Source organism: Nocardia sp. NBC_00565 (assembly GCF_036345915.1).
Taxonomy (GTDB): Bacteria; Actinomycetota; Actinomycetes; order Mycobacteriales; family Mycobacteriaceae; genus Nocardia.
Genome location: NZ_CP107785.1, coordinates 1,884,198 through 1,999,540 on the forward strand (window position 1 = coordinate 1,884,198; position 115,343 = coordinate 1,999,540).

The following is a 115,343-nucleotide window of genomic DNA, read 5'->3' on the forward strand; positions in this document are numbered from 1 at the left end:
AGGCATATTTCGAGCAGTACGATGCGGCGCGCCATCAGGCGGCCCGCCCCGGCTCATGATGGGCGCTCTCGCGGGTGCCGGATGTGCGGCCGGCCGACGGCAACGGCATCGAACTGTGCCGCGACCTGCTCTTCGGCGACACCACCGGCAGATTACGGTGCTTGATGCTGACCTTGTTCACCGACGACGAGGCCAGGCACGACGCGATGCTGCCCACGGGCTGCCGGTAGTTGCGGCGCCCCCGTGGGCAGCGCACGATCACTCGTATAGCTGCACAGCGGATACGTCCACACCCAGTCCGTTCTCTCCCAGCGGTGAGCCCGCCAGCGGTGAGTTGTCGAGGTATCGGATCTCGTAGACCCGTTCGGCGAACTTCCAGCCGTCGGCTGTTCGCCGGTAGCGATCGTGGTAGATCGCATAGTTCAAATGCGAACTGCCGGTTTTCAACCGGCCGAGTTCACAGATGTGGGCGCGGCCGGAGGCGGTGTCGCCGTCGATGTCGATCGCGCCGGGATGGGTGTGCTGAATGAAGTAGTCCCAGGCGTCTTGCATTCGCCGCATTTTGGTCTGGAAGTCGGCGCGGCCGGCGAGTTCGATACCTGCGTCGGGGATGCGTAACACCCCGTCGTCGGTGAACAGTGATGCCAGGCGGTCGAAGTCGCGCATCATCACCGCGTCGGGGAATTCGCCGCGGAGCGCTTCGATCTCGATACGGTCAGCGAGTGACCGAAAGTCGTTGGGTATCAGCATGATTGGCTCCTTCAGAGTTGAATTGCGGGGTATCGGTGCCGACCTGCCGTAACGGCGCGAGCGCGGCGCTCCATTCGACGACCTGATCCAGCAGCGTGTTCAGAGCTGTGGTGTGGTGGTCACCCGGTTTGAAGGCGGTGTAGTTCTCGAAATCGGTGAGCACCGAGATCGCGACCTGGTGGCTCACATCGGCCATGCGCAGGGCGCTGCAGACCAGCCGCAGATGCTCCACCGCGCGGACGCCGCCACCGGCGCCGTAGGAGACGAATCCGACCGCCTTGTCGGCCCACTGCGCGAACAGGTGGTCGATGGCGTTCTTCAGCACGCCGGGGGGCCGAGTGGTTGTACTCGGGGGTCACCATCACGAAGCCGTCGAACGGGGCGATCCGCTCGGCCCAGGCGCGGGTGTGCTCATGTACGGACGGGCCGAACATCGGCGCCACCGGCTCGTCCAGATGCGGTAGTGGGTGGTCGCGCAGGTCGATCAGTTCGAACTCGGCGTCGCCGCGCCGCGATGCCGAGTCCAGAACCCACTGGGCGACCTGCGGACCGTTACGGTTGGGCCGGGTACTGCCGAGGATGATGCCGATTCTGATCATGTCCGGAACTCCTGCTCTGCTGAAAGTGTCACGACCTTCCGACGACGCAGCCGGCCGGAATGTCAGGCCGTCTCACAGTTCGGGTCGCTGTTTCGTCAATAAGGTGAGGCCGCATCGACCGAAGGAGCCGACACCATGACCGATCCGCAACTGCGCTCGGTGATCAGCGAACGCCGTCAGCTGATCAATCTCGCCTACCGGTTGCTCGGCTCGCTGGCCGAAGCCGAGGATGTGGTGCAGGAGACCTACGCGCGCTGGTACGCGTTATCCGAGGGGCAGCGGCACGATGTGGCGGCGCCCGGCGCTTGGTTGACGACGGTCGCCAGCCGCATCTGCCTCGATCTGCTCGGCTCGGCCCGAGCCAGGCGGGAACGCTATGTGGGCGAATGGATTCCGGAGCCGGTACCCGACCGTTCCGAATGGCTCGGTGGTCCCGCCCCCGCCGATCCCGCCGACCGGGTCACCCTCGACGAGTCGATCGGTATGGCCTTCCTCGTCGTGCTGGATTCCATGACACCGGCCGAGCGGGTGGCGTTCGTCCTGCACGACGTCTTCCGCTACTCCTTCGCCGAGGTCGCCGACATCGTTGGGCGCACCCCGGCGGCCTGCCGCCAGCTCGCCTCCTCCGCCCGCCGCCGCATCCGTACATCGCAGGGCCCGGCGAGCACCCAGCGCGCCGAGGTGGTCAGGGACTTCAAACGGGCCTGGGAGACAAGGGATATCGAGGCCCTGATCGGTTTGCTCGATCCGCAGGCGACCGCGACCGCCGACAGCGGCGGCCTGGCTCCGGCTTTCCGCCACCCGATAACCGGCGGCGAGCAGATCGCCCGCGCCTGGATCGAAATCGCCGCCCGAGGCCCCGAGGTGACGCTGCTCGAGCGCACGGTGAACGGCCAACCCGGCCTGGTGGCGCAGCTCGCCGACGCCATCGTGTCGGTCTACGCCTTCGATATCGCCGACGGCCGGATCACCCGCATCTGGGCGATCCGGAATCCGGAGAAACTGCGGCCCTGGACAGCGGGCTGAACTGCCGTAACCACTGAGGATCCGACGGGCGGCTTCGTCACCCCGGCGAAAGGATTTCTGCGGTCGGGGCGCGCGCGGTTGTAAAGCTGTATCTGCCGCTGCTGGCCGAGCGCTTCGCCCGGCAGCAGTCGCACGCTCGGGCCAAGGTGGTCCGGCACGAAGAGTGGATCGTGGACGACTCGGCCGGGTTGCCGGTGGCCGAGGTGCGGCCGATCCGCGACGATATCGGTCGACGCGTGATCGACCTGCTGGCCGGCCTCGACCTCTCGGTCACCTCCTGACCGTCACCGGCCGCCGTCGACCCCAACCGCACCGGGTCGTTCACCACCTCGAGGTCCGGTTGTCAGCCAGGCGGCATGTGACGTGACGCGCGAGCCGCACCCGTGGCCAAGCCTGGCTCGGTCCCGGGCAAATGGCACTCGCTGACTGCCAGTGATGAAATGCTAAGGGGCCGACGCTTTTCGAGCCACGAATCCTGGCTATGGTTGCCAGCGACGATCAGCCGACGGGAGCGTGAACGTGACCACCGAAATTGCGCGCCTACCGGCGATCGACGTCATGATCCCGGTAGCAGCCAAGGACCTACCCAGCCTCGACGCCTGTATCACCGGGCTGAGGGCACACTGCCGTAATCCGATCCGATCGGTGAATATCGTCGGGTCCGCGCGACTCCGCGCACAGGTGCGGACCGGGCACGTGGTGCAGTGGATCGATGAGGAAGCGGTCTCGCCGACACCGGCCTCCATCGAGGCGATCCTGTGCGCAGCGGGCGGCGATCACCACAATTCGTCCTGGTATTTCCAGCAGCTGATCAAACTGAACTGCTTCCGCATCCTGCCGAGTACGGTCCAGCACCTCCTGGTGCTCGACGCGGACTACGCGCTCGTCGACGATGTCGTGTTCGTCGAAGACGATGGTAGATCCTATCTGGCACTTGGCTATCCGCTGCAATGGCACCTCGACACCCGCCAGCACGCGATCCCCGCCCGCCACTCCGCGATCACCGCAGCGACCCGGCTGCTTGCCGGGTGGCGGCCGGTCGACCCATACAGCGGGATGCAGCATCACATGGTGTTCGACAGACAAATCCTCGCGGACCTGATGCGACGAGTCGAGGATCAGCACGAGCGACCGTTCTGGGAGGCATTCCTGGCGACAATAGAACACGCCAAATGGACCGGTGCTTCGGAGTATGTGCTCTACCGCCACTTCGCAGCGAAGTTCTTCCCGGAACAGATCCGGTCACGACATCTCGACGCCATCGACATCATCCAGCCCGCCGAAAACGCTTTGTGGACATTGACCGACGCTGTCACCAGCGTCCGCCGGGCGGGCGTCAAGGCGATCGGATGCCACAGTTTCCTCAACTACCGCAACCGGATTGCCACCATGGACTACATACCCGACCAGTTACGCAGCCAGCTGCAAACAACCCCTGGGGCGCTGATGCTCGACCTCAACCAAGGTGCCCTCCACATCGCCCCCGCAACCCCACCCCTGGGTCGCGCCGAGTGTCTGGGGCGAACCCCAGGTCGTGGGTGAAGTGTCGTTCGCCGAGTGGACCAGTGACGGCCGCCCCCCGACCCCCTGCTGGCGAGGGCTACGCCCCGACAAGGCGCCGCGTGATGTGAAGCGCGAATGACCACTCACGCCGATGTCCACCTGCCGACATCCGAAATGCCGAGTTGCGTATCTGCATCCACGGCGGCGGAGTGACGCCTCGGAGCACTGAGAATCCGTGTGAATTCGGTTGCCAAGCAAGCGCTTTCCGCCGTATCGTCCGCATCATGCCCACCAACTTTCGCTGCGGCCAGGGGTGAAATGCGATCGATGATGGTGCCGGCCGATGACGGGACCCTGCTCCACGTCGGTGTCACGGGACACGGTCCGGATGTCGTGGTTCTGTCCGGTGGACCGGGCTGTGTCCATTACCTCGAGGATGACGGGCTGGCACCTCACGGGATGCGGGCGTGGTACCCAGAGCCCCGGGGTGTTGGACGCTCCGACGGTGAGCCGCACGACCTCGATCGGGCAGTCGCCGATATCGAAGCGGTACGGCGAGCCGAAGGTGTCGACAGCTGGGTAGTGCTCGGCCATTCCTGGGGCTCGGACCTGGCGGTGCGCTACGCGCTGGATCATCCCGACCGAGTCACATCCGTGGTCGGCGTCGCCGGGCACGGATTGCACAAGGACCGCACCTGGTCTCAGGCATACGAGTCCGCGCGGCATCTGGAAGCCGACATCGAGATCGACTGGGAGCCAGGTGTTCACGCCGCACTGAGCGCGTCGTTCGTGCAGTGGATTCACGAACCCGACCTGCTCCGCCGACTGGCCGACTCCACTGTCGTCATGACATTCATTGCGCCGCAGCACGACATCCGCCCGTCATGGCCACTGCGGCAACTCGCCGCCTTGATCCCGCACGGCAGGTTCGAGGAACTACCCGCAGTGGCCCACAATCTGTGGTCGACCGATCCGCAGGTGTGGGTCGACCTCGTCACAAGAGCATGCGCGACACCGGGCATGCCTGCGATGACACCACCAAAGTCGTAGTTCGGTATCGCTCCATACCACGGCAACATCCGCTCACAGCCGTACATCGGGTGTTCCTGACAACTACCGCTAGTAACCGATTGCAGGATGTTGAGCTGAGCGAGCAATCGGGCAGGTTGGTCTCGGCCGTGAGCTTGGTTCGTTCCGGGGTTGCATCGCGTCGATGGGCCTGATCGGAGTGGTGCAGTTTCGACGGACTGGCTATGGCGCGTCGGGTGCGGGTGTGAGGAGGTCTTGGCATGCGGTGCGGAGTCGAGCGCGCAGTACCTGGGCGTGTTGGGCGATATCGGACTGGTGGCGGGCGTAGTCGGCGCGTCCGGCGGGTGTTTCGATGCGGATCGGTTCGTAGCCGTAGGTGGTCAGGTCGTATGGGCTGGCGCGCATGTCCAGTTCGCGGGCGCGGTAGGCGAGCTCGAGGCAGTCGAATAGCAGGTCGGAGCATATGAGGGGGCTTGTAGCAAACCCCCATTTGTAGAGATCCATATTGGCATGCAGGCAGCCGGGTTGTTCGCGGGCGATCTGGTCGGCGCGGGTGAGCGGCTGCGCGTTGCGGCCGACGGCGTCCGGGGTGAAGAAGCGGAAGGCGTCGAAATGGGTGCAGCGCAAGGACATCGACTCGACGACCGCGTCGGTGCCGGTGCCGCCGAGGCGCAGCGGGACCTGCTGGTGCCGGACGTCGTGGGTCTTGTACACCATCGCCCATTCGTGCAGCCCGAAACAGGCGAGCTGGGCGGGGCGGGATGCGGTGGCGCACAACAGGTTCGCGATGAACGCGATGGTGTCGCGGCGGCGCGCGAGGTATGCCGGGTCGGCGGTGTAGGCCGACACCCCGGAGGTGGTGTCGGCGGGCGTGCCGTACACCTCGACGCGGTGGTACCCACGGGCCCCGTCATACTCGCGCGCACCCGCCAACGCGACGCCGAATCCCGGGTGCCAGCGCCGCAATTGGGCAGGCTTGTGCCCGTAATACGTGAACAGGAAATCGATCACCGGATGCGACGATCCCGCCGCACGCCGCTCCAGATACGGTCCGACGAGTTCGTCCAGCCGAGCCCGGTGCGCGGCGGCCCGGGCCCGCCACTCGGACTCGGCCAGCACGATCATTCGATCACCCGGTGCGTCCCATCGCGCACGGTACCGACGAACTCTTCCACCAGATCCTCGAGCGCCACGATGCCGACGGTATTGCCGCGGTTGTCGACGACCCGACCCAGGTGCGAATTGGTGCGGCGCAATCGGGCCAGCGCCTCGTACAGCATGGTGCCTGCACTCACCGTCGGCAGCGGACGAATATCGGTGCGCGGGATGGGGGTATTCGGTCCGGCGCTGTCATCGGCGACCTTGTCCAGCACATCCTTCACATGCAGATAGCCGACCAGCGAACCGTCGCTCGCGCGCACCGGATACCGCGAGAAACCGGTCTCGGCGACGGCGGTCTCGATATCGCCGAGCGTGGTTCCATTGCCGCGCAACGGAACCGAGCGGGTCGTCGCCAGCGGCACCATCACATCGCCGACGACGCGATCGGACGTGCCGAGCGCCTGGGTGAGGCGGCGGTGCTCCTCCTCGTCGAGCAGTCCCTCCGAACGGGATTCACCGATCATCTCGGCGAGCTCCACACTGGAGACCGTGGCCTCGAGCTCATCCTTCGGCTCGATCCGCAGCATCCGCAGCGACAGGTTGGCGGCCAGGTTGTAGAACGCGATGAGCGGACGCGCCAAACGCAACCACAGCAGGTGCACCGGAACCAGCAGCAGCGCACTGCGTTCCGGCCCGGCCAGCGCGATGTTCTTCGGGATCATCTCGCCGAACAGGATGTGCAGGATCACCACGATCGTCAGCGCGAGCGCGAACGCGACCGGATGCAGCAGCTGATCGGGCAGGCCGAGCAGCTCGAACGGCCCCTCCAGCAGATGCGCGACCGCCGGTTCGCCGACCCGGCCGAGTAGAATCGAGCAGATGGTGATGCCGAGCTGTGCGGCGGCCAGCATCATCGACAGGTTCTCACCGGCCCGGATCACCGTATCCGCCTTGCGCTTGCCCTGTGCGGCGAGCGCTTCCAGGCGATCGCGGCGCGCCGAGATCAACGCGAATTCGGCGGCGACGAAGAAGGCGTTACAGGCCAGCAGCACCACCGTGAGCAGGACACCGAGGAGATCACCCATGGCTGCTCTCCTTGGCGTTGTAGGTGGTCAGCGCGGCGGCGGCGACCGGAACCAGCCGGATCCGGTCGATGCGCCGACCGTCCATCCGTTCCACCTTGGCGATCCAGCCGCCGTCCTCCTCGTCGCTCGGATAGCGGTGCGAGGAGCGCGGATTCGGCAGGATCACCACGTCGCCGGTGACCGGAATGCGGCCGAGCCGGGTGAGCACCAGACCGCCGAGGGTTTCGTATTCGCCTTCAGGGGCGTCGTATCCGGTGGCGCGGGAGACCTCGTCGATGCGCAGCAGACCCGAGCAGTCCCAGCCGTCGGCGACCCGGCGGACATCGCGCTCCTCCTCGTCGTGTTCATCGCGCACGTCGCCGAGGATCTCCTCGATGAGGTCCTCCATGGTGACGATTCCCGCGGTGCCGCCGTACTCGTCGACCACCAGCGCCACCTGCATACCGTCGGCGCGCACCCGCTCGAGCACCTCGTCGCCGTCGAGGCTGGCCGGCACGATCGGTACCGGACGGGCCAGCAGGTGCAGCGGGATGGTGTTGCGGACAGTGGCGGGATGGGTGAAGGCCTGTTTGACGTGCACCACGCCCAAGGTGTTGTCCAGATCGCCGTCGATGATCGGGAAGCGTGAGTAGCCGGTCCGGCTGGCGGCCGCGATCAGATCGGCGATGGTATCGGACTTGTCCAGCGACTCGATCTTGACCCGCGGCGTCATCAGCTCCTCCGCGCTGCGCTCACCGAACTGCAGCGAGCGGTCCACCAACTGCGCGGTGCGGTGATCCAGCCTGCCACGCAGCGCGGACGTACGCACCAGGGAGCCGAGTTCCTGCGGGGAGCGCGCCGAGCGCAACTCCTCGGCCGGTTCGACGCCGAGGCGGCGGACCACCCAGTTCGCGGTGCTGTTGAGGAAATGGATCATCCACTTGAACACCACAGAGAAGGCGATCATCGGACCCGCGGTCGCCCGCGCGGTGCCGAGCGGCATGGAGATCGCGATGTTCTTCGGGACGAGTTCGCCGTAGATCATCGATAGCGAGGTCGCGAGCACGAGAGCCACCGTGAGCGAGATGCCGTGCGCCGCACCCGCGCTCACACCCAATGCGGTGAACAGCGGCGATAGCAGCCGCGCCAGCACCGGTTCGGCAATGTAACCGGTGATCAGCGTGGTGATGGTGATGCCGAGCTGAGCGCCGGAGAGCTGGAACGACAGCGTGGTGTGCGCCTGCCGGACCATCCGCGAACGGGCATCGCCGACGGCGCGCACATGCGATTCGACGGTACTGCGCTCCAGCGCGGTGAGCGAGAATTCGGCGGCGACGAACAATGCGGTGCCCGCGGTAAGGGCGATGAACCCGACCAGGCTGAGCACGGTGAGCACGACGGACATCGTCAGCACCACCTGCGAGTCACACGATGGGCTGAAATGGATCGGGCTGCTGGGGGAAGGAGAGCGCCGGGTTTGTCACCCGGCTCGGTAGAGGAGCCCTCCTGTGCGGCGCCCTCGGACGCGGGTGACAACTTGTTCCTCTCGGCAAATGGGGTTTTGTGGTACCGGAAACCGGCAACCCCTATGCTACCGGCCCACGCGCGTGCCCGCGTGGGCCGGTGCTCTGTCTGATTTGCCGCGCCTTCGGCGCGGCGTGTTCGCGGCCCCCGGATGTCTCACGTCCGAGCCGTCGAGACTCGCGCCTGCGGCGCATGCGCTTCGACGGCTCGGACGTGAGACGGGCCGCGAACGGTCGCTCGTAAGACTCGCTCCGTGGTGGTTGTGTGGGGTGAGTTTGTCGCTATCTGTGTTGAGGCGGAGCCCTAGGCTTTTCCCTCAGCGGCTCGGACGTGAGATGGGTCGTGAATCGGTTCGCTTGTAGGACTCGCTCGGTGGTGGTTGTGTGGGGTGAGTCTGTCGCTACTCAGTGAGTCGCAGGCTTACCAGCCGCTCGGGAGTGGGCGGCCCTCGGCGAAGCCGGCTGCTGATTGGACGCCGAGTACGGCCTTGTCATGGAACTCGGGCAGGCTGCGGGCGCCCGCGTAGGTGCAGGCGCTGCGGACGCCGGAGCAGATGTGGTCGATGAGGTCCTCGACGCCGGGGCGTTCCGGATCCAGACGCATCCGCGAGCTGGAGATGCCCTCCTCGAACAGTGCCTTGCGGGCGCGATCGAAACCGCTGTCGGTGGCGGTGCGGGCGGCGACGGCGCGCTTGGAGGCCATGCCGAAGCTCTCCTTGTAGGCATTGCCGTCGCGATCGACGCGCAGGTCGCCGGGGGACTCGTAGGTGCCGGCGAACCAGGAGCCGATCATCACGTTGGAGGCGCCGGCGGCCAGTGCGAGAGCCACGTCGCGCGGGTGCCGGACGCCGCCGTCGGCCCAGATGTGCACGCCGAGTTCCTTTGCGGCGGCGGCGCATTCGGCCACCGCGGAGAACTGCGGACGGCCGACGCCGGTCATCATGCGGGTGGTGCACATGGCGCCGGGGCCGACACCGACCTTGATGATGTCCGCGCCCGCGGCGGCCAGGTCACGGGTGCCCTGGGCGGAGACCACGTTGCCTGCGACCAGCGGTACACCGAGGCCGAGATCGCGGATGGCGCTGAGGGTTTCGAGCATCTTGGCCTGGTGGCCGTGGGCGGTGTCGATGACGAGCAGGTCCGCGCCCGCATCGACGAGCGCCTTGGCCTTGGCGGCCACATCGCCGTTGATGCCGACCGCGGCCGCGACCCGCAGCTGGTTGTTGGCGTCGACGTTGGGCTGGTAGATGCCGGCGCGGATGGATCCGGTGCGGGTCAGCACGCCCGCGAGGCTGCCGTCTTCGGTGGTGAGCACTGCCAGGTGCGCGTGCTTGGCCTCGAGCAGGTCGAAGATATCGCGCGGCGAGGTGCTGGCCGGGGCCTGGATGAAATCGGTGATCGCGACATCGCGCAGCCGGGCGAACCGGTCGACATCGGTGCAGGACGCCTCGGTGACCACGCCGACCGGCTTACCGCCGTCGACGACCACGACCGCGCCGTGCGCGCGCTTGTGCATCAGGGCCACGGCCTCGGACACCGAACGCTCCGGATCCAGGGTGACCGGGGTATCGGCGGTGAGTGAACGGCTCTTGACGAAGGCGATGGTTTCGGCGGCCGCGGCGATCGGAAGATCCTGCGGGAGTACGACGATGCCGCCGCGGCGGGCGACTGTCTCGGCCATCCGGCGTCCGGCGACCGCGGTCATATTCGCGACGACGATGGGAATGGTGGTGCCGGACCCGTCCGCGGTCGACAGATCCACGTCGAACCGTGACGCGATATCCGTCCGATTCGGGACGAGGAAGAGGTCGTCGTAGGTCAGATCGTACGGCGGCTGATGACCAGGGAGAAACTGCACTTAACCGATTCTAACCGGTGCTCAGGGGTTCCGTGCGATTGCCCAGCATTCGATGAATGGCCGAGGCGGGCAGCAGAGTGCGTTGTTCAGGCATCGGCTTGGGCGCGGGACAGTTGAACGGTGGTCGCGCACATGACGGCGACGGCGACAGCGATCACGACCAGGCCGGCGCCGCCGGTGCGCAACCGCTCGTCGAGGACGGTGATGCCGACGAAGGCCGCGGCCAGGGGTTCGGCAATGGTGACGGCGGGTAGCGAGGCGACGAGCGGGCCGGATTGGAAGGCGCGTTGTTGCAGGTAGAGGCCGATCAGGCCGGAGCCGACCAGGGCCCAGGTCTGCCAGCTGCCGAGTACGTGGCCGAGACCGCCGTCGAACAGGTCGGTGACGTAGGCGGTGAGCGCGGCGGCCAGACCGAAGAGGGAACCACCCACGGTGCCGAAGAGCAACGCGCGGCGGGTCGGGTCTGCGGTCTTGATTCCGACGGCCGCGGCTACCGCGAGCACGCCGAGCAGCGCTGCCAGCGGAGGAATCCAATCACGTAGCGGCGCATTGGTATTGCCCTCGGTTGGATCGCCAACGATCAGGAAACAGGCCAGGGCCGCCGCGAGCGCGATGGCGGTCGCCCAGGTGCGCGGGGTGATGCGCCGGCGGTTGAGCCGGGCGGAGAGGGGCAGCGCAAAGATCAACATGCTCACCAGGATCGGCTGCACGAGCAGTACCGCGCCCAAGGCGAGCGCGACCACCTGCATCGCGTAACCGCCCGCATCCCCGACGATTCCGGCCCACCAGCGCGGGTTGCGCACCAGCGACCCCATCAGCGACTCGTCTTCTGGAACGGCGGCCGCCGCATGCTGCTGCGCGACTGCGGCGACCGCGAAGAGCAGCGCCGCGATCAACGCACAGACGACCGCGCCCATCTCATGATTCGACACCAGGTCAGTTTGCCCCGCGATTGCGGCCGCCCGACACCCCCTGCGGGCGTCCGGCGCGTCGGCGCGCACGCCCGGGCGTGTCTGCGCTGGTCGCAGCGGTGCGACCCGATAACGCGGAACCGGTACGGCCGGAGGTCGCCCCGGTCGCGCGGTTCGTCGACGCACCGGTGCCACGCGCCGCGGCGCCCGATCCGGCGCCACGGCCCGCGGCGGCACCGCGACCCGCGGCGCCACGGCCCGAAGCTCCGACACCACGCTCATCCGGCGCCGCGGCAGCACCGCGCGAACGGCCCGCGGATTTCGTCGCACCGCCGGCGCGGCCATTGCCACGTCCACCGGCGCCATTGGAACCCGCACCGCGTCCTACGCCATTCGCGCCGGCACCACGTCCCGTACCGCCCGACTTGCGGCCCGACGCTCCGCGCCGACCCGCGCCGACCTTCAATTCACCTTCGTCACCCACCGCGACCGCCGAGTTCGCGGCGACGATCGGCACACCCGACGGCTGCTTCGCGCCGGTGATCTCGCTCAAGCGCCGATCACCGGGGCGAACCTGCACACCGTCGACTTCGACGCCCGCCTTGCGGGTCATCTTCTCGACCTCCGCGCGCTCCTCCTCGGTGACCAGCGTGACGACGACGCCGTCCTCACCGGCTCGGGCGGTACGTCCCGCACGATGCAGGTACGCCTTCGATTCTCCGGGCGGATCCACGTGCACGACAAGGGAAATCCCGTCCACGTGGATTCCGCGCGCGGCCACATCGGTGGTCACCAGCACCGGCGTCGTGCTGTCCGCGAACGCGGCCAGCGTCCGCACCCGATTGTTCTGTGCCTTGCCGCCGTGCAGCGCCCCCGCGGCGATTCCGGCTCCGCGCAACTGCTTTGCGAGCCGGTCGGCACCGTGTTTGGTGCGCACGAACATGATGGTCAGCCCATCGCGCGCGGCGATCTGCGCGGTCACCTCGCGCTTATCGGTCTTGCGCAGGTACAGCAGGTGATGCGACATCGTCGTGACCGAGGCGGAGGCCGGCGCGGTCGAATGGGTGACGGGGGAACGCAGGTAGCGCTTGACCAGCTTGTCGACCTCACCGTCCAGGGTGGCCGAGAACAGCAGTCGCTGACCATCTTTCGGCGTCCGGTCGAGCAGCTTGGTGACCTGGGGGAGGAAGCCCATATCGGCCATGTGGTCGGCCTCGTCCAGTGCGGTGATCCGCACCTCGGACAGATCGGCGGAGCGCTGGTTGATCAGATCTTCCAGCCGCCCCGGTGTGGCGATGAGCAGATCGACGCCGCGCGCGAGCCGATCGGCCTGCCGCTTGATCGGCGCGCCGCCGACCACCGAGGCCACCCGCAACCCGAGCGCGAGCGCCGCGTTGTCCAGCGCCTTCTCGATCTGGGCCGCCAGTTCCCGGGTCGGCACCAGCACCAGCCCGCGCGGCTTGCCCGGCTTGGCGTGGCCGCCCGCGAGCAGGGTGAGCATCGGCAGCCCGAAGGCGAGAGTCTTGCCGGAGCCGGTCGGACCGCGCCCGAGCACATCCCTGCCCGCCAGCGCATCGGTCGCGGTCGCGGCCTGGATCGGGAACGGGGCCTCGATGCCGTCGCGGCGCAACGCCTGGACGAGCACGGCGGGTAGGCCCAGTTCCGCGAAGGTGGTGGCAGGGGTCGAGGAGGTCAAAGGGGTTGTGTGCCTTTCGTGTCTCGGCGCGGGCGGATCCGGGCACTCGTGGTGCCGCCGAGATGGTTGGGCCCGGTCATCGGGAAGCGGTAGGACCGGGTGTGTCAGGTGGAACCGGACGAATCAGTTACGGAGCAGTCGATCCAGTTCGACCAGCCAGGGTACCGCGACGGCCATGGTCGGGACCACCAGGATGGCCGCAGAGCCCAGATATGCCGCCGAGGCGACCCGAATATCGCCGATCCGTCCACCCAGTCGCTGGATGCGGATCAAGGTGGTCGGCCCGCCGGCGGCGAGCGCGCCCTGCGGTGCGGTGGATTTGGCACAGGCGACCAGCGCGCGGGCCAGCGGTGTCGGGCCGGTCACTTTGACCGCGGAGTCGTCGGCGAGCAGCTCGATCAGCAGTTTCACCGAACCGAGCGCGGCCTTGCTGCGCACCACCCGGGGAAAGGCCTCGTGCACCGCGGTGAAGGCCTCGAGCACCAGGTCGTGGCGGGCGCGCAGGTGGGAGCGCTCGTGGCTGACGATGGCCGTGACCTCGGCGTCTTGCAGACTGGTCAGTGTGCCCTCGCTCAGCACGACCCGCTGGCGCAGACCGGGCAGACAGTAGGCGATCGGCTCGGTCGAGGCGAGCACTCGGATATCGGCGGCACGACGATGCGGTCCGCTCTGATCGAGCAGATCGACGAGCATGCGATGCCGTGCGCGACGTCGGCGGGTGTGCACGCCAACGCGCACGATCGCGTAGATGAGGCGCGCGCCGACCAGCAGTGTCAACGCGAAGACGAGCACATACGCCAGCCACAGCGGCAGACCGAGCGCATCGATTTCGCGGGCCGGTGAGGTGGTCGGGCGACCGTCCGGTCCCGGCACGAGCAGTTCGGCGGCGATGGCCAGGCCCGAGCCGAACGCGCTGAGCACGGCGGCGAGCGCGATCGCCTGCCACAACACGAGCGCGGCGCGCGGTGTCCGATACGGCCAGGTCGCGCGGCTCAGTAGCGCTGGAGCAGGCCCCGCGAGAAGCAAAGCGAGACCGGCGAAGACCGGCGCGGTTGCGTTCATCGACTCAGCTCACTGCGTTGTGGGGCCAGGGCGCTCACCTCATTGTGAGGCCAGGATCCCAAGACTACTGCTTCGGCGGCGCAGTATCTTCGGATGCCTCGAGCTTAGCGAGTGCTTCGCGCAACGCATCCGTATCGTCCCTGCCGACCTGTTCGACGAAGTGCACGAGCGCCGCCGCGCGGCTACCCGCGGCGTCGGCCTGCTGCAGTGCGTCGACCATCAAACTGGCCACCAGTTCGTCACGGGTGTGCACCGGCGCGTAGCGGTGAGCGCGGTCGTCACGCCGCTGCACCACTAGGTTCTTCTTCGCCAGCCGTTGCAGCACCGTCATCACCGTGGTGTACGCGAGCTCACGGCGGGCGGCCAAAGCCTCGTGTACCTGCCGTACGGTCTGCGGCTCGTCACTGGACCACAGTTGGTCCATGACCGCTTTCTCGAGTTCACCAAGTCCTGCCATCCCACAAGTTTACGGACTCAACGACACAATTGCGTACTACACGCCGTCGTAACTGCCTGGTAGCTGGTGTGGTATTTGTCATAGGCCCGGCCGGGAACTACTGGCGAACTGCGCCCGGCAGTGTCTCAAAGGCGGCCAGGACGTGTCTGGTCCCGATCGGCACGATCATCGGTCGACCGGAGACCGGATCCTCCAGCACGGACGCGTCGAGATCGAAGACCTCGCGCAGCAGCGCGACATTGATGATGTCGGTAGGCGCTCCCTGTGCCACGATGCGTCCGTCGCGCATGACGATGAGTTGGTCGCTGTAGCGGATGGCCAGGTTGAGATCGTGCAGCACCATCACCACGGTGCGGCCGAGGTCGCAGTGCAACCGGTCGACCAGGTCCAGGACCTCGATCGAATGCGCGAGGTCGAGGTAGGTGGTCGGCTCGTCGAGCAGCAGGATGTCGGTGCCCTGGGCCAACGCCATGGAGATCCAGGCCCGCTGGCGCTGACCGCCGGACAACTCGTCGAGTGCGCGATCGGCCAGATCGGCGATGCCCGTCGCCCCGAGTGCGGTCATGACTTCTGATTCGTCGGTGGCCGACCACTGGCGGATCCAGGACTGGTGCGGATGACGTCCGCGCGCAACGAGATCCGCGACGGTCAGGCCCTCGGGCGCGACCGGCGACTGCGGCAACAAGCCGATGATGCGCGCGACATCCTTGGTCTTCATCGACGAGATCGCCTTGCCGTCCAACAGGATTCGGCCCTGCCGCGGGTGCAGCAGGCGGCCGAGCGCGCGCAGCAGGGTCGATTTGCCGCAGCCGTTGGGGCCGATGACGGTGGTGACCACACCGGGGGCGATGTCGATGCTGAGTCCGTCGACGACCACGCGGTCGCCATAGCCGAGGGTGACTTCCTGTGCGGAGAGCCGTATGCCGGTGGTCATGACAGGGTCGCCTTCCGATTCATGCGCACGAGCAGGTAGAGCAGGAACGGCCCGCCGAAGGCGGCGGTCACGACGCCGACCGGTAGATCGACCGGAAACAGCTTGCGCGAGGCCACATCCGCACCCACCACCAGGATGGCACCGACGAATGTCGAGCCGATGAGCGGTTCGCCCGGAGTTCGCAGCAGTCGCCGCGCGATCTGCGGTGCGGCCAGCGCGACGAATCCGACCGGACCAACGGCGGCGGTCGCCACGGCGGAGGCGACGACGGCCGCGCCGATCAGCAGCGCCTGCTGGGTCTGGATGCGCACACCGAGCGCCCGGATGGTCTCGGTGCCGAGGCGCAGTGCGGCAAGGGTTCTGGCCGAGCCGACCGCCACGATCACGACAATGGCCAGTGCCAGAGCGGCCGGGATCAATTTGGTTCGGTCCGCGCCATTGAGCGAGCCGTTGAGCCAGAGCTGGACGCGGACCGCGTCCTGCAGGCTGGCACGGGTGAGCAGAAAGCTGATGCCGGACAACAACAATGCGTTCACGCCGATGCCGATCAGCACCAGGCGCAGCGGTGTGACGCCGCGGTCGCCGGTGGCGCTGCGGCCCCACGCGAGGAGATAGATCGCGACCGCCGTGAGCAGACCACCCGCGAGCGCGGCCAGCGGTGCGCCGATGCTCGCGGCGAGTCCCGTTGTCGCGCCGCCGGTGCCGACGAGCACCGCGACCGCGCCGAGGCTCGAGCCGGTCGTGATGCCGAGGATGTCCGGCGCGGCGAGTGGGTTGTGCAGGATGGACTGGGTGATCGCACCCGAGATGCCGAGTGCCGCACCGACGACGAGTGCGGTAAGTGCGCGCGGCAGCCGGGACTCCAGCACGATGAAGCGCTGGGCGCGGGTGCCACCGCCGGTGAGCACGTCGAGTACCCGGCCGATGGGAATGTGGGTGTCGCCGAAGGCGATGTCGAGGCAGAACAGTGTGAGCAGTGCCGCGGCCAGGATTGCGATGGTGAGCATCATCGCAGGTCGCAGCACCAGCGATACCGGGCCGATGCGGAGCGCAGGTCGGACGCGGTGCAGGGGCGATGCCGCGGTCGGTGTCTCGTGCCCGACGGGCGCGGTATCCGAGCTGTGTTCACTCACAAGCTCACCAGCTTCTTGCGACGAACCAGCACGATGAAGAACGGCGCACCGATCGCGGCGATCACCACGCCGACCTGTAATTCGCCCGGCCGAGCCACAATTCGCCCGACCACATCGGCGACGAGCAGCAGCAATGCACCGAGCAACCCCGAGTACGGGATCAGCCAGCGATAGTCGGGACCGGTGAAAACCCTTGCAATATGCGGCACGACCAGCCCGATGAACGCGATCGGGCCGACCGCCGCCGTGGCCGCACCACACAACAAGACGACCGCGGCCAGCCCGAGCATGCGGCTGCGCCCGATATTCACTCCGAGCCCGCGCGCGACCTCGTCACCGAGGCTGAGCAGATTCAATCCGGGCGATGCCGCGACGGCCAACAGCACCCCGATCGCCAGAAACGGCAGCACCTGCCAGAACACCTCGGCATCGCGGCCGCTCACCGTGCCCACCACCCAGAACCGATACGTGTCCAGCGCCGCATTATCCATCAGCACAATGGTGTTCGTCATCGCCTGCAGGAACAACGTCACCGCGGCACCGGCCAGCACCAAGCTGAGTGGACTGGCCTTGCCGCCGATCGCCGACACCCCGAAGACCACCAGCCCCGCGATGAGTGCCCCCGCGAAGGCGAACCAGATGTACTGCTCGGGCTCGGTCAGCGAAAACAGGTAAATACTCAACGCCGCAAGGAATGCCGCGCCCGCGTTCAGTCCGAGCAGGCCCGCGTCGGCGAGCGGATTGCGGGTGTAGCCCTGCATCAGTGCGCCCGCCATACCCAGTGCGAGCCCGGTGACCAGCGCAAGTGCGGTGCGCGGCAAGCGAAGTTCGCGCACGATCTCCTCCGCCGTCGAACCGGCGGGGCAGCTGAACGGCCCGCCCGCACAGGTGAGGGCGTTGTGCACGGCGTCGTAAACGGTGCCGGGGGACAGTGATCGGGTGCCGATCGCGATGCTGGCCACCGTGGCGAGCAGTAGCAGCACGGCCAGCAGGACGAGTCCGCGTCGACGCCGGCGCGCTGGATTCGTTCGTCGCGCCCCCGGCGCGGTGATGCTTGATGCCGTCACGGCGACGAACTACTCCTGCCTCAATGGTGGTGCACGGGTTGCTAGGTCTGGTAAGCCTAACCTATCTTTCGAATCCGACCCATCACGGAGCCGACCCCGAGGAGGTTCGATGTCCGAGCCAGTGACGACCTGCATGTCTCGCCCTGCCGAGGCCTTCGGGCGAGCATGTGCACGGCTGCGCACGCTGCAACCCGAACATCCGCGGGTGTACGCGGTGGCCGCGATGTTCGACCAGGGCAAACGCCGATGGTGGCGGCTCGCCGACGGATTGCGGGAGGGCCGCATCGAGCTGATGTATCGGCGCCACGCGGCGGAGATGATCAGCGCCGACACCGCCGCCGAAGTGGTGGCGACCGCGCTCATCCACGCGGTGATCGGCCGGGTGGTCGCCTTGCTGGTGGCCGAGGGGCGGGCGTGGGATCCAGGGCTCGAGAATCTGTGGATCCATGCCGACAACGACGGTGGTATCGACTGGGCCGGCCTGTCCGACACCACGATTCGGGTGCTCGACGGCGATCGGCTGGCCGGGGATCCCGGCGTGGTGACATTGCCGTGCGAGCAGGCCATGTATGTCTGGCTCGCGCATCGCTGCGAGCCGTCGCTGCGGCTGATCCAGCGCACGTTGGCGGGGTGTGCCGGTCTCGGCGAGCGTCGATTCTGGTTGCTGGTCGGTGAATCCATCGCCGGCGCGGCCACTTACGTGCCGGATCTGGCGCGGACCGATTCGATTGTCGGCGCTCGCCGTGGCGAAGGCCTGCGCACGGCCCTGGAAGAGCGCGGCTTGCCGGTGCGGCGCGCAGTGGGTTGCTTAGTTAGGTAAGCCTGACCTATACTGAATTCGGCGTTGGGATCGGCAGAGTGTTCCGGAGGGCTGCCGCGAACCCCCGATCCACTGCCGCGGCGGGCTCCACGTGCGTGTGGAGCCCGCCGCTCTGTACTAGGCGCACGATGTCGCCCGCTCCGGAGATCGGGGAGGGCCGGAAAGGCGCGGTCGGCGACTGTGTCAAGGTGAATGCATGACGCAACAGGAAACCGCGGACGTCCGCTCGCTGGCAGACCTCACGCCGGAGCAGATGACCAAGCTCAGCGAGGGCAGCTTCAGTGACCTGATCGGCCTGAAGTTCACCGAGCTGAGTCCGGACCGGGTGCGTGGCGAGTGGACCGTCCGGCCGCAGCTGTATCAGCCCGCCGGCATCCAGAACGGCGGCGTGTACTGCACCGTCATCGAAACGCTCGCCAGCGTCGGTGGCGGCGTCTGGTACGGCGAGCGCGGGACCGTCGTCGGGGTGAACAACAACACCGACTTCCTGCGCGCGGTCCGCGAGGGCACGCTGTACGGCGAGGCGACTCCGGTGCATCGGGGTCGGCTGCAGCAGTTGTGGGTCGTGGTCATCACCGATGACAGCGGCCGCACAGTGGCCAGGGGGCAGGTCCGGCTGCAGAACCTGCCCCAGCAGGACTGACCGCTCGTTCGGCACCGCCGGAACGGGCGTGCCAGAATGACCGTCACCCTGATCCGCCACCGCTGAGGAGCCCGGATGCGACTGTCGCCGCATGAGCAAGAACGGCTGCTGCTGAGCTACGCGGCCGAGCTGGCCCGGCGCAGGCAGGCGCGCGGGCTCAAACTGAACCATCCGGAGGCGGTCGCGCTGATCACCGATCACGTGCTCGAAGGCGCTCGGGATGGTCGCACCGTCGCGGAGCTGATGTCGTCGGGGCGAACGGTTCTCACGCGGGCCGACGTGCTGGCGGGCGTGCCGGAGATGATCCACGATGTCCAGGTCGAGGCCACCTTTCCGGACGGCACCAAGCTTGTCACCGTCCACCATCCGATCGGTTAGGTCTGGCGATGATTCCGGGTGAATACTTCTGTGCCGAAGGCACTATCGAGTTGAACGCGGGCGCCGGCCGCATCGAGCTCGATGTCGTGAACACCGGCGATCGGCCGGTTCAGGTCGGCAGCCATGTGCACTTCCCACAGGCCAATGCCGCATTGCGGTTCGATCGGGCGGCCGCACACGGGCGTCGGCTCGATATCCCCGCCGGCACCGCGGTGCGCTTCGAACCAGGTCTCGGCCAGCGGGTTTCGCTGGTTTCGCTCGGTGGCACGCGCGAGGTGTTCGGCATCAGCCTGACTCCTCCGGGACGCTTGGATGGTGCGACATGAGTGAATTGAGCCGCGCCCGTTACGCCGAACTCTTCGGCCCGACCACCGGCGATCGAATTCGCCTGGCGGACACCGATCTGTTGATCGAGATCACCGAGGACCGCAGCGGCGGACCGGGACTCGCGGGTGATGAGGCCGTCTTCGGCGGCGGCAAGGTGCTGCGCGAATCCATGGGCCAAGCCCGCGCGACCCGTGCCGAGGGCACCCCCGACACCGTGATCACCGGTGCGGTCATCATCGACCACTGGGGAATCATCAAGGCCGACATCGGTATTCGTGACGGCCGCATCTGCGCGATCGGTAAGGCGGGCAACCCGGACACCATGAACGGGGTGCATCCGGATCTGGTGGTCGGGCCGAATACCGAGATCATCGCGGGCAACGGTCGGATCCTCACCGCGGGCGCTATCGACTGTCACGTGCACTTCATCTGCCCGCAGTTGATGGACGAGGCGCTCGGCGGCGGCATCACCACCCTGATCGGCGGCGGCACTGGTCCCGCCGAGGGTTCCAAGGCGACCACCGTGACGCCCGGATCCTGGCACCTGGCACGGATGTTGGAAGCCACCGACGGCTGGCCGATGAATATCGTATTGCTCGGCAAGGGCAATACGGTCAGCGCCGAATCCATGTGGGAGCAATTGCGCGGCGGCGCGGCCGGTTTCAAGCTGCACGAGGACTGGGGGTCGACCCCCGCCGCGATCGATGCCTGCCTCACCGTCGCGGAAGTGGCGGGCGTGCAGGTGGCGCTGCATTCGGACACGTTGAACGAGGCCGGATTCGTCGAGGACACCCTGGGCGCCATCGCGGGACGCGGCATCCACGCGTATCACACCGAGGGGGCGGGTGGCGGGCACGCGCCCGACATCATCACTGTCGCCGCACATCTGAACGTGCTGCCCAGCTCGACCAACCCGACCCGGCCGCACACGATCAACACCCTGGACGAGCACCTGGACATGCTCATGGTGTGTCATCACCTCAGCGCGTCCATCCCGGAGGATCTCGCGTTCGCGGAGAGCCGGATTCGGCCGTCCACCATCGCCGCCGAGGACCTGCTGCACGATCTGGGCGCGATCTCCATGATCGGCAGCGATTCCCAGGCTATGGGCCGCATCGGCGAGGTCGTCATGCGAACCTGGCAGACCGCGCACGTGATGAAGCGGCGTCGTGGCGCGCTGCCCGGTGACGGTGCCGCCGACAACGCCAGGGTGCGGCGCTATATCGCGAAGTACACGATCTGCCCGGCGATCGCGCACGGCCTCGACCACGAAATCGGTTCGGTAGAAGTAGGCAAGCTCGCCGATCTGGTGCTGTGGGACCCCGCGTTCTTCGGTGTCCGTCCGCACGCAGTCCTCAAGGGCGGTGCGATCGCCTGGGCCGCCATGGGTGACGCCAACGCCTCCATTCCGACGCCGCAGCCGGTGCTTCCGCGCCCCATGTTCGGTGCCGCGCCGCTGGTCGCCGCGGCAACTTCGGTGCATTTCGTTTCCGAACAGGCCGTCGAGGACGGTCTCGCCGAACGCTTGGGCCTGCGCCGAAAACTGGTCCCCGTCAAGAACGTTCGCCGTGTCACCAAGGCGGATATGCCCAACAACGACGCCATGCCGCGCATCGAAGTCGACCCGGACACTTTTACTGTCCGCATCGACGGTGAGGTCTGGACCGAACAACCCGCGACCGAGTTGCCCATGGCCCAGCGGTATTTCCTGTTCTGATCGTCGGCGAGGGGCGGGCTGGTTGCCGGGCGACGGCTCGACATCATAAGGTCGGTCCCCGCGTTGGGGGCGCAACATTCGTGACCCCGGAACACGGCACCACCGTAGGTGCCACGATGCGAAGGGGACGAAGTTGCTGAGCGGTGACCCAGGTCAGGCGGCGGACGAACTCGCCAACTGGGCCGAGAACTTGGAGCGTAAGGCTCAGCAGTACCAGAGCCTGCACGGCCGCATGGCCACCGTGACGGTGACCGAAACGTCGAGCGACAACCGGATCTCCGTCACCGTCGACGCCAACGGGGTACCCACCGATATCAGACTGTCCGCCGCGGCGCGTGGCATGAACCCGAAAGGTTTCTGGGAACACGGGTGTCGGCCGTTCAGTTTCGGCGGTATCCGCGCACCCGGTGGCAGACTTCATGGCATGACGACGTTCGAGTGGGCCGACGTGGACAGCTACATCGTGGACTCTCTGGTGGGAGGGGAGGATTCGACCGCGACGGCATTGGCCGCGAATGCGGCGGCCGGACTGCCCGCCATCGACGTATCGCCGGCGCAGGGGAAATTTCTGCATTTGATCGCGCGGTCGATCGGGGCCCGGCGGGTGCTCGAGATCGGCACGCTCGGCGGCTACAGCACGATCTGGTTGGCGCGGGCGGTGGGGAAGGATGGCCAGGTCATCACCCTGGAATTCGAGCCGCGGCACGCACGGGTGGCGCGGGAGAACCTGGATCGGGCCGAGGTCGGGGATCGGGTCGAGATCCGAGTGGGCGCGGCGCTGGACAATCTGCCGGTGCTGGCGGAGGAGGATCCGGAGCCGTTCGATCTGGTCTTCATCGACGCCGACAAGGTCAACAATTCGAACTACGTGCTCTGGGCATTGCGCCTGACCCGGCCCGGCTCGGTGATCATCGTCGACAATGTCGTGCGCGATGGCGCTGTCGCCGATGAGCATTCGGACGATCCGGCGGTCCAGGCCAGCCGCGATCTGGTCGACCTGCTCGCCGCCGAACCCAGCCTCGACGCCACCGTCGTGCAAACCGTCGGCAGCAAGGGCTGGGACGGTTTCGCCTACGCCGTCGTCAATGGTGAGGCCCTCGACTGAACGCGGCGGCTCGGATCTCCGGTGCTCGGTTTCGCCGGTGATCCGGGCGTGTGGGCGGGGGATGGCCGTGATTGGATGGAACCGAACAGCGGCGGGGTGCGTCATAGACACGCCCCAACGTCGTTCACGTCGCCGTCTACGCGGGCCCGGCCTGGGACAATCGGCCCGCACCCTCGCGCGGCTTCCACGTCATGGACTACCCGGACGGCCGCTATCTCGTCCGCAGCGGCGGCACCGTCACCGCCGTCCCCGCGGACACCGCGATCATCAAAGACAACCTCGACCGCGCCGTGCGCGCCACGGTCGAAGGCTTCCGCGAGCAGAACGATCCGGGCCACCACGCCTACGCTTGAAGCACCACCTTGCCGACAGTGCCGCGCGTCTCCAACGCACGGTGCGCGCCCGCCGCGTCGTCGAGCGGGAAACGCTGGATCGCGGGCCGCAGTCGACCGGCTGCGGCCTCGGCCATGGCCTTGTCCTCCAGTGCGCGGAAATCGCCGCCTACGCGCTGGATGAGGCGCGGTCCGACGACCAGTTCGGAGGTGATGCCGCGCGCGGCCGATTCCTGCTCCGACAGCGAGATCGGCGTACCTCCGCTCGCGCCGTAGATGAGGTGCTGTCCACCCTTGCCGAGCAGATCGATGGCGGCGCGGCTTATTTCGCCGCCGACACCATCGAAGAGCACGGTGGCGCTGCGCTCGCCGAGTCGCGCGCGGACCTGGTCGGCCCAGTCGGGCATTAGATAATTGATCGCGATATCCGCGCCATTGCGTTGCACCGATTCGACTTTGGCGGGCCCACCGGCCAGCCCGACCACCATCGCGCCGACGTTTTTCGCGTACTGGACCAGCAGTGTTCCGATGCCGCCCGCCGCGGCCGTCACCACGGCGACGCTGTCGGGGCCGAGCTCGGTGAACAGCAGGATGCCCATGGTGGTTCGACCGGTGCCGATGATCGCGACCGCGTCGGCCGGGTCGAGATCGGCCGGAATCTCGTGCAGCCGAGTGGTTTCCGTGGCGGCGAGCTCGGCGTAGCCGCCGGGAACCGAGCCGAGATGCGCGACGACCCGCTTGCCGAGCCAGGAGGCATCCACCTCCGGTCCGATCTGGTTCACGGTCCCGGCCACCTCGCGCCCCGGAATCGTCGGCAATTCCGGCAGCGGATACGGGCCGGGCGCACCGCGGCGCAAGGCGGTGTCGATGACGTGCACGCCCGCCACCGCGACCCGGATCAGCACCTGCCCCGGCTCCGGCACAGGATCGGGAACTGTTTCGTAGCGCAGATTTTCGGCCGGTCCGAAGGAATGAAGGCGGATGGCGTGCACGGTGACTCCTGTTCGTCGCTGATCGAACCCACCGTGCAACCTCGAGGGCGGTTCAGGTCAAGGGGCGCTGGTCTTGGCGCAGCGCGCCTCGAATCCGTCGCAGAGCGTGGACAATCCGAGATACAGCAGGTCCTCCGAGGTCAGATCGCTGACACCACTGCCGTCGAGATCGGCGAGTGCGGGCGGAATCGGCAACTGTGATTTTCCCTCCAGCAGCGCTCGCAGTCCGTTGGAGCCCTCCGGATTGATGCCCTTGCGGGCGACCAGTGCGGCGCTGATCTGCGGCAGGGTGGCCCCGGAGATGTAGTTCCACACCGAGAAGGCCATGGTGGCCGCCTCGCGGGTGGAGACATTCAGTTCGCGCAGCCCCTCGACCAGCCAGGCGAAGCAGGCCAGGCCCTGCGGGCCGAAGCTGTAGCGGGGCATCGCGAAGGTGAGCAGCACCCACGGATGCTGCTGGTAGAGCGCCCAGTCGATCTCGGCGGCGATGCGTACCCGGTCGCGCCAGGTCCAGTTCTGCCCCTCCGGTGATGGATACGGGTTACGGGCCGAGATCTCGTCGGTCATCAGCGCGAGTAGTTCGTCCTTGTTCGCGACGTGCCGGTAGAGCGACATGGCACCGACGCCCATCCGCTCGGCGATATGCCGCATGGACAACCCGTCGAGTCCCGCCTCGTCGGCGAGGATGATCGCGGTGTCGACAATGGCGGCTCGAGTGAGCTTCGGCTCAGTCATCCTATGACTCGCTTTCCGTTTTACGGCCGGATGCGTACACTGTACCCGGAGTCATGCGTACGCCGTACGCGACATGGGAGAGGAATTCGAGATGACTGAGGTGGAGGCCGCACGGGCGGTGTCGGTGACGCCGACGGGTTCGCGGCGTGCACGGCTCGGCCTCGCGGTGCTACTGCTGCCCGTGCTGCTGGTGTCGATGGACATCTCGGTGCTGTTCCTGGCCATGCCGACCCTCACCCTCGATCTCGACCCATCGGCCGCGCAGCAGCTGTGGATTCTCGATATCTATGGCTTCCTGATCGCGGGCCTACTCATCACCATGGGCAATCTCGGCGACCGGATCGGACGGCGAAATATCCTGCTCGCCGGTGCGTCGGTCTTCGGCATCGCCTCGATCATCGCGGCCTTCGCGCCGAGCGCCGCGGTGCTGATCATCGCGCGTGCGCTGATGGGTGTGGGCGGTGCGACCCTGCTGCCGTCGAGTCTCGCGCTGATCTCCAGCCTGTTTCCGAACGTCCGCGAACGCGCCGCCGCCATCGGTGTGTGGACCGCGTTCTTCGCGGGCGGATCCGCGGTCGGCCCGATCCTCGGCGGCGTACTGCTACACCACTTCTGGTGGGGCTCGGTATTTCTCATCAATATTCCGGTGCTGCTGGTCCTGCTCGCCTTCGGGCCGTTCGTGCTGCCCGAACATCGCTCCGGAGTGGTTGGTCCACTGGATATTCCGAGTGTGCTGCTCTCGATCGGCGGCATTCTGCCGGTTGTCTACGCGGTGAAACAGATTGCGGCCGAAGGGGTCGACGTCGAGCCGATCGTCATCGGGCTCATCGGCGTGTTGCTGCTCGCCGTCTTCGTTCGTCGGCAGCGGCACCTTGACGAACCGCTGCTGGATCTGCGGCTGTTCCGGCGGGTGCAGTTCTCGGTGGCGATCGGCTCGAGCCTGGTCGGCATGATGTCGCTGGCGGCGATGAGCTATCTCACCAGCATCTATCTGCAATCGGTGACCGGACGTGAGCCGCTGGCGGCGGCGCTGCTGGGGATTCCGATGGCGATCGCGGTGTTCGTATGCCCGATGGGCGGTGCGCGGGTCGGCCACACGCTCGGCGTGCGCTCCACCTTCGTGCTGGCGCTGCTGGCCTCCGCGATCGGCAATGTGATGCTGATCGGTGTCGGGGTGGACGGCGGAATCGCCTGGTACCTCATCGGATCCACCATCGCCGGAATCGGTTACGGCCTGGCCTTCACCCTGGTTTCGGAGGTGTCGGTCTCCTCGGTGCCGCCGGAGCGGGCCGGTTCCGCGGTCGGGATCTCCGAGACCAGTTTCGAATTGGGTAATGCGCTCGGCCTGGCGCTGTTGGGTTCGGTTGCGGCGCTGGTCTTCCGGTCCGGCGGTGACTATTCGGCCACGCTCGGTGAGACCATCGAGCATGCGGACGGGAACGCGGGGTTCGTTCACTCCGCGCGCGAATCCTTCGTCTCCGGAATGCATGTGGCGACCTCGGTCGGCGCGGTGCTGTTGGTGGTGATGGCGGCTGTCGCGGCATTCGCGCCGCGGTCGAATCCGCTACGGACCGATGCCGATCGACGCGGTGACGGCGCGCCTACCGGGGATCAGCGGTAGTGACTTTCTCGTACGGCGTGGCGATGACGGGCTGCGGATCGCGGCGTATTTGACCCGGCAGGATCTGCCGGAGCTGCTGCGCGGTGCGCTCGACACCTGATCATGGGCGCGATACCGGAGGTGTGCGCGCCGGTTGGCGCATACAGTCGAAACCGTGAACGACACGCCGTCCTCGGGCAATGGGCGGCCGCTCGCCGAGCGGGTGGCGAGTTGGCTGCTGTATCCGACCTCCCGGCCACGCGAGAAATCCCTGCGCGCGGTGGTCTCGGGCCGGATCGTGCTGGTGACCGGCGCGTCGCACGGCATCGGTAAGGCCAGCGCACGCAAACTGGCCGCGGCTGGTGCGGTGGTGCTACTGGTGGCGCGTTCCGTCGATGCCCTCGAGCAGGTGGCGGCCGAGATCACCGCCGAGGGCGGCACGGCCCACGTGTATCCGACGGATATGACCGATATGGACGCGGTCGACAAGCTCGGCCGCGACCTATTGGCCGAATATGGCCATATCGATGTGCTGATCAATAACGCGGGCAAGTCGATTCGCCGCTCGATCGGCGAATCCTATGACCGCTTCCACGATTTCACGCGCACCATCGACGTCAACTACCTCGGTCCGGTGCGTCTACTACTGACCCTGCTGCCGAGCATGCGCGAACGCAAACACGGTCATATCGTCAATATCTCCACCTGGGGCGTACTCATGCCACCCGCCCCGCGCTGGGCCGCCTACGGCGCTTCGAAATCCGCCTTCGACGTCTGGTTGCGCAGCGCCGCAGCCGAATTCGCCGCCGACAAGGTCACCGCCACCTCCATCTACATGCCGCTGGTACACACCAGAATGAGCGCGCCGACCGATTTCAGTCGCGTCCCCGGCCTCACCGTCGACGAGGCCTCGGATCTGGTGTGTCACGCGGTGGTCGCCAAACCGCGGGAGATCGCGCCCTGGTGGTCGCCCGGCATTCAAGCCTGGTCCGACCTGACCCGCGGCCGGGCCCAACGTTTCATGGAGCGCTCGTTCCGCCGCTGATCGCCGTACGGATCGACGACACCTGCGTTGTCGTCAGTCCGGTGTCCTGCGGGGCCGCGGGCCGATCTGGTCGAGCAGGACGTTGACCTCGTCCGGGAAGCCGTTGGTCACGGCCTTCGGGGTCTTGTTCGGAAAGCGGCGTGTGACATGTTCCTCGGCGGCCGATCCGGGCAGGACGTAGACAGGTTCGGGCTTGTTCTGCAAAGGGCGGACCACATCGTCGAGGTGGCTCTTGCGGTCGTCGAGGTAGGCGCCGATCACATCCTCGCCGGCCGGGCAGACGGCCATGCAGTAGCCGGCCTTGTAGTTGGGTTTGAAGGACAGGCTCTGCCACATCGAGAACGATTCGCCGGTGGTCACCCGCTCGCGGTATTCGGCGGCGGTGTCGCTGTCGGCGACGGTCTCGGCCCAATCGGTGAAGCCGCCCATGAACTCTCGGTAGTTGTGGGTGTAGCAGGCCTGGAAGTCGAAACCGCCGTCGTTGGTGATCGCGCCGACCGGGCAGGCGGAGACGCAGAGCTTGCATTCCAGGCACGGGTTGAAATCCAGTGCCGCACTCGGCTCGTCGACGACAGCGTCGGTCACCACGGTGCCGAGCAGGATGAAGTTGCCGAACTTCGGGTGAATGACGTTGCGGTGTATGCCCATAACGCCCAATCCGGCCGCCTCGGCCACCACCTTGTGCGCGATCACCCAGATACGGCCCGGAAATTTGTCGACTTCCATCGGATAGCCGGGCGCGGGGTAGACGGCTCGGTACCCGGCATCCTGCAGTGCCCTGGTAATGCGGCGCGACACTTCATTGGTGTCGTCGTCGGCGTGGTTGAACTCGGTATTGGCGAGGCTGCGCATGGTGCTGCGCAGATTATCGCGGTTCATCCGCACGCAGAACGCCACGAATGTGCGTGCGGAGGGCAGGATTTCGCGCGCGTGCTCGAGTTCGACGGCCACCCTCGGGTCGTCGACCGGAACGAACCCCACATCGTCCGCCCCGGCCGCGAGACACAGCTCGCGCAGCCGCGTGGCACTCAACACCGGATCCGGCGTCGTGCGCGCCCGCTCGGCCATCCGCTTGACGGTCGGATGCTCCGCCAGCCGCCGCTGCCCCGTTGGTTCCTGCTGCATTGCCGACATCGGCCCTCCTCGTCCCGACGAGACCGAAACGGCCTCAACAAGTTAGACCCCGCAGAGCCCCAGAACTCATCGCACATCGGCGTGTCGCTTTTGCTCGGATCGCCACTTCCCATGACCGGTACGGCGCACGGCTTCACCTTGGCCGGCGACCACTGTGCACCGAGCAGACATCCCGACTCCGTGTCGGTCCGAAGATCATGTGTGGCCCGGCCGGGGTGAGGGAGCCCGGCCGTGTCACGCATAGGATCGGGTGATGCACGGATCGGGCGTAGGAACGAATGGGCTGGCGACGTTGTTCGCCCTGGCCGATTCGCGGCTGCCGATCGGTGGGCATGTGCATTCCGGGGGTGTGGAGGAGGCGGTGGCGTCCGGGGTGGTGCGGGATGTCGCGACGGTGGAGTTGTATCTGCGGCGGCGGATCCGCACATCGGGTCTGGTCGCGGCGTCGTTGGCGGCGGCGGTGTGTGCGGGGAAGCTGGATCCGGCGCGGGCGGAGGTCGAGGCGGATGCGCGAACGCCCGCACCGGCGGCGCGGGCGGCTTCTCGGGCGCAGGGGCGTGGGTTGCTACGGTTGGCGAAACAGGTTTGGCCAGGGGCGGATTGGACGGTGCTCGGTGCGCGGCCGCATCTGTCGTCGGCGTTCGGAGTCGTGGGGCAGGTCTGCGGGGCGGCTCCGGCGGAGACCGCGTCGGTCGTCGTTTATACGACCATGACCGGCGCGGCGACAGCGGCGCAGCGGCTGCTCGCGTTGGATCCAGCGGCGGTCGCCGCCTGCACGATCAGGCTCGGCGAACTCTGCGATCGCACCGCCGCCGACGCCGCTACCGGACTCGCCGCGCTCTCGGATCCGCTGCAGGATGTGCTCGCACAGCGACACCTCGTGCGCGAGATGCCCCTGTTCGCGTCCTAGCAGCCGGATCCGCAAGGATGGAGGCGGAAAGGAGCACACGATATGCCACCCCACCTGATCGACGGCGAGCCGCACGATCACTCCCACGACCGCCCCAAGCGTGATCGCACACCCGGCGAGGCGCTGCGCATCGGTATCGGCGGACCGGTCGGTTCGGGCAAGACCGCGTTGGTGGCCGCACTGTGCAGGCAGCTGCGTGACGAACTGTCGCTCGCGGTGCTGACCAACGACATCTACACCACCGAGGACGCCGACTTCCTGCGTCGGCATGCGGTGCTGCCGGATGAGCGGATCACCGCCGTGCAGACCGGTGGCTGTCCGCATACCGCCATCCGCGACGACATCACCGCGAACCTCGACGCCATCGACGACTTGATCGCGGCCAACCCGCCACTGGACCTGATCCTGGTGGAATCCGGCGGCGACAACCTCACCGCCACCTTCTCCTCCGGCCTGATCGATGTGCAGATATTCGTCGTCGATGTGGCGGGCGGCGACAAGGTGCCGCGCAAGGGCGGACCAGGCGTGACCTTCTCGGATCTGCTGGTGATCAACAAGACCGACCTCGCCCCGCTGGTCGGCGCCGACCTCGGCGTGATGGAGCGTGACGCGGCGAAGGTGCGCGAGGGCCGCCGGACCGCGCTGATCTCGCTCACCGAGGACCCGGCCGCCACGCCGGTGCTCGCCTGGGTGCGCGAGCAGTTGCACGCCATCGCCGAGCAGGACAATTCCGGCACCGAATCCGCTGTTGCGCACTGAGGTTCGCATCGTCGCGGCCGTCGGCACGCTGCCCGAGATCCACGCGCGCGGCGGGCTGGCAGCCCGGCGCACCGGACCGGACACGGTCCACCTGATCGGCGCCGCCGCCACCCCGCTCGGCGGTGACGAACTCGATATCGAGATCGTGGTCGGCCCGGGCGCCCGTCTCGTCGTGCGTTCGGTCGCCGCGACCATCGCGCTACCCAGTGTCGCGACACCGCTGTCGTCGGCGCATTGGCGTTTCGATGTCGCCGGAGATCTGGATTTCGATCCGGAGCCGACGATCGTGGCCGGCGGCGCGCACCATCACGCCGTCACCGAAGTGCGGTTGACGCCCGAGGCCCGGCTACGGTTGCGCGAACGTGTGCAGATCGGGCGCTCCGGCGAGGACGGCGGCGGCTGGCGCGGCGACCTGATCGCCGACGTCGGCGACCTGCCGTTGCTGCGGCACCGTCTGGAACTCGGTGCGGACGGCGCGACCGACGACAACCTTTCCGCGCCAAGGGCATTGGACAGCGAACTGGTTTATCCCGACGACCGACCCGCCGAAACGACCGGCCTGGCCGCGTCACGCCTCCCGCTGGCCATCGGCGGAACCCTATCCACGAGAACGGCACTCGTTCTCGGCTGACACCGGCTATGCCCGCACACTGGACTTCGGTTCGTTCGGGGCGAGCACCGTCACCAGTCGGACACGGGCTTACGGCAGCGACCTGTACTCGCGGCACCAGGGGATTCACCTGGCCGAAGTGTGTCGTCCATCACAGCTGGGTGATTGCTCGGCCCCCGACGGGTGTAGCCGTGTCCTCGGCGGGGGAATGAAAAGAGGTGGGAACCCGACAGCGTCGTCAGGTTCTCACCCTGTCCGGCGCCGAGTCAGTCGCCGACGACCCGCGCGGGGGCGTTGAACGCGTTGACCGCGCCGACGGCGGCCCCGGCCGCCGCCCCGATGGCAGCCGCGGGGACCGTGATGACGGCCGCGCCGAAGGTGGCGCCGAGCACGGGGCCCGCGACGACGCCGACCGGCAGGAACGGGAGTCCGAAGACCAATCCCAGCGCACCGCCGACCAGTGCGGAGGTCGCCGAGACCGGAACCGACGCGGCCGCGGCCGTCGCCGCACCCACAGCGGCGGTGCCGACGGTTTGCCCGGCGATCCGGTCGGAGCGGCTGCGCTCCATCCCGATCGAATCGAGGAACGTCGCCAGGTTGGCCTCCGCCATGGCGGCGTTGTCATTGATCTGGATCGCCTGCTCCTGGTTGATCCAATCCGGTGCGTCAACCACGGTGTCGCCGAACCGGAACTTGCCCGGCGGCGGTGCGATCGGCGGTACCAGAGCCATCGGAACCGGCGGATGCAGCACGCCGACCGGTGCGAGGTACCTCTTATCCGGTGCGGGCCGCGACCACTGCAACGAACTCTTGGTGTTGTCCGGGATGCGCAGGCCCTCGTACGGCATCGCGTTCGGCGCTTGGGCCGCGGGCCACTGCGCCGTCTGCTCGGGCTGTGTCATCGTATTCGACTGCGCGGGCTCGGCATTCGCGGTGCCGGTCCCCACCAACGCCAGAACGAGCGGTACCGCACCCGCCGCGACCATCGTCCCCATCTTCTGTCGCTGCGGGTTAGGAGCTCTGTGCTTGCCTGTCCCCATACATCGCCTTTCATCCGGAGAAATGTCATCCCACATTCGGACCCGAGGCGGTCACGGATGGGTGGAAGAAGGATTGGTGCGATGCCGTTTCGGTGCGGCTGAGCGGAATGTGGACGCGCCCAGGTTTCGGTCAGCCCACTTTGCGGTCGGCCGCTTTCTCGGTGAGCGCGGACTTACCGTTCTCCGCGGGTGGCGCGCCGAGCGCGGCGGCGAGTTCGGCGGCTTCGTCCTGATCCTCATTGACTTGTTCGAGCGCCAGCCGCGCGAACACCCACTGCTCGGTCGCGGCCATCTGCCCACGACTGCGGCCGAGGAAGGTGACGAACCACTGGATCACGGTGACGATCCGGCTGCGGTAGCCGACCAAGTAGTACAGGTGCAGCGCCAGCCAGGCCAACCATGCGATGAACCCGCCGAATTCCAGCTTGCCGACCTGGCAGACGGCGCTGAACCGGGACACCGTGGCCATGGAGCCCTTGTTGAAGTACTTGAACGGTTTACGTTCTTCTGGCTTCTGGCCTTTCAGTCCCGCCTTGATCTGCTTGGCGGCGTAGGTCGCGCCCTGGATCGCGCCCTGTGCCTGTCCCGGCACCCCCGGCACCGACATCAGGTCACCGACCACGAAGACATTCGGATAACCCTTGATGGTCAGGTCGGGTTCCACGATGACGCGCCCGGCGCGGTCGGTTTCGGTGCCCTCGGAGCGCTCGGCCAGCATCTTGCCCAGCGGACTGGCCTGCACACCGGCCGACCACACCTTGCACGAGGATTCGATGCGGCGAATGGTGCCGTCGGCGTCTTTCACCGTGACGCCCTGCGCGTCGACATCGGTGACCATGGCATTGAGCTGGATCTCGACGCCCATCTTCTCCAGGCGGCGCTGGGCCTTGCCGCCGAGCTTGGGACCCATCGGGCCGAGCACCGCGCCCGCGCCCTCGAGGAGAACCACGCGTGCGTCGCGCGGATCGATATTGCGGAACGTGCCTTCGAGTGTGCGGTCGGCGAGCTCGGCGATCTGTCCGGCCAATTCGACACCGGTCGGTCCGGCGCCCACGACCACGAAGGTGAGCAGCCGGTCCCGCATTTCCTGTGTGGTAGCCAGTTCGGCTGCTTCGAACGCGCCCAGGATGCGCCCGCGTAGCTCCAGCGCGTCATCGATGGTCTTCATACCGGGGGCGTAGGTGGCGAATTTGTCGTTCCCGAAATAGGACTGCTGTGCGCCGGTGGCCACGATCAGGCTGTCGAACGGGGTCACCGTGGGCTGGTTCAGCACCTGGGAGGTGACGGTCTTGTTCTGCAGATCGATATCGATGACATCGCCCAACAGCACCTGGGCGTTCTTCTGCTTGCGCAGCACCAGGCGGGTGGCCGGCGCGATCTCGCCGACCGACAGAATGCCGGTGGCCACCTGGTACAGCAGCGGCTGGAAGAGGTGCGTGGAGGTCTTCGAGAGCAGGGTGACCTCGACGTCCGCGTTCCGCAGATGTTTGGTGCCGAACAAGCCGCCGAAGCCCGAGCCGATCACCACCACACGGTGGCGTTCGGTCTCGACAGACTGAGTGCTCATCGTCGGTGCTCCTCAAACCTGGGGTGCGGCCCCTCGAACGTTGCTGACCCGACTTACGGTAGTCGGCGCTGTCCTGGCCGTCACGGCGAGATCCCGTGCTGATCCTTGCCTAGCGACCGGCAAGCAGTCGCTACGGCGATGCTCCACTTGCTGCCGAACCGCCGAGGCGCTGGTACGGCTTCGGCGAACCGACCGATCGAATGTGAAAAGAGAATACGATAGATCCTGTCGTTCAGGGAGGTTTGTCATGGTCGCCGCGGGCCGTGCCGCTAGCCTGCGCACCGGGAAAAAGCCCAGCGTGCGGCTCGAATCCGAGAATGCGTCGCTGATCGACCTGCCGGACGACCAGTTGCTCGACCGAGCGTTACTGCGGGTTCCCGAGCGTCGTCGTGTGTTGGCCTCGCCGCCGCGCGGCAGTACCGCCGCGCCGGTGCACGGCGACGTCGGACTCCCGTATTTCGGCCGGGGGCTGCATTATCTGCGCTGGGGTCCGGCCGAATTGATGCAGCGGTACCGCCGATACGGCCCGGTGTCACTGCATTCCTCGTTGGGCATTGATCGGGTGCTCGTGTGCGGTCCCGAGGCGATCGATGAGGTGCTCGGCAAGCGACGCCGTGACTTCGGGCAGGGGTGGGACTACTTCATCGGCCCGTTCTTCGGGCGCGGGCTACTGCTGCTCGAATTCGATGAGCACATGTTCCATCGCCGGATCATGCAGCAGGCCTTCACCAGGGAGCGGCTGGAGGCGCATCTGGCGAGGTTGACGCCGGTGGCGCGGGCGGCGATCGGTCGGTGGGCGCCGCGGGAAGGCCGTACGGTTCGGCTTTATCCGACGATCAAGGAACTGACGTTGGAGATCGCGGGCGAAACCTTCATGGCCGTCGATGTCGGGGCGCAGCGCCGCAGGCTCATCGACGCGTTCATCGACTGCACCCATGCCGGGTTGGCGATCATTCGACACCCCGTGCCCGGCGGTCACTGGCGTGCGGGGCTGCGCGGGCGCAAGGTGCTCGAGCAGTACTTCACCGCAATGCTGCCGCAGAAGCGGCGGACGGAGTCGGCGGATTTCTTCTCCGGACTGTGTCATGCGCGGACCGAGGACGGCGCGGAGTTCAGTGACACGGATGTGGTGAACCACATGATCTTTTTGATCATGGCCGCACACGACACCACGACGACCACCGCCACCGCCGTCGCGTACTACCTCGGTAAACATCCGCGGTGGCAGGACCGCGTGCGCGCCGAGGTGCGCACCGTCGACGCCGAAATCGGCGGTGCCGCACCGACTATCGCCGATCTGGACCGCTTGCACGATCTCGATCTGGTGATCAAGGAGACCCTGCGGCTGATGCCGCCGGTGCCCGGTCTGGCGCGTCGGTCGGTGCGCGACACCGAAATTCTCGGACAGTACATTCCGGCCGGCACGCCGATCGACTGTGCGTACCACATCAACCACTTCCTGCCGGAATTGTGGACGCGGCCCGAACTGTTCGATCCCGAACGATTCAGCGAGGCACGGCGGGAGGACAAGTCGCATCGGCTCGCCTGGCTACCGTTCGGCGCGGGAGCGCACAAATGCATCGGGATGCACTTCGGGACGCTCGAGGTGAAGACGATCATCGCCGCGCTGGTGCGCGCCTATGCGTGGGAGCTCCCGGGGGATTACCGAATGCCGTGGGGATTCACGACAATTCCGTTCCCCCGGGATGGTGCACCCGTGGCGTTGCGCCGCCTGCGTGTTGGTTCAGCGGCCGCTGAAAAGTAACTCGGCAACCTTGGTGTCGGTCGCGGAGCCCTCGGTGTAGCCGCCGTCGTTGCCGAGCGAGCTCATGATCGCCAGGGTGTAGCGCTCGCCGGGTCCGGCGAAGCCGACCGAGTTCACCACCCAGCCGCCCTGTTCCTCGGACCAGCCGTTCTTGAGGCCGGGGTGCATCGCCGCACCCGCACCCCAGACACCCCAATGCTGGTTGCTGTCGACCGAGCGCATCCGGTCGAGCAGATAGTTCCGGTCGTCCGGGTGCATGTTGTTGAAGACGGAGTCCATCAGCCGGTCGAGATCGGCGGCCGTGCACTTTTGGAACGACCAGTCCGGGAACATCGCGGTATTGGTCGGCTGCGGTACCAGCGTCGACATGCCGTTGGCGCGGAAGGCATTGTTGTAGGCCATCCGATCGATGCCCGCGTACTTGTTCCACAGAATGTCGGCGGCGTTGTCATTGGAGGTGGCGAGCATCGATTCCATCAGCCCGCGATCGTCGGGGCCGAGGCCGATCGCGCCGACCCGCGCACGGTTGAGCAGATCGACGGCGATCGCCAGTTTGATGGTCGAGGCGGTCCAGACCGAGTTCTCCGCATTCTCGTTCGCGTATGTCCCGCCGCTCACCCGATCGCGGACGACGTACCCGGTCACCCCGGGCCGAGTCTTCAAATACGCGTCGACAGCGCCGATTCTGCTGCTCATATCGCAATCGAAACCGGCGAGGCAGCCCTGCGTATGCGCCGGAGGCGCCGCATAGGCCGACGGAATCAGCGCGGGGGTAGTCGGGACCAAGATCGCCGCAGCGGCGAGGACACAGGCGGAGGCGTGACGCACGAGGGACCACGATCGCACATCGGACGCCAGGACGCACGTCTTGAGCTCTGACCGCCGCTGTGGTATCGCGCGTTGCGTGCTTGTACCACAGTGTTTTTCGCGCTCAGTGGAAGGCGGCGTGCAATTCCTCGACGGTGCGCCCGTTCAGCCGGTAGCAGTGCGCGAAGGCCTCGGTATGCTGGTCGCGGGGCCAAGCGTGTAGGACTACGGTACGGCCATATGAGCGCGAGTTGACCAGCTCCCATCTGTCACCGACTCGGCGGACTGTGAACCCGCCTCTCGGAAGCAGGGGAATCACCATCGCCATCATGAACGCGAACCAGCCTTTCGTGCAGCTATCCCGCCCTCCCCGGTTGAGCACTGTTGCACATCGAGCGCCTCGATCCGAGGTGACACGACGAAGTAAATCGTTCGCGTGTGGCTTATTTCACTCTCGTTGACATGGGGGCGAGAGGTTGCGTGCTGGTCGCTGGGCGTATAAACGTGCGCAAGCGTCGCGGCCGGATCGGATAGCCGACTTGACGCGGAGACCGACCGCGGTGCGTGGCAGTCAGGACATACCGGACCAACCGACGAGAGGGCGCAGATGCCGCTGCACATCCATCGTGCCGAACGCGCCGACGCGTTGGCGGATGCGCTGGCCGCGCTGCTCGAGACGCCGTTGCCGGACGCGTTCGCCGCGGAGGTGGTCGCGGTGCCGGCGAAGGGGGTCGAGCGATGGCTGACGCAGCGGTTGTCGACGGTATTGGGTGTGTCGGGCCATTCGGATGGTGTTGCCGCCAATATCGAATTCCCGTCGCCGGGCGCGTTGGTCGCCGAGGTGCTCGCCGCGGCGAGTGGGGTTCGGCCCGAGGCCGATCCGTGGGCGTCAGAGCAGGTGGTGTGGACGTTGCTGCGGGTGATCGACGGGGCGCTCGCGCAGCCGTGGAGTGCGGTGCTCGCACGGCATCTTGGGGTCGGTGAACCGGCCGGACATCGCGTCGGTCGGCGGTATGCGACTGCCGCGCATCTGGCCGCGCTGTTCGAGAGCTATGCCGCGCAGCGGCCCGCGTTGATCATGGAATGGGCCGGTGGATCCGATACCGATGGGACCGGGCGGGCGGTGCCGGACGATCTCCTGTGGCAGCCGCAGTTGTGGCGGCGGTTGCGGGCCGAGGTCGGGGTGGCTGGTCCGGCCGAGCGGCTCGATGCGGCCTGTGCGCGGTTGCGGGCCGAGCCGGAGTTGGTCGATCTGCCGCAGCGGGTGTCGTTGTTCGGGGTGACGCGGTTGCCGAGCGATCAGTTGGCGGTATTGACGGCGTTGGCAGCGGGGCGAGACGTGCATCTGTGGCTGGCGCATCCGAGTCCGGTGCTGTGGGCGGAGTTGAGCGGGTCGGCTGTTGCCGCCGCGCGGGCCGAGGATGTCAGCGCGACGGTGGTTCGGCATCCGCTGCTCGCCGGGCTCGGGCGGGATGTGCGCGAACTTCAGCAACGGCTGGTGGGGGCGGGTGTTGTCGATGTGCATCATCCGGGCGTCGGCGGCGCGAGCGGCATCGTGTCCGATCACGGTGCGCTGGAGCATATTTCGGGCGAGACGTACGAGCATGCATCCTCGGATGGTCGAGGGGCGGTGGTCGATCCAGGGCGGACGCTGTTGAACGCATTGCAGGCGGGGATCCGGGACGATGTGTGGCCGCCCGCGCCCGCGAGCTTCGGGGACGACACCGTCCAGGTGCATTCGTGCCATGGTCCGGCGCGGCAGGTGGAGGTGCTGCGGGAATGCCTGCTCGGGTTGTTCGCGGCCGACCACACGCTGGAACCGCGGGATGTGCTGATCATGTGTCCCGAGGTGGAGGCGTATGCGCCGCTGGTGCGTGCGGCGTTCGGCCAGAAGATGGTGGGATCGGTTGACTCCGTGGGGGATTCGGCGCATCCGGCGCATTTGCTGCGGGTGCGGCTGGCCGATCGCGGGCGCGGGGTGACCAATCCGATGCTCGCGGTGATCGCGGTGCTGCTGGAGCTCGCCGACGGGCGGGTGACCGTTACCCAGGTGCTGGATCTCGCGGCGTCCGAAACCGTGCGTCGCCGTTGCGGTTTCGATGACGATGACATCGAGCGCCTGCGCGAGTGGGCGGCCGAATCCGGGGCGCGGTGGGGGATCGGGCAGCGGCAGCGGCAGGCGTTCGGGCTGGCCGACTTCGCGCAGAACACGCTCAACAGCGCGGTGGACCGGATCCTGCTCGGGGTGACCGCGGACGAATCCGCCGAGGACTGGCTGGATCTCGCGCTGCCGCTGGACGACGTGGACAGCAACGATGTCGATCTGGCCGGTCGGTTCGCGGAGTTCATCGACCGGCTCGCGGTCTGCCTGCGCGATCTGCGCGGGCCGCGTCCGGCGCAGGAATGGGCGGCGGTGCTCGGCCGGTGCTTGGATCTGCTCACCGATGTGCCCGACAGTCAGGCGTGGGTGCGCAGCGAGGCCCGGCGGGAGTTGGCGGCGGCCACCGAGCATGCGGGCGATGTGCCGTTGCGGCTGGCCGATGTCGGCGTGCTGCTGTCGAGCCGGCTCGCGGCCCAGCCGACCAGGGCGAATTTCCGGACCGGTGAACTGACCGTGTGCACGATGGTGCCGATGCGCTCGGTGCCGCATCGGGCGGTGGTGCTGCTCGGACTCGACGACGAGGTCTTCCCGCGCACCAGCGGCGTCGACGGCGACGATGTGCTCGCGCGCAATCCGCTACTGGGCGAACGGGATGCGCGCAGCGAGGACCGGCAGTTGCTGTTGGACGCGGTACTGGCGGCCACCGAGAGGCTGCTGATCTTCCACACGGGAGCCGATCCGGTGACCGGCGCGCATCGCCCACCCGCTATCCCGGTCGCCGAACTGCTCGATGCCCTGCGCGCACATGTCGGTGCGGCGGGTATGGACGCGGTGGTGACGCGACATCCGTTGCAGGGGTTCGATCGTCGCAATTTCCGGGCCGAACGCCCGTTCAGCTTCGATACCGTCGCCCTCGCCGGAGCCGAGGCGGCCGGACAGCTTCCACGGCCGCGTCCGGCGTTCCTGCCCGAGCCGCTGCCCGCGCCGGAACTCACCGATGTCGCACTGGCCGACCTGATTTCGTTCGTCGAGCATCCGATGCGGGCGTTCCTGTGGCAGCGCCTGGGCCTGCGTGTCCCCGAACACGAAGAGGACATCGCCGACCGGCTGCCCATCGAACTCGACGGCCTCGCGAAATGGGAACTGGGCGAACGACTCCTGACCGCGCGGCTGACCGGCGCGGATCCCGCCACCCTGCGCGCGGCCGAGTGGCGGCGAGGGACGTTGCCGCCGTTCGGTTTCGGCGGTGCGGTGCTCGATGAGGTCGAGTCCACGGTGGACAAGCTGGTCCGCGCCGCGCTGCCCGAGTACCAGGGTGCTGCGCGTGCCGTCGACGTCGCGGTGGATCTCGGCAACGGCCGCCGACTCACCGGCACCGTGCCCGAGGTGCGCGGGGAAACGCTGGTTCGCACCACCTTCTCCCGGCTCGCGCCGAAACATCGCATCGCCGCCTGGGTGTCGTTGCTCGCGCTGGCCGTCACCGAGGATCGCTCCTGGCGCGCGGTTACCACCGGTCGTGGCCAATTCGGTCGTCCCGCATGGCGTTCCGAGATCACCGCCCCCGAACCGCCTGCGGCGCTGGCGATCCTGCGCGAGCTGGTGCGACTGCGCGACGCGGGCCTGACCGAACCGCTCCCGATCGCCCCCTCGGCCACCGCGGTCTACGCCGACCGCCGCTTCCGGGGCTCGACCGTCGAGGAGGCCGTCACCGCCGCCGAACGCGAATTCAATGGCGGCCCCAACGGCCCCGCCGCATTCGGCGACCACACCGACCGCCACCTCCGCTACATCTGGGGCTCGGCCCCCCGCCTCGACCACCTCATGGCCGCCCCGGCCCCCGCAGGCGAACCCGGCGAAACCACCCGTTTCGGCTCCCTCGCCCGCCGCCTGTGGGCGCCACTGCTGTCTGCTGAGAATCAGGGGCAGCCGTGAACGGCCCGGGGTTCACGGCTGCGTCGATCCGGCGCGCGCACCGTGTCCCGCTGCGCGACCGCTGGGCGGCGGCACGGTGCATCGCCGGTTCGGAGGTGTCATGTCGGCTAAGAGTCTTTCCGCGGGTCGGCTGCGCCGGCGAAGCGCGCTATCGGATCGGCGGTTCCGTGGCCTCGGCGCGCCTCCCGGGTGATGACCGGTCTCGGGTGGACGGTGGAACAGCCAGTAGGTGTCGGAAGTGGGTGGTGTGCATGAGCATTGCGAGCGCCGCATTCGACGTGCCCGGGAGCACCGTGCAGGACTGGTCCGATCGCGTCGATCTGAACCGGTCACTTCCGCGCACCACTGCAATGTGGGACGTGTGCGCTATCGCGACGGTCGGAATTGGGTGTCGGGCATGACCATTGAGGACACCGCCTTCGCCGCACCGCCGCTGGATGCCGATCGATTCGATCCCAACGGGCCGCTGCCGACCGGTACAACCGTACTCGAGGCGAGTGCGGGCACCGGTAAGACGCATGCGATCGTCGGGTTGGCGGTGCGGTATGTGGCCGAGATCGGGATCGATATTTCGCAGTTGCTGTTGGTGACATTCAGTCGAGCGGCCACCCAGGAGTTGCGGGAGCGGACGCGGGATCGGTTCGTCGTGGTGGCGGCGGCGTTGGCCGATCCGGAGGCGGCTCGGGCGCATGGCGATGAGTTGATTCGTTTGGTGGCGCAGGCGGATGCGGACGAGGTGCTGCGTCGGCGTCGGCGATTGCTCACGGCGCTTTCGGATTTCGACGCGGGGACCATCGCGACGACCCACAGTTTCTGTCAGCGAATGCTGGATGAGCTCGGGATGGCGGGGGAGCATGATCCGGGCTCGCGGCTGGTCGAGACGATCGATGATCTGATCGGGACGGTCGCCGATGATCTCTACCTGAATCGGTATGCCCGTGCCGAGCCGCCGTTTTCGCTGAAGGAGGCGCACACGCTGGCATTGGCGGCGGTGCGGGATCGGCATGCGGTGTTGGTGCCGAAGGGCGATGGCCTGGCGGGCGAGCGGGTCGCGTTCGCGGCCGCCGTCCGAGCGGAGACCGAGCGGCGCAAGCGGCTGGCCGGACTGCGCGATTTCGACGATCTGCTGGTGCTGTTGCACGATGTGCTCGCCGATCCGGAGCATGGGCCGAGAGCCTGCCGACGCATCCGCGACCGTTATCGGGTCGCGTTGGTCGACGAATTCCAGGACACCGATCCGCTGCAGTGGGACATCCTGCGGCTGGCTTTCCACGGTCATTCGACTCTGGTGCTCGTCGGTGATCCGAAGCAGGCCATCTACGCCTTCCGTGGCGCGGAGGTGCTGAGCTACCTCGATGCCGTCGCACATGCCGACACCCGTAAGGAGCTGACCGACAACTGGCGCAGCGATGCGGGTCTGCTCGCCGCACTGGATCACCTGCAAGGCGGTGCGGCGTTGGGACACAAGGAGATTACGGTCTACCCGGTCGCCGCGACCCGCGGCTGGTCCCGGCTGTCCGGCCCGGCGGAACTGACGACGCCGCTGCGAATGCGCTGCCTGCCGCGCACCGGAGCGGGCCCGTTGAACAAGTCGGGATTCCCGGCGGTCGGGCGCATGCGGGCCAAGGTCGCCGACGATCTCGCGGCGGATATCGTGCGGCTGTTGGAATCCGGCGTGCACTTCGAACCGAAGGCCGAACCGGGCTCCGGGCCGAGGCCGATCGGGCCCGGCGATATCGCGGTGCTGGTACGGACTCGATCCCAAATCGACGTGGTGCGAGCGGCTTTGGACCGGGTTGGGGTCGCCTCCGTACTCGCCGGTGGCACCAGTGTTTTCGGGACGAGCAGCGCCACGGACTGGCTCTGGCTACTGCGTGCCCTGGAACAGCCGCATCGCTCCGATCGCGTGCGCTTGGCCGCCTGCACACCCTTGCTCGGTGTCACCGCCGTCGAAATCGATAGCGGCGGTGCGGATCTGGTCGGCCGGATCAGCGCCCAACTCCGTGACGCGGCCCGCCTTTTCGCCCGCGCGGGTTTCGCCGCGGTCTTCGAAAAGATCTCCGCCGAAGCGAATCTGGCGCAGCGACTGCTCTCCGTCGAGAACGGCGAACGCGAGCTGACCGATCTGCGGCACATCGCGCAGCTGCTCGACCAGGTCGCGTTGACCGAGGGGCTCGGCCTGACCGCGCTGACCCGCTGGCTCGCCGACCGCGTGCGCGATCCCGCCTCGGGCTCGGTCGCCGACCGCAGCCGCCGCCTCGACCGTGATGCCGCCGCCGTGCAGATCGCCACCGTACACGCCAGCAAAGGGCTCGAATTCCCCATCGTGTACCTGCCTTTCGCGTGGGACAACGCGAAGAACCCCTACCCGCAGACGCTGCTCCTCCACACCGACGAAGGCGACCGCGTGCTCGACGTCGGCGGACAGGACGCATCCGGGTACGGCGAGCGCAAGCTGCGCAGCGAGACCGAGGAGGCGGGCGAGGAGCTGCGCCTGCTGTATGTCGCGCTCACCCGCGCGATGTGCCAGATCGTCGCCTGGTGGGCGCCCGCGATCACCACCGCCAACTCACCGCTGCACCGGATGATCCTCGGCCGCCCGGACGGCGGCGACCTGGTGCCGAGTAAGGCAGCGGTACCAGCGGATGCCGTTGCGGTATCCATGCTTTCGGCCTGGGCCGCCGGTGCACCGGAAGCCATCTCGGTGGAAGGTATCGACGGCGCCGAGACGGTCGAGATCCGCCGGGTGCGTACCGAACTCCCGACCGGAGCCCTCGCCGCGGCGCATTTCGCCCGCACGATGGATCTGCAGTGGCGGCGCACCTCCTACTCCGCATTGACCGCGGGCGCGCACGACGCGGCGATCCCCGAGGCCGAACCCGAGGATGAGCGCGGTCCGTCGGACGAGCCCGGCACACCGCTCTTGATCGATGCGGAGCCGGCGACATCGGATGCGGACCCGTCGCTGATGAACGCGCTGCCCTACGGCGCGGAATTCGGCACGCTCGTGCACGGTGTGCTCGAGCGAATCGATACGGACGCACCGGATCTGGCCACCGAGGTGCACACCCGCTGCCGGGAGGCGACCGAAGACCTGATGGCCGAGGCCGATCCGGTAGTGCTCGGCAACGCGCTGCTCGCGGTCCTGCGCACCCCGCTCGGATTCGGCTGCCTCGCCGATATTTCCGGCCGCGACAAGCTCAACGAACTCGACTTCGAACTCCCGCTGGCGGGTGGCGATATACCCGGCGCGCACGTGGTCACCCTGCGCCGCATCGCGGACCTCCTGCGCACCCATCTCCCCGCCGACGACGTTCTGCACGGCTACGCCGACCAACTCGCCGCCCTCGACGACACCCCACTGCGCGGCTACCTCACCGGCAGTATCGACGCTGTCCTGCGGGTCACCGAAAAGCCCGGTGCCGAACCACGATTCGTCATCGTCGACTACAAGACCAACCGCCTCGGCACCGGCGATCTCACCGTCGACCACTACACCTGCGACCGCATGGCCGACGAAATGCAGCGCTCCCACTATCCCCTCCAGGCCCTGCTCTACGCGGTGGCCCTGCACCGCTACCTCCGCTGGCGCCTGCCCGCCTACCGTCCCGACCACCACCTCGGCGGCGCCCGCTACCTCTTCGTCCGCGGCATGATCGGCCCCGAAACCCCCTCGGGCTGTGGCGTTTTCAACTGGAACCCACCTGCCGCCCTGATCGTCGCCCTGTCCGATCTACTCGCCGGGGAGGCACCCCGATGACCCGACCCACCGAGGCCCACCCCGCAACCGGTGCGTCGGCCCCTCGCCACGGTAATCCCCGCACCCTGCGCTTGTCGGTACATACAAAGGGTGCCGAGCACGACAAGGGGTGCGGTTGTTCATGACGTCGATTCAGTTGGCGCAGCGGGGGACCGGGCTGCTTCGGATGTTCAATGAGGCGGGGGTGCTGTCTGCCGCCGATGTGCATGTGGCACTTCGGTTGGGGCGTATGGGTCGTGAGACCTCGGAGGAGGTGTTGTTCGCGGCGGCGCTGGCGGTGCGTGCGGTGCGATCGGGGTCGGTGTGTCTGGAATTGCACCGGATGCGGGAGATCGGCGTCGATGCGGACGAAACCTGGGATGCCGGTGCGGGTATCGACCCGGCGACCTTGCCGTGGCCCGATATCGATGCGGTGGTTGCGGCGCTGCGGGTGAGCCCATTGGTATGCGGCGGGCCGGCTGGTCCACTGCAGCCGCTGCGTTTGGTGGACGCCGAGCCCGCCAACGACGCTGGCCCGCTGCTCTACCTGGACCGGTACTACCAGCAGGAGCAGACGATTCGCCGCGTGCTCACCGAACGCTCCGGACACCACCCGAAGGTGGATCCGGCCATCGTGCGCCGCGAACTCGATCGGCTCTTCGACGCCGCGATCGGCGCGGCCCTGGACCTGCAGCGAATCGCCGCCGCACTCGCCGCCACGCACTGGACCACCGTGGTGGCGGGCGGTCCCGGCACCGGCAAGACCCACACCATCGCCCGCATCCTGGCCCTGCTCGACGCACACCAGCAGGCCAATCCGAAGCTGCCCGCCCTGCGTATCGCGATGGCCGCGCCCACCGGCAAAGCGGCCGCGCGACTGCAGGAGGCGGTGCGCGAACAGGCCGCCGCGCTCGGACTGCCCGAGCTCACCGCCGCCACCCTGCACCGCCTGCTCGGCTGGCAGCGTGGCCGGGCGACGCGATTCCGATATCACGAATTCAACCGGCTGCCCTATGACGTGATCGTCGTCGATGAGACCTCCATGGTCTCGCTCACCATGATGAGCAGTCTGCTGGCCGCACTGCGTCCGGACACCCGCGTGGTGCTGGTCGGTGATCCGGATCAGCTCGCCTCGGTCGACGCGGGCGCGGTACTCGCCGACCTGGTCGCGGGACCTGTTGTCGGCGAACCGAATCCGGTCCTCGAACAGGTGCTCGGCGCGGAATCGGTTGCCTCCGACGGCAATCCGGAAGCTCTCACGAACCTCGAGCGCACCCGTATGCGCGGCGGCATCGTCCGGCTGACCCGCGGGCGTCGATTCGGCGGCAAGATCGCCGAACTCGCCGTCGCGGTCCGCGCGGGCGACGCCGATACCGCACTGGCCTTGTTGCGCGCCGGCGGCGAAGGACTGTCGCTCTGCACGCCCGACGACACCGCACCGGTCCGCGCCGATGTGGTCCGCGCGGCCCGCGAGGTCACCGCGGCCGCACTCGACGGCGACGCCGCGGCCGCACTCACCGCCCTCGAATCCCACCGCCTCCTGTGCGCCCACCGCCAGGGCCCCTTCGGCGTCGAGCGCTGGGACCGCATGGCCGCCGAATGGGCCGCCGCCGGTGGCGCGGGCCCGGACTCGCACCAGGCCACGTGGTACCCGGGCCAACCACTGCTGGTTACTGCCAACGACCACGAGGCCCGCATCTACAACGGCGACACCGGTGTCATCGTGCGCATGCCCGACGGCTCGCTGCGTGCGGCCCTGCAACGCGGCAGCGAACCGTACCTGGTGCACCCGACGCAATTTCCGGCCGTGGTGACCGTCTTCGCCATGACCATCCACCGCAGCCAGGGCAGCCAGTACGACACTGTCTCCGTCGTCCTGCCCGAACCCGAGTCCACCCTGCTCACCAGGGAACTGCTGTACACGGCCATCACCCGCGCCCGCCACCACGTCCGCATCATCGGCACCGACGAATCCATTCGCGCCGCCATCGATCGCCGCGTGCTGCGCGCCAGCGGCCTGTCCCGCAGCACCCAGGAATCGCGATGACCTGGGCATCTCACGTTTTCCGCGTCCTCGACGTCTACCCAGTGTGAGATTGCCTCCGTTCGAGGAAGTGGTGGCCGAGTACGGCCCGATGGTGCTGCGCGTCTGCCGGGCGGTACTCGGTCCGACCGACGCGGCCGACGCGTGGTCGGAGACCTTTCTGTCCGCACTGCGGGCCTACCCGGACCTCGACCCGACGACGAATATCGAGGCATGGCTGGTCACCATCGCGCACCGGCGCGCGATCGATGTGGGGCGCGCACTGACCCGCGCGCCCGTTCCCGCCGAAACCCTGCCCGACCGCGCCGCCCGCAATGCCGACCCGGCCGCTTACGACCCCGACCTGTGGGATGCACTCGCGGCGTTGCCGACCAAACAGCGCCAAGCGGTCGCCTACCACTATCTGGCTGGAATGCCGCACGCCGAAATCGCCGCGTTGCTGGGCAATTCCACCGATGCCGCCCGCCGCGCCGCCGCGGACGGGCTGAAGACATTGCGCAAGCTCTACCCGAAGGATCGAACATGATGGCCACTATCGACCGGGATCCGGACGGCCTCTTCGATGGCCTGAACCTCGACTCCACCGAGATCCTGACCCAACTACAGCGGCGCCTGGCCGCCGACGCGCAGGCCTCGGGTCTGCTCGACGTCGCTTACCGCACACTGGATACCCCTGTGGGCACCCTGCTGCTCGCCGCCACTCCTGCGGGTCTGGTCCGGGTCGCCTACCCCAACGAAAATCACGACACCGTGCTGGCCGGGCTCGCCGATCGGATCAGCCCCCGCGTACTCGCCGCCCCCGCCCGCCTGGACGCCGCGGCCCGCGAGATCGACGAGTACTTCGCCGGTGCGCGAACACATTTCGACCTGCCACTCGATCTGCGGCTGGCCGTCGGATTCCGCCGCCAGGTGATCGAGCACCTGAGCGATATCGGCTACGGGTTGCGCGAGAGCTATGCCGAAGTCGCCGCGGCCGTGGGCAATCCGCGTGCCGTCCGCGCGGTCGGCACCGCGTGCGCGCACAACCCGCTGCCGGTGGTGATTCCCTGTCACCGGGTAGTGCGCAGCGACGGTTCCATCGGCCAGTACGTCGGCGGAGTCGCAGCCAAGACCGCCCTGCTCACGCTCGAAGCGGCGTAAGGAGACACAATGCCGAAAACTCGTGCCGCACTACAGGAACGAGTCGACGCACAATCGTGGAGCGCCCTGCTCGACGAGATCGATGCCTACGGCTGTGCCCAGACCGGCCCGCTGCTGGACCCCGACGAGTGCGCCGAATTCACCGCCATGTGGGCCGATCTATCCCGTTTCCGGTCGACAATCGACATGTCCCGCTACCGATTCGGCCAGGGCACCTACCGCTATTTCGCCGATCCGGTCCCCGAACCGATCATGCGACTGCGCGCCGCTTTCTATCGCAAACTGCTACCGATCGCACGCACCTGGGCCGAGCGCCTCGGCGACCCGACGCCATGGCCCGACGACTTCGAGGACTGGCTCGACGTCTGCCACGCCGCTGGCCAAACCAGGCCGACCCCGATCCTGTTGCGCTACACCGAAGGTGACTGGAATGCGCTACACCGCGACCTCTACGGGGAACTCGTCTTCCCGCTCCAGGTGGTCATCGGCCTGGACCGTCCCGGCATCGATCACACTGGCGGCGAATTCCTGCTGGTCGAGCAACGCCCGCGCGCCCAATCGAAACCCACCGTCACCATACTGGAGCAGGGCCGCGCCCTGATCTTCACGACCAGAGACCGTCCGACGCCGTCCAGTCGCGGCTGGTCCCGAGCGCCGATTCGCCACGGTGTCAGTCGAATTCGCGGCGGCCACCGCCACACCCTCGGCCTCGTGCTGCACGACGCCGAATAGCATGTACACCTTGACCGACGCCGACGGTCGCCCCTATCCGAGCCCTACCCCGGGCCGATACGGCGGCCATCGGCGCGGCAAACTCTACGGTCGTCTCGACTGCCCATCCGCCCTGCGCGCCCTCGCTCGTGGCCACTATCGCCCCGACCGTGTCTTCTTCGCCGACGAGCAAACCGCCATTGCCGTCGGCTACCGCCCCTGCGCGGTCTGCCTCCCTGAGCAGTACGCCGCGTGGACAGCGCACTCCCGGTGGTGATCTCACGTTTCGCCGTGGCGGAGCGTCTACCTGATGAAAGCTCGACGGATAGGAGCAACACCATGTCGGATACATCCACCGCGCGTCTCGTGTACGGCTCGACGCTGGGCAGGCTGCTGATCGAGGCCAACTCGACCGGTGTCACCCGCGTCGCGTTCACCGACGCGCAGACCGCTGGTCCCGTCGGTGAAAACCCTACGGCGCATGTGTATCTCGACACCGCCGCAATCCAGATCGATGAGTATCTCACCGGCGAACGCCGCCACTTCACCGTCCCGACGGACCGGTCGGGCATGAGTACATTCGACCGCGAGGTCCTGCAGGCGCTCGAAGCAATTACCGGATATGGCCGGACAACCACCTACGGTGCACTGACCCGGCACCTCGGCCGCACGCCCGCCGACGCCCGCAAGATCGGCGGTGCGCTGGCGCGCAACCGCCTGCTGATTCTCGTCCCGTGCCATCGCGTACTCGGCAGCGACGGCTCCCTGATCGGCTATGCGGGCGGTCTGCCGGCGAAGAGGGCCCTGCTGGACCTCGAATCCGCCGACCTTCTCCTGCCCCTCGGCTGAGCGGCACCCTTCACGCCTTATCGGGGCCTACGAAGGCAGAGCAAGAGTGGGCTGTGCGGCGCGGCGGGAATATCACGGGACGGTGTGTGATTGCATGGGTCATGACGAGCGCTGAGTTGTTGGTCGATGCCTTCGGACGGGTACAGGAGAATGTGCACGGGGCGGTTGCGGGGCTCAGGCAGGACGAGCTGGGGGCGCGGATCGATTCGGACGCGAATTCCATCGCGTGGCTGATCTGGCACCTGACTCGGGTACAGGACGACCACGTCGCGGACGTGGCGGGGCTGGAGCAGGTGTGGACGGCGGCCGGTTGGGCGAAGCGGTTCGAGCTGCCCTTCGATGACGCGGCGACCGGCTACGCCCACCGCGCCGCGGATGTTGCCGCGCTGGGCGGGGTTTCGGCCGACTTGCTGCTGGGCTACTACGACGCGGTGCACGCGCAGACCATCGATTACGTATCCGGGCTAACCGATGCCGATCTGCCTCGCGTGGTCGACACTCGCTGGAATCCGCCTGTCACGCTGGGGGTTCGGCTTATCAGCGTCGTCGACGACGCTATCCAGCACTCCGGCCAGGCGGCCTTCATCCGCGGAGTGCTCTTGCGCCGCAGGTAGTTTCGGCTACGTCCGGTTTGCGCGACGATCGTGCGGCGCAGCAGCCCTCAGCTGCCCTGGGGGAGGAGGGAGACGACGGCTTCGGCGATTTCGGTCGCGTTGTCGCACGGGGAGAGCTTGCGGGGGTGCAGGCCGCGGGGGTCGTCGACGAGGATGTAGAGGGAGCCGGATTTCATGTCGAGGTTGACGGTGCAGCCGCCGGGGACGTCGGGGCGCGCCTCGTAGCGCAGGGCCTTGCGGCCGTCGATGGTGAGTTCGGTCGCGGTGGGGAACTTTTCGCGAACTTGGGCGAGGGTTCCGTTGGTCGTCTGGACACCGAACGTGTAGCGCGCTTGTGCGAGGTAGGCGCAACCCTTCCAGGTGAACGCACCGGTGGTGGTCTGCTTGTGTTCCGGCGCTCGGGCATCCCATTGATGCTGAGCCAGGAATTCCGGCGTCAATGCAGTACAGGGATCGAACGCGGTAGCGGTGCCGGTGGTAGAGGAGCTGACGGCGGATGTCGAGGCAGCCGAGGTGGTCTGCGGGGTCGGCGTCCCCTTCTCACTCGTGCATGCGGTGAGTAAAGCCAATACCGCTGCCGATACGGTTGCACCGACTAGTAGCCGCGATCGGTTGTTCATACGCGGATCTCGCGCATCCGCCGAGCGAACTCGGCGTCGGCTTGCTCGTAAGCGTCACGAATGGTCTTGAACAGACTCTGGATCTCGGTGGCGACCGAAATGTAATCGCCGATGGTGTCGTAGGCGTTGTTCGGGCCGCCGAAGGCCTTCTCCCCGAACAGCTTCACCAGCTCGATGGCGGAGGTGAGCCGGGGGTTGTTCTCGCCGAGTCCCCAGGATTCTTTCTCACCGAGCGCCCGGGCGTCGTATTGCGCGACGGTCAACTCGTCGATCAGATTCTGGCAAGCCGCGTCGATATCAATGAACGCCTGCGGTTCCATCCGAACCTTCAGCGCCCCGGTCTTCGCATCCTCGATATACCCGCCGAACGTGCTGTCAACAGCCATAGCGGTCGCCCCTTCCACTGGTCCCGTCTGATCATAGAGACGCACGTGCCGACGAGACGGTTCCATCGAAACATAGATCCGTCCCGTCGGGCATCTCGCATACCCGATCGACCGAGTTCAGGAAGCCGATGACGCGCGCTCCTTCTCGACGACCGTGACGCTCCGCCGACGCGGCCGACCAGACCCTGGCATCCACCAATTCGCCCGGCCCATCAGCTCGACCAGCGCGGGCACCAACAACATCCGAACCAGCGTGGCGTCCACGACGAGGGCGATGATCATGCCGACACCGAGGAATCGCATCGGCGTCAGCGGCGACAGCGTGAACGCACCCGTCACCAGCACGAGCAGCGTCGCGGCCGCGGTGATCACGCGTGCGGTCCGCACCGTCCCGATACGCACCGCCCCAGCCGTATCCGCACCCGCTCGATGTGCCTCAACCATGCGGGAGAGCAGGAAAACCTCATAGTCGGTGGACAATCCGAAGACCACCGACACGATCAACACCACCATGCCCGCCGCGAGCGGACCCGTGCTGACGCCGAGTGCCCGGGCGAGGTGTCCGTCGTCGAAGATCCAGGTCAGGATCCCGAAGGTGGCGGCGAGACTGAGGAACGCCATGGCAACCGCCTTGAGCGCCAACACAATCGAGCGGAACGCTGTCACCAGCAACAGCACGGTCACCGCCGCCATGACCAGCACCATCCACGGCATTCGCGCCACGATCGAATCGACACTGTCCACGGTCACCGCGGTATCCCCGCCGACCCGAATTTCGGTCGCCGCGGGCGGATCTAGGCCGCGAATCGTCTCGACCGCCGCGGTCGCCGTCGCACTGCGATCCGGTGCCGTCAAGAACGCGTGCAGCACTACGAAATCGCCGTCCCGCCCGACCTGCAACACCTGGCGCACCCCGGCTACCGATCCGATATCGCGGGTAGCCGTCTCGACCGCCGCGACATCGGGTGGCGTTCCGTCGACGCCGCGCAACACCGCGGTGATACCGCTGCTGGCGGCCGGGAACTGCGTGGTGAGTTCCTCGACGGCCGTGCGCATATCATTGCCCGCCGGTAGCGCACGATGATCGATATCGCCCAGCTCGACACCGAAAATCGGTGTGGCGAGGGCGAGTAGGAGCGCGCCGACGACCACCGTGACCGCCGCCGGCCGACGCAACACCCCGTCCACCACACGACCCCAAAAGCGTTCGGTCCGTTCCTTCGTCTTCGTCCGCCCGATGCGCGCCCCGAACAGCGCAAGCATCGCGGGCAGCACCGTGAGCGACAGTACGGCGGCCAACCCCACCGCCGCGATCGCACCGAACCCCAACGACCGCAGCACCGCCTGCGGGTACACGAACGTCCCCGCGAACGCGCAGATCAGCAGCAGCGCGGAGAATGCGACGGTGCGACCAGCGGTGGCACAGGTCCGTTCGATGGCCATCGCGATCTCACGCCCCTCGGCGAGCTCCTCACGGAATCGAGTGACCAGGAACAGGCCGTAGTCGATGGCCATTCCGAGCCCGAGCAGCGAGGCGATATTCAATGCGAACGTGCTCACCTCGGTGAATTCGGTGAGCATTCGAATGGCGCCCATCGAACCGAGCACCGCCAGCAGGCCGACGCCCACCGGTAGCGAGGCGGCGACCGTCCCGCCGAACAGCAACACCAAGATCAGCAGCGTAAGCGGCAGCGAAATCGATTCCGCGATAACCAGATCGTGCTCGGATCGGCTGTTGATTTCGCTGGCGATCGCGCTGTAACCGGCCAGCTGGGTGTGGATTCCCGGAACCCGCAGTCCCGCTTCGATATCCGGGTAGGCGTGCATGCGCTCGGTGTCGTCGCCGGCCGTGAACACGACGGCCAGGGCCTGCCGGTTATCGGAGGAGCGCAGGAAGCCCTTGCGCGGCGGCACGCTGTTCCAATAGGTCTGGATCGGGCGCGCCAGCAGCTTCGGATCGATGCGTTCGAGCGCCTGCTGCACGCGCGGGCCGATATCGTCGAGCGTCTGCTCATCCGGCACCGTATACAGCGCGACGACATCCGGGTTCTGCGGCCCGAAATGCGCGCGGACGAGCTGATCGACCATCATCGATTCGCTGTGCGGATCGCTGAATCCACCGGCGCTGATCTCGTCGGCGGTGCCCATGCCGAGCAGTCCGAGTAGCAGAACGACGCCGATGACAGCGGTCAGCACTGAACGCGGCCGTGCGGTGACGAAACGTGCCCAGGTCGTCATAGCGTCGCGTTCGACAGATCGTGTTCGAGCGTGCTGGCGATACGATCCAGCAGCGACTCCAACCGCGCTTCGACACCTTCGCCATTGCGGCACGACACCGTGATATCGGTCTGCCCGTCATATTCGACGATGCCGAACAGCAGCGGCATGATGCCGGTGTGCTGGGGCAGCCCCCGCACCGCGGTAGCGGTGAAACCCGGCGCGCTGACCTCGTCCAGCTCGAACCTGCCCATATAGGAAACGGTGGCCGACACGATATTGAGGTCCAGCCGCGCCCCGAGCCAGTTGGCGGCACGCAGAATTCCGCGCACGACGAACGGCGGAAGTTTCGCCAGCCCGCCGTTGTCCAGCTGATTCAGCTCGCGGTTCGCCTGCAGACCGCTGCGCTTGTCCGCGTTGATGCCCCGCCAATCATCGCCCGGCCGCATATCGATGAATAGCGGCAGCGCGAGATTCGCGGTAGTGCGGATCTCCGGTGCGTGCCGCCGCAGGTCGACCGGAATCATGATGCGGCACTTGGTCTCGGCCTGAGCCGCCAGGATGGCGGCCACCCGGGCGACCGTGCCCTTGCCGGTCACCGGAATGGTCCGATTCCGCAGCAGCCAGTGCGAGGCCGCGCGATCCTGCCGTCCGCACCCGGCCGCCGACGGGTACACCGGAAGTACGAGGGTCGGTTTGCCCGGTGCACCGATCCGCGCGACGATATCGGCGTCCGCGATGGGATCGGCGGCTCCGAGCGGTTCCTGGCCCTGCAGCACCCGGAAGATATCGCTCACCCACATGCGCACGCCCATGCCGTCCATCACGCCGTGGAAGACGCGGAACACGATGGTGACCGGATCGCCGGTCAGCAGCAGCACCTCGCAGGTCCGCTCCGGTGTCGGGCCGATGGGGCTGTTGAGGATCGGATCATCTTCCAGCGCTGGGTAATTCAGCGACGCACCGGCCACCACCCGCACGGCCGCCGCCGTGCCGCTGTCGACCCAGTCGTCACCGTCGCGGACCAGCCGGGAACCTGGATTCGCCGCCGAGGCGACCGTCACGGCTCGCCGCAATTCGGCCGGATCGAGGCCGCCGTTGCCGTGCACCACGAGTTGCATCAGAAATGGCGGAGCCAGGTCGCGCGTCGAGAAGTACAGGCGCTCCGTGGGTGAGATCCGGCGGCGAAAGACGGTGTCGTTGCTCATGATTGCCTCCGAGTCATCGCAATGTTCTGGTGAGTTCCACGATGCCGCCCTGTGTTTCGAGCCATTCCTTGAATGCCGCGAGGCCGGTGTCGCGATCGACGACTGGTCGGTAGCCGAAATCCCGAGCCGCGGCGCGCGTGTCGTAGGTCGCGCTGCGCGTCAGCAGTGCCACCACATAGCGTGACAGCGGCGGTGACCACCGGGTCGCGATGGCGGGCACCCGCCACACCGCCTCGATCACGCGCACTACGGCGTTGACCGCACGCGGATTCGGCTGCCTGGTCGGGCGCCGATAGCCGAGATCGGTCGCCACCGCGCCGAGGAACTGCCACACATTGGTTTGTTCGGCATCGGCGATGAAATACGCCTTGCCGCCCAGCACATCCGAGCCGATCGCCTTGACGCACGCCTCGACGATGTTGTCGACATGGCACAGCGACGCCAACACATCCCGGCCGAACGACAGATCCGGCAGCTTGCCCGCCGCATTCCGGCCCAGCAGCCGCACAATCGGGCCGGACCGATCACCCGCACCCCAGATTGCGCGCGGACGCAGCGCGCAGGTGGTGAATCCCGGTGCGTTCGCGGCGAGTACCGCGCGCTCGGCCGCCGCCTTCGTGTGGGAGTACAGGTTCAGGTATCGGCGCGGATACGGTACCGACTCGTCGATATCGAGTTGGTCGCCGCCGTCGTAGTCCATCAACGCGCTGGGGCTGGAGATGAACACGAAACGCGAAGCGCCGCCACACCGCGCGGATTCCAGCAGCCGCTCGGTGGCCCGAACGTTCTCGTCCCAGAATTGCTCGCGGGTGCCGCGCTCGTCGACCCGCGCGGCACTGTGGAATACGATGTCGATGCCCCGGGTAGCCCGAATCAGCGATTGCTGGTCGGCCAGGTCGCCGTAGACCACCTCGACGCGATCGACGGCGGCACCGAGATCGGCCAGCCTGCTGGTGCGGCGCACCAGGATCGACACATCGTGTTCGCCGTCGCGAACCAGCCGCCGCACGAGCGCTCCGCCGAGAAAACCGGATGCGCCGGTCACCAGCACCTTCACTGCCGATTCTCCTGTTCCACGGATGTGCCGCGCTCGGGTTGTGTCCGCCACCACGTCATCCCGAAAATCTGGGTCAGCACGGCGGTTTCGACCGAACTGCGGCCCGACCCCTCGGCGGTCCGCAAGGCGGTCGGGATCTGGGCCGCATGTACCACGAAGCTCAGGAATGCGTCGATCCACCAGATGCCGCGCAACACTCGGCTTTGCGGCACCCGATCCGTCGCGGCAGCCGCAATGCCTCCGGCCAGATACAGCCAGCCCAGTATTGGAACCGCCCGCAGTACAGTCGGTTTCATCGCATCGCCTCGAGCTGCTTGCTCGCCCAGATCGAGAGCTGCTCCCGGCCGATCTTGGCGTTGTGCCGGATATCCACCGGAAACTTCGGGTGCACCGGGAAATCGGTGATCGCCCGGGTCAGCTCCGACTCGGCCGCACGGGCCCGCAGCGCCGATTCGACGGTCACGGCATCCGCGCCGGCGGCCAACTCCACACACAGCACCGGCCGCTGCGTACCGCGCTCACCGACGCCGACCAGAGCCGTCCGGGCAATGCCCGCAACGGTATTGAAGATCTGCTCGACCTGAACGGTGAACATGGGTCCATCAGCGGTGACCACTCGCTGACTCTTGCGCCCGCAGAACCAGATCCGCCCCCGCTCATCGATCCAGGCCAGATCCCCGGTGCGATGCCAGATCACCGCACCGTCGACGATCTTGCCCTGCGCGTTGGCCTGCTTCGGCCAGAAGTAGCGGGAACTGACATTCGGCCCGGATACGACGAGTTCGCCGATACCGCGCGACTTTTCGAGTTCGCCCGCGATCGCCTCGACCCGCTGCCAGGTCGGGATCGGATCGTCGGTGATGGCGACGATCCTGGCCCGCACCCGATCCGCGGGCCGCCCGATGCACGTACCTGCGCCGCGATGGGTGCGCGCGACCAAACCGTCGAACAGTTCCCGCGATTCGATCGTCGACATCGGCAGCGCCTCGGTCGAGCCGTATCCGGCGTAGACCTGGGCATCCTCCCGCAGTACAGCGCGCAGCCCGGCGATACACCAGTCGGGGACCGGTGCGCCGCCGGAGTAGATGCTGTCCAACGTCTCGAGCTCCTTCGGATGCTGCTCGAGGTGGTGCAGTAACGGAATCAGCACGGCGGGCGAGGCGAACATGGTGCGCACGCCGAACCGGTCGATCGCGTCCACGACGTGCGCCGGATCGGTCGAACCGACCCGACTCGGAATCAACGGCGGCAGCACACACCGCGCGCCGAGCAGCAGATCGAGAATGCCCACCAGCGGCAGGGTGATCAGCGAGGTGTCCGGCGCGATGTGCCCCCGAGCCGCGTGGACCTGTTCGACCATCGCCGCGAGATTGCCGTGGGTCATCTCGACCGCCTTGGCCGGACCGGTACTGCCCGTGGTGAATCCGATCAGCAGCAGGTCACTGTCCGCGGCGGGCTTGCGAACCGGCGCGGCCGCGGCCGGGCTGGTACCCCAATCCCGCAGCGTCGCACCGCCCCAGAACCAGCGCCTGCCGACCGTGACGGCGGTGCGGATCCTACGGAAGCCGCGCCGGAACAACACTCGCAACGCCTGCGCCTGCGGTATCCCGATGAACGCTTCGGCATCTACGGCCCGCAAGCAGCGCAACATCTTTCGCACACCCATGCCGGGGTCGATGACCACGGGTACCGCGCCGATCTTCAACAGCCCGAACATCACCGCGTACAGCTCCGGGCTGGGCAGCACCAGCACGATGGTCCGCGTCCCGTTCCCGACACGCGCCGCGGCGAGCCGCTCGGCGATGGCGTCGGACCACTGGTCGAGCTCGCGGTAGGTGATCGTGCGGTAGCTCGGCAGGCCGTCGGGATTGCGCCCCGCCGGGAAGATCACCGCCGCACGATCCGGTTCCGCGCGCGCGAACGCGCGGAACCGGTCGATGGGTTGCCAATAGGTCGAGGTCGTCACGCGGGCGTCCCCGCGAGCACCGGCAACCGGTAGAGCGCGGCCGCGGCCGATGGTCCCGCGCCCGCCGCCACGAACAGCACGTGTGTATGCGCCGCGAAGGAATCCTCGGCGACCGCCCGGTCGTAGGCCAGCGGCAGTACGGCGGTATGTGGGTCGCCCTCGGACAGATCGGCGGTGCGCACCGAATCCGCCGCGATACCAAGGGTTTCCGCGAGGCGGACCGGGAATTGGGCGCTCGGGGTCGAGGCGATGAGGACAGTACTCGCCAGGTCGGTGTGCCCGGCATCGGCGAGTGCGGCTCGCGCGGTTTCGGCGGCCACCGTATGCAGCGTGTCCTCGAAGCCCGGCTCCTGGACCACCGTCATCAGGCCCCGTCCGACCGTGCCCATGGTCGCGGTGTCGACATAGGACTCCACGCCTGGTGCACCGGCACCATTGGCGACGTGCACCCGGCCGAACCCGACGGGTTCGTCGGTGCGCTCCAGCAATAGCGCGGCTCCCGAAGTGGCGTAAGGGAATTCGTCGTCGGCCGCCGAGCGGGTGAGCGACGGGTGGGTGTCCCCGGAGACGATGAGCACATGCTCGGCGCTGCCGGTCTCCAGAATGGAGGCGGCCACCTGGACCGCGTTCAGCACCCCGACCGCGCCGTTCATCAGATCGAAGGAGAAGGTCCGCGGATCGTCCCTGCCGTACTCGAGTCCGATACCCGCCGCCTTCTGGATCAGCGCGGATACGGCCGGTTCGACGGTATTGGAGTCACGGAACACCCCGGCATTGATGAACACCCCGACCTGGTCGGGACGCACACCGGCGCGCTGCAGGCTCTGTAGTGCGGCGCGACCGCTGTGCTCGACGATGCTGTGGGTGTCTTTCGCGCGGCTGGTTCCGGTGGCTGTGATACGCACGCCCATGGCTGACCTCAGACCTTCAGGGAGGAGATGGTGGTGGACAGGAAGCCGGTCACGACGCCGGAGGCCGCCGGGATCATCAGCAGCTTGGCTCCGGACGGCAGGCTCTGCTCGCTGAGTTGATCGTGTAGCACGATGAAATGTGAAGTGGTGGAGGTATTTCCGTACTTCTCGATGACCCGCAGATCCGGTGGCATCGGCACGCCGAACTCGCGCTCGCCGATCGCGTTCAACCACGGGATCGCGGCCGCGCCGAACTGATGGTGGATGATGTAGTCGAACTTCTCGTCGGCGAAGCTCGTGCCCCGCGCCTCCAGATAGTTGCGTTGGGTGTCGGTCCACAGCAGAAACCGATCCTCGTTGTGCATCTTGCGGTTATCGGTGTAGAGCGCGATGCCCTGGGATTTATCGCTGGGCATGCCGAGGCATAGCTCGGAATGGGCCGCGGCGGTCATCAACTCGATGTAGTGGATCTTGTCGGCATCGTCGACCGCCTGATCGAGCACGATCGCACAACCCGAATCGCCCACCGACAGCGATGCGAATTGCGGATCGTATTTCTCGGAAATCTCGTTCACCGCGGTATCGGCGATGGGAGTAATGGCCTCGCCGCTCACCACCATGCCATTTCGCACGGTGCCGGATCGGATCATCCGATCGAGAATATAAGTACCGTTCAGCATTCCGGCGCAGGCATTGGAGATATCGAAAGTAATGGCCTTGTCGGCACCGAGATTTTTGCCGATCGACGATGCGAACGACGGCTCCATGTACATGCGGGTGCCGTTCCTGCTGCGTGTGATGGAGCTGGATATGATCACGTCGAGATCCGCGGCCGCATACTTTGACCTGGACAGACAGTCCTCGGCGGCCTTGATCGCCAGGGCGAAGGAGTCCTCGTAACTATCCGGCCCGGTGTCGTGCACACGACGTTCCTTGATGCCCGTGATGCGTTCGAGATCGAACGACGGCGGCGCGACCAGCCGGGAGACGAGCTCCTTGGTAGAGACGATATTCGAGGGGAGATACGCGCCGATGGATTCGAACCGAGAATGCGACACTTGCGCTCCTGGAAATCGTTGATGAATACGGTTACGGATCGTCTCTGATCTTCGGTGCGACGGAACGCTACCCGACGGTAACTGGAAATAGGTATGTCCAGTTTGCCCGAATCCTTCTGGGACAGTTGCGCTTTCGGCCCTACGCTGCGGCGATGTCCGATTGATGTGAGTGAGTTCACTGCACGTGGCGCACTCGGGTGCCAGTCGGTATTTGGTCGCCCGTCCAAGGTTGGTATCGAGGGTGTTGTTTCCGAAGACAACAGGTCAACCGATAGGCTGGTGGGGACGTCGATGCGATCGGCGTCGCGCCGCAACCGCCGAATACCGAAGGACGAGATCCATGACGATCGCTGACGAGCACGTCGATGTGCTCATCGTCGGTGCCGGACTGTCCGGGATAGGTGCGGCGTATCACCTGGGGCGGGCCTTTCCGCGCCGGAGCTACACAATTCTGGAGAGCCGCGACGCGATCGGCGGCACCTGGGATCTGTTCCGCTATCCGGGAATTCGGTCCGATTCCGATATGTACACCTTCAGTTACCGGTTCCGTCCGTGGCTGGGTGAGAAGGTGATCGCGGACGGCGACGATATCCTCGACTATGTGCGCGCCACTGCTACCGAGGCCGGAATCGACCGGCGCATCCGATTTCACCATCGGGTGGTCGCCGCCGAATGGTCGTCGCGGGAGAATGTGTGGACCGTGCGGGCGGAACGGACCGATACCGGCGAAACCGTAACGCTCACAGCCGGATTCCTGTTCTGCTGTTCGGGTTACTACCGCTACGACGAGGGCTACACCCCGGATTTCGCGGGCACCGAGCGTTTCTCGGGGCCGATCATCCACCCGCAGCACTGGCCGAGTGAGCTGGATGTCGCGGGCAAGCGCGTGGTGCTGATCGGTAGCGGCGCGACCGCCGTGACGCTCGGCCCTGCGCTGACGGAGCAGGGCGCGCACGTCACGATGTTGCAGCGCTCACCGAGCTACATCATCTCCGCGCCCGCCCGTGACGATCTCGCCATCAAGGTGCGCAAATTCCTGCCCGGCCGCGCCGCCTACGCGGTCGCCAGGGCGAAGAATGTGGCGCTGTCCACGGCGATATACCAACTGAGCCAACGGTATCCGGAGTTCATGCGCAAGCGGATCCGCGGCTGGCAGCAGCGCTGGCTGCCCGAGGGCTACGATATCGACACCCACTTCACCCCGACCTACAACCCCTGGGATCAGCGACTGTGCCTGGCGCCCAACGGAGATTTCTTCCGCGCGATCCGCAAGGGTGAGTTGGACGTGGTCACCGATCGGGTCGAGACGTTCACCGAGACCGGTTTGCGGCTGGTCTCCGGCGCGAGCATCGACGCCGACATCATCATCACCGCGACGGGATTGAACCTGCTGGCCTTCGGCGGCGTCGAACTATCGGTCGACGGCCGGCCGGTGCGGCTCGCCGAGCACATGGCCTACAAGGCGATGATGCTGTCCGATGTACCGAACTTTGCCTACATCATCGGCTACACCAACGCCTCATGGACGCTGAAGGCGGACTTGGTGTGCGAGTACGTGGTTCGACTACTACGTCGCATGTACGGCGGCGACTATGCCCGCTGTACACCGGTGCGTGATCCGTCGGTTGGCGCGACGTCGCTGTTCCTGAACTTCAATCCCGGTTATGTCCAGCGCGCCGCGAGCCAATTCCCGATCCAGGGCACCAAAGCACCCTGGCGCCTACGCATGAACTACCTGCGCGACGTGATCAGCCTGCGTCACGGGAGGATCACCGACAGCGCGATGACGTTCGAACGAGCGCGCCATCGCGATCCGGTGTCGACCAAGGGTTAGCCGGGTCAGTTCTGGGACGACCGCGCGCCCGCGATATTGCGCAGCACGATGGTCGCGTGGTCGTCGAACCGCTCCCGAGGGATACCGATGGTCCCGTTCAGCCACGGCCGGTACATGTACGCCATCGCACCGAAGATGGCGTTCGAGTTGAGGGAATTGTCGAACTGGTCCGGCGCGGGCTGACCGTCTGCGCCCGGTCCGATCACCAGCGCGATCGGGCTGGTGAACAGTTCGATGAGTTCGTTGCCGCGTTCGCCGAGTACGCGCGTGGCCTGCGATTCGACGAACATGATCTGGCCGCGCCGCTGATCCTCCAGCAGATAGTCCGTGAATGCCGATATGGCATGCCGGAATAGTTTTTCGGGTTCGGGCGGTGCGGTAGCCAGCGCACCGAGCAGCCGTTCCTGTGCGCCGAGGACGACCGTCTCCAGCGCCGCTGTCAGCAGTTTGTCGAGGTTCTCGAAGCTCTCGTAGAAGTAGCGCTCGGTGAGTCCGGCCTGCCGGCAGACCCCGCGCATGGAGATCTCGGAGGACCCGATGGTGGCCATCAGCTCGATGGCGGCCTCGACGAGCTGTTCGCGGCGCGCGGCGATTCGGTCGGCGGGCGGCGTGCCGCGCCAGCGGCGCATGCCCGGTATCGATCCATCGGAAACGGCGTCGTTCATGGCTCGATCCTCCCATAGGGGGAAAGTTGACATCATGTGATGTTGACAGCATTTGATGTCGGCAATACATTGACTCCAGGGCACCAGACGTGAGGACCATGAGATGGGTACTGCTTACGCCGACCAGGCACATGCCATCAACGCGCGGGACGTCAACTTCGACTTCGATACGGTGCCGATGCACTACATCCCCGGCGAGGTCATGGCCACCCACATCATCAATGTGATGCATCTGGTGCTACCCGAAGGGGAGCGGGCCATGGCGCAGGCGCTGGCCGAGGCGCTCCCGCTGATCGACGATGAGCGACTGCGCGAGGAGGTCCGCGGGTTCATCGGCCAGGAGACGATGCACGCCGGCTCACACGAGCTGGCGCGCCGCCAGTTGCAGCGGCTCGGACTCGAGGTCGGCCCGATGGTGGATCGCGTCGCCTGGTTGATCGATCGGGTGCTCGGCGACCACGGTTTGGCCGGGCGGGCCAAGCACGAATGGTTGTGCGAACGATTGGCCCTGTTCGCCGGGATGGAGCACTACACCGCCGTCATCGGCGAATGGCTGCTCACCAACGACAAGCTGGAGGCCAAGCAGATGCATCCGGCGATGCTGGATCTCATTCGTTGGCACGGCGCGGAGGAGGTCGAGCATCGCAGCGTGGTCTACGACGCGTACATGTATCTCGACGGCGGCTATGCGCGCAAGGCGCGCCAAGCGCTGATCGCGAGCTCGGGATTGCTTGTGCTGTTCGTGATTTCGGGTGGCTACCTCTTCCATCGCGACCCGTCGCCGAACAAAGGCCGCTGGTGGCCGCTACAGCTGGCCAGCGCATCGCTGCGCGGTGTGGTGCCGAACTTCACCACCTTCTTCACCGAGATTCCGCGATACCTGCGGCCGGGATTCCATCCCTCCCAGCTCGGTCCGATCGACAACGCGTTGCGCTACCTCGCGCAGTCGCCCGCAGCACGGACGAACGCATGACCGCGGTGGAGCAGTTCCGGCCGGGAGCCGGGCTGCGGATGATCGCGTCGGCGGTGGACACCTACAAGCGGGTTTTCACGGAAGGGAAATCGGCGCAACTGCTTTCGCGGGCGCAGCCGGTGCGCCACACCGGCTACGACTTCGAGCTGGCGGTCATGGGGATCGAGGCCGAGGCGGACGAGGTGCTCAGCCTGACCCTGTGCGATCCGGACGGCGCGGACCTGCCCGCGTGGACGCCGGGCGCCCATATCGATGTGTTCCTCCCCTCGGGTCGGCAGCGGCAGTACTCGCTCAACAGTGACCCGGATGACCGCAGCTCCTACCGGATCGCGGTGCGCTACATCGCCGATGGCGACGGCGGCTCCCGGGAGATCCACGAGGGGCTGCGCGTCGGCGACCGGTTGCGGGTACGCGGACCACGCAACGCGTTCCCGCTCATCACCGCGCCGGAGTACTTCTTCGTGGCCGGTGGCATCGGGATCACCGCGATTCTGCCGATGGTCACCGCGGCCGAACGTGCCGGAATACCGTGGCGCTTGATGTATTTCGGGCGCTCGCGGACGCGGATGCCCTTCCTGTACGAGTTGGCTCGCTTCACCGGCGGTGATGTGGTGGTGCGTCCGGACGACGAGTACGGGGTGCCGGATCCGCGCATGATCTTCGAGCAGACGCCTACCGGTGCGGCGGTATATGTCTGCGGGCCACCGCCGTTGGCGGAGGGGGCACGCAAGGTGCTGTCGCTGCACGATCCGACCGCCTCCCTGCATACCGAGCGGTTCTCGGCGGTGCCGGTGCGCGATGGCGCGGCGTTCCGGATTCGGTTGCGCCGCAGTGGGACCGAGGTGGATGTCGCGGCCGATGAGTCCGCGCTGGCCGCGATCAAGCGCGCGGTGCCCGGCGTCCCGTACTCGTGCCAGCAGGGCTTCTGTGGGGCGTGCCGGGCCGGTGTGCTGTCGGGTGAGGTCGACCATCAGGACCGTGCGCTGCTCCCGAGCGAACGCGACGGTGCGATGCTGACCTGTGTATCTCGTGCCCGCGGTGGCGAACTCGAATTGGATCTGTAGGGCTCAGTCCGCGGCCGGGAAGATGCCCGGCAGCGTCATGGCGTACTCGAGATCGGCGCGGCTGCCGAGCGTGGTGAGCAGGACGCGGATCATGGTGAGCCGTGCGGCGGCAACGGTTTCCGCGTCGGGCTCGCTGCCCGGTGCCGCGCCCGCCGAGATCCGGTAGACCACGTACTCGCAAACATGCAGGGCCGCATCGAGATCCAGCGGCGACGGGACCGCGCGGCCGAGTTCGGTGAAGGTTTCGCGGACCAGCGCGCGGATATCGTCCAGCGCCCGTTCGCGATACGCCGATACGGGTGAGGTCGGGTCGTGTAGTTCGGCGAACAGTGGGCGCAGCATCGCGCCGTGTCCGTGGGCCCAGTCGAGGTAGGCGTCGATGAGCCGGATGCCGAGTTCGACGGGCTCGTCGGGGTCGGTGAGTGCCGTGCGGATGCCATCGACCAGGCCGTCGTTCGACGCGTCCAGCACCAGGTGCAGCGGTTCGATGGCATTGCCGAAGTAGCGGTAGAAGGTGGGTCTGGCCAGCCCGGCCTGTTCGATGATCTGCGCGACGCTGAGGCCGCGCGACCCGGTGCGGGTGAATACCGCGGCGGTGGCGAGCACGATGCGGGCGCGGACCTCCTCGGCCTGCTCCTGGGTCTGCGGTGGGCGGCCGCGCCGGGCCGGGCCGTTCGCCGGGGACGTTTCAGTGGACATGGTGATGCCTCACAAATCGAAGCCCGTCAGGTCTGTATCCCACACCGGACAGCTTGACATGAGGTGTCGCACGGGTATTAATCTAACACTAGTGTTCAGGAAATAATCCGCGACCCATGAGAGGGCCGACAATGACGACCGCCCGCCAGCTGGCCGAACCGACCGCCCTGCCCGCGTCCCTGGTCCAGCCCCTGCTCGACCGCGCGATCGCGGGCGGCGCGCCCTCGGTCGAGGTGTTCGCGCCGGCGACCGGACACAAGATCGCCGATCTGCCACAGTCCTCGACGGCCGATATCGAGACCGCCTTCGCCGCCGCGCGCACCGCGCAGCGGGAGTGGGCCGGGCGCTCGGTCCGCGAGCGGGTCGCGGTACTGCGCAAATTCCACGACATCGTGCTCGCTGAGCAGGACGTGATTCTCGATATCGTGCAGATCGAGACCGGTAAGTCGCGCGCACATGCCTTCGACGAGGTCGGGGATGTGGCGGTCAACGCCAGGTACTACGCGTCGGTGGCGGAGAAACTGTTGGCCACGCGCAAGCCGCGGGGTGTGTTGCCGGTATTGACGCAGGTTGAGGTGCGGCATCGGCCGAAGGGCGTGGTCGCGGTGATCTCGCCGTGGAACTACCCGCTCGCGCTGGCCGCCTCCGATGCGCTGCCCGCACTGGTGGCGGGCAATGCGGTGGTCGCGCGGCCGGATAACCAGACCGCGCTCACCGCGCTGTGGGCGATCGACGCCGCCGAGCGCGCCGGGCTGCCGCGCGGACTGTGGCAGGCGGTGCTCGGCCGTGGCTCGGTGATCGGCGGTGCGGTGATCGCGCGCGCCGACTACGTCGATTACACGGGGTCGAGTGCGACCGGGCGGACCATCGCGCAGCAGGCCGGGGAACGGCTCATCGGCTACTCGCTCGAGCTCGGCGGCAAGAATCCGCTGCTGGTGCTCGCCGACGCCGATGTGTCCCGGGCGGCCAGGATCGCGATCCGGGCCTGCTTCGCTTCGGCGGGGCAGCTGTGCGAGTCGATGGAGCGAATCTATGTGCACGACAAGGTCTATGACCAGTTCGTCGGCGAATTCGTCGAGCAGGTGCGGGCGATCGAGTTGGGTGGTGGGCTCGATTTCACCAGTGATATGGGCTCGTTGACGTTCCAGCGTCAATTGGACACCGTCAGTGCGCATGTCGATGACGCGGTCGCCAAGGGCGCGCAGGTCTTGGCGGGCGGTAAGGCCCGGCCCGATCTCGGGCCGTTCTTCTACGAGCCGACCGTACTGGCCGGTGTGCGGCCCGGTATGACGGTGTACCGCGAGGAGACGTTCGGGCCGGTGGTCTCGATTTACCAGGTAGGCAGTGACGACGAAGCGATCGAGCAGGCGAATGACACCGCTTATGGTCTCAATGCGAGCGTCTGGACCAAGGATGTCGATCGAGGTCGTCAGGTGGCCGCGCGTATCAATGCGGGTTCGGTGAATGTGAACGAGGGCTTCATCGCGGCCTGGGGGAGTGCGGATGCGCCTTCCGGTGGACTTGGAATTTCCGGTACCGGGCGCAGGCACGGACCCGAAGGATTGTTGAAGTACATCGATACCCAGACGATCGCCGTGCAGCGCATGCTGCCGATCGCGCCGCTGCCCGGGATGTCCGAGGAGCTATGGGCGAAGACGATGACGTTCTACTTCGGGGTCATGAAGACGTTGTGCCAGAAGTGATTTCATGCGGGCCGAGACGAACACGGAATAGGGACGGATGAAATTGGATACGGTAGCGCAGAAGAACGTCCTGGTCACGGGTGCCGCGCAGGGCCTGGGCAAGCTGTTCGCCGAGCGGGCGGTGCGCGAGGGTGCGGCCGCGGTGGTGTTGTGGGATATCAACGAATCCGGGCTCAAAGAGACGGCGGTCGAGTTGTCCGGGCGAGGCAGCGCTGTTCACCACTACGTGGTCGACGTGGCCTCGCGGGACTCCATTTCCGAGGCCGCTGCGGCGGTGCGCGCCGAGGTCGGCGATATCGATATCCTGGTCAACAATGCGGGCATCGTGCGCGGCAACAGTTACTTCTGGGAGACGACCGATCGCGCCGATATCGATAAGACGATGGCGATCAATTCTCTTGCACCGATGTATATTACGCTGGAATTCCTGCCCGCGATGGTGAACGGTACGGGCCAGGCGCGCGTTATGACCATCGCCTCCTCGGCGGGCTTGGTTTCCAATCCGCGCATGAGCGTTTACGCGGCCTCGAAGTGGGCGGCGCTGGGTTGGTCGGATTCGGTGCGCATCGAGTTGGAGCAGGCGGGCCACGAGCACGTGAAGATCACCACGGTCTGTCCGACCTACATCAACACCGGAATGTTCGACGGCGCAAAGGGTTTCCTGTTCACGCCGATTCTGGAGCAGGACGCGGTCGTCGATTCCTCGTGGCGGGAAATGAAATCCGGTAATCCGCTGGTGATCCTGCCGTGGACGTCGCGGCTGAACAAGGCGATCTCGGGGCTGCTGCCGATCAAGCTGCGCGATCTGTTCCTGAATTCGGTTGGTGTGTACCACTCGATGGACGAGTTCACCGGGCGCAAGAAATAGTCGCGATCGCACGGTGGTCACGCGTGTCACATGGCGGGCTTGGTGCCGATGACGACGGTCGCGTAGAGTTCGTCCGATTCGGCGATGCGGCCCGCGAAGCCGTATTCGGTCAAGACGGTGATCGCCTGCGGGGTCTGGGCCGCACTGGATTCGACCAGCAGATGACCGCCCGGCGCGAGCCAGGTCCGGGCGGCGTCGACGACGCGGCGGAAGATATCCAGGCCGTCGGGTCCGCCGTCGAGTGCGGTGCGCGGCTCGTGATCGCGTGCCTCCGGCGGCATGTGGGCGATCATCTCGGACGGGACGTACGGGGTGTTCGCCAGCAGAATGTCGATGCGGCCGCGCAGTTCGTCGGGTAGCGGGTCGAACAAGTCGCCCTCGTAGACGGCCGCGCCGATCGGGGTGAGATTGCGGCGCGCGCACTCGACCGCGGCCGGTTCGATATCGGCGGCAGCGAGGGTGATCCGGTGGCCCTCGGATGCGAGGATCGTCGCCAGAGCGAGGCCCAATGCGCCTGAGCCGCAGCACATATCGACGACGACGGGGTGCTTACTGGGCAGGGCGCGGGCCAAGTCGGCGGCTTCGTCGACGAGGAAGGCGGTGCGCTGGCGCGGGACGAAGACGCCCGCCGTGACGGCGATCCGGAGGCCGTGGAATTCAGCCCAGCCGAGCAGGTGTTCGAGCGGTGTGCCCGATACCCGTTGGGCGACGAGTTCGGCCAGGTCGGCACCGGTCTCCGCGGCGGCGGCGGTGAGCAGTCGCGCCTCGTCCTCGGCGAAGACACAGCCCGCCGCGCGTAGTCGCGCGACCACGTCGGTATTTCCCGTTGCCGTCACCGGGCCCATCCTGCCGGGTGCGTGCGGGAATGAGCCAACCGTTTTCGGATGGGGGCTCATATCCGCACCCGCTCGCCGGTCGTACCAGGCGAGCGGGTGCGGATCGGAACTCAGCGGGAGGTGGCGAGCTGGAAGGTGCGCGTCGCGTCGAGGTAGATGCCGCGCTGCGACTGCTTGGCGGGCGGCGGCAACTGCGAAACCAGCTGCTCCAGCGAGGTGGTCGCGCCGACCACCTGAGTGCCCGCGACGATGAAATCGGCGACCGCGCGGCGGATGTGGTTGGGTGAGGTCACCACGACCGCGCTGCTCGCGCCCACATCACGCAGCATCTTGGTGCTGAACAGCGCGTTCTGCACCGTTGATCCGGCCCGGCTCTCGACATTGATCCGGGAGGCGGGCAGCCCCTTGCCGACCAGCCAGGCGCGCATGGCCTCGGCTTCGGTGATCCCGTTCTGTGGGTTGCCGCCGGTGACGATGATCGGCGAGAGCGGAGAGGCGACCGCCTGCAGCCAGGCCGCGGTCAGCCGGTTGACCAGCTCGGGGCGCAGCGAACCATCCGGAAGCAGACCGTATCCCAGCACCACGATCCCGGTTTGCGGGCCGACGATCGCGGGCAGGGGGTTCGGCAGGGTGCCGACGGCGGCGCCGATCGCGCCGAGCACATTGTTGGTGCCTTGTGCCAGCTCCGGATCGACGGCGGTCAGGCGGGCCAGCGAATCGGCGAATGCGGGCAGGTCACCGGCGTAATGCGACCAGATCGCCTGCAGTGAGAGGGCCTCGGCGTCGGCCGGATCGGCGGCGATCAGTTGTCGGAGTTCGGCGCGTCCGGCGGCGTCGTCGCCGTCGGTGAAGGCGCGCTGGGCGGAGTTGTAGAGGGCGTTCGTGTCCGGGCCCGCCATCGCGGGCGCGTCGGATAGTCCGGTGATCGCTGCGGCCGTGACCCAGGTCGCCAGCAGGAGTTTCCAATGCCTCGGGATCTTCACTACAGTCGACACCTTTCCACGCATGAAAACGGGTTCTCGGTATGTCAGCTAGCAGTTAGCCATGGGCAAGCAACCATCACAATACGACTGGTAGAGGTCATAACTTGGTAATTGCCAGATGGCACTTCCGCTATCGGGGCAAACCGGGCGGCGCGGGAGGTGACCGCTCGAACCGGCCGCACGGCCCTGCCGATAAGGTGTGACAACGTGGATACCGTTTCGCTGTCCGGCAAGGAACTCGCCGCCGCCATCAACGCCGACACCAAGGAGCGCGCCGCCGCGCTCACCGCGAGCGGAACCGCGCCGCGCCTGGCCCTGATCGTGGCCAATGACGATCCGGCCAGCGCCTGGTACGTGAACTCGTTGCGCAAGGCCGCCGAACGCCTCGGAATCGCCTGCGACACCATCGATCTCGGTGCGGACGCGAGCATCCAGCGGATTCGCGACGAACTCACCGCCCGCAGCGCGGACGCCGGCGTCGACGCGATCATGCTGCAGACCCCCCTGCCCACTGGTATCGCCCTCGACGATGTCAGCTCGGCCATCGCCGCCACCAAGGACGTCGACGGCGTCAGCCCACTGTCGCTCGGACTGCTCGCCTCCGGCTTGGAAGGCTTCGTTCCCGCCACCTCCGAAGCGGTCGTCGAACTACTGAAGCATCACGAAATCCCGCTTGCCGGTCGGCATGTCGCCGTCGTCGGCCGCTCCAACATCGTCGGCAAGCCGCTGGCCCAACTCCTGCTCGCCGAAAACGCCACCGTCACCATCTGCCATTCCCGCACCACCGACCTGCCCGCTGTCACCTCCGCCGCCGATATCGTCGTCGCCGCCGCGGGCCGCATCGGCCTCGTCACCGGCAAACACATCCGCGAAGCCGCGACCGTCATCGACGTCGGCACCAACGAGGCCCCCGATGGCAAAATCGTCGGCGATGTGGACCCGAACTCCGTGCGCGGCAAGGCCTCCGCCCTGAGCCCCGTCCCTGGCGGCATCGGCCCCGTAACCACGGCCCTCCTCATGCGCCACGTAGTCATCGCCGCCGAAAACGCCCACACCGCCTGATCATCCCCGCCCCGCCGGGTGTCGCCGACTGCGGATGGGTGGGACAAGTATCAGGAATGGCTCCGCATCGCCACCGCCGACCTGCTCGGCGCGGGCCTGGTCATAGCCCGCATCGTCGGGACCGAATACCGGCCCACCCATCGTGGACCGCAGTGCTCCGATATCGGAGCTCACTGTTCGGGTCATCGCATATCTCCAGCTACCAGGCCCCAGACCACTGATGTGAAGAGTTGGTCACGCGATCCGCGTCGCCGACTCCGATGCGGCACCGGCACGCACTGGCGGTGCTGTCCAAGAGCGCGCCAGCCTGCCGTGTGTGGCGCGCATCACAGTCTATATCGTGAGGCCCGCATTGCTGAGAGATAGCGGGCGGTCATGTGCTCATCGCGGCTGCATCGAGGGTTGCGAGCAGGGCGCGCAGAGTTTCGCGCTGTTCGGGGGCGAGGGTGGCGAAGACTTCCTCGGCGGCCTGACGGCGGGCTGCCGCCATCTGCGATAACGCGGCTCGGCCGGCCTCGGTGAGTGTCACCAGGGTGGAGCGCCGGTTGGTCGGATCCGGCGTGCGGGCGGCGAGGCCCGCGGATTCGAGGGCGTCGACGACGGTGGTGGCGGAGCGGGGGACGATGCCGAGGTGATCGGCGAGCGCGGCCATCCGCAGCGGCTCGTCGTGGTGCCCCAGAATGCGAAGCGCGCGGGCCTGACCTGGGGTGATGCCGAGGGGCGCGAGGCGGGCGACCTGGTTGCGGCGGATGCGTTTCGCGGTGCGCAGGAACAGCTCGGGGAGGTCGGGATCGGGAGCAGTGTCCATAATGTTGAGCATAACTCATTGTTTTGGGAACAATTATGAGTCATGCTCAGTTTCACGACGTAGTCTCGGAAAGGAGGCGCCTATGCAGCCCCCACATCAACTTCGCCGGATCGTCCGGCTGTTTCATCCGTATCGCGCGCGCCTGGCTCTGGTCGCCGCGCTTGTCGGTTTGTCTTCACTGGTCGCGCTGGCATCGCCGTTCATGTTGCGCGGCATCCTCGACGACGCACTCCCGCACGGCCGCACCGGCTTGCTGACCGCGCTGGCCGCGGGCATGGTGACGGTCGCCGTGCTGACCAGTGTGTTCGGTGTACTGCAAACCTATATCTCGACAGCGGTCGGGCAAGACGTCATGCACGATCTGCGTTCCGCGGTGTATGCGCAATTGCAGCGAATGCCGTTGTCGTTCTTCACTACTACCCGCACCGGCGAGGTGCAGTCGCGCATCGCCAACGATATCGGCGGTATGCAGTCGACGGTCACTTCGACCGCGACCTCGCTGGTTTCGAACTTCACCACGGTGATCGCCTCGGTGATCGCGATGCTCGCGTTGGACTGGCGGCTCACCGCGATTTCGCTGATCATGCTGCCGTTCTTCGTCTGGATCAGTCGACGCGTCGGCGACGAGCGCAGGAAGATCACCGCGCAGCGGCAGCAGAAGCTGGCGGGCATGTCGGCGATCGTGGAGGAGTCGCTCTCGGTGAGCGGCATTCTGCTCGGGCGCACGATGGGACGCGCACCCGCACTGGTCGACGATTTCGCGCAGGAATCGCGCGGGCTGGTCGACCTGGAGATCCGGTCGGGGATGGCCGGTCGGTGGCGGCAGTCGACGATTCAGATCGTCATGGCTGCCATGCCTGCGGTCGTGTACTGGGCGGCGGGATTGACGGTGGCAGCCGGACATCCGCTGGTATCGATCGGCACACTGGTGGCGTTCACGACGCTGCAGACGAGCCTGCTGCGACCGATGGTGCAACTGCTGAACACCGGTGTGGAGGTACAGAGTTCGATGTCGCTGTTCGGACGGATCTTCGAGTACCTGGATCTGAAGCCGGATATCGAGGAGCCGATCGCGCCGGTGCCCGTTCCGGATTCGGCGGTGCAGGGTGGGGTTCGCCTCGACCACGTCGGCTTCACCTATGGGGGCGGAACCCGAGATGTATTGCAAGACATCGACATCACCGTGCCCGCCGGGACCAGTCTGGCCATCGTCGGCGAGACCGGCTCGGGCAAGACCACGCTCGGGTATCTGGTGGCGCGGCTCTACGACGTGACATCGGGACGGGTCGAGATCGATGGAATCGATGTGCGCGACTTGTCCTTTGCCGATCTCGCCGCTGCTGTCGGCGTGGTGTCGCAGGAGACGTACCTGTTCCACGCTTCGGTCGCGGACAATCTGCGTTTCGCCAAACCCGACGCCACAGATGAGGAGTTGTATGCGGCGGCGCGGGCCGCGCAGATCCACGACCATATCGCGAGTCTGCCGGACGGCTACGACACGCTGGTCGGCGAGCGCGGTTATCGGTTCTCCGGCGGTGAGAAGCAGCGGTTGGCGGTGGCTCGGGTGATCCTGCGCAATCCGCCGATCCTGGTGCTCGACGAGGCCACCAGCGCGCTGGACAACCGGACCGAACAAGAGGTCCAAGCGGCCATCGACGCACTGTCCGAGGGGCGCACCACTATCACCATCGCGCACCGCCTCTCCACCATCCGCGGCGCCGATCAGATCGTCGTCCTCGATCACGGCCGCATCATCGAACGCGGAACCCACCGAGAGCTCATGAACCTCGACGGCCGCTACGCCGCCCTCGCCTCCGGCGGCGATCTCCTCCGCGTCGCCTGACCAGCCGCGGGTTAGACGGGTTGGGGCTCGGTGGCGGCTCGGGTATCGAATTCTGCTCGGGCGGACATGATTTCGGTGTGGTGGCGCACCGACCACAGGCCCATCGCGTGGCTCAGTTCGCCGAGGCTGGCGCCCAGTTCGGTGAGCGAGTATTCGACTCGGGGCGGCACGGTGGGGTAGACGGCGCGGCGGACCAGGCCGTCGCGCTCGAGATTGCGCAGGGTGCGGGTGAGCATCTTCTGTGTGATGCCGTCCAGTCTGCGGCGTAGGTCGTTGAAGCGGACCGGATCGCCCGCCGCCCGCAGTACGCCGAGCACTAATAGCACCCATTTGTCGGCGAGGACGTTGAGCACATCGCGGGCCGGGCAGTTCGTCAGATAGCTCTTGACCAGGTTGTCGGACTCGGACCAGTCGACGATGGTATCCATCGGGTACCTCGGGATCATTGAAGTGCCTTCTTTCCTTTGGATACTAGGTGACCGCAGAATCATTGGCATGCTGGCAATCACGCAACAAACATTCGGTGGTCCCGAGGTCCTGGAAATCGTCGAGGTCGATCGGCCCAGCGCCGGGCCGGGCGAGGTGGTGGTGCGGGTCGCCGCCACCGGTATGAACGCGGCGGACTGGAAGCTACGATCCGGGCTGGTGCGCAAACTGGGGGATCCGCCGTTCACCCTCGGATTCGACGTGTCCGGGATCGTCGACGAGGTCGGCGCGGGTGTCGAGCGATTCCAGCTCGGGGACGAGGTCTACGGCATGGTGCTGAGCCGTTCCGGTGGGTACGCGGAATACGTGGTGGCACAGGCCGACATCCTCGCGCCCAAACCCGCGATCATCGATCACATCCACGCCGCCGCGCTCCCGACCGCGGTGTTGACGGCTTGGCAGGGACTTGCCGGAGTCGTTGCCGGACAACGCGTACTGGTGCACGCGGCCGCGGGTGGTGTCGGGCATTTCGCGGTGCAGCTCGCGAAGGATCGCGGCGCGTACGTGATCGGCACGGCTCGTGCCGCCAAACACGAATTCCTGCGCGAGCTGGGCGCGGATGAGGTGATCGATTACACGACAACCGATTTCGCCGACGCGGTGCGCGATATCGACCTCGTCTTCGATCTCGTCGGCGGAGCGTACGGCTCGCGGTCGCTGCCGGTACTCCGCGCGGGCGGTCGCCTCATCGATGCGCAGGGCAACGATGCCGAGGACGATCCACGATACGAGCGGCTGTATGTTTCACCATCCGGCAACGACCTGCGGGATATCGCCGACTTGCTCGAACACGGGCGGTTGCGCGTCGAGATCGATCAGGTGCTGCCGATGGCCGAGGTGGTCAAGGCGCATCAGCTGAGCGAATCCGGGCGCGTGCGCGGGAAAATCGTACTGGTGCCCTGGAATTCGCCCGCCTGACTACTGCGCCGCGCCGATCCCGGTGATGAGCGTTTTGATGCCCATACGCGCGGTCGTGACGACCTGGGGCTTGTAGGTGATCAACTGCGCATCGGGTCGGTGCTCGGTCACCTGCACCAGGTACTGGCCGACGAACGCGCCGGGCGAGATGCTGATGCAATGCATGGTGCCGACGGGTATTCCATCGATGCCCTGCTGAATCGTCGCGGCGGGGGAGACGGATGCGTTGGGTGACACGAACTCTCGGGCCGCCTCGCCGGACCGGGTGACGTAGTACGCGTACTGGAAGGCGAAGATGATGGCCGGTCCGGAATCCATACCGCCGGCCCCATTGCCCTGAATGCTGTCGCCGACCCGCTCGGCCGGGCATTCCGCCGTGGGCGTCGGTCCGGACACCGCGACCTGACTCGGACTCGACGATGCCACCGTCGCCGGTCCCGGATCCGGGCGTAACTGCACGAACCCCACCACAACCAGCCCAGCCGCTGCGACCGACCCGACCAGCACGGGCACCCACCGCCGCTTCGACTGATTCCGCCCGGACCGGTCGATCATGGCCGCGAGCGCCTCCTCGTGCCGGAAGTAGTCCAATGCGAGCGGAATCGGCTGCTCGTCGACCCATTCGGACCAGTCGCTCTGGTAGTCCGGGGCGTGCTGGATGGTGTCCCCGTCGATGGAGCCGGGGTGAATGGTGTTCTGCCGCATCACACCGTCGGGCACGTGCTGACCATGATCCTGCGCGTCAGGGTTCTGGTCACGCTGAATGGCCGCTGTGTTGAAGCCGGCATGAATCGGGTTCTGCCGCACCGGATCTCGCTGGGGCGGGGCCTGTCGTCCCCGGTTCTGGGCAACGGACGCGGGCTGGTTCGGGTCGTGCGAGCCAGGCGTGTGGTGAATGGGGTCCGGCAAGGTGAGCGCCCGCTCCCGCTGCGGCGGCGCAGGGTTGTGTCGGTTCGTAGGCTGCGATGCCGGCGCGCGATGCGTGTCCTGCGGGGAAGGCGTCTGCCAGAGATCCTGCTGGGCAGCGGCCGGGTGCATCGAGACAGGCGGGGGCGGAGTCCGTCGCGTCGGGGCTGCCTGGTTCGGTGCCGCTTGCCTTGCGCCCTGTTGATCGGGCCCCCGGCGGCCGGGACCTTGCTGGACCGGTACACGCCGGAGTGGACCGGTGTCCATCGGCGTTTGGTCAACCGGTACGCGGCGCAGCGGTCCGGATTGGTCGCTGGGCAGGGCGGCGAGTGGTCCTGTGTTCGTCGGTGCCGTATCGATCGGAACTCGGCGCAGCGGTTCCGATTGTGTTGTGGCCTGGTCGGTCGGTACTCGCCGCAGCGGGCCCGTACCGGTCGGGGCTTGGTCGGTCGGTACTCGACGGAGTGGCCCCGTGCTGGTCGTGGTCTGCTCGCCGAAGAATCGGCGGAACGGATTCGTGACGTCGGCTTGCTCGCGCGGAATTCGAGGAATCGGCCCGGTCTGTGCCGAATCCTCGTCGATCGGAAGGTGCCGGACGTGGTCGGTATTCGGGGCCTGGTCGATCGGAATCCGGCGCTGCGGACCCGTATGCGTCGGAGTCCGGTCGGCGGGAGACTGCGGGATCGGGCCGCGACTGTTCGGGGGCTGGTTCGTGGGGGCGGGGTGCGTCGGGGCTTGCCGGATCGGCGGTCGGCCCGTGGGTGCTTGCTCGATCGGGCCCGGGCCGTTGGTGGCATACTCGACCGAATCTTGGTGCAGCGGAGCGTGATCGGCGGGAAACCGGCCCACCGGGCCTTGTGGAATCGAGCCCCCGGGTGCGGGACCTCGGCGCATCGGCACTTGGCGAGGTGGGTTCGGAGCTTGGTATGCCCTCGGGTCAACGAGCGGGTCAACGCTCGGTTGCGGCCCGGTATGCGGCCGCGAGGTCATATCCGGTCGGTCCATCGCCCCACCTTCATCAGGTCATACCTTCAAGTGTGTCCCGCAGTTGTATCAACCCCGGCAGGATACTGCCAGCTTTGCTGCGGCCCACGAACTCGAGGGGCGGTGTCGCGGAGGAAAATGGAATATTGACGATTTACTACCAGTGCACAGTGACCGGATCGCCGACGCCGAGCGTCTCGTAGACCCAGGAGGCGTCGTCGGGGGCCAGGTTGATGCAGCCGTGGCTGACATTGGCATTACCCTGCGAGTCCACCGACCACGGTGCGGAGTGCACGAAAACGCCGCCCCAGGTGAGACGTTCGGCGTACTCGCCGTTGATGACGTACCCCTCGGGCGAGCTCAGCGGAATCCCGATGGTGCGGGAATCGAAGACGACCGAACGGAACTTTTCCAGCACCGGGAAGGTACCGGTCGGGGTCTCCCAGCCTGGCTTACCCATCGACGCGGGCATCTGCCTGGCGACCGCCCCGCCGATGCTCAGAGTGAAGGTGTGTGCCGACATATCGGCCTCACCGATCACGCCCGCATTGGTGCGGAACTCCGTACGCGCGTTGCCGACCTGAACCGTGATCGGCGCCCGAGCGGGCAGGAAATTCGTTGGCGCCCAAGTCAGTTCACGATCGCTCGCCCACGAGAAGGTGCCCGACAGCGAATCCGTAGCGCGGATGTCGACCAGCCGTTCGGCCCGTTCGCGGTTGGCGACCGGGTCGGCGAATCGGATGGTCACCGGTGCCGCGATGCCGACTTCCTGGCCTGCCGACGGGGTGACTGCTGACACCACGTCGACACCGGGTTTGAGAATCGTTGTGGCGATCGCCGCTCCGGAACCGAACGCGGCCAGGGCCACGACTACGGTCGCGAGCAAGAGATATCTGAGTGCGCTCCTCATGGCGCCACCCCTTCACGATGGTGTGGGACGCAGAAATCCATTCTAGGACTTCATGATCAACTCGACGTACCGGTTCTGTAACGGCCATCGACGCCCACAGTTTTCGCCTATAGAGCCGGCATACCCGCGATCGAATCGGTCAAACGACCAGACTCGAGTACGACCGTTCGGTGACAGTGACTCAGCCGCGCACGGCGTGCAGTACGTCTGCGTGCAGCGCATCCGCCCGTGCGGTGATCTCATCGATGCGGATCAACACCGTCGCGAACTTATCGCCGTGCTCGGCGCTCAGCGAACCGACATTGATCTCGATATTGAGCTGCGAGCTGGTGGCCGCGGCGCGGGCGGCATCGGCGGCCGCGCCGATATCGGTGACCACATTCGGATTGCCGATCGGCAGCAGTTCCGCGGCGAGCGAGAGCACCTCATCGGCCTCGTCGACGACGGCGGCGGGCACCCGGGCGGCCTCGATCAACGCGGCGGTGATGGCATCGGTGCGCGCCGCGGTCTGCTCAGGGGTCTCCTTGGGCAGCTTGTAGGCGTTGCCGACGGCGGTGAACGCGGCGGCGTCGGCATCGGCCAGGGCGAGCGCGCGCTCGCGGGCCGCGTCGGCGGCCTCGATGATGCGGTCGACGACCGGCCGGTGCTCGGCGTCCTTGGCCCGGGTGGTGTAGCGCGCGACCATCGCCACCAGCGCCGCGCCCTGTGCGGCGTGCAGTGCCGCGACGGCGCCGCCACCGGGCGCGGGGACCTTTGCGGCCAGGTCGGTCAGGTACTGCGTGAGTGTGGCCTCAGCGAAGGAGGGCTGCGACACGGCTGGTGGCCTTTCGTTTTCCTGCGACGGCAGTGGAGAACTACCGCGAATACGCTACCGCCCGCGCCCGGGCGGCCGGTGCGCGCCCGGTACGTAGCTGCGGTTATGTTGAGTGTTATGCGGATCGGATTGAGCATCAACTACGCGGGCGGCTTCAAAGAGGCGGCGGCCGAGGTGACCGACCTCGAAAAGGCCGGACTCGACATCGTGTTCGTGCCGGAGGCGTACTCGTTCGACGCGGTGAGCGCACTCGGGTATCTGGCGGCCAAGACGACACGGCTGCAGCTGGCCTCGGGCATCCTGCAGATCTACACCCGTACCCCCAGCCTAACCGCGATGACCGCCGCGGGCCTCGATTTCGTCTCCGACGGCCGCTTTGTGCTCGGTCTCGGCGCGTCCGGCCCACAGGTGATCGAGGGCTTCCACGGCGTGCCCTACGACGCGCCGATCGGCCGCACCAGGGAACTGGTGGAGATCTGCCGCAAGGTGTGGCGTCGGGAGCGGCTGGAGTATCAGGGCAAGTACTACCAGATCCCGCTGCCCGCGGATAAGGGCACGGGCTTGGGCAAGGCACTCAAGCTGATCAACCACCCGGTGCGCGAACGCATTCCGGTGCTCCTGGCCGCACTCGGCCCGAAGAATGTGGAGCTGGCCGCGGAGATCGCCGAAGGCTGGCAGCCGATCTTCTTCGTACCGGAGAAGGCCAAGGAAATCTGGGGCCAATCCCTGGATGCTGGTCTGGCCAAGCGTGATCCGAGCCTCGGCGAGCTCGACGTCTACGCCGGGCCCGCGCTGGCCATCGGCGAGAACGTCACGCCGCTACTGGAATTCGTGAAACCGCATCTGGCGCTCTACATCGGCGGCATGGGTGCGAAGGGCAAGAACTTCTACCACACGCTGGCCACCAAGTACGGCTACGGTGCCGAGGCAGACCGCATCCAGGAGCTGTACCTGGCGGGCCAGAAGGAAGAGGCCGCGAAGGTGGTGCCGGACGATCTGGTCCGCGATATCTCGCTGGTCGGCCCCGCCGGATTCGTCAAGGAGCGGATCGCCGCGTTCCGCGAGGCGGGCGTCACGGTGCTGAATGTGAACCCGATGGCGGCGACCTCGGCTGAGCGCGTCAAGTTGATCGAGCAGCTGCGCGAATTGTGCTGAACTGAACGATCCCGGCCCCGCCTGGTAGCGGCGGCCGGGATCGTGGGTCTGTCAGCGCAAACTGGCCAGTGCCTCGGCCAGGGTGGAATGCAGTGCGAATACCTGATCCAGACTGGTCATCTTGAGCTGACGGCTAGTGGCCGGGCCGTCGGCGACAACCGCGATGGTCGTCGCTTCCCCGGCCCGCTGATGGGCCGCGACCAGGGTCGCCATCCCCGCTGAGGCGAGGAAGCTGACCGCGTTCAGATCGATGATCAGGACCCCAGGTTTACTGCTGAGGATCGCCTCGATTGTATTCTCCAGCGCTGGCGCGGTCGCCAGATCTACCTCGCCGGACACCGTGAGCACCGTCGCACCGTCCTGTGCCTCGACCGTGGTGGTCATCGTGTCCGCGAGAGGATACGCGTCTCCGGAAGTGTTGGTCACATCATCACCACACACAAATCTCGGCGAATTGGCAACCTCGGAGTGTTCATAGGTCAGACCCTACCGTAGGGAGCCACTAGCGGTCGGCGTTGCGGCGCTGGCGGATTCCGCTCGTCGCGCTCGCAGTGCGCAAACCCACCGAGCTGCGGGCACCGCGGGCGTGCGCCCACGGTGCCCGCGGGCACGGCTCAGCGAGTGAGTCGGCCGTGTTGGATCAGGGCCGAGGCGAGTGCGGCGAGAGCGGCATCGGCGCCGGACAGGGCCGGCCCCCAGGTGGTCCCGTCGGTCCAGTCGAATGGGATGCGCGCGGAGCGGGAACCGGTCCCGGCCGAGCGCACCGAGGCCTCCGCACGGTGGGAAGCGCTGACGGCGGCGGAACAAGAGGTTGCCCTGCTGGCGGCCGCGGGATTCGCGAATACCGCCATCGCCGCGCGCCGGGGCAGCTCGTTCAAGACCGTCGGTGCCCAGATGACCGCGATATTCCAGAAATTGATGATCGGCGCACGCGGCGAGATCATCCAGTTCGTGCCCGAACGCCTCCGCGACCGGGTGCGCGAGGAATCGGCTCGGCGCCCGGCTCGGCGGCCCCCGGGGCCCCGGACGTCACGACAGCGGTGACCGGTCCGCCGGTTGTCCTGGTGTCGGAGCAACCGTCAGGGCCGGAGGTTCATCCGGAAGCCTGGCGGTTCGTGCCGCGAAGTGGGTTCGCTACGGGGGATTTGATCGCGGGCAACGTTACCGACATGCGGACGCGGGTGCCCGACCCACTGTGGTCTATCTCCAATTCTTCGGTCAATGCGCGCATCATGTCGATACCGCGCCCGCGCGGACCCGGATCGGCCGAGCGTGGTTTCCATGTTCCGTTGTCGGTGACCAGAATGACGACCTTTTGGGTGTCGCATTCGGCGGTCAGTTCGACGAGGCCGGGGTCGGCGGCGGCTTCGGTGGGGCTCGCGGAACGGCCGAGGAGTTCGGCCGTCGAGCCCATCGCGCGGTTGGCCCGCCCACCATTGCGGTAGGCGTGTTCGATGCTGTTGGTGCAGGCCTCGTTCGCCGCTGCGATCAGATCCGAGGCGAGATCGTGCGGTACCGCGGCGGCGGCCAGCCAGGTCTTGAGCCGCTTGCGCATGGCCGAGAGCTGATCCGGGTTGGCCGGAATCCCCAGTCGCAGCGGCGCGGGTGGTTGGCGGTAGACCACCATGGCGACATCGTCGTCGTAGCCGGCGGCCGGGCGTAGTCGGGACAGCACCGCGTCCGCGACCTCGCGCGGCAATTTGCCCGGCGTATCCGCGAGTACCCCGGAGATCTTGGCGAAGCTGTCATCGATATCGACGCCGCGCTGTTCGACCAGGCCGTCGGTGAACAGCACCAGTGTCGAACCCGGGGTGAGCGCGGTGGTGGCCTCGGGCCGGCGTGGGGTATCGAAGGTGGCCAGCGGTACGGCCCGGCCGCCCTCGAGCAGCCTGCCCGGCTGGCCGACATCGGCCAGAATCGGCGGCATATGTCCCGCACTGCTGTAGCGGACCAGCCCGCGCACCGGATCGAGCACGGCGGCGCACACCGTCGTGCACATCGCGCCGGGAATCCGGCCCGCGACCGTATCGAGTTCCGCGAGCAGCTGTGCCGGACCCGCGCCACGCAGCAGCAGAGCCCGTGCGGCCGTGCGTAATTGGCCCATCACCACGGCGGCGGACAGACCACGTCCGACACAGTCGCCGACCACGACGCCAATGGTGCCGTCGCGCAACGGAACCACGTCGTACCAGTCGCCGCCGATCTCCAGCGGCGGCAGCGCGGGTTCGTAATGCACCGAGAACCGCGGCGGCAGTTCGATCGGACCGAGCATGGCGCGCTGCAGCGTCAGTGAGGTCGAGCGCGCCTGATCGAAGTTGCGTGCCCGCTGCACCGCCAGACTGAGATGTCCGATGAGCAGCGAGAACAACGTCCAGTCCGCCGCGCTGATGGCGCGTGGCGCGGCGAAGTGCAACCACAGCCCCGCATCGCCGGTCTCGCCGAGCGGGGCGACGATGCCCTCGGAGCTCTCGGCGCCCTCCGGAATCGCGAACAGGCTGCGCGGCGGCCTGCGTCGCGCCCGCTCCAGCAGCGTCCTGGCGCGCGCGTCGAGCACCGTGCCGTCCGGATCGCCCTCGTTGCCCGAGACGTACACCTCCGGCCCGGTATTGCGATTGGGCCACACCATCACCACGGCGGTTGCCGCGCCCACGGTGCGCCGCAGTTCGTCGAGCCCGACGGCGAGCACCTCGACCACGCTGGTGGCCGCGCCGACGGCGGTCGCCAGCCGGGAGGCCGCCTGATCGCGGGCCTGTGCGTCGTGTTCGGCGGTGACATCGCGGATGGTGCCGACGAAGATCTGCTCGTACTTCTCCGGTTCGACCAGCGCGCTGGTGCTCACCGCCAGCCACACCGTGCGGCCGTCGCGGTGTTTGACCGGAATCACGAAACGCTGTGCCTCGCTACCGAGATCGGGATATCGCGGACCCTCGGGCTTGGACCAGGGATGCGGCAGCGGGAACGGAAGTTCGGCCGCGCCGTATCCGGTCAGCGCGCCGAACGCCGAGTTGACCTCGATGATGGTGCCGCGCGCGTCGGCCACGAAGAAGCCGTCCTGCAGCGACTCCACCAGTGCGGTCCGGAAGGCGTCGCGGCCCGCGAGATCGTCCGCGCGCGTGCGCTGTTGCTCGGCGCGGCGGGTGCCGTCGATATAGCCGCGGGTGGCGATATCCAGGGCCGCGAGGGTCTGCAGTAGGAATTCCAGTGCGGTCTCGGCACGTTTGGCCGTCTCGTCCTCAGTGGCGGTGGACGATTCCGCGGCTTGCACTACGCGGTAGTGGTTTTCGGTGAGATCGAGCAGACTGATGCCCTCGACGAGGGCGCGGCGGCCGAGTTCGTAGCCCTCCGCCAGACCGGCTTGCGTGGGTGAGGTCAAGTGTCGCCGTAGCGCGTCTGCGTAGGCGTCGAGGAATGCGGCCAGCGCCGCGCTCATGCCTGCGCCTCGCTGGCGCTCGGCTCCGGCATGACCGCGATGGCGGCTGCGCCTGTTGATCGCTCGCTGCGCTCGCTCATGCCTGCGCCTCGCTGGCGCTCGGCTCCGGCATGAGCGCGATGGCGGCTGTGTCTGTTGATCGCTCGCTGCGCTCGCTCACTTTATCCCGCCGTTCACCCTGGTGCCTCCAGTGCCCCGCCCCGGTGGCGTGCCGCGAGCACCAGTGCGTCGTCGGTGTCCTTGGCATGCCTGGCCAGGATTTCGGCGGTGATCTCGGCGGTGGATTTGGACAGATCAATGCCGCTGTCGGCGGATTCGGTGACGATACCGTCGGTGGACATCAGCAACAGATCGCCCGCGCGCACCGGGACGGTCTGGGCTTGTAGGTTCTGGGGTAGCCGATAGCCGACGATGCCACCGGTCAGCAGGACCGTCGCGCGCATGGTGACGCCGATCGGCCCCGCGGTCAGAATCCGGGATTCGACATTGCCGACGCCGAGCCAGTGCACCGTATCGGCGGCGCCGAACAGCGCCAAAGAGACTGCGGCACCGCGGGTGTCGGACATTGCCCGGTGGCAGAGCACCATCAGGACATCCAGCGGTTCGGCGCGGTTCTCCGAGAGCACCTGCGCTGCGCGATCGGCGGCGTCGGCGGCGGCGGCGCCGTGGCCGAGTCCGTCCAGGACGGCGAAGAGCACCGAGCCGTCGCCCGCATCGAGGACGACGCCGCGATCACCGGAGACCCGCTGCCCGGGCAGCGCGCGACCGGCCACCGCCCACTCGATCCGGTCGATGATCCCGTCCTCATGCACCGTTGGGTACCCACTTCCACATCTCCACCAACGTGCCGCGGCCGGGTGCGGATTCGACGGTCAGCCGATCCATCAGCCGGCGCGCGCCGGGCAGGCCGAGTCCGAGACCGCGGCCGGTGGAGTACCCGTCGTCGAGTGCGCGGGCGATATCACGGATGCCGGGTCCCTGGTCCTCGGCCTGGACGACCAGTGCCTGTCGACCCTCCCGGTCATCGACCAGCAAACGTATTTCGCCGCTGCCCGCATAACTGGTGATGTTGCGGGCGATCTCGGAGATCGCCGTCGAGATCATGGTCATATCTGTCAGAGAAAATCCGAGCTTGGCCGCCAGCTCGCGTCCGGCTTGACGTGCGATCACGATGTCACCCGACACCTTGACCGCGATCACCAAGTTCTCAGCGGCCACTGTCACGACCATCTCGCTGGCGACGGGCCGGGGTTTTGGCGTTCAGCCACGCCAAGCCCTCTTCCAAGTCGAGGGCGGTGTGCATGCCCTCGAAGGTGAGGCCGAGTTGCACCATGGCGAACGCGACTTCGGGTTGCAGTCCGACGATGACCGTTTCGGCACCGCGGAGCTGCGTCATGTGCGCGATGGTACGCAGCGATCTGGCCGCGAACGAATCCATCACGTCGATCGCGGTGACGTCCACGATGATTCCGTGTGCTCGGTATTTGCTGACCTGTTTCATCAGGTCGTCCTGGAGGCGCTCGGTATCCGCGTCGGTCAAGGCTGACTGAACCGACGCGATTAGATAGGTACCTTGTTTGAGGATCGGAACCGGCATAGGGGTGCCCGATCAGCGCCCATCGCGTTCGGTGAGCATTCGATCGGTCACCCGCGTCACCTCGTAGCCCAGTAAACGTTCCGCCTCTTCGATACCACCCTGGAGGTCACCGACCGCGTTCATCTTGGACAGGTCCAGGCCGATGGTCACCAGAGTGAGCGCGATCTCGGAGGACAGGCCGGTGATGATCACGTTGGCGCCCATCAGACCCGATGCGTCAACGGTCTGCACCAGGTGGTTGGCCACCGTGGAGTCGATCGCGGGCACACCGGTGATGTCGATGACGACGACCTTCGCGCGATTGGCGCGGATCGCGCGCAGCAGCTGTTCGGTGAGCTGGCGGGCGCGCTGCGAATCCAGCACGCCGATGATCGGCAGGATCAGCAGCTGCTCACGGACCTGGAGCACCGGGGTCGACAGCTCGCGAATAGCTTCCTGCTGTTGGCGGATGACACGTTCGCGTTCCTGCACGAACGAGATGGCCACGGTGCTCGCGATGCGGTTCGCCGCGGGCTCGTAGGCATCCAGTACGGCGTTCAGTAATTCGAAGTCGGCCTGGTATTTCTCGAACAGCGAGCGAGCCAGCACGTCACGCAGGAGCAGCACGATGCCGAGGACCTCGTCGGTCTCGACTCCTCTCGGAATGATGCGCTCGGACAGATCGCGCGCGTAGGCCTGCAGTGCCTCGACGCTACCGGTCACGAGGACCTCGACGTAGTTGTCATACATGGAGGTCGCCTCGGAGAAGATTTCCTCCGGGGTCATCGCGGTCAGCAGCTGGCCATCGGTGATGCGCCGGGCCCACTCTTCGCGCAGTGCGCTTCGATTCTGCCGCAGGTGCTCAACCAGCTGCGGAAGCAGGTTGTCGACCGGACCTACGGGCAGGGAATCCGCCGAAAGGCTCATGGACACCTCGGACATGGATACTCCAGCCCCTTTCGACGGGTTTGTTGGAATAGTCGTGCGTTCGGCTGCGAGCCGATACCGAGCCTAGTCATACCCCATCCCGGTCAACGCTGAAACCTGCGGTTAGCTCGATGGTAGATCCGGATTCCCGCTCGGGCGGGGCGAATCCGCGTGCCAGCGCCGCGAGCGCTTCGTCGAGGTAGACGGTGAGGTCGGCGTCGGCGCGGGCGAGCCAGGCGTCGAAGGCGGCGCGTGCGGCGGCCAGCGTGGTGCGGCCGACGGCGAGGGGGAGCAGCCCGTCCTCGGGCTCGCCGAGCCTGCGGGCGGCGAAGGCGCTCACGGCCTGTTCCCAGGCGTCGTAGTGCGCGCCCGCGGTGGCGGCGAGTGCGGGGATGACGCCGACCAGTTGCATGCGCATGCGCAGCTCGGGGACGTCCTCGGCGCGATATCGGTTGGCGTTCACCACAACTCGGCGCACAGCGGTCATCATCGGCACGTCGTCGGCAACGGTGGCGAAGGCCGCGCGCAGGGCCGCGACCTCGTCGTTGAACTGGTACCAGAGCACCTCGGCCTTGGTGGGGAAGTAACGAAAAAAGGTGCGGCCGCTGACGCCCGCGGCGGCGGCGATCTGTTCGACGGTGGTTTCGTCGAAGCCCTGTTCGGTGAACAACCGCATCGCGATCAGTTCGAGTTCGCGCTTGCTCGTACCGCGTGGACGGCCCCGCACCTTGGCATCTGTCACGGCTACAGACTATGTCGGGGTTGATTATGTCAGTGACTGACGATAATCTCGCGGCATGTCGGAAAGTGTCACGGAACACAGCGTTGCCGTGGCGCGACTCACCTGGCCGGAGGCGGGTGCGCGCGCCGCCGCGGGTGTGATCCTGGCCGTGCCGGTGGGAGCCACCGAACAGCACGGACCACATCTGCCGCTGTCCACCGATACCGATATCGCGGTGGCATTGTGCGCGCGGCTGGCCCGATCGCGGCCGGATGTGCTCGTGGCACCGGCGATTCCGTACGGATCCAGCGGTGAGCACGCGGGTTTCGCCGGCACGTTGTCCATCGGGCAGGCGGCGCTGGAGTTGCTGGTCGTGGAGCTGTGCCGGTCGGCCACCGATACTTTCGACCGCATCGTGCTCGTCAGCGGGCACGGCGGAAATCTCGAACCGCTGCGCAAGGCGCAGGAACTGCTGCGCACCGAGTCCAGGGACGTGCGGGTGTACATGCCGCGCTATCCGGGCGATCCGCACGCGGGCCGGTCCGAGACGTCGATGCAATTGGCACTGGGGCCGGCCGCAGTGCGAACCGAGTTGGCCGTCGCCGGAAATACCAGGCCGCTGGCCGAGATCCTGCCGCAACTGCGAGCCGGGGGCGTGCGCGCGGTGAGCGTCAACGGCGTGCTCGGCGATCCATCGGGCGCGAACGCCGAGGAGGGCATTGCCCTGCTCGAGCAACTGACTACTGACCTGCATGACCAGATCCGGCTGTGGTGGCCGGTGACTTCCCCGAAAGGACTCCTCTCGTGAACCCCTGGTTCGAAACCGTTGCCGAGGCGCAACGGCGGGCAAAGAAGCGACTGCCGAAATCGGTGTACGGCGCGTTGATCGCCGGATCCGAGCGGGGGCAGACCATCGATGAAAATCAGCAGGCCTTCGCCGAACTCGGTTTCGCACCACACTGCGCGGGCCCGATCGGCGACCGCGACCAGTCGACAACCATACTGGGACAGCAGCTTTCGATGCCGGTGCTGATCTCGCCGACCGGTGTGCAGGCGGTGCATCCGGACGGTGAGGTGGCCGTGGCGCGCGCGGCGGCGGCACGGGGCATCGCGATGGGGCTCAGTTCGTTCGCGAGCAAGCCCATCGAAGAGGTCATCGCGGCGAATCCGGCGACGTTCTTCCAGCTGTACTGGTGCGGCGGCAAAGACGAAATCCTGCAGCGGATGTCGCGCGCCAAGGCGGCGGGCGCGGTCGGGCTGATCCTGACCTTGGACTGGTCGTTCTCACACGGACGCGACTGGGGCAGTCCGGTGATCCCGGAAAAGCTGGACCTGAAGACGATGCTGAAGTTCGCGCCGCAGACCCTGGCGCGACCGCGTTGGCTGGCGACTTATGCACGCTCTGGGCACATTCCGGATCTCACCGCGCCGAATATGGCCGTCGGTGACGGTCCGGCACCGGGCTTCTTCGGCGCCTACGGCGAGTGGATGGGCACGCCGGCACCGGATTGGGCGGATGTGGCGTGGATCTGCGAGCAGTGGGGCGGGCCGGTCATGCTCAAGGGCGTGATGCGGGTCGATGATGCGCGCCGGGCGGTGGATGCCGGTGTCGCGGCGATTTCGGTGTCCAATCACGGTGGCAACAATCTCGACGGGACACCCGCCGCGATCCGGGCGTTGCCGGTGGTGGCCGAGGCGGTCGGGTCGCAGATCGAGGTGGTTCTCGATGGCGGTATCCGGCGCGGTAGCGATGTGGTGAAGGCGGTGGCGCTCGGAGCTCGCGCGGTGATGATCGGGCGGGCCTACCTGTGGGGCCTGGCCGCGAACGGGCAGGCGGGCGTCGAGAATGTGCTCGACATTCTGCGCGGCGGTATTGATTCGGCACTGTTGGGACTGCGCAAGACCAGCGTCGGCGATCTCGATCGCGGCGATCTGGTGGTGCCGGACGGATTCGAGCGGGCGCTGGGCGTATCGGCTGCTGCGGCATCGGCCCGCGCCGTGCGGTCGGCGTCGGCTTGATCGTTGGTGGTTCGGGTCTATCCCGGATCCGGGCCTATTCGGCGGCCGCGGCTTTTCGATGATGGGCGAGGAGCGTGTCGTAGATATCGGCGAGCGCGGCCAGTTGTTGGTGGTCGAGCACGTCCACCATATGTCTGCGCACGCTCTGCACATGTGCGGGCGCGGCCGTGGTCAGCACGTCGGCGCCGCGCGGGGTCAGTCGCGCGGCGGTGCGGCGCGCGTCGTCCGGGATCGGTTCCCTGGCGACCAGCGTGCGCTTCTCCATGCGGGTGATCTGATGGGAGAGCCTGCTCTGCGACCATTCGAGTTTGGCGGCGAGATCGGCGAAGGTGAGTCGGTGATCGGGTGCTTCGGCTAGGTAGGCGAGCACCGAGTATTCGACGTAGGTGAGGTTCGACTCGCGGGATGAGTCGCGCCCGACCGCGGCGGCGATGAGGTCTCGCGTGCGCACGTACCCCACCCACGCACGCATTTCGACATCATCGAGCCAGTGGGGATCGGTCACGAGAGAGCTCCAAACTCTGACATGTCATTGAATTGTCGCGTCGCATGGTGTCGCGCGACAACTGCCAGGACTGACAGGTAGCACTGCTGGGGTTGAACGTGCAACCTTTTGGGAGGATGCACCGAGTGAGGCTTGCCTAAGCAACGGTCGGCCCTGGATAACTGGATACGCTTCTTGTGCTCGTGACCAGCCTGTAACCTAAGCCCGCAGGCCCGCCCGAAGGAGTGCGTCCGTGACCGCGCCGGATTTCCGCTATTCAGATCTGCTGCCGATCGGCGCCGACGACACCCCGTACCGGTTGATCACCACCGAGGGCGTCAGCACTTTCGAGCACAACGGTCGCACCTTCCTGCAGGTCGAGCCGGCGGCGCTGCGCCTGCTGACCGCCGAGGCGATGCACGACATCAGCCACTACCTGCGGCCCGCGCACCTGTCCCAGCTGCGCCGGATCATCGATGATCCCGAGGCCAGCGGCAACGACCGCTTCGTCGCGCTCGATCTGCTCAAGAACGTCAACATCTCCGCGGGCGGCATCCTGCCGATGTGTCAGGACACCGGCACCGCGATCGTCATGGGCAAGAAGTCCGAGGGCGTGCTCACCGGCGTCGACGACGCCGAATGGATCAGCCGCGGCGTGTTCGACGCGTACACCAAGCTGAACCTGCGCTACTCGCAGCTCGCGCCGATCACCATGTGGGATGAGAAGAACACCGGAACCAATCTGCCGGCGCAGATCGAGTTGTACTCCACCGCGGGCGATCCCGCGCATCCGTCCTACAAATTCCTGTACATGGCCAAGGGTGGCGGTTCGGCCAACAAGTCGTTCCTGTACCAGGAGACCAAGGCCGTGCTCAATCCCACGCGCATGCTGGAATTCCTGGACGAGAAGATCCGCTCGCTCGGCACCGCCGCCTGCCCGCCGTATCACCTGGCGGTCGTAATCGGCGGCACCAGTGCGGAATTCGCTTTGAAGACCGCCAAATACGCCTCCGCGCACTACCTGGACACCCTGCCCACCGAGGGTTCCATGGCCGCGCACGCGTTCCGCGATCTCGAGCTGGAAGAGGAAGTCTTCAAGCTCACCCAGGAGTTCGGTATCGGCGCGCAATTCGGCGGCAAGTACTTCTGCCACGATGTGCGCGTGGTGCGCCTGCCACGCCACGGCGCCAGCTGCCCGGTGGCGATCGCGGTGTCGTGTTCGGCGGACCGCCAGGCGCTGGCCAAGATCACCCCGGAGGGTGTGTTCCTGGAGCAGCTCGAGCGCGAGCCCGCGCAGTACCTGCCGGAGCAGACCGACGCCATTCTCGGCGGCGATGTGGTCAAGGTCGACCTGAACCGGCCGATGGACGAAATCCGTGCCGAACTCTCGAAATACCCGGTGAAGACCCGGCTTTCGCTGACCGGGCCCCTGGTGGTGGCGCGCGATATCGCGCACGCCAAGATCAAGGAGCGGCTCGACGCGGGCGAGCCGATGCCGGAGTACCTGCGCGAGATGGCCGTGTACTACGCCGGTCCGGCCAAGACGCCCGAGGGCTACGCGTCCGGTTCCTTCGGTCCGACGACCGCCGGTCGAATGGACTCCTATGTCGATCAGTTCCAGGCGGCAGGCGGTTCGTTCGTCATGCTGGCCAAGGGCAACCGCTCCGCGCAGGTGACCAAGGCGTGCAAGGAGCACGGCGGCTTCTACCTCGGCTCCATCGGCGGGCCCGCCGCGCGGCTGGCACTGGACTGCATCAAGTCCGTCGAGGTGCTCGAATATCCCGAGCTCGGCATGGAAGCGGTCTGGAAGATCGAGGTCGAAGATTTTCCGGCGTTCATCGTAGTGGACGACAAGGGTAACGATTTCTTCGCCGAAACGCAGAAACCGATTGCGTTGCGGGTGCGGACTCGTTCGGCGGAACGCGTCTGAAACGCGGCTGAACTGGGTGTGACCGCAACCAGGGCATCGACGCGGACACAGCGATGTCACCCCGATCACCGGGGTGGCATCGCCGCTGGCGCGAGGCACTCTTGATCGGGGAAGCCTTTTGTCGATGGAGGTCGAGGAGGGCAATGAGTACGTCGTTTCGTATCTCGGAATCCGCCAGCCGTCGGTTGGCCGAACGTGCCGCTCGTGAGGGAACCAGTTCGGCCGCATTACTGAATCGTCTTATCCGGGAGGGTTTCGATCAGCTCGATCATCCCGGGATCGTGTTCCGCGGTCCCATCTCCGACCGTCGGGCCGCCCTGGCGGCGGGGCCGGATGTGTGGGAAGTTGTTGCGCGCCTACAGGAACTCGATGGGCCGGTGGAGCGCCGGATCGAGGTTTTGAGTCAGCAGTGCGATCTGCAGTCGCGGAAGATCAAGATCGCTATCGCGTACGCCAGGGCGCATGGGAGCGAGATCGTCGAGCGGATCGATCGGAATCGCGGGGCGGTCGCGGGGGCCGGATGTGTGGGGGAGTCGATCGGTCGCGCGGAGTGGGGGATTCGTCCGGTGTGACCGGTTGTGCGCGTTGGCGAGTGCGCAAGGTGCGCTTGCCCGCGTGGTTTCGGCGTTGCTCCGCTCGATTCGGGCGAGGGGCGGAAAGGCTTGCGGTGCAATAGGGTTGCTTCGTATGTGGGCGATCGTGGGGCGTTGGGTTGCCGATCAGGACGGTGGCTTCGGGGTAGTGACGACCGAGGCGTGCGAGGAGTTCGTCGTGCGCGACGCGGTGATCGAGTCGGACGCACCGCTGCGCGCTGGGGATCGGGTATGGCTCGAATTCGCATCCGGTGCCGAATCCACCTCGGTCACGAAACTCGTGAAGGCGCGGTAGTTTCCGGTTTCCAAGTGATAGCTGCGCCTTTACTCAGATGATCCACAACACTGGAATAGATTGTGGACAGCCAGATTTCCCCTGAGACAAATCGGGCGCGCCACAGGACGATTCGGACAATGACGACTTCTTCTCCTGTGGAAACTGGGGACAGCTATGTGAATTGCGTCCGTCCGGACACTGACCTGTCATTTGATTCGCCGGTGTGTTGCTACCGATGATCGTCAGTACGCGATGGGCCGCGGTGCAATGGCGCGTGTGTACCGATGCCGGCCGCCGTTTCTCGCGCCTCGGCAACGGCCCGCGGCCGGTCGGGAACACGTCGTTGTGAACCTGGCAGCCATGACGCCCGGGGAGCGAGTGTCGATCGCCGCGCCGACATGGTGGCGTGCTCGTCGCGGTGTGTCGTGCTCCGCGACGGCGAGTCGAGATGCGGGGTGCAGCGCCGGTGTGCCGTTACTATCCCTGGCATGTTGCTGAAGCGTCGTGCTCGGGTTTTGCTGGGTATCCCCGCTGCTGTCGTCCCGGCGGTCGTCGTCGTCATGCTGGCGGCGCCTGCGATGGCGGTGCCGGTTGACCAGCGGGAGTCGGTGGGATCGGCGAGTGGTACGGACGGGCTCGAGCTCGGGCTCGCCTTGGCGTACACGATGGCGGAGGACGAGGCGCACGCACAGGGTGTCGGCCTGTGGATCAACTCCGGCTACCGCACGCCGGCCGAGCAGCAGGCACTCTGGGACGACGGCGTCGCAACCTACGGCAGCCCCGACGCCGCCCGCCGCTGGGTTCTGCCACCCGAGGAATCCACCCACGTCCAAGGCCGAGCGATCGACGTCGGCCCCCAACCCGGCGCGCAATGGCTCGAAGCGAACGGCAACCGCTGGGGCCTTTGCCGCATTTACCAGAACGAGTGGTGGCACTTCGAACTCGCCACAGCCCCGGGCGGCGACTGCCCCCCGCTCCGCACCGACGCCAGCGAGCGCTGACCCGCCTCGCCAGCCACTAGCCCACCGCGAGCGACGCGAGTCGAACGGTGGCTCCGCCTCAACCCACCTTTTGACTTGCCTCGCCAGGACTGGGCGGCGACTGCCTGCGGCTGCGTGCGGACACCAACGAGTACGAGCCTGCTGCCGTCGGCAGCTATCAGGTCCTGACTGCGGCACTGGTTGGGGTGCGCACCCTTTGCCGTGACCTACACACCGTTTATTGAGGGTGTGAGGCTGAGACAAAGGGTGTGGTGACCGATGGCGGGCGCGCGGATCCAGTCGACAGCCCGCCCTCGACCGCGCCTCTTCGAAATCCTTGGAACGCACAGTGCAACCGCGGCCGGCCTGCCGATGAGGGGCTGTCGTCGGAGGATCAGCTGATGGGTGTGGGTTCAGTGGCGGCCTGCGGCTGGGGGTGGTCGTCATGGCTCGGGGCGGCTTCGTTGTCTCCGGGGGTGGGGAGCAACCAGAAGAGCACCGCGGTGCTGAGTGTGCTCAGTGCGCAGACCGCGGTGATGTAGCAGGTGACCGGGGTGGAGGTGGAGCCTGTGGTCCAGAGGGCGGTGGCGATCAGTGGGGCCAGGCCGCCGCCGAGGATTACCGAGGTCTGGACGATCAGGGAGGTGCCGGAGTAGCGGACCGATAGGGGGAAGAGTTCGGCGATGATGATGCCGCCGACGCTGTGGCTGATCGGGAGCGCGATGCCCATGCCGAGCAGGGCGAGGTAGGCGATGGCTTTGTTGCCGGTGTTCAGGAGGGGGAAGTAGGCGGCGCACCAGATCAGGAGGGCGGCGGTGCCGGCGAGGAAGATCCAGCGGGTCCCGTAGCGGTCGGCGAGTGCGCCCCAGAACGGCATGGTGGCGCACCAGATGATCGAGGCGATGATGACGCCGAGCAGCAGGAAGTTTCTGGTGAAGCCAAGGGTCTTGGTGCCGTAAGTCAGGGTGAAGATCATGAAGATGTAGACCACCGCCGAGGTCGCAATCGCCGCGAAGAGGATCAGTGTCAGTCGCGCCGGGCCGACCTTCAGTGCGTCGCGCAACGGGAAGGCGGCGACCTCGCCGCGCTGTACGAGCGCGGAGTAGGCCGCGGATTCGGTGATGGCCAGCCGGGCCACCAGACCGACCATCACCAGAACAGCGCTGAGCAGGAAGGGAATTCGCCAACCCCAGGCCAGGAACGCTGATTCCGGCAGCAACGCACTGGTGCCGAGGAAGACCGCGTTGGCCAGGATCAGCCCGGCCGGTGTCCCCATCTGCGGGAAGCTGGCATACCGGTTGAGCCGCCCGCGCGGCGCGTGCTCCATCGACAGCACGACCGCGCCCGCACCTTCACCACCGAGTCCGATTCCTTGCACCAGTCGCAGCGCGACAAGCAGTGCGGGAGCCCAGAATCCGATGCTGCCGTAGCTCGGAATGACCCCGATCATCGTGCTACTCACACCCATCAGCATCAGCGAGACGACCAGGGTGCTCTTGCGGCCGACCCGGTCGCCGAAGTGACCGAACAGCAGTCCGCCGATCGGGCGCGCACCGAAGCCGACGGCGAAAGTGCTGAAGGCTGCCAGGGTTCCGGCGGCGGGACTCAGCGACGGGAAGAACTGTTTGCTGAAGATCAGGGCCGACGCCGTGCCGTAGAGCATGAAGTCGTACCACTCCAGGGTCGTGCCGATGAGCGTGGCGAGGGCGACTCTGCGGTGGGGTGGTGCGGTCACTGGTATCTATCCATTTCGAATCAGCCGACGGGTGCGGGTGCGCCCGGCATATTGTCCAGCGCGAGACCGCCTTCGATGCCATTCGGGACGCGGCGGCGGTTGGGCGAGCCCAAGGCAGCGGTGAGGTCGGTGCCGTCGTGTTCGGCGAGCAGATCGCCGCTGTCCCAGACCAACAGCGTTGCGCTGACGGTGTTCTCGGCGGCGGAATGCGCGAGGTCGTAATGCGCGCAGCCGGGGACGTGCGGGTAGGTGATCCACAGGTCGTAGCCGGTCATGAACAGGTCTAGGTCGAATTGCACACTCAGGCCGAGCAATTCGCTGCGGCCGTTGTCGTCGACGCCCGCGAAGGCCTCGTCCAGCGCGAGCAGGCGCGGCGCCTGCGGGTCGGCGGAGTCGAGCATGACGTGCGCGGCAGCGAACAGCGGCAGGTGCAGGGAGACCGACTGCTCACCGCCGGAGAGCGCGCTGTGCCTGGCCACCGTCAGCCTGTCCTCGCTGCCGTCGGCGGAGATGAGGGTGAAGGAGAACACCCGCCAGGTCCGGTAATCCAGTGTCGCGGCAAGGATTTCGGGATATGAGCGCTCCGGGTGCGCGGCGCGAGCGGCGCGGATCTCGGCGGCGAAGTGCGCGCGGATCGCCGCGAGATCGTCGGCGACGAGCCCGGAGGCGTCCCGGTCGAGTAGCTTGCACATGGCCCGTGCCGCATCGGACAGTGAGTCGGACAGCACCCAGTGCACGCCGATGGTGTTGCCCGAGGACATCCGGCGCTGCTTCATCTCCGCGCCCATCCGGGCGATGAGATCGCGTGCGTCGGTGGTGCGTTCGTAGATCTGCTGGGCCAGGCCGGTGAGCAGCGCATCCTCGAGGATGCGGCGTTCGGCGTCGGTGAGCAGCAGTTCCTGATCGCGGCGGGCGGCGTCGATGCGGGTCGCGAAGTCCGCGAGCGCCGACGGACCGTTGTCGTCCTGGACTTGGACGACGGTCAGTCCGTCCGCGGCATCCCAGTGCAGCCGGTAGTCGCGGCCGGATCCGGCCAACGCGGCGTCGAATTCCTGGAGAGCCGAGGTCACCGCGCTGCGCGTGGATTTGCGAGCGGCTTCGCCCGCACGCACGGAAGACGTTGCGGCGGTGAGGTTCTCGAAGAGTTCGGCGACTTCCGCTGGCAGCACCTGCGGTTCGACCTCGGGACCCGCCGCGGCGATGCGGTACAGCAGCTGCTCGGGGGTCGACCAGGCGGCGTCGCTGCTGGGCCAGCGGCTGTCCGCGGGTGCACCCAGCAAGGTGAGCAGATCCGGTTGGGCGTAGGGCGCAAGGGCCTTCACGTCGGCGAGCACCTCGGTGAGCGCGGTGCCGAGCGATTCGTGCGCGGTGCGGTACGCGGCTTCGGCATCACCGACCGCCTCGATCGCCTCATTGGCGGCCTTGCGGGCGGCCTTCTGCTCCGCCCTGGTCGCCTCGATCTTGGCGCGGGCCTGTTCGAGTTCGCGATCGATATCGGCCGCGCCGGCGCCGAGCGCCGCACGCAGGGTTTCCAGTTTGCGCAGCTGCTCCTGGTAGCCCGCGTTGGCGGCCTCGGCCTCCTCGGCGAAGGCTTCCGCGAGATCGAGTGCCTCGTCGAAGCGGTCCGAGCCCTCGCGTTCACGCTCACGCTCGCGTTCGTGGTCGGTGCGCAGGCGCAGCAAACCGGTCCCGGTGTTCTCGAAATGCCGGATGGCGGCGGCCAACGCATCGATCTCGCGGGCGTCGCGCGGGGTGCGGTGGGCCTGAGCGACCGAGCGCAGTTTCTTCTCGACGGCCGATACCTCCGCCACCGCTTGGTCGAGGTCGCGCTCGGCTTGGGCGACCGCCTCGGAGCGCGACCGCATCATGCCCGCGGATTCCGAGACCGCGCGAAGTGCGGCGGTGACGGCGTAGGGACGCGGTAAGGCCTTGGCAGCAGCGGAGATTCGGGTGAGGTCGGCAGCAGCCGCAGCCTCGTCCGCCTGCGCCTGCCGCTGCGCCTGCTCGGCCGCCTCGATCGCGGCGGACAATTCGGCGAGCCGGATTTCTCGGCGCTTGGCGCGAGCGGCGGCACCGATGAATTCGGCGTCGGGTTTGTGATGGCGGCCCACCTGGACGCCGTGGCGGAAGCCACCGGTACTGCTCACCGCGACGTCGGTGCCGAGCTCGGAGTCCTCGTCGTACAGGGCGATAGAGGCGAGGACGTCGGCGACGACCTGCTCGGGCACGGTCAGGTCGGCCGAATCATCCTCGACGACAAGGACATCGGCCAGGGTCCGGCCGGAAGGACGCGACTTCGGCGGCAGCGGAACCAGGAACTGGTCGGAGGTGTACTCGGGCCGTTCGGATTCCGCACAGACCCAGCTGTCGAGTAGATCGGCGGCGTGTAGTGCGGCCTCGATGCCCGCGGCCTGCGGCGCAGTGACGGTGTCGGCGAACCGAACCAATCGCCACAGCGGAGCCCCCGGACGACCGTGCGCATTCCGCGCGCGGGCGGCGAAAACCGGTGGGGCCTCGTCTCGTTGGGCCGCGACCTCGTCGTGCTCCGCGCTCAGTTCGGCGATCCGGTCACCGGCCGACGCGGCCGCGGTGCGGGCCTCCTGACGGCGGGTGCGGATGTCATCGAGCAGCGGTTCGGCCCGCTCGGCCAACACCTCGGCGACGGCGGCGGCTTCGTCGGAACCCGCCTGCGCCAACGCCGCGTCGAGCGCGCCGAACAGGCCTTTCTGGACGGGGGAGTAGGTCTCTCGATGCGCGTCCCACCAAGTGCGCAGTGCGCCAGCGGCTTCCGTGCGCGCCAGCACAACAGCCGCCTCGGCGGCGGAGATCTCGGCGGCGGCCGATTCCCGCAGCGCCCGCGCGCGTTCGGCGAGCTGTTCGGCCCGATTCCGTTCGGCCGTAGCGGAATCCACCAGGACCAATGCCTTGCGGACCGCGCGTACGTCGGCGTCGCGCTCCTCGGCATGGCCACGGACCGCCGCGGTGAGCTGGTCACCACGGTCGGCCACCCCGACCCAGGTAATGCCGGCCTCCTCGGCGGCGGCGCGCAGTTCGTCCTCGCCGCGGGCCAGTGCGGCTGCCGCGTTCCGCACGGCCGCCTTGGCGCGTTCGGCCTCCTGACTGCGCTGGTCGAGAGTCTGACGGGCCTTGAGCGCCTTGTCTTTGTGCACGCCGGCCGACGTCTCCAGACGGCGGACCGCGTCGGCGAGATCGTCGAGCTGCTGTTTACCCTCGTACGCGCTGGAGCGCTGCAGGGTTTCCCGGTCGGCCAGGGCTTGTTCGTAGGCACGGTCGGCGTCGTCGGCGCGCGCCTCGGCGGCGGTGCGCTCGCCCTCACGGCGCTCGCGCAATGCGGTCGCGGCGAACAGCGCGGTGCTGGCGTGGGTTACCGCGTCCAACCGGGTGCGCACCTGATCGACATCGGTCTTCGCCTGCACCGCAAGGTATTTCCGATACACATCCACGAATGACCTGGTGGCGGTGTCGGCGTGTACCAAACCCTCCAGCGTGCGCCCGACCTCCTCCATATCGCTGAACGAACGGGCCGCATCCAGGATCAGCTGCTCGTCGAGCGGGCGCAAACCGTCGGTGAGCGCCTGCGAAAGCCCGCGTGGATCCAGGTTTTTCGCGAGCTGGGGACGGCGCAGCGTGAGGATCAGGTTGATCAGCTGGTCGTAACGCTGCGTGCCGAGGCCGAACATGCGCGCATCGATCGCGTTGCGGTACTCGACCGGGCGGTCGACGATGGCGTCGGTGCCGATCTGCTCGGCGAGTTGCTTGCGGGTCAGCGGCCGGTCGTCGGGGCCGATGAGCGAGAAGTCCACGCCCGCACGGCCGTCGGCGACGAAGTACCAGCGGGTCACCTTATCGGCGGAGCGGGTGGCGCGCATGCCGATGCCGATGGTGACGACCTCCGGATCGTCCCAATTGCCGCGCGCGAACTCCATCCATACGTACGAGTACGCCGATTCCTGCTTGCGGTACAACAGGTTCGACTTCATCGTTCGTTCTTCACCGGCGAACGGGTTGAGCCTGCGTGGTTCGATCCGGCCGTCGAGCACGAACGGGAACAGCACCTCGAGCGCTTTGGTCTTACCGGAACCGTTGGGACCGCGCAGCACCAGCCTGCCGTCGGCGAAGCAGTACTCCTGGTCGCGGTAGTCCCACAGGTTGATGATCCCGGCGCGGGTCGGGACGAACCGCACTCCGCCATGGATGAGCGACATGGTTTAGATCCCTTCCCTACCAACGGTGTCGGCGGCGGTGACGAACAATTCGGCGGCGCGCTTCGTGCGGACGGTGACCACCGCGCCGCGGTAGCGCGCCAGGGCGGGCAGGATGATCAGGCCGTCCTCGACCACCTGGACCAGGCGCAGGCGTTCCAACAGGGCGGTCACCTCCCTGGCCAGCCCGGGGACATCGGCCTGCCACTGCGCCGCGAAGGTGACCCCATAGCGGTCGGTGAGCGCCTGTACGGTTTCGCGGATCCAGGTCGCTTCGACGAACGGGTAGGTCGCCCGCACCGCGGCCATTGCTTGCGCATTCGGATCCTCTTGCGCCACTTCGGAATCGGTCGATGGAAGGTCGGCGAGCGGAACGAATACCGTGGTCGTGGGGATCGCGCCGTCGAGTTGTTCGGCCAGCGCGGTCGCGGGGTCGGCGGCGCCGGGCCGGATCGGTACCGGATTGTCGATGTCGAGCACGCGATCGGCGATCTCGCCGACCAGCAGTAGCGCCACTTGCGCCAGCGTGCCGGTGCCGGGGAAGCGCACATCGGAGAGGCGGCCGGAGACATCGATCAGCGCGACGCCCTCCGCGCGGCGTTCGGCCCGTAGGCCGGTGAACAACTCGACATCGGCGATCACCCGGTCCTGGACCAGCAGCGGCCGCTCGTCGTAGGCCAAATCCTCGGCGTACACCACCGGCCGCTCGACGAGGCTACGGCGCACCCGGCGCGCCGCGTCGGCAGCATGCGCGTCCGCCGCTGGACCGTGCGCCAAGGCGTCCTCGGTGAGCAGACCGCGCACGCTGTGCAGATGTTGCAGCGCGCGGGGCGGGCGGAACAGGGCGAAGACCACCGGACGGTCGATGTCGTAGAGCGCCTCGCCCGCCTCGGGGTCGGCGGCCCAGCCGCCCGCATCGCCGTCGGCCAGGGTGAGCGCGCCGCGCTGCGCCAGCCAGCCGACGGCGTCGACGAAGGCGTCCCGATCGGCGGCGCGGTCGGGCGACAGTTCCAGACCCTCGACCCGGCCGGTGTAGGCGGCGACCTGATCGGCCAACTCCGACAATGTGATCTGATCGCCGGCGCGGCCGAGGGCGGCCAGCGCCAAGGCCAGATAGGCGTAGCGGCGGCGGTCGAAAACGCGTTCGTTGACCGCGCGCGCCGGTTTGCCGGAGTCGAGGCGATCGATCACCGGGAAGACCCGAGCCGTCGTTTCGGTGACCTCGAGTCGGTAGCCGAACAGTTCGGCCAGATCCTCGCGCAGTTCGGTGGCCCAGCGGCGGATCAGCGGCAGCGCGATCCGGTCCGGAAAGGTTCGGGTGATCAGGTGGTTGGCGAGGATCACCCGGGCGGCGCGCTGGTAGTTGTCCAGGGCGAGCGAGTCGACGCGGCGGGCGTTGATCATGCGCGCCGTCCACGGGTCGACTGCTTTACAACCAGTCGGCGATTGTTCAGATGCAGCAGGCCGTGTGCGGTGCGGACCACGGTCGAGCCCGGATGTTCGGAGACGGTAAGGGTGACGCCGCTGTCGGAGCCGGTGGTGCCCTCGACGCGGCCGCTCACCGGGACCCATGCGGTGGAGGCGGCGTCGAGCAGACGCAGCAGCACCTCGGTCTCGCGTTCGTCGAGCACGCGGTCGTGCACGTCGGCGGCGGCGAGGGATTTGGCGGCCTCGGCGCGGGCGCGCTGTGCGTCGAGCTGGGCTTCGCGCAGTCGGCGCATTCCGGCGTCATTGCGTTGAATCCGAGCGGGCGCGCCGGCCTGCGGCGGCCTGCCCGTTTCGGCGAGGGTGCGGGAGATCTCCAGTGGCGGCGCCTCCCACCAGGACCGGATGGCCGGGATCAGATCGGCGTCCGGATGTTCCAAGGAAAGGTGGCGTGGCCTGCCGAGACCGAAGACAGCGTCGAAAAGCGCGTGCGCGCTGTCCGCGGTGGGCGCGGCGGTGAACCAGCCGGCGAGATGCCGCAGTGCCGACTCGCGGCTGACTCCGCCCTTGCGCGCGTCCGTGACCCGACGCAACAGCGACAGCACCGCGGCGATGGCGCTCATTGTCGCCTCGCGCAGCCGGTCCGCCTCGGTCGAGGAGGATTCACCAGGAATATCGGAAGCCGTCGCGACGAACCAGGTTCGCAGACCGTTCCAGCGCGCCCGCCAATCCGCCTGCCGCTCAGCCACACTGAGCAACACCCGCTCATCACAGCCCGCCGCCCGCTCGATGAGTTCATCGACGCCGGTCTCCTCGATCACACCGATCGCCGCGGCCAGGCGCGGTGCGAAGCGCGCCAGATCCATGCTGAACTCCCGCATATGCGCGAGCAGCGCGTCCTTGTGCGCCAGGAACGACTCCGGGGTGATCTCGGTGGTGCGCACCATATCGCCGAGCGAGAGATAGAAATGCGCGGCCCGCGCCGCCATATCCGATAGCGCGGCATCGAGTCGGCGCAGCGTGCGGTACACGCGCTCGGCGTCACCGGCCTTGTTCGCCGCGGCGAGGGTATTGAGATCCGCCAGCAACTCCGGCAACACCAGCCGCGACAGCGCGGCCTCGTCCATCCGCGCCTCGAGCACCCCCGCGACCGCCCGATACGCCTTGAACCCGGCCTGTGTGAGCTGATACACGTAATGCCGATTCCGATACTCCGCCAACGTCGCGGCACGCGTCCCGTCGTAACTGCGCTCGACCACGCCCCACTGATGCAGCTGATCCAACAGCGGCCCGATCTCCGCCCCCGTCAACTGCGGCGCGTCACCGCCACTGCGCTCGATCCAACTCGCCACATCGTCGGCATGCAGCAACACCACATACGCCGCCCGCGCATGGTCGAACGCCCGCAGCACCCACAGATACTCCGCCCGCTTCTCAGCCGTGGCGAAGGAAAACAGCCGAAGCCGCTCATCCCACAGCGCGGGCGCGGCGTACGGCAGGCCGTCAACGGAGTCGGTCACCGGGAACAGGGTAGTAGCGGGTCGGTCGCGGCCTACAAGTCCGACCCCCATTCGGCGTGGCTGCGTCCGGTTTGCCCCTGTTCGCTCCAGGGTGCGTCAGAGGTCGAACCGGGCCCGCACTCCGATCTTGACCTGGTCGAGCACTTCCGGAGCAAGATCACCGACGTGTTCGGTGAAACTGTCCTTGGCGACGATCGCGATATCGTACAGTGCGATCACCCGCGTGCCCTCGGGCATTGCGACAGTGAGCAATTGGTGCCGTGACGGTACCTCGCGAGCCTCCCGCACCGGCGCCGCGACCAGCATGGGGCGCTGCCGGATCACCACATCGGAGTCGACGACGACCACGGTTGCGCGCCGCCCGGAGATCGGGCTGACGAGATTCCAAACCTGGCCTTGATGTGTGCGGGACCGCGCCAGGCTGCGTATCCCGGGCCGCATCCGAACACGACCGCGGCAGCGCCTCACTACAGCTCACCGGCCACGGCGATCTCTGCTCGCGGACGCGCGGGACTATCAACGTCGAGTCTTCGCCGGCCTCACCGCCGACTGGAGCCCCGACGACCGGCAGCGCTGTGCCGACTATCTCCACGGTGTAGCGGATCAACTGCGGCGGTGACCTTCCGGAATTACCCAGCCTGCGGGCGCAGCCGCTCGGTGGATCTACTTCGCGGGCGGCGGGGATAAGAGGCGGCGGAGCAAGGTCTTGGCTTGTTCGATGACCGCGTCTATGCCGTTGTGGGCGGGCATGTTCGGGTCGGCAATGTCGAGAACTCGGCCCAGGTTGTTCAGGGCGAACTCCATGTCGCGGAGGGCTCGGGGGCTGGCCGGGTCTGTCTCCAAGAGATCCTTGGCGATCGAGAGGGCTTCTCGATAGACCTCAACGGCGGTGTCGAGATCGGCTTCGCGTTCGGCGGTTTGGCCGATGGCGGACAGGATCAGGGCGACGTCGCGATGCAGTTGAGGGTTGTCCGGGTCGTTGGCGGCTAGGCGGCGCGCCAAGACCAGGGCTTCGGTGTTGTGGCGGAAGGCCAGGGTGTAGGCGCCGGTCGCGGCGGCTACCTTGGCCAGTTGGTGGTGGGAGATGCTGAGGTCGCGTTGTTTTTCGGTGTTGGTGGGGTCGGCGGTGGCGAGTTGTCGTGCCAGGGTGAGGGATTGGGTGTAGTGGTGGTCGGCGGCCAGGTAGTCGCCGGTGCATATGGCGAGGTCGCCGAGTTTGTCGTGCGAGATGCTGAGGTCGCGCTGATTTCGGGCGTTGCGCGGGTCGGCGTCGGCGAATCTGCGGTGGATGGCCAGGGATCGGGTGTAATGCGACAGGGCGGTGTCGAGTTCGCCGAGTTGCAGGGCGACATCGCCGGAGCGGTTGAGGGCAATGGCCAGGTCGCGTTGGTATTCGGCATTGCCGGGGTCCTTCTCGGCGAGTTCGCGGTGGATGGCCAGGGATTCGGTGAAGAAGTTGGCTGCTTCCTCGGGGGTTTCGAAAAGTAGCGCGGTGTCGCCGATCTGCTGCATGGCGATGGCGACGTCGCGCGCGATTTCGGTATCGCCGGGATCGGCCCGCGACAGTTCATTACTGATGAGGAGCTTCTCGAGGTAATGGCGGCTGGCGGTGTCGCCGTGTCCAGCGCGCATGGCGAGGTCGCCGAGTTTGCCGTGGGCGATGGCCAGACCGCGGCGAGATTCGGCGGCGTCGGGGCCGATGTCGGTGAGATCACCATGCACGGTGAGGGATTCGGTGTAGAGCCGATGGGCGCCGTCGAGATCCGCGGTGAGCACGGCCAGGTCGCCGAGCCGGATGCAGGCGTTGGCGAGGTCGCGGCGCAGGTCGACCCGGGTGGCGTCGTTATCGGCGAGAGCCCGGCGGATCGCGACCGCCTCGGTGTGGTGGGCGAGTGCGGCGGTGAGATCGCCGGTGCGTACCGCGATATCGCCGAGGCTTTCCAGGGCGCGGCTGAGGACCTGTTGCATCTCGACGCTGTGCGGTTCGGTGCGGGTGAGATGCCGTGCGGTGCGCAGAGATCGGCTGTAGTGCTCGCGGGCGGTGCCGAGGTCACCGGCCAGCATGGCGAGTTCGCCGAGGGTGTCCAGGCCGACGACAAGGGCGCGCCTGGCTTCGGCGCTGCCCGAGGAGAACTGCACTCGGGCACGCAGCACGTCCACGAGCGCGGTCTGGCGATCCGTTGCGGCCCTGAGGTTTCCGGTTCTGCGCAGCGCGCGTACCTCGCGTTCGGCGAGCTCGATATAACCGTGGGTGTCGGTGGGCAGGGTGGGCATGATCTCGCCGAGCAGAGCGGCGACTTGTAGTTGGTCCAGCTCCCGGCAGAATGGCGCGGCGAGTTCGGTCAGCTCCGGATACCGGCCCGCGGCGAGCAGATGACCACATGCCTCGCTGAAGTCGTCGAAATCCCGGAAACCAGCTGAGATTCGGGCGGTCCGCATCGCATAGGCCCGGCTGTGGCGGCGGATTCGGTCCGCGCCCTGATGCGCGTCGAGCGCCTGGGCGACCCACGGGTGCACGAGATAGCGATCGTCATCGGTGGTCAGTAGCGTGAGTCCGAGCAGCGTGTCGATGGCCGCCATGGCGTCGCGGCGATCGGTTCGTGTCGCGTCGGCCCCGAAACGCGCGTGGATGATGTCCAGATCGCGCAGGGGCGCGCGGGACAGCGAAATCTGCAGCAGCAGTTCGCGTTCGGCCGGTCCGAGCAGCTCCAGCAGCGCGTCCATCAAGATGTCCCGCGTGCCGAGTACCACCGCGGTATCCAGGCTTTCGGCCAATGTCCGGTCCTGGCCGAGATCGACGTCGTGTGCGTCGGCCAGCCGACGCAACTTCTCGCCGACCGGACGTAACGTGCCGTCCCCACCGCGCAACAGCGCGTCGACGAATTCGATGAGCCGCGGATGCCCACCGATGGTGCGCGCGACGAGCTGACGCTCATCCGGCCGCAGACCGCTGATCTGGGGCAGCCGCAGAAACATTCGCTTCAGCTCCGCCGGACTCAACGGCGTCAACCCGACCTCCGTGAGACCGGAGCCGCCGGGGATCGGATAGCGACATGTGACCAGCAGTTTTCCCGTCGCCGCCACCCGGCACAACTGCGAAAACTGTTCACCGAAGCCGGGGTCCAGGAATTCCGCACCGCCCGGCCGCGTCAGATTCTGCTCGAAATCATCGAACAGCAAGAGCAATCGGCTGCCGGCCAGTAACCGATGGATATGCTTCAGCGCCTGTGCGTCGCCGACGCGGCCGAGCGCATCGGCCACCGCTCGCAACGCCGGATCATCCTGGATCGCCGCGCGTACCGCCGTACACAACGCCGACGGATTCCATTGCCCCACATGCTCGGCGATATGCCACCCGCGCTCGCGCATTCGCGCGGCCACACGTCCGGCAACCGCCGTCTTCCCGAGCCCACCCATCCCGGTGATCACCACACCGGGGCCGCCCCGTGGCGTGTCGAGCATCCGCACGATATCGCGCACCGCCCCGCGACGGCCGATCAGATACCCGACCGGTAACTCGCGCACCGTCGCACCGCTCGGCGCTTGCGTGCGCCGACCCAGCGCCCGCGGCGGTGCGAGATGATTCCAGAGCGGCCGATCCGCGACTCCGGTGAGCAGTGTCGGCACAAACCACTCCGGCGGCACCACGGCTCCTTCGTTGAGCCGCCGCTGCTCGAGGAAATACCGCGCCTGCCCCAGGGCAAAAGCAACTGACCGGTCGGGATGCGTGGACAGCATGGCGTAGAACGACTTCGCCAACAGCGTGGCGTAGTCATCGGTGACCCGAGTCTGCATGACGAGCACCCGCTCGACACCCCCATTGATCAACGTCCGCGCCAAACCCGCAGGCCCACCGTCGACTCCACCGCAACTCGACAGCACCACCAACGGCAGCGTCCGCTCGGCCGCCCGCAGCGCCGCGATGAGATCCGCCGCCGCGACCGGATCCGGATCGCCGTCCTCGCTCTCCAACTCCAGCATCGTCGCCGACCCGTGCGCACTCAGATGCAGCACCTGGAACTCCTCGGCCCGCAGCGCGGCGGTGATCTGCGACAGCGCGGCGACTTCCAGAATCCGCACCCCGCCGCCACCCGCGGTCGGCACCTGCGATACCGCGTCCAGGATCGCCTGCATCTCGGCTTCGACGTCCAATGGCGCACTGGCCGTGCGGGTCTCGGTCGGTGCGGCGACGGCGGCGAGCACCTTCAACGGTCCCGCCATGAGCATCGGCGCGGCCGCGGCACCGGAATGCCTGCGCGAGACGACCACATTCGGCCGCGTGGCCAGCGGTATGTCATCGGCGAGAACGAGCATTTCATAGGGCAACAGCATCGTGTCGTCGTCCACGTCGAATACGATCTCGGTATCGGAGCCATCGACGAGCAGCGTCAGCTGCCGGGCCGTCCGCGCGTCGAACAGCGCGTCACGCAGGGCCTTGCCGATCTGAATGACGGTGCGACGCACCGTTTCCGGCTGACCGCCCAGCCCATGCCAGGCCGACGCCACCGGTTCCGGTAGCGGCGCGACCCATTCGCCGATGGGCGCATCCGCCGCCAGCACCCTGGTCCGCAAGGATTCGCCCGCATCGCGACGCACCATGACGCGAACTCGATTCATCGCCCACCCCTAACCACCAGCGATGAAACCAAAACTACGCCCGAATGATCACTCGGGCGACAGCGTCCGCAACTGGTCCAGATACACCCGGGTGCGCGGATCGCCGGGGAACCGCTCGATGATCTCCCGCGCCGCCTCGCCCGCGATCCACATCAGCGACGGCAGCGACCGGCGCTTCCCGGCGAAGGCCCGCATGCCCTCCTCCAGTGCGAGCTCCAGATCCCGATCGCGCACGGCGACGACAGCGAGAGTCAGATGAGCCTCGGAGACCCGCATCGGATTGCGCACCGTGCCATCGGCCCTTGTCGAGTTGCGGATCACCTCGCGCGCATAGGATTCGGCGAGCCGATCCTCGCCGGCCACCCGGCAGCAGTCCATCGCGTAGAAGTCGAACTTCTGCGGATCGACCACGAAATGGTTGTCCAGATTGGTCGGATGGTCGAGTCGCTCGAGGATAGCTCGGCCCTGGTTCAGCGATGCATCTACCTCGTGTCGATCGCCGAGCCGGGCCCATGCCTTCGCACGTTGAGCGGACAACTGGACGCCGACGCCAAGTTTGCTGGTGGCCGCCAGCGCCGGGTCGACCGCTTCGATCGCGCCGCGATAGTTGCCCTGGGTCAGCGCGAACCAGGCCGCCATTTCCGCAGCCCAGCCGGTGATCTCGGCGTTCTCCGACTCCCGGCCGAGTGAGTGCGCCGCGCGTCGGGTGGCTTCGGCGGTGGTGCGCCTGCCGAGGTCGTAGTCCACGCAACCGACCAGCAGCGCGACCCAACCGGCCAGTACGAGGATTTCCCGATGCTGCGATAGCGTCAGTCGGCCGTCCAGGAGTGAGGTGATGCGGCGCAACCAGGACGTGCCCTCGGTGTGCAGATTGTGCGGATCGGCGAAGGGATACTCGCAACACAGCCGCTCGGCGGTGATGCGAATGGCGTCCAGGGTGGCGGTGGAGACGTCCGACATCCGCAGTCGGCCAATGAACTCCAGCGTGTCCATTCCAGTGGCCGAAAGCAGCTCATCGTCCCGGTTAGGGCGATTTTTCGGGAAGAACGCCGCCGTCACCGTATCGAATGCGGCCGCGATGATAGGGGCATAGAAATCATCCGGTCGCGACTCGCCCGACTCCCAACGACGCCAGTTGCGCAAGAGGGTACTGTCCGTCGGCAGGTTGTGCGAAGACTTCGCGCGCATCACACGGACGGCGTCGGCTTGTGACCACCCCCGCGCATCGCGTTCGGAGCGCATTCGGACAGCCCAGACGGGTCGATCGTCTCCAGCGGCCACATCTGTAGTATCTCATCAGTTAACGCTCGGTGGCCCGAATAGGGCATACAGATGTCACTGGGTTGACAGCTGCACTCGCAGTTTTGCGTCCTACATGATGGATATGGGCGCGGAAGGTTTGCCAAGCCCCATATTTAAGAACATCTGCTCTTGCAAGTGCGCAGCACCCCTCGGCGACGAGGGTGATCCACTAAAAGAGAACAGCGAGATCCCCAATCCAACGGAGGTTCGGGTGGAAGCGTTGATCTATGGATACGTGCGTGACGATCTGGCCGATGGCCAAAGTGCAGAGCTAGAGGATGCGATGAGCAGCCTCGCCCGCGAAGAAGGGCTCTGCTTCGCCGCAACATTCCATGAATCGACTTCCGGTGATGGCACGGCGTTCGCCGAGCTGACCCAGGAGCTCAAGCGGGCTGACGCGCACCACGTTGTGGTGCCGTCACTCGATCACTTTGCCGGCCAGACGATTCCGCGAGACATTCTGATCGCGAAGTTGGCCCAGGATGCCGCGGCCCAAGTGTGGACCGTCGAGGAGTGATCTCTTAGCGATAGCGCGCTTCGCGGACAGGCGTCGCACTCCTGCCACCATCCGCGCCCCGAGCACACCGGCGCCGAGCGATGCGAGCAACGCCAGGACATGGTGTTGCCCGAACAGCGGATACACCTGCCAGTGCAGCAGATAGACGAACAGTGAGCTGTCGGCCAATATCGCTGCGGCCCCGGCGATCAGCGCCGGAACGCGTACCGCGGGCAGCCAGATCAACAAGAGCAGTCCGGCCATGACGAGCCGCTCCCGATCGATGACGCCGAAATAGCCGGGCACCGAAACGAGCAGTACCGCGCTCACCAGCAGCCGCTGCCAGATCGTCGTAGCCTTCGCCGCGGCCCAGCCGAGCGCGAAGAACCAGCAGGCCAGCGGAGAAAAGGGCACCTCGGCCTTCGGGTAGAGCCCGAACGACTGGTACCGGAACACCAGCGTGAGCGCGACCACCCCCAGCGCGAACCAGAACGGCTCGCGCCGCTGCAGCGCATCGACGAACGGCACGCGGATCAGCAACGCGGCCACGATCATGAACAGCACCAGCACCTCGATGAACCACAGGTGCCCGGCGGTATCGCTGTCGTGCGGCCCCAGAATCTTGTTGAGCAGCAGCACGTTCTGCCAGCCGTAGTAATCGGAGAACAGCAGCGTGAGCGCCACCCAGCCGGCCGTCGGGACGGCGATGAGCGCCACCGTGCGCAACGCGTGGCGCAACCGTTCGGCGCGTTCGGATCCGGTCACCGCGAAGCGGGCGAAGTTGAATCCCGCGACGCCGAGCAGGACGTGCGCGGCGCCCCACGCGATGAACAGGCCGATATGTGAACTGGCGATCAGCACGATGCCGACCGCGCGCAGCAGCGTGCCGGTATCGAGTGATCGGCCGAAGATGGTGGGGTGGCGCGGAATCGCCGATAACTCGGCGACGGTGCGGTGCGGCCAGTCCGACGGGAGCCGCCCGAGTGCCCGTTCGAGGCGGGCGGCGGTGGTCACGTAGGACAGCGAGTTGCCGCCGAGATCGACGAAGGTGCTGTCGGGGCGGATCAGGGCCGGATCCAGGCCCAGCGCAACGGCATACAGGGCCGCAATGTCGCGGGGCATCGGGTCCGTCGGCGTCGGTGCGGTGAGCAGTCGGATGGCCGGGTAGTCGGGTTTGCCGGTGGGCAGGCGGGGTATCTCGTCGACCGCACAGGCCTGGATGGCGGCGGCGGGTAGTCCGGACAGCCGGGCCGCCGTCCCGGTGAGCGAGTCGTCCGCGTTCTCGGCCGCGATGACCAGCTGGTCGCCGGTATCGGTGCAGCAGGCCGTGAAACCGGCCGCGGCCAGTCCGGATTCGACGTGTTGCAGGTCGATGCGCAGGCCGAAGATCTTGGCGAAGCGGCTGCGCCGGCCGACGACCTGGTACAGACCGTCCGGTGTGCGCCGGGCCAGATCGCCGGTGCGCAGGCCGTCCACGGTGTGGCCGATGGCCAGATCGCGCGGGCAGGTGGCGTAGCCCATCATCACGTTGGGGCCGTGATACACCAGCTCGTGAGCGTCCCCGTGGTCATCGATCGGCTCGAGGGTGAATCGGCCGCCGGTAATCGGCACACCGATGCAGTCCGGGTGTTTTCCGGCCAATTCCGGTGGCAGATAGGCCATTCGCGCGGTGGCCTCGGTCTGGCCGTACATGACGAAGAAGTCCCATCCGGCGCGCTGGCCGAGACGGGCATACGCGCGCACCCGCTCGGGTGCGAGGCGCCCGCCGGCCTGGGTGATGTAGCGCAGATCGGGCAGGCGCATGCGATCGAAGCCGATGCGGTCGAGCAGGTCGATGGTGTACGGGACCGCCGCGAACGAGGTGACCCGGTGGACGCGCACGTCGTCCCAGAACTCGTCATCGACAACCGACCGCTCGGTCAGCAACAGGCTCGCACCGCGCAGCAGATGACTGTGCACGACCGACAGGCCGTAGCAATAGAACATCGGCAACGTCGTCGCCGCGCGATCCTCGGGCCCGATGGACAGGTACTCGGCGATCGAGGAGGCATTGGCCAGCAGGTTCCGCGCCGACAGCCGCACCAGTTTCGGCGAACCGGTCGAGCCCGAAGTGCTCAGCAGCAGCGCGAGATCCGGGTGCAGTCGATGCGCGGAGACCGCGCGCCGGACCTCCGGTGTGTCGCCGTCGATCACGACATCGGGATCGTAGGTCGCCAGCAATTCATTGGTGATCTCGGCGGCGAGCAATACGACGCAGCCCGCGCTCAGCGCGCCGAGATACGCGACGAGCGAGTCGATATCGTTGCGCGCCGCGAGCGCGACGAGCCGCCGGTTCGGTCCGAGCTGTCGCGCGTACTCCTCGACGAGCGCCGCCAGCTGCGCATAGGTGATCCGTTCCGAACCATCCGGCACCGATTCCGCTGCTGTGACGGCCGCCGATGGAGATCGAGAGCAAAGGACGGCGATCCGGTCGTCGAAATGGCGAAGGTGCGCGACGATCCGGTGAATAGTCACCGGAAAAGTCTAGATGGCAAGCCTTTCCTCACCTACACGTGGCCCCATGGCGAACTTCCGGTGAACTACGTGGACCAGAACCGCAGCGGCTCGAACGGATTACAGTCCGAAGCTACCCGGACCGCGCCTGCGCAGGTACTTTTCGAATTCGGCGGCGATCGCGTCACCGTCGATCTTGGCCATCGCGTCGTTCAGATCGACGGCCGCGTCGCCACGCTCCTCGAGTGAGCGCACATACTCGCTGATCTCGTCGTCGCCGACGGTCATCTCGTTGACGGCGTTCTCCCAGTCCTCGGCCTGCTTGGGCAGCTCACCGAGTGGCACCTCGATATCGAGCACATCCTCGACGCGGTGCAGCAGCGCGATCGTCGCCTTCGGATTCGGCGGCTGCGAGACATAATGGGGGACCGCGGCCCAGAAGGACACCGCGGGCACGCCCGCTTTCACACACTGATCCTGCAGTACACCGGTGATCCCGGTCGGCCCCTCGTAGCGGGTCTGCTCCAGGTTGAACCGCTCCGCGGCTTCCTTGCTGTACGCCGATCCGGTGACCGGCACCGGGCGGGTGTGCGGGGTGTCGGCGAGCAGCGCGCCCAGAATGACGACGGTCTGCACGCCCAGCTGTTCGATGAACTCGAGCAGATCAGCGCAGAAGCTGCGCCAGCGCATATTGGGTTCGATACCGCGCAGCAGCACGATGTCGCGGTCGCTGCCGGGCGGCGAGCAGACCGAGAGCATGGTGGCGGGCCACTGGATTTCCCTGGTCACACCGTCGACCTGACGTACCGTCGGACGGTTGACCTGGTAGTCGTAGTAGTCCTCGGAGTCGAGTTCGGCCAGCGGCTCGGCATCCCAGATCAGTTCCAGATGCTCGACGGCACCGCTAGCCGCATCACCCGCGTCGTTCCAGCCTTCGAAGGCGGCGACCAGCACGGGATCGCGCAATGTCGGCAGTTCCGGCTCGGGTGACACCGGAGATTCACTGGAGTTCACCCCGGTCAGCCTACGGCGTAAGACCACGGTGTGTTGAATTTGTAGCGGTCGGCGCGGCACCTCGATTTCACCTGTCTGAGTAGGTGTGGACCATCACACCGACATGGTGGCCAAGGGTGTCTCACCCGCCCACTACGCTTGATCACATGTCTGCGTCCATCCCCGCCGAGTTCGATACCACGCTTCTCGACACGCTCCGTCGGCGTGTCGTCATCGGCGACGGTGCGATGGGCACGATGTTACAGGCGGCGGATCTGACCCTGGATGACTTCCGGGGTCTGGAGGGCTGCAACGAAATTCTCAACGACACCCGCCCGGACGTGCTGCGCAGTATTCATCGCGCGTACTTCGCGGCCGGTGCGGACGCGGTCGAGACCAATACCTTCGGCTGCAATCTGCCGAACCTCGCCGACTACGACATCGCCGACCGGATTCGCGATCTGTCCGAGCGCGGCACTCGCCTGGCCCGCGAGGTCGCCGACGAGATGGGTCCGAGCGCCGACGGCACCCCGCGCTATGTGCTCGGTTCGATGGGGCCGGGCACGAAACTGCCGACGCTGGGTCATGCCCCCTATACCGCGCTGCGCGACGCCTACACCGAGTCGGCGCTCGGCATGCTCGACGCGGGCGCGGATGCCATCCTGATCGAAACCTGCCAGGACCTGCTGCAGGTCAAGGCGGCGGTGACCGGCAGCCAGCGTGCGATGGCCCAGCTCGGTCGTCGGATTCCGATCATCACTCACGTCACCGTGGAGACCACCGGCACCATGCTGGTCGGTAGCGAGATCGGCGCGGCGCTCACCGCGCTGGAGCCGCTCGGCATCGATATGATCGGGTTGAACTGCGCCACCGGGCCGGACGAGATGAGCGAGCATCTGCGTCATCTGTCCAGGCATGCGACGGTTCCGGTTTCGGTGATGCCCAACGCCGGTCTGCCGGTGCTCGGCGCGAATGGCGCGGAGTACCCGCTCTCACCCGAGGAACTGGCGATCGCTTTGCGTGGCTTCGTCTCCGAGTTCGGGCTCGCGCTGGTCGGCGGCTGCTGTGGCACCACGCCCGAGCACATCCGGCAGGTCACGGCGGCGGTACGCGAGGTGGAGCCGACGCTGCCGCCGCTGGACGCGCGCCGCGAACCGGTGCACGAGCCGAGCGTGTCGAGCATGTACACGGCGGTGCCGTTCGAACAGGACGCCTCCGTCCTGATGATCGGCGAGCGCACGAATGCCAACGGTTCCAAGGCATTCCGCGATGCCATGCTCGCCGAGGACTGGCAGAAGTGCCTGGACATCGCCAAGGACCAGACCCGCGACGGCGCGCACATGCTCGACCTGTGTGTGGACTACGTCGGGCGCGACGGCACCAGGGATATGCAGGCCCTGGCCAGCAGGCTGGCGACCGCCTCGACGCTGCCGATCATGCTCGACTCCACCGAAACCCCGGTCCTGCAGGCCGGTTTGGAGCATCTGGGTGGTCGCTGCGCGGTCAACTCGGTGAACTACGAGGACGGCGACGGCCCCGAATCGCGGTTCCAGCAGACGATGAAACTGGTCGCCGAGCACGGCGCCGCGGTGGTCGCGCTGACCATCGATGAGGAGGGCCAGGCCCGCACCGCCGAGAAGAAGGTGGAGATCGCCGAGCGGCTCATCGCCGACATCACCGGCAACTGGGGTCTGCTGGAGAGCGACATCATCATCGATACGCTGACCTTCACCCTCGGCACCGGCCAGGAGGAGTCGCGGCGCGACGGCATCGAGACCATCGAGGCGATCCGGCTGCTCAAACAGAAGCATCCGGACGTGCAGACCACCCTCGGCCTGTCGAATATCTCCTTCGGCCTGAACCCGGCCGCGCGCCAGGTGCTGAATTCGGTGTTCATGCACGAATGCGTCCAGGCCGGACTGGATTCCGCGATCGTGCACGCCTCCAAGATCCTGCCGATCGCGCGCATTCCGCAGGAGCACCGCGAGACGGCGCTGGATCTGGTCTACGACCGCCGCAGTGCGGACTACGACCCGCTGCAGACGCTGATGTCGCTGTTCGAGGGGGTGTCGGCATCGTCGTCGCGGGCCTCGCGCGCCGAGGAAATGGCCGCGCTGCCGCTGTTCGAGCGCCTGGAGCGCCGGATCGTCGACGGTGAGAAGGCCGGTATGGAGGCCGATCTCGACGCCGCGATGGCCGAGGTGCCGCCGCTGCGGATCATCAATGAAACGCTGCTGTCGGGCATGAAGACGGTCGGCGAGCTGTTCGGCTCCGGTCAGATGCAGCTGCCGTTCGTACTGCAGTCGGCCGAGGCGATGAAGGCCGCGGTGGCCTACCTGGAGCCGCATATGGAGGCCACCGACGACAGCGGCAAGGGCCGTATCGTGCTGGCGACCGTCAAGGGCGACGTGCACGATATCGGCAAGAACCTGGTCGACATCATCCTGTCCAATAATGGCTACGAGGTCGTCAACCTCGGCATCAAACAGCCGATCGCGACCATCCTGGACGCGGCCGTCGACAAGAAGGCCGATGTGATCGGCATGTCCGGCCTGCTGGTGAAGTCGACCGTGGTGATGAAGGAGAACCTGGAGGAGCTCAATACCAAGGGCGTCGCCGACCAGTACCCGGTCCTGCTCGGCGGGGCCGCGCTGACCCGCGCCTACGTCGAGAACGATCTCACCGAGGTCTACCACGGCGACGTGCACTACGCGCGCGACGCCTTCGAGGGCCTACACCTGATGGACCAGATCATGACCCGCAAGCGCGGCGGCGGTGTCGATCCGGACAGCCCGGAGGCGATCGCCGAACGCGAGAAGGCGGCCGAACGCAAGGCGCGCCACGAGCGCTCCAAGCGGATCGCCGAACAGCGCAAGGCGGTGGAGGTGCCGATCGAGGTGCCCGCCCGCTCCGATGTGGCGGCCGATCTGCCGGTCGCGGTGCCGCCGTTCTGGGGTACACGGGTGGTGAAAGGCGTTTCGCTGCAGGAGTATTCGGGGCTGCTCGATGAGCGTGCGCTGTTCCTCGGACAGTGGGGGCTGCGCGGTCAGCGTGGCGGCGAGGGACCCAGCTACGAGGAGCTGGTGGAGACCGAGGGGCGTCCGCGGCTGCGTTATTGGCTGGACCGGCTGTCGACCGAGGGGGTGTTGCAGCACGCGGCGCTGGTGTACGGGTATTTCCCGGCGGTCTCCGAGGGCGACGACGTCATCGTGCTGACCGAGCCGAATCCAGATGCGCCGCAGCGCCACCGGTTCACCTTCCCGCGCCAGCAGCGCGACCGTTTCCTCTGCATCGCCGACTTCATCCGGTCGCGCGAACGTGCCCGCGAGACCGGCCAGGTCGATGTGCTGCCGTTCCAGCTGGTCACCATGGGCCAGCCGATCGCCGACTTCGCCAATGAACTGTTCGCGGCCGACAACTACCGCGACTACCTCGAGGTGCATGGCATCGGCGTCCAGCTCACCGAGGCGCTCGCCGAATACTGGCACCGCCGCATCCGCGAAGAGCTCGTGCTGGAAGGGCATTCGGTCGCCGACTCCGATCCCACGGACGTGCTGGACTACTTCAAACTCGGCTACCGCGGCGCGCGGTACTCCTTCGGCTACGGTGCCTGTCCGGACCTGGACGATCGTGCGAAGTTGGTGGATCTGCTGGAGGCCGATCGCGTCGGCGTCGTCCTGTCCGAGGAGCTACAGCTGCATCCGGAACAGTCCACGGATGCCTTCGTCCTGCTGCATCCGGAAGCGAAGTACTTCAGCGCCTGACCAACGGTGGCCGCACGAGCTCATGCGTGAGCCGTGCGGGCATTGCCAGGTCGGCCCAAACAATGCCGACCGGTCTGTTGGTATCTGCGAGCTCGTATCGGACCGGTGCGGACGTTGTGATTCTCGCCGCAGCGATCTCGGCTCGGACGGCTGGGTTTCGGATCCGACATGGCCTTGATTACCTCGTGATATGTGTGATCAATTGCGCCGGAAGCGATCGCGCGGCGACACGAGGGGCCGCGACGCGCGGGTGTTTCCCGGCAGCCGCGCGCGCCTGACCTGGGGTATCGCCATCCGGTCCGCGTGGCGGTGGATGGATGTCGGTCCGGTATGACAAAGTCGGAACTGTTGGTACTGCATCCGGGGCAGTCGCGGATGCGAACATTCTGCGGCAATTCGGGTGCAAAGCACTTCAGCGCGTAGCATTTTCGAAAGATTTCCGCTTACGCGCGGAGTGCGGGATGACTCGGCGAGCAAGCAGGAGGGGTACAACACGATGACGGCGGACCGGTTGATCGCTGGACGGTATCGGCTCACGGATCCGATCGGCACGGGTGCCATGGGTGTCGTGTGGCGGGCCACCGACGTTCGGCTGCGACGCACGGTTGCGGTGAAACAGTTGATCCTGGGACCGGGACTTTCCCGATCGCAGGCACTGGAGGCCAAACTGCGCGCCATGCGCGAGGGGCGCATCGCGGCGCGACTGCATCACCCGAATGCCATCACCGTCTTCGATGTCGCCGAAGAGGACGGTCAGCCGTGGCTGGTCATGGAGTACATGGACGCGCCGAGTCTGGCGGCGAAGCTGTCCGGCAAGCGGACCCTGGCCCCGACCGAGGTGGCCCGCATCGGCGCCCAGGCCGCGGGCGCGCTGGCCGCCGCGCACGACGCCGGCATCATGCACCGAGATGTGAAACCCGCGAATCTGCTGGTCGCCGACGACGGTACGGTCAAGATCACCGACTTCGGCATCTCGCGCGCCGTCGGCGACGTGACCGTCACCGCGACCGGATTCCTGGCGGGTACCCCCGCCTACCTCGCGCCGGAGGTGGCGCGCGGCGAGAACCCCGAACCGGCCTCGGATGTCTTCGCACTCGGATCGACGCTCTACGCGGCGGTCGAGGGCACCCCGCCGTTCGGTGAGGGTGACAACGCCCTGGCGGTGCTGCACGCGGCGGCCCGCGCCCAGGTGCCGCCGCCACGACATGCCGGAGAGCTGGGCCCGGTGCTGATGCGGCTGCTGGCCGCGTCGATCGACGGCCGGCCGAATATGCGTGAGGCCAAGGCGGCGCTGGAAGCCGTTGCGGCGGGCCGCACGCCGGCGCTGGCGACCACGCCCGCGGTGACGAAGGTGATGCCCGCGCCAGGTGCCGTGCCCGACTCCGACGCGGGCGCGACAACGATCTTGAACAAGTCGAGAACCGCGGGGAATTCAGCGAATGCCGCCGGGATGGTCGGCGCCGCGGCACCGGCCGTCACCGTCGCGCCGCCGCCCGCCCCACCGAAGTCCGGCGGCACCCTGCCCGGCGGTGGCGGTGGTGGCGAGCAGAGTCGCGGCAGGTTGATCGCGGTGGCCGCGGTCGCGGCGGTGGCGGTGCTCGTCCTGGTGGCGGTGATCGCGTCATCGCTGAAGAACGACAACTCGGACAGCACCGCGGTCGGCTCCGCGACGTCCGCACCCGCGGTGAACAACCCCGAGAACAACGCACCGCAGTCGCCGATCGCGATCGAACCGGGGCAGCCGGAGCCGCAGACACCGCCGACGACCACACCGC

At 67.1% G+C, this 115,343-nt stretch carries 101 protein-coding genes and 3 pseudogenes (2 of these 104 cut by a window edge); 48 read left to right on the forward strand and 56 right to left on the reverse strand.

Features of this window, described 5'->3' with window-relative positions:
- Together OG874_RS09120 and OG874_RS09125 are read left to right on the forward strand one after the other, a co-directional pair.
- Positions 1-59 carry the 3' portion of a hypothetical protein gene (locus OG874_RS09120; RefSeq protein ID WP_330254680.1) on the forward strand. 664 nt of this gene lie to the left of the window's left edge, so only the last 59 of its 723 coding nucleotides appear in the window; its start codon lies beyond the left edge, outside the window; its stop codon occupies positions 57-59.
- Between the two features lie 3 nt (positions 60-62).
- Positions 63-212 (forward strand): annotated as a pseudogene (locus tag OG874_RS09125) (DNA-binding response regulator); the annotation flags it as partial.
- A 46-nt stretch (positions 213-258) separates the two neighbouring features.
- Here OG874_RS09125 and OG874_RS09130 read toward each other — a convergent pair.
- From OG874_RS09130 to OG874_RS09140, 3 genes and pseudogenes are all read right to left on the reverse strand, one after another.
- Positions 259-750, reverse strand: coding sequence for a nuclear transport factor 2 family protein (locus tag OG874_RS09130; RefSeq protein ID WP_330254681.1), 492 nt, complete (start codon positions 748-750; stop codon positions 259-261).
- Positions 716-1,075 carry an NADPH-dependent FMN reductase gene (locus OG874_RS09135; protein WP_330254682.1) on the reverse strand — a complete coding sequence of 120 codons (360 nt, stop codon included), beginning with the start codon at positions 1,073-1,075 and terminating at the stop codon, positions 716-718. The genes OG874_RS09130 and OG874_RS09135 overlap by 35 nt, the downstream gene beginning before the upstream one ends.
- Positions 1,076-1,139: 64 nt before the next feature.
- Positions 1,140-1,349, reverse strand: a pseudogene (locus tag OG874_RS09140) (NADPH-dependent FMN reductase); the annotation flags it as partial.
- A gap of 135 nt (positions 1,350-1,484) precedes the next feature.
- Here OG874_RS09140 and sigJ point away from each other — a divergent pair.
- From sigJ to OG874_RS09160, 4 genes are all read left to right on the forward strand, one after another.
- Entirely contained in the window at positions 1,485-2,375 is an 891-nt protein-coding gene (gene sigJ / locus OG874_RS09145) for an RNA polymerase sigma factor SigJ (RefSeq protein WP_330254683.1), read from the forward strand.
- A 519-nt stretch (positions 2,376-2,894) separates the two neighbouring features.
- Positions 2,895-3,917, forward strand: coding sequence for a DUF6492 family protein (locus OG874_RS09150; RefSeq protein WP_330254684.1), 1,023 nt, complete (start codon positions 2,895-2,897; stop codon positions 3,915-3,917).
- A gap of 1 nt (position 3,918) precedes the next feature.
- The gene (locus OG874_RS09155) at positions 3,919-4,017 is read left to right on the forward strand and encodes a hypothetical protein (RefSeq protein WP_330257231.1); all 99 of its coding nucleotides are present in this window, start codon (positions 3,919-3,921) and stop codon (positions 4,015-4,017) included.
- 188 nt (positions 4,018-4,205) lie between these two features.
- On the forward strand, positions 4,206-4,928 hold the full coding sequence (locus tag OG874_RS09160) for an alpha/beta fold hydrolase (RefSeq protein WP_330254685.1): 723 nt from the start codon (positions 4,206-4,208) through the stop codon (positions 4,926-4,928).
- Between the two features lie 201 nt (positions 4,929-5,129).
- On the opposite strand, the gene OG874_RS09165 is transcribed toward OG874_RS09160, so the two are convergent.
- The 11 genes and pseudogenes from OG874_RS09165 to OG874_RS09215 all read right to left on the reverse strand — a co-directional run bounded on the left by OG874_RS09165 (position 5,130) and on the right by OG874_RS09215 (position 17,713).
- A complete protein-coding gene (locus tag OG874_RS09165; protein WP_330254686.1) occupies positions 5,130-6,032 on the reverse strand; it encodes a 3-methyladenine DNA glycosylase in 903 nt (300 codons plus the stop codon).
- Positions 6,029-7,093, reverse strand: coding sequence for a hemolysin family protein (locus OG874_RS09170; RefSeq protein ID WP_330254687.1), 1,065 nt, complete (start codon positions 7,091-7,093; stop codon positions 6,029-6,031). The genes OG874_RS09165 and OG874_RS09170 overlap by 4 nt, the downstream gene beginning before the upstream one ends.
- On the reverse strand, positions 7,086-8,477 hold the full coding sequence (locus OG874_RS09175; protein ID WP_330254688.1) for a hemolysin family protein: 1,392 nt from the start codon (positions 8,475-8,477) through the stop codon (positions 7,086-7,088). Before OG874_RS09175 ends, OG874_RS09170 begins: the two co-directional genes overlap by 8 nt.
- A 539-nt stretch (positions 8,478-9,016) precedes the next feature.
- A complete protein-coding gene (locus OG874_RS09180) occupies positions 9,017-10,453 on the reverse strand; it encodes a GuaB1 family IMP dehydrogenase-related protein (RefSeq protein ID WP_330254689.1) in 1,437 nt (478 codons plus the stop codon).
- Positions 10,454-10,539: 86 nt separating this feature from the next.
- Complete coding sequence (locus tag OG874_RS09185; RefSeq protein ID WP_330257232.1) at positions 10,540-11,370, reverse strand: DMT family transporter; 831 nt, start codon at positions 11,368-11,370, stop codon at positions 10,540-10,542.
- 289 nt (positions 11,371-11,659) lie between these two features.
- A pseudogene (locus OG874_RS09190) lies at positions 11,660-13,060 on the reverse strand (DEAD/DEAH box helicase); the annotation flags it as partial.
- A gap of 123 nt (positions 13,061-13,183) precedes the next feature.
- Positions 13,184-14,122, reverse strand: a complete 939-nt coding sequence (locus OG874_RS09195) for a M56 family metallopeptidase (RefSeq protein WP_330254690.1) — start codon at positions 14,120-14,122, stop codon at positions 13,184-13,186.
- Between the two features lie 64 nt (positions 14,123-14,186).
- The gene (locus OG874_RS09200) at positions 14,187-14,579 is read right to left on the reverse strand and encodes a BlaI/MecI/CopY family transcriptional regulator (RefSeq protein ID WP_330254691.1); all 393 of its coding nucleotides are present in this window, start codon (positions 14,577-14,579) and stop codon (positions 14,187-14,189) included.
- Between the two features lie 97 nt (positions 14,580-14,676).
- Positions 14,677-15,513, reverse strand: coding sequence for an ABC transporter ATP-binding protein (locus OG874_RS09205; RefSeq protein WP_330254692.1), 837 nt, complete (start codon positions 15,511-15,513; stop codon positions 14,677-14,679).
- Positions 15,510-16,523, reverse strand: a complete 1,014-nt coding sequence (locus tag OG874_RS09210; RefSeq protein WP_330257233.1) for a FecCD family ABC transporter permease — start codon at positions 16,521-16,523, stop codon at positions 15,510-15,512. Before OG874_RS09210 ends, OG874_RS09205 begins: the two co-directional genes overlap by 4 nt.
- Positions 16,524-16,642: 119 nt before the next feature.
- Positions 16,643-17,713, reverse strand: coding sequence for a FecCD family ABC transporter permease (locus OG874_RS09215; RefSeq protein ID WP_330254693.1), 1,071 nt, complete (start codon positions 17,711-17,713; stop codon positions 16,643-16,645).
- A 109-nt stretch (positions 17,714-17,822) separates the two neighbouring features.
- On the opposite strand from OG874_RS09215, the gene OG874_RS09220 reads away from it, so the two are divergent.
- The 7 genes from OG874_RS09220 (at position 17,823) to OG874_RS09250 (ending at position 23,056) form a co-directional block, all read left to right on the forward strand.
- Positions 17,823-18,533: a hypothetical protein gene (locus tag OG874_RS09220; RefSeq protein WP_330254694.1), complete on the forward strand. Its 711-nt coding sequence runs from the start codon at positions 17,823-17,825 to the stop codon at positions 18,531-18,533.
- A 196-nt stretch (positions 18,534-18,729) separates the two neighbouring features.
- Complete coding sequence (locus tag OG874_RS09225; protein WP_442943319.1) at positions 18,730-19,176, forward strand: PaaI family thioesterase; 447 nt, start codon at positions 18,730-18,732, stop codon at positions 19,174-19,176.
- Between the two features lie 75 nt (positions 19,177-19,251).
- Complete coding sequence (locus OG874_RS09230) at positions 19,252-19,554, forward strand: urease subunit gamma (protein WP_330254695.1); 303 nt, start codon at positions 19,252-19,254, stop codon at positions 19,552-19,554.
- 8 nt (positions 19,555-19,562) lie between these two features.
- Complete coding sequence (locus OG874_RS09235; protein ID WP_330254696.1) at positions 19,563-19,880, forward strand: urease subunit beta; 318 nt, start codon at positions 19,563-19,565, stop codon at positions 19,878-19,880.
- Positions 19,877-21,598, forward strand: coding sequence for an urease subunit alpha (locus OG874_RS09240; RefSeq protein ID WP_330254697.1), 1,722 nt, complete (start codon positions 19,877-19,879; stop codon positions 21,596-21,598). Before OG874_RS09235 ends, OG874_RS09240 begins: the two co-directional genes overlap by 4 nt.
- Before the next feature lie 424 nt (positions 21,599-22,022).
- Positions 22,023-22,703 carry an O-methyltransferase gene (locus OG874_RS09245; protein WP_330257235.1) on the forward strand — a complete coding sequence of 227 codons (681 nt, stop codon included), beginning with the start codon at positions 22,023-22,025 and terminating at the stop codon, positions 22,701-22,703.
- Between the two features lie 191 nt (positions 22,704-22,894).
- Entirely contained in the window at positions 22,895-23,056 is a 162-nt protein-coding gene (locus tag OG874_RS09250; RefSeq protein WP_330254698.1) for a hypothetical protein, read from the forward strand.
- Here the strand turns inward: OG874_RS09250 and OG874_RS09255 are convergent.
- The gene (locus OG874_RS09255; RefSeq protein ID WP_330254699.1) at positions 23,047-24,027 is read right to left on the reverse strand and encodes a zinc-binding dehydrogenase; all 981 of its coding nucleotides are present in this window, start codon (positions 24,025-24,027) and stop codon (positions 23,047-23,049) included. The two genes, OG874_RS09250 and OG874_RS09255, sit on opposite strands and share 10 nt — an antisense overlap.
- Positions 24,028-24,084: 57 nt before the next feature.
- Positions 24,085-24,762, reverse strand: a complete 678-nt coding sequence (locus tag OG874_RS09260; protein WP_330254700.1) for a TetR/AcrR family transcriptional regulator — start codon at positions 24,760-24,762, stop codon at positions 24,085-24,087.
- A gap of 91 nt (positions 24,763-24,853) precedes the next feature.
- On the opposite strand from OG874_RS09260, the gene OG874_RS09265 reads away from it, so the two are divergent.
- From OG874_RS09265 to OG874_RS09275, 3 genes are read left to right on the forward strand one after another with little or no spacing between them, the layout of a single operon-like run.
- Entirely contained in the window at positions 24,854-26,383 is a 1,530-nt protein-coding gene (locus OG874_RS09265; protein ID WP_330254701.1) for an MFS transporter, read from the forward strand.
- Complete coding sequence (locus tag OG874_RS09270; RefSeq protein ID WP_330254702.1) at positions 26,352-26,483, forward strand: hypothetical protein; 132 nt, start codon at positions 26,352-26,354, stop codon at positions 26,481-26,483. Before OG874_RS09265 ends, OG874_RS09270 begins: the two co-directional genes overlap by 32 nt.
- A gap of 54 nt (positions 26,484-26,537) precedes the next feature.
- The gene (locus OG874_RS09275) at positions 26,538-27,407 is read left to right on the forward strand and encodes an SDR family NAD(P)-dependent oxidoreductase (protein WP_330254703.1); all 870 of its coding nucleotides are present in this window, start codon (positions 26,538-26,540) and stop codon (positions 27,405-27,407) included.
- A gap of 33 nt (positions 27,408-27,440) precedes the next feature.
- Here the strand turns inward: OG874_RS09275 and OG874_RS09280 are convergent, their stop codons facing one another.
- Complete coding sequence (locus tag OG874_RS09280) at positions 27,441-28,532, reverse strand: epoxyqueuosine reductase (RefSeq protein WP_442943388.1); 1,092 nt, start codon at positions 28,530-28,532, stop codon at positions 27,441-27,443.
- Positions 28,533-28,794: 262 nt separating this feature from the next.
- Here OG874_RS09280 and OG874_RS09285 point away from each other — a divergent pair, with 262 nt between their 5' ends.
- The 3 genes from OG874_RS09285 to OG874_RS09295 are packed head-to-tail and all read left to right on the forward strand — an operon-like array spanning position 28,795 to position 30,841.
- A complete protein-coding gene (locus tag OG874_RS09285) occupies positions 28,795-29,451 on the forward strand; it encodes an urease accessory protein UreF (protein WP_330254705.1) in 657 nt (218 codons plus the stop codon).
- Between the two features lie 42 nt (positions 29,452-29,493).
- Positions 29,494-30,210 (forward strand): urease accessory protein UreG, encoded by a 717-nt coding sequence (gene ureG / locus OG874_RS09290; protein ID WP_330254706.1) that lies wholly within the window; start codon positions 29,494-29,496, stop codon positions 30,208-30,210.
- Positions 30,200-30,841: an urease accessory protein UreD gene (locus OG874_RS09295; RefSeq protein WP_330254707.1), complete on the forward strand. Its 642-nt coding sequence runs from the start codon at positions 30,200-30,202 to the stop codon at positions 30,839-30,841. The genes ureG and OG874_RS09295 overlap by 11 nt, the downstream gene beginning before the upstream one ends.
- Before the next feature lie 245 nt (positions 30,842-31,086).
- Here OG874_RS09295 and OG874_RS09300 read toward each other — a convergent pair whose 3' ends face one another.
- Both OG874_RS09300 and OG874_RS09305 read right to left on the reverse strand, forming a co-directional pair.
- The gene (locus tag OG874_RS09300) at positions 31,087-31,815 is read right to left on the reverse strand and encodes a hypothetical protein (protein WP_330254708.1); all 729 of its coding nucleotides are present in this window, start codon (positions 31,813-31,815) and stop codon (positions 31,087-31,089) included.
- Positions 31,816-31,990: 175 nt separating this feature from the next.
- Positions 31,991-33,427, reverse strand: a complete 1,437-nt coding sequence (locus OG874_RS09305) for an NAD(P)/FAD-dependent oxidoreductase (RefSeq protein ID WP_330254709.1) — start codon at positions 33,425-33,427, stop codon at positions 31,991-31,993.
- A 247-nt stretch (positions 33,428-33,674) separates the two neighbouring features.
- Between OG874_RS09305 and OG874_RS09310 the strand changes: the two genes are divergently transcribed.
- Positions 33,675-35,192 carry a cytochrome P450 gene (locus tag OG874_RS09310; protein WP_330254710.1) on the forward strand — a complete coding sequence of 506 codons (1,518 nt, stop codon included), beginning with the start codon at positions 33,675-33,677 and terminating at the stop codon, positions 35,190-35,192.
- Here the strand turns inward: OG874_RS09310 and OG874_RS09315 are convergent.
- Entirely contained in the window at positions 35,172-35,888 is a 717-nt protein-coding gene (locus tag OG874_RS09315) for a tat pathway signal sequence (protein ID WP_330254711.1), read from the reverse strand. The two genes, OG874_RS09310 and OG874_RS09315, sit on opposite strands and share 21 nt — an antisense overlap.
- Before the next feature lie 718 nt (positions 35,889-36,606).
- On the opposite strand from OG874_RS09315, the gene recC reads away from it, so the two are divergent.
- The 9 genes from recC to OG874_RS09360 all read left to right on the forward strand — a co-directional run bounded on the left by recC (position 36,607) and on the right by OG874_RS09360 (position 49,129).
- Complete coding sequence (gene recC, locus OG874_RS09320; RefSeq protein WP_330254712.1) at positions 36,607-40,032, forward strand: exodeoxyribonuclease V subunit gamma; 3,426 nt, start codon at positions 36,607-36,609, stop codon at positions 40,030-40,032.
- 397 nt (positions 40,033-40,429) lie between these two features.
- A complete protein-coding gene (locus OG874_RS09325) occupies positions 40,430-43,792 on the forward strand; it encodes a UvrD-helicase domain-containing protein (protein WP_330254713.1) in 3,363 nt (1,120 codons plus the stop codon).
- Between the two features lie 121 nt (positions 43,793-43,913).
- Positions 43,914-45,818 carry an exodeoxyribonuclease V subunit alpha gene (gene recD / locus OG874_RS09330; RefSeq protein WP_330254714.1) on the forward strand — a complete coding sequence of 635 codons (1,905 nt, stop codon included), beginning with the start codon at positions 43,914-43,916 and terminating at the stop codon, positions 45,816-45,818.
- A gap of 49 nt (positions 45,819-45,867) precedes the next feature.
- A complete protein-coding gene (locus OG874_RS09335) occupies positions 45,868-46,341 on the forward strand; it encodes an RNA polymerase sigma factor (protein WP_330257236.1) in 474 nt (157 codons plus the stop codon).
- Entirely contained in the window at positions 46,341-46,955 is a 615-nt protein-coding gene (locus tag OG874_RS09340; protein WP_330257237.1) for a methylated-DNA--[protein]-cysteine S-methyltransferase, read from the forward strand. The genes OG874_RS09335 and OG874_RS09340 overlap by 1 nt, the downstream gene beginning before the upstream one ends.
- Positions 46,956-46,964: 9 nt before the next feature.
- Positions 46,965-47,687, forward strand: a complete 723-nt coding sequence (locus tag OG874_RS09345; RefSeq protein ID WP_330254715.1) for a 2OG-Fe(II) oxygenase — start codon at positions 46,965-46,967, stop codon at positions 47,685-47,687.
- Between the two features lies 1 nt (position 47,688).
- Positions 47,689-47,943: an Ada metal-binding domain-containing protein gene (locus OG874_RS09350; RefSeq protein ID WP_330254716.1), complete on the forward strand. Its 255-nt coding sequence runs from the start codon at positions 47,689-47,691 to the stop codon at positions 47,941-47,943.
- 62 nt (positions 47,944-48,005) lie between these two features.
- Positions 48,006-48,515 (forward strand): methylated-DNA--[protein]-cysteine S-methyltransferase, encoded by a 510-nt coding sequence (locus OG874_RS09355; RefSeq protein WP_330254717.1) that lies wholly within the window; start codon positions 48,006-48,008, stop codon positions 48,513-48,515.
- A 101-nt stretch (positions 48,516-48,616) separates the two neighbouring features.
- A complete protein-coding gene (locus OG874_RS09360; RefSeq protein ID WP_330254718.1) occupies positions 48,617-49,129 on the forward strand; it encodes a mycothiol transferase in 513 nt (170 codons plus the stop codon).
- Positions 49,130-49,176: 47 nt separating this feature from the next.
- On the opposite strand, the gene OG874_RS09365 is transcribed toward OG874_RS09360, so the two are convergent.
- The 9 genes from OG874_RS09365 to OG874_RS09405 all read right to left on the reverse strand — a co-directional run bounded on the left by OG874_RS09365 (position 49,177) and on the right by OG874_RS09405 (position 58,552).
- Positions 49,177-49,749 carry a DUF3558 domain-containing protein gene (locus tag OG874_RS09365; RefSeq protein WP_330254719.1) on the reverse strand — a complete coding sequence of 191 codons (573 nt, stop codon included), beginning with the start codon at positions 49,747-49,749 and terminating at the stop codon, positions 49,177-49,179.
- Positions 49,746-50,135 carry a hypothetical protein gene (locus OG874_RS09370; protein WP_330254720.1) on the reverse strand — a complete coding sequence of 130 codons (390 nt, stop codon included), beginning with the start codon at positions 50,133-50,135 and terminating at the stop codon, positions 49,746-49,748. The genes OG874_RS09365 and OG874_RS09370 overlap by 4 nt, the downstream gene beginning before the upstream one ends.
- Positions 50,136-50,252: 117 nt before the next feature.
- Complete coding sequence (locus OG874_RS09375; RefSeq protein WP_330254721.1) at positions 50,253-52,373, reverse strand: MMPL family transporter; 2,121 nt, start codon at positions 52,371-52,373, stop codon at positions 50,253-50,255.
- Entirely contained in the window at positions 52,370-53,560 is a 1,191-nt protein-coding gene (locus OG874_RS09380; RefSeq protein ID WP_330254722.1) for a peptide synthetase, read from the reverse strand. Before OG874_RS09380 ends, OG874_RS09375 begins: the two co-directional genes overlap by 4 nt.
- 13 nt (positions 53,561-53,573) lie before the next feature.
- Positions 53,574-54,617 (reverse strand): NAD-dependent epimerase/dehydratase family protein, encoded by a 1,044-nt coding sequence (locus tag OG874_RS09385; protein ID WP_330254723.1) that lies wholly within the window; start codon positions 54,615-54,617, stop codon positions 53,574-53,576.
- Complete coding sequence (locus OG874_RS09390) at positions 54,614-54,913, reverse strand: hypothetical protein (protein WP_330254724.1); 300 nt, start codon at positions 54,911-54,913, stop codon at positions 54,614-54,616. Before OG874_RS09390 ends, OG874_RS09385 begins: the two co-directional genes overlap by 4 nt.
- Positions 54,910-56,583, reverse strand: coding sequence for a fatty acid CoA ligase family protein (locus OG874_RS09395; RefSeq protein WP_330254725.1), 1,674 nt, complete (start codon positions 56,581-56,583; stop codon positions 54,910-54,912). Before OG874_RS09395 ends, OG874_RS09390 begins: the two co-directional genes overlap by 4 nt.
- Positions 56,580-57,494, reverse strand: coding sequence for a hypothetical protein (locus OG874_RS09400; protein ID WP_330254726.1), 915 nt, complete (start codon positions 57,492-57,494; stop codon positions 56,580-56,582). The genes OG874_RS09395 and OG874_RS09400 overlap by 4 nt, the downstream gene beginning before the upstream one ends.
- 8 nt (positions 57,495-57,502) lie before the next feature.
- Positions 57,503-58,552, reverse strand: coding sequence for a 3-oxoacyl-ACP synthase III family protein (locus OG874_RS09405; protein ID WP_330254727.1), 1,050 nt, complete (start codon positions 58,550-58,552; stop codon positions 57,503-57,505).
- Between the two features lie 340 nt (positions 58,553-58,892).
- Here OG874_RS09405 and OG874_RS09410 point away from each other — a divergent pair, with 340 nt between their 5' ends.
- The gene (locus tag OG874_RS09410) at positions 58,893-60,386 is read left to right on the forward strand and encodes a flavin-containing monooxygenase (protein WP_330254728.1); all 1,494 of its coding nucleotides are present in this window, start codon (positions 58,893-58,895) and stop codon (positions 60,384-60,386) included.
- 5 nt (positions 60,387-60,391) lie between these two features.
- On the opposite strand, the gene OG874_RS09415 is transcribed toward OG874_RS09410, so the two are convergent.
- Positions 60,392-61,051 carry a TetR/AcrR family transcriptional regulator gene (locus OG874_RS09415; protein ID WP_330254729.1) on the reverse strand — a complete coding sequence of 220 codons (660 nt, stop codon included), beginning with the start codon at positions 61,049-61,051 and terminating at the stop codon, positions 60,392-60,394.
- 103 nt (positions 61,052-61,154) lie between these two features.
- Here OG874_RS09415 and OG874_RS09420 point away from each other — a divergent pair, with 103 nt between their 5' ends.
- Both OG874_RS09420 and OG874_RS09425 read left to right on the forward strand, forming a co-directional pair.
- A complete protein-coding gene (locus OG874_RS09420; RefSeq protein ID WP_330254730.1) occupies positions 61,155-62,024 on the forward strand; it encodes a metal-dependent hydrolase in 870 nt (289 codons plus the stop codon).
- Positions 62,021-63,088 (forward strand): PDR/VanB family oxidoreductase, encoded by a 1,068-nt coding sequence (locus tag OG874_RS09425; RefSeq protein ID WP_330254731.1) that lies wholly within the window; start codon positions 62,021-62,023, stop codon positions 63,086-63,088. The genes OG874_RS09420 and OG874_RS09425 overlap by 4 nt, the downstream gene beginning before the upstream one ends.
- A gap of 3 nt (positions 63,089-63,091) precedes the next feature.
- Here the strand turns inward: OG874_RS09425 and OG874_RS09430 are convergent, their stop codons facing one another.
- The gene (locus OG874_RS09430) at positions 63,092-63,787 is read right to left on the reverse strand and encodes a TetR/AcrR family transcriptional regulator (protein ID WP_330254732.1); all 696 of its coding nucleotides are present in this window, start codon (positions 63,785-63,787) and stop codon (positions 63,092-63,094) included.
- A gap of 131 nt (positions 63,788-63,918) precedes the next feature.
- Here OG874_RS09430 and OG874_RS09435 point away from each other — a divergent pair, with 131 nt between their 5' ends.
- Both OG874_RS09435 and OG874_RS09440 read left to right on the forward strand, forming a co-directional pair.
- Positions 63,919-65,490 carry a succinic semialdehyde dehydrogenase gene (locus OG874_RS09435; protein ID WP_330254733.1) on the forward strand — a complete coding sequence of 524 codons (1,572 nt, stop codon included), beginning with the start codon at positions 63,919-63,921 and terminating at the stop codon, positions 65,488-65,490.
- Between the two features lie 37 nt (positions 65,491-65,527).
- On the forward strand, positions 65,528-66,358 hold the full coding sequence (locus OG874_RS09440) for an SDR family NAD(P)-dependent oxidoreductase (RefSeq protein ID WP_330254734.1): 831 nt from the start codon (positions 65,528-65,530) through the stop codon (positions 66,356-66,358).
- A gap of 26 nt (positions 66,359-66,384) precedes the next feature.
- On the opposite strand, the gene OG874_RS09445 is transcribed toward OG874_RS09440, so the two are convergent.
- Together OG874_RS09445 and OG874_RS09450 are read right to left on the reverse strand one after the other, a co-directional pair.
- Positions 66,385-67,194 (reverse strand): putative protein N(5)-glutamine methyltransferase, encoded by an 810-nt coding sequence (locus OG874_RS09445; RefSeq protein ID WP_330254735.1) that lies wholly within the window; start codon positions 67,192-67,194, stop codon positions 66,385-66,387.
- 110 nt (positions 67,195-67,304) lie between these two features.
- On the reverse strand, positions 67,305-68,177 hold the full coding sequence (locus OG874_RS09450; protein ID WP_330254736.1) for a YdcF family protein: 873 nt from the start codon (positions 68,175-68,177) through the stop codon (positions 67,305-67,307).
- A 207-nt stretch (positions 68,178-68,384) separates the two neighbouring features.
- On the opposite strand from OG874_RS09450, the gene OG874_RS09455 reads away from it, so the two are divergent.
- Positions 68,385-69,239, forward strand: a complete 855-nt coding sequence (locus OG874_RS09455; protein WP_330254737.1) for a bifunctional 5,10-methylenetetrahydrofolate dehydrogenase/5,10-methenyltetrahydrofolate cyclohydrolase — start codon at positions 68,385-68,387, stop codon at positions 69,237-69,239.
- On the opposite strand, the gene OG874_RS09460 is transcribed toward OG874_RS09455, so the two are convergent.
- Together OG874_RS09460 and OG874_RS09465 are read right to left on the reverse strand one after the other, a co-directional pair.
- A complete protein-coding gene (locus tag OG874_RS09460) occupies positions 69,240-69,425 on the reverse strand; it encodes a hypothetical protein (RefSeq protein WP_330254738.1) in 186 nt (61 codons plus the stop codon). It abuts the gene before it with no gap.
- A gap of 187 nt (positions 69,426-69,612) precedes the next feature.
- Complete coding sequence (locus OG874_RS09465) at positions 69,613-70,047, reverse strand: MarR family winged helix-turn-helix transcriptional regulator (protein WP_330254739.1); 435 nt, start codon at positions 70,045-70,047, stop codon at positions 69,613-69,615.
- Positions 70,048-70,129: 82 nt separating this feature from the next.
- Here OG874_RS09465 and OG874_RS09470 point away from each other — a divergent pair, with 82 nt between their 5' ends.
- Positions 70,130-71,890, forward strand: a complete 1,761-nt coding sequence (locus tag OG874_RS09470; protein ID WP_330254740.1) for an ABC transporter ATP-binding protein — start codon at positions 70,130-70,132, stop codon at positions 71,888-71,890.
- An 11-nt stretch (positions 71,891-71,901) separates the two neighbouring features.
- On the opposite strand, the gene OG874_RS09475 is transcribed toward OG874_RS09470, so the two are convergent.
- Entirely contained in the window at positions 71,902-72,318 is a 417-nt protein-coding gene (locus tag OG874_RS09475; protein WP_330254741.1) for a winged helix-turn-helix transcriptional regulator, read from the reverse strand.
- 67 nt (positions 72,319-72,385) lie between these two features.
- Here OG874_RS09475 and OG874_RS09480 point away from each other — a divergent pair, with 67 nt between their 5' ends.
- On the forward strand, positions 72,386-73,294 hold the full coding sequence (locus OG874_RS09480; protein ID WP_330254742.1) for an NADP-dependent oxidoreductase: 909 nt from the start codon (positions 72,386-72,388) through the stop codon (positions 73,292-73,294).
- On the opposite strand, the gene OG874_RS09485 is transcribed toward OG874_RS09480, so the two are convergent.
- The 3 genes from OG874_RS09485 to OG874_RS09495 form a co-directional block, all read right to left on the reverse strand.
- Positions 73,295-74,014, reverse strand: coding sequence for a hypothetical protein (locus OG874_RS09485; protein WP_330254743.1), 720 nt, complete (start codon positions 74,012-74,014; stop codon positions 73,295-73,297).
- Positions 74,015-75,341: 1,327 nt separating this feature from the next.
- On the reverse strand, positions 75,342-76,094 hold the full coding sequence (locus OG874_RS09490) for a L,D-transpeptidase (RefSeq protein WP_330254744.1): 753 nt from the start codon (positions 76,092-76,094) through the stop codon (positions 75,342-75,344).
- Between the two features lie 181 nt (positions 76,095-76,275).
- On the reverse strand, positions 76,276-76,908 hold the full coding sequence (locus OG874_RS09495; protein WP_330254745.1) for a cyclodeaminase/cyclohydrolase family protein: 633 nt from the start codon (positions 76,906-76,908) through the stop codon (positions 76,276-76,278).
- A 117-nt stretch (positions 76,909-77,025) separates the two neighbouring features.
- On the opposite strand from OG874_RS09495, the gene OG874_RS09500 reads away from it, so the two are divergent.
- On the forward strand, positions 77,026-78,063 hold the full coding sequence (locus OG874_RS09500; RefSeq protein ID WP_330254746.1) for an LLM class F420-dependent oxidoreductase: 1,038 nt from the start codon (positions 77,026-77,028) through the stop codon (positions 78,061-78,063).
- 51 nt (positions 78,064-78,114) lie between these two features.
- On the opposite strand, the gene OG874_RS09505 is transcribed toward OG874_RS09500, so the two are convergent.
- Positions 78,115-78,447, reverse strand: a complete 333-nt coding sequence (locus OG874_RS09505; RefSeq protein ID WP_330257238.1) for an STAS domain-containing protein — start codon at positions 78,445-78,447, stop codon at positions 78,115-78,117.
- A gap of 342 nt (positions 78,448-78,789) precedes the next feature.
- On the opposite strand from OG874_RS09505, the gene OG874_RS09510 reads away from it, so the two are divergent.
- Entirely contained in the window at positions 78,790-79,107 is a 318-nt protein-coding gene (locus OG874_RS09510) for a LuxR C-terminal-related transcriptional regulator (protein ID WP_330254747.1), read from the forward strand.
- A gap of 49 nt (positions 79,108-79,156) precedes the next feature.
- Here the strand turns inward: OG874_RS09510 and OG874_RS09515 are convergent, their stop codons facing one another.
- From OG874_RS09515 to mftR, 6 genes are all read right to left on the reverse strand, one after another.
- The gene (locus tag OG874_RS09515) at positions 79,157-81,493 is read right to left on the reverse strand and encodes a SpoIIE family protein phosphatase (protein WP_330254748.1); all 2,337 of its coding nucleotides are present in this window, start codon (positions 81,491-81,493) and stop codon (positions 79,157-79,159) included.
- Between the two features lie 173 nt (positions 81,494-81,666).
- A complete protein-coding gene (locus tag OG874_RS09520) occupies positions 81,667-82,305 on the reverse strand; it encodes a SpoIIE family protein phosphatase (RefSeq protein ID WP_330254749.1) in 639 nt (212 codons plus the stop codon).
- The gene (locus OG874_RS09525; protein WP_330254750.1) at positions 82,298-82,723 is read right to left on the reverse strand and encodes an ATP-binding protein; all 426 of its coding nucleotides are present in this window, start codon (positions 82,721-82,723) and stop codon (positions 82,298-82,300) included. Before OG874_RS09525 ends, OG874_RS09520 begins: the two co-directional genes overlap by 8 nt.
- On the reverse strand, positions 82,701-83,090 hold the full coding sequence (locus tag OG874_RS09530) for an STAS domain-containing protein (RefSeq protein ID WP_330254751.1): 390 nt from the start codon (positions 83,088-83,090) through the stop codon (positions 82,701-82,703). Before OG874_RS09530 ends, OG874_RS09525 begins: the two co-directional genes overlap by 23 nt.
- Before the next feature lie 12 nt (positions 83,091-83,102).
- A complete protein-coding gene (locus OG874_RS09535) occupies positions 83,103-84,011 on the reverse strand; it encodes an STAS domain-containing protein (protein ID WP_330254752.1) in 909 nt (302 codons plus the stop codon).
- Positions 84,012-84,084: 73 nt separating this feature from the next.
- A complete protein-coding gene (mftR, locus tag OG874_RS09540; protein ID WP_330254753.1) occupies positions 84,085-84,738 on the reverse strand; it encodes a mycofactocin system transcriptional regulator in 654 nt (217 codons plus the stop codon).
- 55 nt (positions 84,739-84,793) lie between these two features.
- Between mftR and mftE the strand changes: the two genes are divergently transcribed.
- Complete coding sequence (mftE, locus tag OG874_RS09545) at positions 84,794-85,525, forward strand: mycofactocin biosynthesis peptidyl-dipeptidase MftE (protein ID WP_330254754.1); 732 nt, start codon at positions 84,794-84,796, stop codon at positions 85,523-85,525.
- Positions 85,522-86,736: a pre-mycofactocin synthase MftD gene (gene mftD / locus OG874_RS09550; protein ID WP_330254755.1), complete on the forward strand. Its 1,215-nt coding sequence runs from the start codon at positions 85,522-85,524 to the stop codon at positions 86,734-86,736. The genes mftE and mftD overlap by 4 nt, the downstream gene beginning before the upstream one ends.
- Before the next feature lie 34 nt (positions 86,737-86,770).
- On the opposite strand, the gene OG874_RS09555 is transcribed toward mftD, so the two are convergent.
- Positions 86,771-87,241 carry a MarR family winged helix-turn-helix transcriptional regulator gene (locus OG874_RS09555; protein ID WP_330254756.1) on the reverse strand — a complete coding sequence of 157 codons (471 nt, stop codon included), beginning with the start codon at positions 87,239-87,241 and terminating at the stop codon, positions 86,771-86,773.
- A 232-nt stretch (positions 87,242-87,473) separates the two neighbouring features.
- On the opposite strand from OG874_RS09555, the gene OG874_RS09560 reads away from it, so the two are divergent.
- The 4 genes from OG874_RS09560 to OG874_RS09575 all read left to right on the forward strand — a co-directional run bounded on the left by OG874_RS09560 (position 87,474) and on the right by OG874_RS09575 (position 91,021).
- On the forward strand, positions 87,474-89,150 hold the full coding sequence (locus tag OG874_RS09560) for a fumarate hydratase (protein ID WP_330254757.1): 1,677 nt from the start codon (positions 87,474-87,476) through the stop codon (positions 89,148-89,150).
- A 143-nt stretch (positions 89,151-89,293) separates the two neighbouring features.
- On the forward strand, positions 89,294-89,722 hold the full coding sequence (locus tag OG874_RS09565; RefSeq protein ID WP_330254758.1) for a hypothetical protein: 429 nt from the start codon (positions 89,294-89,296) through the stop codon (positions 89,720-89,722).
- 115 nt (positions 89,723-89,837) lie between these two features.
- Entirely contained in the window at positions 89,838-90,038 is a 201-nt protein-coding gene (locus OG874_RS09570) for a hypothetical protein (RefSeq protein ID WP_330254759.1), read from the forward strand.
- 470 nt (positions 90,039-90,508) lie between these two features.
- On the forward strand, positions 90,509-91,021 hold the full coding sequence (locus OG874_RS09575) for a M15 family metallopeptidase (protein WP_442943321.1): 513 nt from the start codon (positions 90,509-90,511) through the stop codon (positions 91,019-91,021).
- 373 nt (positions 91,022-91,394) lie between these two features.
- Here OG874_RS09575 and OG874_RS09580 read toward each other — a convergent pair whose 3' ends face one another.
- The 7 genes from OG874_RS09580 to OG874_RS09610 form a co-directional block, all read right to left on the reverse strand.
- Complete coding sequence (locus OG874_RS09580) at positions 91,395-92,735, reverse strand: MFS transporter (protein ID WP_330254760.1); 1,341 nt, start codon at positions 92,733-92,735, stop codon at positions 91,395-91,397.
- A 20-nt stretch (positions 92,736-92,755) separates the two neighbouring features.
- Positions 92,756-96,961 carry a TIGR02680 family protein gene (locus OG874_RS09585; RefSeq protein ID WP_330254761.1) on the reverse strand — a complete coding sequence of 1,402 codons (4,206 nt, stop codon included), beginning with the start codon at positions 96,959-96,961 and terminating at the stop codon, positions 92,756-92,758.
- Positions 96,962-96,964: 3 nt separating this feature from the next.
- Positions 96,965-98,359, reverse strand: a complete 1,395-nt coding sequence (locus tag OG874_RS09590) for a TIGR02678 family protein (protein WP_330257240.1) — start codon at positions 98,357-98,359, stop codon at positions 96,965-96,967.
- The gene (locus tag OG874_RS09595; protein WP_330254762.1) at positions 98,359-99,903 is read right to left on the reverse strand and encodes a TIGR02677 family protein; all 1,545 of its coding nucleotides are present in this window, start codon (positions 99,901-99,903) and stop codon (positions 98,359-98,361) included. The genes OG874_RS09590 and OG874_RS09595 overlap by 1 nt, the downstream gene beginning before the upstream one ends.
- Before the next feature lie 96 nt (positions 99,904-99,999).
- The gene (locus OG874_RS09600) at positions 100,000-100,344 is read right to left on the reverse strand and encodes a type II toxin-antitoxin system PemK/MazF family toxin (protein WP_330254763.1); all 345 of its coding nucleotides are present in this window, start codon (positions 100,342-100,344) and stop codon (positions 100,000-100,002) included.
- A 222-nt stretch (positions 100,345-100,566) separates the two neighbouring features.
- Positions 100,567-104,520, reverse strand: a complete 3,954-nt coding sequence (locus OG874_RS09605; protein WP_330254764.1) for a CHAT domain-containing protein — start codon at positions 104,518-104,520, stop codon at positions 100,567-100,569.
- A 48-nt stretch (positions 104,521-104,568) separates the two neighbouring features.
- Complete coding sequence (locus OG874_RS09610) at positions 104,569-105,663, reverse strand: XRE family transcriptional regulator (protein WP_330254765.1); 1,095 nt, start codon at positions 105,661-105,663, stop codon at positions 104,569-104,571.
- A 370-nt stretch (positions 105,664-106,033) separates the two neighbouring features.
- Here OG874_RS09610 and OG874_RS09615 point away from each other — a divergent pair, with 370 nt between their 5' ends.
- Positions 106,034-106,339 (forward strand): hypothetical protein, encoded by a 306-nt coding sequence (locus OG874_RS09615; protein WP_330254766.1) that lies wholly within the window; start codon positions 106,034-106,036, stop codon positions 106,337-106,339.
- Here the strand turns inward: OG874_RS09615 and OG874_RS09620 are convergent.
- Positions 106,241-108,832 carry an AMP-binding protein gene (locus OG874_RS09620; protein ID WP_330254767.1) on the reverse strand — a complete coding sequence of 864 codons (2,592 nt, stop codon included), beginning with the start codon at positions 108,830-108,832 and terminating at the stop codon, positions 106,241-106,243. The two genes, OG874_RS09615 and OG874_RS09620, sit on opposite strands and share 99 nt — an antisense overlap.
- A gap of 99 nt (positions 108,833-108,931) precedes the next feature.
- On the reverse strand, positions 108,932-109,834 hold the full coding sequence (locus tag OG874_RS09625; protein WP_442943389.1) for a PAC2 family protein: 903 nt from the start codon (positions 109,832-109,834) through the stop codon (positions 108,932-108,934).
- 137 nt (positions 109,835-109,971) lie between these two features.
- On the opposite strand from OG874_RS09625, the gene metH reads away from it, so the two are divergent.
- Both metH and OG874_RS09635 read left to right on the forward strand, forming a co-directional pair.
- Positions 109,972-113,568 (forward strand): methionine synthase, encoded by a 3,597-nt coding sequence (gene metH, locus OG874_RS09630; RefSeq protein WP_330254769.1) that lies wholly within the window; start codon positions 109,972-109,974, stop codon positions 113,566-113,568.
- 496 nt (positions 113,569-114,064) lie between these two features.
- On the forward strand, positions 114,065-115,343 hold the 5' portion of the coding sequence (locus OG874_RS09635) for a serine/threonine-protein kinase (protein WP_330254770.1). It continues 389 nt past the right edge of the window; 1,279 of the gene's 1,668 nt are visible here — the first part of the coding sequence; its start codon is at positions 114,065-114,067; its stop codon lies off the right edge, out of view.

Coding starts and splice junctions, on each gene's coding strand:
- OG874_RS09605 (WP_330254764.1), bottom strand. CDS start 104,520: ATGAATCGAGTTCGCGTCATGGTGCGTCGCGATGCGGGCGAATCCTTG.
- OG874_RS09175 (WP_330254688.1), bottom strand. CDS start 8,477: ATGTCCGTCGTGCTCACCGTGCTCAGCCTGGTCGGGTTCATCGCCCTT.
- recC (WP_330254712.1), top strand. CDS start 36,607: ATGCCGCTGCACATCCATCGTGCCGAACGCGCCGACGCGTTGGCGGAT.
- OG874_RS09220 (WP_330254694.1), top strand. CDS start 17,823: ATGTCCGAGCCAGTGACGACCTGCATGTCTCGCCCTGCCGAGGCCTTC.
- OG874_RS09370 (WP_330254720.1), bottom strand. CDS start 50,135: ATGGCTGTTGACAGCACGTTCGGCGGGTATATCGAGGATGCGAAGACC.
- OG874_RS09525 (WP_330254750.1), bottom strand. CDS start 82,723: ATGGTCGTGACAGTGGCCGCTGAGAACTTGGTGATCGCGGTCAAGGTG.
- OG874_RS09315 (WP_330254711.1), bottom strand. CDS start 35,888: ATGAGCAGCAGAATCGGCGCTGTCGACGCGTATTTGAAGACTCGGCCC.
- OG874_RS09325 (WP_330254713.1), top strand. CDS start 40,430: ATGACCATTGAGGACACCGCCTTCGCCGCACCGCCGCTGGATGCCGAT.
- OG874_RS09305 (WP_330254709.1), bottom strand. CDS start 33,427: ATGAGCACTCAGTCTGTCGAGACCGAACGCCACCGTGTGGTGGTGATC.
- OG874_RS09565 (WP_330254758.1), top strand. CDS start 89,294: ATGAGTACGTCGTTTCGTATCTCGGAATCCGCCAGCCGTCGGTTGGCC.
- OG874_RS09390 (WP_330254724.1), bottom strand. CDS start 54,913: ATGAAACCGACTGTACTGCGGGCGGTTCCAATACTGGGCTGGCTGTAT.
- OG874_RS09250 (WP_330254698.1), top strand. CDS start 22,895: ATGGACTACCCGGACGGCCGCTATCTCGTCCGCAGCGGCGGCACCGTC.
- OG874_RS09490 (WP_330254744.1), bottom strand. CDS start 76,094: ATGAGGAGCGCACTCAGATATCTCTTGCTCGCGACCGTAGTCGTGGCC.
- OG874_RS09420 (WP_330254730.1), top strand. CDS start 61,155: ATGGGTACTGCTTACGCCGACCAGGCACATGCCATCAACGCGCGGGAC.
- OG874_RS09375 (WP_330254721.1), bottom strand. CDS start 52,373: ATGACGACCTGGGCACGTTTCGTCACCGCACGGCCGCGTTCAGTGCTG.
- OG874_RS09530 (WP_330254751.1), bottom strand. CDS start 83,090: ATGCCGGTTCCGATCCTCAAACAAGGTACCTATCTAATCGCGTCGGTT.
- OG874_RS09225 (WP_442943319.1), top strand. CDS start 18,730: ATGACGCAACAGGAAACCGCGGACGTCCGCTCGCTGGCAGACCTCACG.
- OG874_RS09235 (WP_330254696.1), top strand. CDS start 19,563: ATGATTCCGGGTGAATACTTCTGTGCCGAAGGCACTATCGAGTTGAAC.
- OG874_RS09475 (WP_330254741.1), bottom strand. CDS start 72,318: ATGGATACCATCGTCGACTGGTCCGAGTCCGACAACCTGGTCAAGAGC.
- OG874_RS09410 (WP_330254728.1), top strand. CDS start 58,893: ATGACGATCGCTGACGAGCACGTCGATGTGCTCATCGTCGGTGCCGGA.
- OG874_RS09285 (WP_330254705.1), top strand. CDS start 28,795: ATGCACGGATCGGGCGTAGGAACGAATGGGCTGGCGACGTTGTTCGCC.
- OG874_RS09380 (WP_330254722.1), bottom strand. CDS start 53,560: ATGAGCAACGACACCGTCTTTCGCCGCCGGATCTCACCCACGGAGCGC.
- OG874_RS09465 (WP_330254739.1), bottom strand. CDS start 70,047: ATGGACACTGCTCCCGATCCCGACCTCCCCGAGCTGTTCCTGCGCACC.
- OG874_RS09505 (WP_330257238.1), bottom strand. CDS start 78,447: ATGACCACCACGGTCGAGGCACAGGACGGTGCGACGGTGCTCACGGTG.
- OG874_RS09210 (WP_330257233.1), bottom strand. CDS start 16,523: ATGATGCTCACCATCGCAATCCTGGCCGCGGCACTGCTCACACTGTTC.
- OG874_RS09435 (WP_330254733.1), top strand. CDS start 63,919: ATGACGACCGCCCGCCAGCTGGCCGAACCGACCGCCCTGCCCGCGTCC.
- OG874_RS09160 (WP_330254685.1), top strand. CDS start 4,206: ATGATGGTGCCGGCCGATGACGGGACCCTGCTCCACGTCGGTGTCACG.
- OG874_RS09460 (WP_330254738.1), bottom strand. CDS start 69,425: ATGACCCGAACAGTGAGCTCCGATATCGGAGCACTGCGGTCCACGATG.
- OG874_RS09470 (WP_330254740.1), top strand. CDS start 70,130: ATGCAGCCCCCACATCAACTTCGCCGGATCGTCCGGCTGTTTCATCCG.
- metH (WP_330254769.1), top strand. CDS start 109,972: ATGTCTGCGTCCATCCCCGCCGAGTTCGATACCACGCTTCTCGACACG.
- mftE (WP_330254754.1), top strand. CDS start 84,794: ATGTCGGAAAGTGTCACGGAACACAGCGTTGCCGTGGCGCGACTCACC.
- OG874_RS09310 (WP_330254710.1), top strand. CDS start 33,675: ATGGTCGCCGCGGGCCGTGCCGCTAGCCTGCGCACCGGGAAAAAGCCC.
- OG874_RS09230 (WP_330254695.1), top strand. CDS start 19,252: ATGCGACTGTCGCCGCATGAGCAAGAACGGCTGCTGCTGAGCTACGCG.
- OG874_RS09195 (WP_330254690.1), bottom strand. CDS start 14,122: ATGAACGCAACCGCGCCGGTCTTCGCCGGTCTCGCTTTGCTTCTCGCG.
- OG874_RS09585 (WP_330254761.1), bottom strand. CDS start 96,961: ATGTCGCTCATCCATGGCGGAGTGCGGTTCGTCCCGACCCGCGCCGGG.
- OG874_RS09440 (WP_330254734.1), top strand. CDS start 65,528: ATGAAATTGGATACGGTAGCGCAGAAGAACGTCCTGGTCACGGGTGCC.
- OG874_RS09200 (WP_330254691.1), bottom strand. CDS start 14,579: ATGGCAGGACTTGGTGAACTCGAGAAAGCGGTCATGGACCAACTGTGG.
- OG874_RS09130 (WP_330254681.1), bottom strand. CDS start 750: ATGCTGATACCCAACGACTTTCGGTCACTCGCTGACCGTATCGAGATC.
- OG874_RS09400 (WP_330254726.1), bottom strand. CDS start 57,494: ATGGGCGTGCGTATCACAGCCACCGGAACCAGCCGCGCGAAAGACACC.
- ureG (WP_330254706.1), top strand. CDS start 29,494: ATGCCACCCCACCTGATCGACGGCGAGCCGCACGATCACTCCCACGAC.
- OG874_RS09350 (WP_330254716.1), top strand. CDS start 47,689: ATGTACACCTTGACCGACGCCGACGGTCGCCCCTATCCGAGCCCTACC.
- OG874_RS09510 (WP_330254747.1), top strand. CDS start 78,790: ATGCGCGCGGAGCGGGAACCGGTCCCGGCCGAGCGCACCGAGGCCTCC.
- OG874_RS09345 (WP_330254715.1), top strand. CDS start 46,965: ATGCCGAAAACTCGTGCCGCACTACAGGAACGAGTCGACGCACAATCG.
- OG874_RS09500 (WP_330254746.1), top strand. CDS start 77,026: ATGCGGATCGGATTGAGCATCAACTACGCGGGCGGCTTCAAAGAGGCG.
- OG874_RS09425 (WP_330254731.1), top strand. CDS start 62,021: ATGACCGCGGTGGAGCAGTTCCGGCCGGGAGCCGGGCTGCGGATGATC.
- OG874_RS09600 (WP_330254763.1), bottom strand. CDS start 100,344: ATGCGGCCCGGGATACGCAGCCTGGCGCGGTCCCGCACACATCAAGGC.
- OG874_RS09205 (WP_330254692.1), bottom strand. CDS start 15,513: ATGACCACCGGCATACGGCTCTCCGCACAGGAAGTCACCCTCGGCTAT.
- recD (WP_330254714.1), top strand. CDS start 43,914: ATGACGTCGATTCAGTTGGCGCAGCGGGGGACCGGGCTGCTTCGGATG.
- OG874_RS09360 (WP_330254718.1), top strand. CDS start 48,617: ATGACGAGCGCTGAGTTGTTGGTCGATGCCTTCGGACGGGTACAGGAG.
- OG874_RS09240 (WP_330254697.1), top strand. CDS start 19,877: ATGAGTGAATTGAGCCGCGCCCGTTACGCCGAACTCTTCGGCCCGACC.
- OG874_RS09535 (WP_330254752.1), bottom strand. CDS start 84,011: ATGTCCGAGGTGTCCATGAGCCTTTCGGCGGATTCCCTGCCCGTAGGT.
- OG874_RS09515 (WP_330254748.1), bottom strand. CDS start 81,493: ATGAGCGCGGCGCTGGCCGCATTCCTCGACGCCTACGCAGACGCGCTA.
- OG874_RS09265 (WP_330254701.1), top strand. CDS start 24,854: ATGACTGAGGTGGAGGCCGCACGGGCGGTGTCGGTGACGCCGACGGGT.
- OG874_RS09480 (WP_330254742.1), top strand. CDS start 72,386: ATGCTGGCAATCACGCAACAAACATTCGGTGGTCCCGAGGTCCTGGAA.
- OG874_RS09185 (WP_330257232.1), bottom strand. CDS start 11,370: ATGGGCGCGGTCGTCTGTGCGTTGATCGCGGCGCTGCTCTTCGCGGTC.
- OG874_RS09575 (WP_442943321.1), top strand. CDS start 90,509: ATGTTGCTGAAGCGTCGTGCTCGGGTTTTGCTGGGTATCCCCGCTGCT.
- OG874_RS09170 (WP_330254687.1), bottom strand. CDS start 7,093: ATGGGTGATCTCCTCGGTGTCCTGCTCACGGTGGTGCTGCTGGCCTGT.
- OG874_RS09340 (WP_330257237.1), top strand. CDS start 46,341: ATGGCCACTATCGACCGGGATCCGGACGGCCTCTTCGATGGCCTGAAC.
- sigJ (WP_330254683.1), top strand. CDS start 1,485: ATGACCGATCCGCAACTGCGCTCGGTGATCAGCGAACGCCGTCAGCTG.
- OG874_RS09300 (WP_330254708.1), bottom strand. CDS start 31,815: ATGGGGACGATGGTCGCGGCGGGTGCGGTACCGCTCGTTCTGGCGTTG.
- OG874_RS09430 (WP_330254732.1), bottom strand. CDS start 63,787: ATGTCCACTGAAACGTCCCCGGCGAACGGCCCGGCCCGGCGCGGCCGC.
- OG874_RS09245 (WP_330257235.1), top strand. CDS start 22,023: ATGACGACGTTCGAGTGGGCCGACGTGGACAGCTACATCGTGGACTCT.
- OG874_RS09415 (WP_330254729.1), bottom strand. CDS start 61,051: ATGAACGACGCCGTTTCCGATGGATCGATACCGGGCATGCGCCGCTGG.
- OG874_RS09570 (WP_330254759.1), top strand. CDS start 89,838: ATGTGGGCGATCGTGGGGCGTTGGGTTGCCGATCAGGACGGTGGCTTC.
- OG874_RS09365 (WP_330254719.1), bottom strand. CDS start 49,749: ATGAACAACCGATCGCGGCTACTAGTCGGTGCAACCGTATCGGCAGCG.
- OG874_RS09355 (WP_330254717.1), top strand. CDS start 48,006: ATGTCGGATACATCCACCGCGCGTCTCGTGTACGGCTCGACGCTGGGC.
- OG874_RS09165 (WP_330254686.1), bottom strand. CDS start 6,032: ATGATCGTGCTGGCCGAGTCCGAGTGGCGGGCCCGGGCCGCCGCGCAC.
- OG874_RS09280 (WP_442943388.1), bottom strand. CDS start 28,532: ATGCAGCAGGAACCAACGGGGCAGCGGCGGCTGGCGGAGCATCCGACC.
- OG874_RS09260 (WP_330254700.1), bottom strand. CDS start 24,762: ATGACTGAGCCGAAGCTCACTCGAGCCGCCATTGTCGACACCGCGATC.